Annotated in this window: 107 protein-coding genes and 1 pseudogene (1 of these 108 running past the window's edge); 53 read left to right on the forward strand and 55 right to left on the reverse strand. The window is 64.9% G+C overall.

Annotated features, from left to right (window positions below; translation table 11 throughout):
* Positions 1 to 94 precede the first annotated feature (94 nt).
* Entirely contained in the window at positions 95 to 826 is a 732-nt protein-coding gene (locus GQO94_RS08175) for an FAS1-like dehydratase domain-containing protein (protein ID WP_232332832.1), read from the forward strand.
* 38 nt (positions 827 to 864) lie between these two features.
* Here GQO94_RS08175 and GQO94_RS08180 read toward each other — a convergent pair whose 3' ends face one another.
* Entirely contained in the window at positions 865 to 1,527 is a 663-nt protein-coding gene (locus GQO94_RS08180) for a TetR/AcrR family transcriptional regulator (RefSeq protein WP_156840663.1), read from the reverse strand.
* Positions 1,528 to 1,540: 13 nt separating this feature from the next.
* Complete coding sequence (locus tag GQO94_RS21330) at positions 1,541 to 2,524, reverse strand: cysteine hydrolase (RefSeq protein WP_156840664.1); 984 nt, start codon at positions 2,522 to 2,524, stop codon at positions 1,541 to 1,543.
* On the opposite strand from GQO94_RS21330, the gene GQO94_RS08190 reads away from it, so the two are divergent.
* From GQO94_RS08190 to GQO94_RS08200, 3 genes are all read left to right on the forward strand, one after another.
* Complete coding sequence (locus tag GQO94_RS08190; RefSeq protein WP_156840665.1) at positions 2,427 to 3,767, forward strand: amidohydrolase family protein; 1,341 nt, start codon at positions 2,427 to 2,429, stop codon at positions 3,765 to 3,767. The two genes, GQO94_RS21330 and GQO94_RS08190, sit on opposite strands and share 98 nt — an antisense overlap.
* A 127-nt stretch (positions 3,768 to 3,894) precedes the next feature.
* Positions 3,895 to 5,127 carry a cytochrome P450 gene (locus tag GQO94_RS08195; RefSeq protein ID WP_156840666.1) on the forward strand — a complete coding sequence of 411 codons (1,233 nt, stop codon included), beginning with the start codon at positions 3,895 to 3,897 and terminating at the stop codon, positions 5,125 to 5,127.
* Between the two features lie 47 nt (positions 5,128 to 5,174).
* Entirely contained in the window at positions 5,175 to 6,446 is a 1,272-nt protein-coding gene (locus GQO94_RS08200) for a hypothetical protein (RefSeq protein WP_198045881.1), read from the forward strand.
* Between the two features lie 67 nt (positions 6,447 to 6,513).
* On the opposite strand, the gene GQO94_RS08205 is transcribed toward GQO94_RS08200, so the two are convergent.
* From GQO94_RS08205 to GQO94_RS08220, 4 genes are read right to left on the reverse strand one after another with little or no spacing between them, the layout of a single operon-like run.
* Positions 6,514 to 7,431 carry an SDR family oxidoreductase gene (locus GQO94_RS08205; protein WP_156840667.1) on the reverse strand — a complete coding sequence of 306 codons (918 nt, stop codon included), beginning with the start codon at positions 7,429 to 7,431 and terminating at the stop codon, positions 6,514 to 6,516.
* A 13-nt stretch (positions 7,432 to 7,444) separates the two neighbouring features.
* The gene (locus tag GQO94_RS08210) at positions 7,445 to 7,765 is read right to left on the reverse strand and encodes a 2Fe-2S iron-sulfur cluster-binding protein (RefSeq protein WP_156840668.1); all 321 of its coding nucleotides are present in this window, start codon (positions 7,763 to 7,765) and stop codon (positions 7,445 to 7,447) included.
* Positions 7,766 to 7,805: 40 nt separating this feature from the next.
* Entirely contained in the window at positions 7,806 to 9,041 is a 1,236-nt protein-coding gene (locus GQO94_RS08215; RefSeq protein WP_156840669.1) for an acetyl-CoA hydrolase/transferase family protein, read from the reverse strand.
* Positions 9,038 to 10,234 carry an acetyl-CoA C-acetyltransferase gene (locus tag GQO94_RS08220; protein WP_156840670.1) on the reverse strand — a complete coding sequence of 399 codons (1,197 nt, stop codon included), beginning with the start codon at positions 10,232 to 10,234 and terminating at the stop codon, positions 9,038 to 9,040. Before GQO94_RS08220 ends, GQO94_RS08215 begins: the two co-directional genes overlap by 4 nt.
* A gap of 129 nt (positions 10,235 to 10,363) precedes the next feature.
* Between GQO94_RS08220 and GQO94_RS08225 the strand changes: the two genes are divergently transcribed.
* Positions 10,364 to 10,966 carry a nuclear transport factor 2 family protein gene (locus GQO94_RS08225; protein WP_198045882.1) on the forward strand — a complete coding sequence of 201 codons (603 nt, stop codon included), beginning with the start codon at positions 10,364 to 10,366 and terminating at the stop codon, positions 10,964 to 10,966.
* Positions 10,967 to 11,017: 51 nt separating this feature from the next.
* Here the strand turns inward: GQO94_RS08225 and GQO94_RS08230 are convergent, their stop codons facing one another.
* The 3 genes from GQO94_RS08230 to GQO94_RS08240 form a co-directional block, all read right to left on the reverse strand.
* Complete coding sequence (locus tag GQO94_RS08230; RefSeq protein WP_198045883.1) at positions 11,018 to 11,869, reverse strand: MaoC/PaaZ C-terminal domain-containing protein; 852 nt, start codon at positions 11,867 to 11,869, stop codon at positions 11,018 to 11,020.
* Between the two features lie 38 nt (positions 11,870 to 11,907).
* Positions 11,908 to 12,600, reverse strand: coding sequence for a GntR family transcriptional regulator (locus GQO94_RS08235; protein ID WP_198045884.1), 693 nt, complete (start codon positions 12,598 to 12,600; stop codon positions 11,908 to 11,910).
* A gap of 406 nt (positions 12,601 to 13,006) precedes the next feature.
* The gene (locus tag GQO94_RS08240) at positions 13,007 to 13,204 is read right to left on the reverse strand and encodes a ferredoxin (protein ID WP_156840673.1); all 198 of its coding nucleotides are present in this window, start codon (positions 13,202 to 13,204) and stop codon (positions 13,007 to 13,009) included.
* A gap of 194 nt (positions 13,205 to 13,398) precedes the next feature.
* Between GQO94_RS08240 and GQO94_RS08245 the strand changes: the two genes are divergently transcribed.
* The 4 genes from GQO94_RS08245 to GQO94_RS08260 all read left to right on the forward strand — a co-directional run bounded on the left by GQO94_RS08245 (position 13,399) and on the right by GQO94_RS08260 (position 16,702).
* On the forward strand, positions 13,399 to 14,151 hold the full coding sequence (locus GQO94_RS08245; RefSeq protein ID WP_156840674.1) for an SDR family oxidoreductase: 753 nt from the start codon (positions 13,399 to 13,401) through the stop codon (positions 14,149 to 14,151).
* 27 nt (positions 14,152 to 14,178) lie between these two features.
* Positions 14,179 to 15,666, forward strand: a complete 1,488-nt coding sequence (locus GQO94_RS08250) for an aldehyde dehydrogenase family protein (protein WP_156840675.1) — start codon at positions 14,179 to 14,181, stop codon at positions 15,664 to 15,666.
* An 89-nt stretch (positions 15,667 to 15,755) separates the two neighbouring features.
* Positions 15,756 to 16,214 (forward strand): nuclear transport factor 2 family protein, encoded by a 459-nt coding sequence (locus GQO94_RS08255; RefSeq protein ID WP_156840676.1) that lies wholly within the window; start codon positions 15,756 to 15,758, stop codon positions 16,212 to 16,214.
* A gap of 113 nt (positions 16,215 to 16,327) precedes the next feature.
* Positions 16,328 to 16,702 (forward strand): DUF427 domain-containing protein, encoded by a 375-nt coding sequence (locus GQO94_RS08260; protein WP_156840677.1) that lies wholly within the window; start codon positions 16,328 to 16,330, stop codon positions 16,700 to 16,702.
* Between the two features lie 2 nt (positions 16,703 to 16,704).
* On the opposite strand, the gene GQO94_RS08265 is transcribed toward GQO94_RS08260, so the two are convergent.
* The gene (locus GQO94_RS08265) at positions 16,705 to 17,436 is read right to left on the reverse strand and encodes an endonuclease III domain-containing protein (RefSeq protein ID WP_156840678.1); all 732 of its coding nucleotides are present in this window, start codon (positions 17,434 to 17,436) and stop codon (positions 16,705 to 16,707) included.
* Complete coding sequence (locus tag GQO94_RS08270) at positions 17,433 to 17,885, reverse strand: GNAT family N-acetyltransferase (RefSeq protein WP_198045885.1); 453 nt, start codon at positions 17,883 to 17,885, stop codon at positions 17,433 to 17,435. Before GQO94_RS08270 ends, GQO94_RS08265 begins: the two co-directional genes overlap by 4 nt.
* Positions 17,886 to 18,264: 379 nt before the next feature.
* Here GQO94_RS08270 and GQO94_RS08275 point away from each other — a divergent pair, with 379 nt between their 5' ends.
* Positions 18,265 to 19,587: a serpin family protein gene (locus tag GQO94_RS08275; protein WP_198045886.1), complete on the forward strand. Its 1,323-nt coding sequence runs from the start codon at positions 18,265 to 18,267 to the stop codon at positions 19,585 to 19,587.
* A 96-nt stretch (positions 19,588 to 19,683) separates the two neighbouring features.
* Here the strand turns inward: GQO94_RS08275 and GQO94_RS08280 are convergent, their stop codons facing one another.
* The 3 genes from GQO94_RS08280 to GQO94_RS08290 form a co-directional block, all read right to left on the reverse strand.
* The gene (locus GQO94_RS08280) at positions 19,684 to 20,127 is read right to left on the reverse strand and encodes a hypothetical protein (RefSeq protein ID WP_156840681.1); all 444 of its coding nucleotides are present in this window, start codon (positions 20,125 to 20,127) and stop codon (positions 19,684 to 19,686) included.
* 332 nt (positions 20,128 to 20,459) lie between these two features.
* Positions 20,460 to 22,022, reverse strand: a complete 1,563-nt coding sequence (guaA, locus tag GQO94_RS08285; protein ID WP_156840682.1) for a glutamine-hydrolyzing GMP synthase — start codon at positions 22,020 to 22,022, stop codon at positions 20,460 to 20,462.
* A gap of 395 nt (positions 22,023 to 22,417) precedes the next feature.
* Complete coding sequence (locus tag GQO94_RS08290) at positions 22,418 to 22,570, reverse strand: hypothetical protein (protein ID WP_156840683.1); 153 nt, start codon at positions 22,568 to 22,570, stop codon at positions 22,418 to 22,420.
* Positions 22,571 to 22,641: 71 nt separating this feature from the next.
* On the opposite strand from GQO94_RS08290, the gene gyrB reads away from it, so the two are divergent.
* The 4 genes from gyrB to GQO94_RS08310 all read left to right on the forward strand — a co-directional run bounded on the left by gyrB (position 22,642) and on the right by GQO94_RS08310 (position 28,373).
* On the forward strand, positions 22,642 to 25,179 hold the full coding sequence (gene gyrB, locus GQO94_RS08295; protein WP_156840684.1) for a DNA topoisomerase (ATP-hydrolyzing) subunit B: 2,538 nt from the start codon (positions 22,642 to 22,644) through the stop codon (positions 25,177 to 25,179).
* A 20-nt stretch (positions 25,180 to 25,199) separates the two neighbouring features.
* A complete protein-coding gene (locus GQO94_RS08300; protein ID WP_232332833.1) occupies positions 25,200 to 25,583 on the forward strand; it encodes a metallopeptidase family protein in 384 nt (127 codons plus the stop codon).
* A gap of 271 nt (positions 25,584 to 25,854) precedes the next feature.
* A complete protein-coding gene (locus GQO94_RS08305; RefSeq protein WP_156840686.1) occupies positions 25,855 to 26,517 on the forward strand; it encodes a hypothetical protein in 663 nt (220 codons plus the stop codon).
* A gap of 98 nt (positions 26,518 to 26,615) precedes the next feature.
* A complete protein-coding gene (locus GQO94_RS08310; RefSeq protein WP_156840687.1) occupies positions 26,616 to 28,373 on the forward strand; it encodes a bifunctional metallophosphatase/5'-nucleotidase in 1,758 nt (585 codons plus the stop codon).
* Positions 28,374 to 28,393: 20 nt separating this feature from the next.
* On the opposite strand, the gene GQO94_RS08315 is transcribed toward GQO94_RS08310, so the two are convergent.
* From GQO94_RS08315 to lgt, 3 genes are read right to left on the reverse strand one after another with little or no spacing between them, the layout of a single operon-like run.
* Positions 28,394 to 28,882 (reverse strand): DUF2306 domain-containing protein, encoded by a 489-nt coding sequence (locus GQO94_RS08315; protein WP_156840688.1) that lies wholly within the window; start codon positions 28,880 to 28,882, stop codon positions 28,394 to 28,396.
* Positions 28,883 to 28,885: 3 nt separating this feature from the next.
* Positions 28,886 to 29,938 carry a class I SAM-dependent methyltransferase gene (locus GQO94_RS08320; protein ID WP_156840689.1) on the reverse strand — a complete coding sequence of 351 codons (1,053 nt, stop codon included), beginning with the start codon at positions 29,936 to 29,938 and terminating at the stop codon, positions 28,886 to 28,888.
* Positions 29,935 to 30,801 (reverse strand): prolipoprotein diacylglyceryl transferase, encoded by an 867-nt coding sequence (lgt, locus tag GQO94_RS08325; RefSeq protein ID WP_198045902.1) that lies wholly within the window; start codon positions 30,799 to 30,801, stop codon positions 29,935 to 29,937. The genes GQO94_RS08320 and lgt overlap by 4 nt, the downstream gene beginning before the upstream one ends.
* Positions 30,802 to 31,045: 244 nt before the next feature.
* Between lgt and GQO94_RS08330 the strand changes: the two genes are divergently transcribed.
* From GQO94_RS08330 to GQO94_RS08340, 3 genes are all read left to right on the forward strand, one after another.
* Complete coding sequence (locus tag GQO94_RS08330) at positions 31,046 to 33,793, forward strand: [protein-PII] uridylyltransferase (protein WP_156840690.1); 2,748 nt, start codon at positions 31,046 to 31,048, stop codon at positions 33,791 to 33,793.
* A gap of 129 nt (positions 33,794 to 33,922) precedes the next feature.
* The gene (locus tag GQO94_RS08335; protein WP_156840691.1) at positions 33,923 to 35,068 is read left to right on the forward strand and encodes a DUF3734 domain-containing protein; all 1,146 of its coding nucleotides are present in this window, start codon (positions 33,923 to 33,925) and stop codon (positions 35,066 to 35,068) included.
* An 11-nt stretch (positions 35,069 to 35,079) separates the two neighbouring features.
* A complete protein-coding gene (locus tag GQO94_RS08340) occupies positions 35,080 to 35,862 on the forward strand; it encodes a 3-hydroxybutyrate dehydrogenase (RefSeq protein ID WP_156840692.1) in 783 nt (260 codons plus the stop codon).
* Between the two features lie 249 nt (positions 35,863 to 36,111).
* Here GQO94_RS08340 and gltX read toward each other — a convergent pair whose 3' ends face one another.
* The 3 genes from gltX to GQO94_RS08355 form a co-directional block, all read right to left on the reverse strand.
* Positions 36,112 to 37,446 (reverse strand): glutamate--tRNA ligase, encoded by a 1,335-nt coding sequence (gene gltX, locus GQO94_RS08345; protein WP_156840693.1) that lies wholly within the window; start codon positions 37,444 to 37,446, stop codon positions 36,112 to 36,114.
* A gap of 45 nt (positions 37,447 to 37,491) precedes the next feature.
* Entirely contained in the window at positions 37,492 to 39,147 is a 1,656-nt protein-coding gene (locus tag GQO94_RS08350; RefSeq protein ID WP_156840694.1) for an NAD+ synthase, read from the reverse strand.
* Positions 39,148 to 39,383: 236 nt separating this feature from the next.
* Entirely contained in the window at positions 39,384 to 39,587 is a 204-nt protein-coding gene (locus GQO94_RS08355; RefSeq protein WP_156840695.1) for a hypothetical protein, read from the reverse strand.
* A gap of 190 nt (positions 39,588 to 39,777) precedes the next feature.
* Between GQO94_RS08355 and GQO94_RS08360 the strand changes: the two genes are divergently transcribed.
* The 5 genes from GQO94_RS08360 to GQO94_RS08380 all read left to right on the forward strand — a co-directional run bounded on the left by GQO94_RS08360 (position 39,778) and on the right by GQO94_RS08380 (position 46,087).
* Positions 39,778 to 40,776 carry an ArsR/SmtB family transcription factor gene (locus tag GQO94_RS08360; RefSeq protein WP_156840696.1) on the forward strand — a complete coding sequence of 333 codons (999 nt, stop codon included), beginning with the start codon at positions 39,778 to 39,780 and terminating at the stop codon, positions 40,774 to 40,776.
* Positions 40,773 to 41,726: a methylenetetrahydrofolate reductase [NAD(P)H] gene (metF, locus tag GQO94_RS08365; RefSeq protein ID WP_156840697.1), complete on the forward strand. Its 954-nt coding sequence runs from the start codon at positions 40,773 to 40,775 to the stop codon at positions 41,724 to 41,726. The genes GQO94_RS08360 and metF overlap by 4 nt, the downstream gene beginning before the upstream one ends.
* Positions 41,723 to 42,769 (forward strand): homocysteine S-methyltransferase family protein, encoded by a 1,047-nt coding sequence (locus tag GQO94_RS08370; RefSeq protein ID WP_156840698.1) that lies wholly within the window; start codon positions 41,723 to 41,725, stop codon positions 42,767 to 42,769. Before metF ends, GQO94_RS08370 begins: the two co-directional genes overlap by 4 nt.
* 116 nt (positions 42,770 to 42,885) lie before the next feature.
* Entirely contained in the window at positions 42,886 to 45,501 is a 2,616-nt protein-coding gene (gene metH, locus GQO94_RS08375) for a methionine synthase (RefSeq protein ID WP_156840699.1), read from the forward strand.
* A 7-nt stretch (positions 45,502 to 45,508) separates the two neighbouring features.
* The gene (locus tag GQO94_RS08380) at positions 45,509 to 46,087 is read left to right on the forward strand and encodes an NUDIX hydrolase (RefSeq protein ID WP_156840700.1); all 579 of its coding nucleotides are present in this window, start codon (positions 45,509 to 45,511) and stop codon (positions 46,085 to 46,087) included.
* A 165-nt stretch (positions 46,088 to 46,252) separates the two neighbouring features.
* On the opposite strand, the gene GQO94_RS08385 is transcribed toward GQO94_RS08380, so the two are convergent.
* The gene (locus GQO94_RS08385) at positions 46,253 to 46,402 is read right to left on the reverse strand and encodes a hypothetical protein (RefSeq protein WP_156840701.1); all 150 of its coding nucleotides are present in this window, start codon (positions 46,400 to 46,402) and stop codon (positions 46,253 to 46,255) included.
* A gap of 481 nt (positions 46,403 to 46,883) precedes the next feature.
* Between GQO94_RS08385 and recQ the strand changes: the two genes are divergently transcribed.
* Positions 46,884 to 48,755, forward strand: a complete 1,872-nt coding sequence (recQ, locus tag GQO94_RS08390; RefSeq protein ID WP_232332834.1) for a DNA helicase RecQ — start codon at positions 46,884 to 46,886, stop codon at positions 48,753 to 48,755.
* 229 nt (positions 48,756 to 48,984) lie between these two features.
* Here the strand turns inward: recQ and GQO94_RS08395 are convergent, their stop codons facing one another.
* Complete coding sequence (locus GQO94_RS08395; RefSeq protein WP_156840702.1) at positions 48,985 to 50,436, reverse strand: L,D-transpeptidase family protein; 1,452 nt, start codon at positions 50,434 to 50,436, stop codon at positions 48,985 to 48,987.
* A gap of 280 nt (positions 50,437 to 50,716) precedes the next feature.
* On the opposite strand from GQO94_RS08395, the gene GQO94_RS08400 reads away from it, so the two are divergent.
* From GQO94_RS08400 to GQO94_RS08410, 3 genes are all read left to right on the forward strand, one after another.
* Positions 50,717 to 50,995: a hypothetical protein gene (locus tag GQO94_RS08400; RefSeq protein WP_156840703.1), complete on the forward strand. Its 279-nt coding sequence runs from the start codon at positions 50,717 to 50,719 to the stop codon at positions 50,993 to 50,995.
* Between the two features lie 377 nt (positions 50,996 to 51,372).
* Positions 51,373 to 54,045, forward strand: a complete 2,673-nt coding sequence (gene acnA, locus GQO94_RS08405) for an aconitate hydratase AcnA (protein WP_156840704.1) — start codon at positions 51,373 to 51,375, stop codon at positions 54,043 to 54,045.
* Positions 54,046 to 54,131: 86 nt separating this feature from the next.
* On the forward strand, positions 54,132 to 54,824 hold the full coding sequence (locus tag GQO94_RS08410) for a prolyl hydroxylase family protein (protein WP_156840705.1): 693 nt from the start codon (positions 54,132 to 54,134) through the stop codon (positions 54,822 to 54,824).
* A 378-nt stretch (positions 54,825 to 55,202) separates the two neighbouring features.
* On the opposite strand, the gene GQO94_RS08415 is transcribed toward GQO94_RS08410, so the two are convergent.
* From GQO94_RS08415 to GQO94_RS08430, 4 genes are all read right to left on the reverse strand, one after another.
* Complete coding sequence (locus GQO94_RS08415; protein WP_156840706.1) at positions 55,203 to 56,276, reverse strand: PEP-CTERM sorting domain-containing protein; 1,074 nt, start codon at positions 56,274 to 56,276, stop codon at positions 55,203 to 55,205.
* A 291-nt stretch (positions 56,277 to 56,567) separates the two neighbouring features.
* On the reverse strand, positions 56,568 to 57,605 hold the full coding sequence (gene ruvB, locus GQO94_RS08420; RefSeq protein WP_156840707.1) for a Holliday junction branch migration DNA helicase RuvB: 1,038 nt from the start codon (positions 57,603 to 57,605) through the stop codon (positions 56,568 to 56,570).
* Positions 57,606 to 57,795: 190 nt separating this feature from the next.
* The gene (gene ruvA, locus GQO94_RS08425; RefSeq protein WP_156840708.1) at positions 57,796 to 58,398 is read right to left on the reverse strand and encodes a Holliday junction branch migration protein RuvA; all 603 of its coding nucleotides are present in this window, start codon (positions 58,396 to 58,398) and stop codon (positions 57,796 to 57,798) included.
* A gap of 65 nt (positions 58,399 to 58,463) precedes the next feature.
* Positions 58,464 to 58,805 (reverse strand): hypothetical protein, encoded by a 342-nt coding sequence (locus GQO94_RS08430; protein ID WP_156840709.1) that lies wholly within the window; start codon positions 58,803 to 58,805, stop codon positions 58,464 to 58,466.
* A 334-nt stretch (positions 58,806 to 59,139) separates the two neighbouring features.
* On the opposite strand from GQO94_RS08430, the gene GQO94_RS20790 reads away from it, so the two are divergent.
* Positions 59,140 to 60,420, forward strand: coding sequence for a c-type cytochrome (locus GQO94_RS20790; protein ID WP_198045887.1), 1,281 nt, complete (start codon positions 59,140 to 59,142; stop codon positions 60,418 to 60,420).
* Between the two features lie 21 nt (positions 60,421 to 60,441).
* Here GQO94_RS20790 and GQO94_RS08440 read toward each other — a convergent pair whose 3' ends face one another.
* From GQO94_RS08440 to GQO94_RS08450, 3 genes are all read right to left on the reverse strand, one after another.
* The gene (locus tag GQO94_RS08440) at positions 60,442 to 60,939 is read right to left on the reverse strand and encodes a nucleoside deaminase (protein WP_156840710.1); all 498 of its coding nucleotides are present in this window, start codon (positions 60,937 to 60,939) and stop codon (positions 60,442 to 60,444) included.
* Between the two features lie 47 nt (positions 60,940 to 60,986).
* Entirely contained in the window at positions 60,987 to 61,454 is a 468-nt protein-coding gene (gene ruvC / locus GQO94_RS08445; RefSeq protein ID WP_156840711.1) for a crossover junction endodeoxyribonuclease RuvC, read from the reverse strand.
* A 168-nt stretch (positions 61,455 to 61,622) separates the two neighbouring features.
* A complete protein-coding gene (locus GQO94_RS08450; protein WP_156840712.1) occupies positions 61,623 to 62,366 on the reverse strand; it encodes a YebC/PmpR family DNA-binding transcriptional regulator in 744 nt (247 codons plus the stop codon).
* A 197-nt stretch (positions 62,367 to 62,563) separates the two neighbouring features.
* On the opposite strand from GQO94_RS08450, the gene GQO94_RS08455 reads away from it, so the two are divergent.
* Together GQO94_RS08455 and GQO94_RS08460 are read left to right on the forward strand one after the other, a co-directional pair.
* The gene (locus tag GQO94_RS08455; RefSeq protein WP_156840713.1) at positions 62,564 to 63,277 is read left to right on the forward strand and encodes a CPBP family glutamic-type intramembrane protease; all 714 of its coding nucleotides are present in this window, start codon (positions 62,564 to 62,566) and stop codon (positions 63,275 to 63,277) included.
* A gap of 117 nt (positions 63,278 to 63,394) precedes the next feature.
* Positions 63,395 to 63,637 (forward strand): DUF2312 domain-containing protein, encoded by a 243-nt coding sequence (locus tag GQO94_RS08460; protein ID WP_156840714.1) that lies wholly within the window; start codon positions 63,395 to 63,397, stop codon positions 63,635 to 63,637.
* Between the two features lie 197 nt (positions 63,638 to 63,834).
* Here the strand turns inward: GQO94_RS08460 and GQO94_RS08465 are convergent, their stop codons facing one another.
* A complete protein-coding gene (locus tag GQO94_RS08465) occupies positions 63,835 to 64,146 on the reverse strand; it encodes a DUF1244 domain-containing protein (protein WP_156840715.1) in 312 nt (103 codons plus the stop codon).
* Positions 64,147 to 64,246: 100 nt separating this feature from the next.
* On the opposite strand from GQO94_RS08465, the gene pyk reads away from it, so the two are divergent.
* Positions 64,247 to 65,713: a pyruvate kinase gene (gene pyk / locus GQO94_RS08470; RefSeq protein WP_408636605.1), complete on the forward strand. Its 1,467-nt coding sequence runs from the start codon at positions 64,247 to 64,249 to the stop codon at positions 65,711 to 65,713.
* A 567-nt stretch (positions 65,714 to 66,280) separates the two neighbouring features.
* Here pyk and GQO94_RS08475 read toward each other — a convergent pair.
* Complete coding sequence (locus GQO94_RS08475; RefSeq protein WP_156840717.1) at positions 66,281 to 66,571, reverse strand: GIY-YIG nuclease family protein; 291 nt, start codon at positions 66,569 to 66,571, stop codon at positions 66,281 to 66,283.
* Between the two features lie 295 nt (positions 66,572 to 66,866).
* Between GQO94_RS08475 and GQO94_RS08480 the strand changes: the two genes are divergently transcribed.
* Positions 66,867 to 67,208, forward strand: coding sequence for a hypothetical protein (locus GQO94_RS08480; protein ID WP_156840718.1), 342 nt, complete (start codon positions 66,867 to 66,869; stop codon positions 67,206 to 67,208).
* A gap of 528 nt (positions 67,209 to 67,736) precedes the next feature.
* Here the strand turns inward: GQO94_RS08480 and GQO94_RS08485 are convergent.
* A complete protein-coding gene (locus GQO94_RS08485; protein WP_156840719.1) occupies positions 67,737 to 68,399 on the reverse strand; it encodes a YggS family pyridoxal phosphate-dependent enzyme in 663 nt (220 codons plus the stop codon).
* A 106-nt stretch (positions 68,400 to 68,505) separates the two neighbouring features.
* On the reverse strand, positions 68,506 to 69,573 hold the full coding sequence (locus GQO94_RS08490; protein WP_156840720.1) for a choice-of-anchor A family protein: 1,068 nt from the start codon (positions 69,571 to 69,573) through the stop codon (positions 68,506 to 68,508).
* 230 nt (positions 69,574 to 69,803) lie between these two features.
* Between GQO94_RS08490 and GQO94_RS08495 the strand changes: the two genes are divergently transcribed.
* The 4 genes from GQO94_RS08495 (at position 69,804) to GQO94_RS08510 (ending at position 77,791) form a co-directional block, all read left to right on the forward strand.
* Positions 69,804 to 70,358 (forward strand): thiamine phosphate synthase, encoded by a 555-nt coding sequence (locus GQO94_RS08495; protein ID WP_232332836.1) that lies wholly within the window; start codon positions 69,804 to 69,806, stop codon positions 70,356 to 70,358.
* A gap of 84 nt (positions 70,359 to 70,442) precedes the next feature.
* Positions 70,443 to 72,824 (forward strand): DNA translocase FtsK, encoded by a 2,382-nt coding sequence (locus GQO94_RS08500; RefSeq protein ID WP_156840722.1) that lies wholly within the window; start codon positions 70,443 to 70,445, stop codon positions 72,822 to 72,824.
* A gap of 229 nt (positions 72,825 to 73,053) precedes the next feature.
* Positions 73,054 to 75,723, forward strand: a complete 2,670-nt coding sequence (locus GQO94_RS08505; protein ID WP_198045888.1) for a DUF3857 domain-containing protein — start codon at positions 73,054 to 73,056, stop codon at positions 75,721 to 75,723.
* Between the two features lie 316 nt (positions 75,724 to 76,039).
* On the forward strand, positions 76,040 to 77,791 hold the full coding sequence (locus GQO94_RS08510; RefSeq protein ID WP_156840724.1) for a cation:proton antiporter domain-containing protein: 1,752 nt from the start codon (positions 76,040 to 76,042) through the stop codon (positions 77,789 to 77,791).
* 29 nt (positions 77,792 to 77,820) lie between these two features.
* Here the strand turns inward: GQO94_RS08510 and GQO94_RS08515 are convergent, their stop codons facing one another.
* Positions 77,821 to 78,279: an Lrp/AsnC family transcriptional regulator gene (locus GQO94_RS08515; RefSeq protein ID WP_156840725.1), complete on the reverse strand. Its 459-nt coding sequence runs from the start codon at positions 78,277 to 78,279 to the stop codon at positions 77,821 to 77,823.
* A 138-nt stretch (positions 78,280 to 78,417) separates the two neighbouring features.
* On the opposite strand from GQO94_RS08515, the gene ald reads away from it, so the two are divergent.
* Complete coding sequence (gene ald, locus GQO94_RS08520) at positions 78,418 to 79,533, forward strand: alanine dehydrogenase (protein WP_156840726.1); 1,116 nt, start codon at positions 78,418 to 78,420, stop codon at positions 79,531 to 79,533.
* Here the strand turns inward: ald and GQO94_RS08525 are convergent.
* Both GQO94_RS08525 and GQO94_RS08530 read right to left on the reverse strand, forming a co-directional pair.
* The gene (locus GQO94_RS08525) at positions 79,530 to 79,943 is read right to left on the reverse strand and encodes an acyl-CoA thioesterase (RefSeq protein ID WP_332310839.1); all 414 of its coding nucleotides are present in this window, start codon (positions 79,941 to 79,943) and stop codon (positions 79,530 to 79,532) included. The two genes, ald and GQO94_RS08525, sit on opposite strands and share 4 nt — an antisense overlap.
* Positions 79,940 to 82,051 (reverse strand): S9 family peptidase, encoded by a 2,112-nt coding sequence (locus GQO94_RS08530; RefSeq protein WP_156840728.1) that lies wholly within the window; start codon positions 82,049 to 82,051, stop codon positions 79,940 to 79,942. Before GQO94_RS08530 ends, GQO94_RS08525 begins: the two co-directional genes overlap by 4 nt.
* Before the next feature lie 69 nt (positions 82,052 to 82,120).
* On the opposite strand from GQO94_RS08530, the gene GQO94_RS08535 reads away from it, so the two are divergent.
* The 5 genes from GQO94_RS08535 (at position 82,121) to GQO94_RS08555 (ending at position 87,336) form a co-directional block, all read left to right on the forward strand.
* Entirely contained in the window at positions 82,121 to 83,941 is a 1,821-nt protein-coding gene (locus GQO94_RS08535) for an aminopeptidase P family protein (protein WP_156840729.1), read from the forward strand.
* 43 nt (positions 83,942 to 83,984) lie between these two features.
* Positions 83,985 to 84,386, forward strand: a complete 402-nt coding sequence (locus GQO94_RS08540; RefSeq protein WP_156840730.1) for a cupin domain-containing protein — start codon at positions 83,985 to 83,987, stop codon at positions 84,384 to 84,386.
* Between the two features lie 201 nt (positions 84,387 to 84,587).
* Positions 84,588 to 85,166 carry an EF-hand domain-containing protein gene (locus GQO94_RS08545; RefSeq protein ID WP_156840731.1) on the forward strand — a complete coding sequence of 193 codons (579 nt, stop codon included), beginning with the start codon at positions 84,588 to 84,590 and terminating at the stop codon, positions 85,164 to 85,166.
* 23 nt (positions 85,167 to 85,189) lie between these two features.
* Positions 85,190 to 85,921, forward strand: coding sequence for a response regulator (locus GQO94_RS08550; protein WP_156840732.1), 732 nt, complete (start codon positions 85,190 to 85,192; stop codon positions 85,919 to 85,921).
* Positions 85,921 to 87,336: an ATP-binding protein gene (locus tag GQO94_RS08555; RefSeq protein ID WP_156840888.1), complete on the forward strand. Its 1,416-nt coding sequence runs from the start codon at positions 85,921 to 85,923 to the stop codon at positions 87,334 to 87,336. The genes GQO94_RS08550 and GQO94_RS08555 overlap by 1 nt, the downstream gene beginning before the upstream one ends.
* Before the next feature lie 34 nt (positions 87,337 to 87,370).
* On the opposite strand, the gene GQO94_RS08560 is transcribed toward GQO94_RS08555, so the two are convergent.
* Positions 87,371 to 88,969, reverse strand: a complete 1,599-nt coding sequence (locus tag GQO94_RS08560) for a helicase HerA-like domain-containing protein (protein WP_156840733.1) — start codon at positions 88,967 to 88,969, stop codon at positions 87,371 to 87,373.
* Positions 88,970 to 89,089: 120 nt separating this feature from the next.
* Between GQO94_RS08560 and pabB the strand changes: the two genes are divergently transcribed.
* The 4 genes from pabB to arfB are packed head-to-tail and all read left to right on the forward strand — an operon-like array spanning position 89,090 to position 93,111.
* Positions 89,090 to 90,892: an aminodeoxychorismate synthase component I gene (gene pabB / locus GQO94_RS08565; protein ID WP_156840734.1), complete on the forward strand. Its 1,803-nt coding sequence runs from the start codon at positions 89,090 to 89,092 to the stop codon at positions 90,890 to 90,892.
* Positions 90,889 to 92,058: a pyridoxal phosphate-dependent aminotransferase gene (locus GQO94_RS08570; RefSeq protein ID WP_156840735.1), complete on the forward strand. Its 1,170-nt coding sequence runs from the start codon at positions 90,889 to 90,891 to the stop codon at positions 92,056 to 92,058. The genes pabB and GQO94_RS08570 overlap by 4 nt, the downstream gene beginning before the upstream one ends.
* Positions 92,055 to 92,711 (forward strand): RluA family pseudouridine synthase, encoded by a 657-nt coding sequence (locus GQO94_RS08575; protein WP_156840736.1) that lies wholly within the window; start codon positions 92,055 to 92,057, stop codon positions 92,709 to 92,711. Before GQO94_RS08570 ends, GQO94_RS08575 begins: the two co-directional genes overlap by 4 nt.
* A complete protein-coding gene (arfB, locus tag GQO94_RS08580) occupies positions 92,704 to 93,111 on the forward strand; it encodes an alternative ribosome rescue aminoacyl-tRNA hydrolase ArfB (RefSeq protein ID WP_156840737.1) in 408 nt (135 codons plus the stop codon). Before GQO94_RS08575 ends, arfB begins: the two co-directional genes overlap by 8 nt.
* Here arfB and GQO94_RS08585 read toward each other — a convergent pair.
* The 5 genes from GQO94_RS08585 to dksA form a co-directional block, all read right to left on the reverse strand.
* Positions 93,098 to 93,319 carry a hypothetical protein gene (locus tag GQO94_RS08585; protein WP_198045907.1) on the reverse strand — a complete coding sequence of 74 codons (222 nt, stop codon included), beginning with the start codon at positions 93,317 to 93,319 and terminating at the stop codon, positions 93,098 to 93,100. The two genes, arfB and GQO94_RS08585, sit on opposite strands and share 14 nt — an antisense overlap.
* Before the next feature lie 45 nt (positions 93,320 to 93,364).
* Complete coding sequence (locus tag GQO94_RS08590; RefSeq protein WP_156840889.1) at positions 93,365 to 93,754, reverse strand: DUF4112 domain-containing protein; 390 nt, start codon at positions 93,752 to 93,754, stop codon at positions 93,365 to 93,367.
* Between the two features lie 80 nt (positions 93,755 to 93,834).
* Complete coding sequence (locus tag GQO94_RS08595) at positions 93,835 to 95,388, reverse strand: ABC transporter substrate-binding protein (protein WP_156840739.1); 1,554 nt, start codon at positions 95,386 to 95,388, stop codon at positions 93,835 to 93,837.
* Between the two features lie 73 nt (positions 95,389 to 95,461).
* Complete coding sequence (locus GQO94_RS08600) at positions 95,462 to 95,827, reverse strand: PilZ domain-containing protein (protein ID WP_156840740.1); 366 nt, start codon at positions 95,825 to 95,827, stop codon at positions 95,462 to 95,464.
* Between the two features lie 149 nt (positions 95,828 to 95,976).
* Positions 95,977 to 96,435 (reverse strand): RNA polymerase-binding protein DksA, encoded by a 459-nt coding sequence (gene dksA / locus GQO94_RS08605; protein WP_156840741.1) that lies wholly within the window; start codon positions 96,433 to 96,435, stop codon positions 95,977 to 95,979.
* 288 nt (positions 96,436 to 96,723) lie between these two features.
* On the opposite strand from dksA, the gene GQO94_RS08610 reads away from it, so the two are divergent.
* Entirely contained in the window at positions 96,724 to 97,050 is a 327-nt protein-coding gene (locus GQO94_RS08610; protein ID WP_156840742.1) for an SEL1-like repeat protein, read from the forward strand.
* 3 nt (positions 97,051 to 97,053) lie between these two features.
* Here the strand turns inward: GQO94_RS08610 and GQO94_RS08615 are convergent, their stop codons facing one another.
* The 5 genes from GQO94_RS08615 to GQO94_RS08635 are packed head-to-tail and all read right to left on the reverse strand — an operon-like array spanning position 97,054 to position 100,297.
* Positions 97,054 to 98,202, reverse strand: a complete 1,149-nt coding sequence (locus tag GQO94_RS08615; protein WP_156840743.1) for a GNAT family N-acetyltransferase — start codon at positions 98,200 to 98,202, stop codon at positions 97,054 to 97,056.
* The gene (locus GQO94_RS08620) at positions 98,199 to 99,005 is read right to left on the reverse strand and encodes a glycerophosphodiester phosphodiesterase family protein (protein ID WP_156840744.1); all 807 of its coding nucleotides are present in this window, start codon (positions 99,003 to 99,005) and stop codon (positions 98,199 to 98,201) included. Before GQO94_RS08620 ends, GQO94_RS08615 begins: the two co-directional genes overlap by 4 nt.
* Entirely contained in the window at positions 98,977 to 99,441 is a 465-nt protein-coding gene (locus GQO94_RS08625) for a RidA family protein (RefSeq protein ID WP_156840745.1), read from the reverse strand. Before GQO94_RS08625 ends, GQO94_RS08620 begins: the two co-directional genes overlap by 29 nt.
* Positions 99,438 to 100,094 carry an HAD family hydrolase gene (locus GQO94_RS08630; protein ID WP_156840746.1) on the reverse strand — a complete coding sequence of 219 codons (657 nt, stop codon included), beginning with the start codon at positions 100,092 to 100,094 and terminating at the stop codon, positions 99,438 to 99,440. The genes GQO94_RS08625 and GQO94_RS08630 overlap by 4 nt, the downstream gene beginning before the upstream one ends.
* Positions 100,091 to 100,297, reverse strand: coding sequence for a DUF3572 family protein (locus tag GQO94_RS08635; RefSeq protein ID WP_408636606.1), 207 nt, complete (start codon positions 100,295 to 100,297; stop codon positions 100,091 to 100,093). The genes GQO94_RS08630 and GQO94_RS08635 overlap by 4 nt, the downstream gene beginning before the upstream one ends.
* 132 nt (positions 100,298 to 100,429) lie before the next feature.
* Between GQO94_RS08635 and GQO94_RS08640 the strand changes: the two genes are divergently transcribed.
* The 3 genes from GQO94_RS08640 to spt all read left to right on the forward strand — a co-directional run bounded on the left by GQO94_RS08640 (position 100,430) and on the right by spt (position 102,402).
* A complete protein-coding gene (locus GQO94_RS08640) occupies positions 100,430 to 100,801 on the forward strand; it encodes a response regulator (RefSeq protein ID WP_156840747.1) in 372 nt (123 codons plus the stop codon).
* Positions 100,802 to 100,892: 91 nt separating this feature from the next.
* Entirely contained in the window at positions 100,893 to 101,135 is a 243-nt protein-coding gene (locus GQO94_RS08645; protein ID WP_156840748.1) for an acyl carrier protein, read from the forward strand.
* A 16-nt stretch (positions 101,136 to 101,151) separates the two neighbouring features.
* Positions 101,152 to 102,402 carry a serine palmitoyltransferase gene (gene spt, locus GQO94_RS08650; protein WP_156840749.1) on the forward strand — a complete coding sequence of 417 codons (1,251 nt, stop codon included), beginning with the start codon at positions 101,152 to 101,154 and terminating at the stop codon, positions 102,400 to 102,402.
* Between the two features lie 267 nt (positions 102,403 to 102,669).
* Here spt and GQO94_RS08655 read toward each other — a convergent pair whose 3' ends face one another.
* Both GQO94_RS08655 and GQO94_RS08660 read right to left on the reverse strand, forming a co-directional pair.
* Positions 102,670 to 102,954: an usg protein gene (locus GQO94_RS08655; RefSeq protein ID WP_156840750.1), complete on the reverse strand. Its 285-nt coding sequence runs from the start codon at positions 102,952 to 102,954 to the stop codon at positions 102,670 to 102,672.
* A gap of 127 nt (positions 102,955 to 103,081) precedes the next feature.
* Entirely contained in the window at positions 103,082 to 103,720 is a 639-nt protein-coding gene (locus GQO94_RS08660; RefSeq protein WP_156840751.1) for a YqaA family protein, read from the reverse strand.
* Between the two features lie 197 nt (positions 103,721 to 103,917).
* Between GQO94_RS08660 and GQO94_RS08665 the strand changes: the two genes are divergently transcribed.
* From GQO94_RS08665 to GQO94_RS08680, 4 genes and pseudogenes are all read left to right on the forward strand, one after another.
* A complete protein-coding gene (locus tag GQO94_RS08665; RefSeq protein ID WP_156840752.1) occupies positions 103,918 to 104,385 on the forward strand; it encodes a hypothetical protein in 468 nt (155 codons plus the stop codon).
* Positions 104,372 to 104,827: pseudogene (locus GQO94_RS08670) on the forward strand (terminase large subunit domain-containing protein); the annotation flags it as partial. The gene GQO94_RS08665 and the pseudogene GQO94_RS08670, both read left to right, overlap by 14 nt.
* A 61-nt stretch (positions 104,828 to 104,888) precedes the next feature.
* Positions 104,889 to 105,227 (forward strand): DUF2793 domain-containing protein, encoded by a 339-nt coding sequence (locus GQO94_RS21375; RefSeq protein WP_198045889.1) that lies wholly within the window; start codon positions 104,889 to 104,891, stop codon positions 105,225 to 105,227.
* Positions 105,228 to 105,418: 191 nt separating this feature from the next.
* Entirely contained in the window at positions 105,419 to 106,531 is a 1,113-nt protein-coding gene (locus tag GQO94_RS08680) for an OmpA family protein (protein WP_156840754.1), read from the forward strand.
* A 107-nt stretch (positions 106,532 to 106,638) separates the two neighbouring features.
* Here GQO94_RS08680 and queC read toward each other — a convergent pair whose 3' ends face one another.
* From queC to GQO94_RS21245, 6 genes are all read right to left on the reverse strand, one after another.
* On the reverse strand, positions 106,639 to 107,328 hold the full coding sequence (gene queC / locus GQO94_RS08685; protein ID WP_156840755.1) for a 7-cyano-7-deazaguanine synthase QueC: 690 nt from the start codon (positions 107,326 to 107,328) through the stop codon (positions 106,639 to 106,641).
* A 48-nt stretch (positions 107,329 to 107,376) separates the two neighbouring features.
* Positions 107,377 to 107,640: a hypothetical protein gene (locus GQO94_RS08690; protein ID WP_232332837.1), complete on the reverse strand. Its 264-nt coding sequence runs from the start codon at positions 107,638 to 107,640 to the stop codon at positions 107,377 to 107,379.
* A gap of 233 nt (positions 107,641 to 107,873) precedes the next feature.
* A complete protein-coding gene (gene hslO, locus GQO94_RS08695; RefSeq protein WP_198045891.1) occupies positions 107,874 to 108,791 on the reverse strand; it encodes an Hsp33 family molecular chaperone HslO in 918 nt (305 codons plus the stop codon).
* Positions 108,788 to 109,717: an ornithine carbamoyltransferase gene (gene argF / locus GQO94_RS08700; protein WP_156840756.1), complete on the reverse strand. Its 930-nt coding sequence runs from the start codon at positions 109,715 to 109,717 to the stop codon at positions 108,788 to 108,790. Before argF ends, hslO begins: the two co-directional genes overlap by 4 nt.
* A complete protein-coding gene (locus GQO94_RS08705) occupies positions 109,714 to 110,910 on the reverse strand; it encodes an aspartate aminotransferase family protein (RefSeq protein ID WP_156840757.1) in 1,197 nt (398 codons plus the stop codon). Before GQO94_RS08705 ends, argF begins: the two co-directional genes overlap by 4 nt.
* 131 nt (positions 110,911 to 111,041) lie before the next feature.
* Positions 111,042 to 111,227, reverse strand: partial view of a cold-shock protein gene (locus GQO94_RS21245; protein ID WP_156840894.1) — the final stretch only. 567 nt of this gene lie beyond the right edge of the window; 186 of the gene's 753 nt are visible here — the last part of the coding sequence; its start codon lies off the right edge, out of view; it ends in the stop codon at positions 111,042 to 111,044.

The raw sequence follows: 111,227 nt of genomic DNA on the forward strand, positions 1-111,227 counted from the left end.
AATGACAATCCGGGTGTTGGCGACCCCCGCTCGGGCTACGCCCTCACGGCGCTCGCCAACACCCGGATCAAGTGGCCTGGTTTTACTCCGCCTAATGGACGACTTTTACTCCGCCGTTGACAGGCTGTGCTTTCTGCCGGACGACCTGCAATCCGCGATAGACGTCGATGGGCATCCCAAGCGTGGCGGATTTCTTCCCCCTATCCCCCTGCCCCGCAGGATGTGGGCGGGCGGCAGGTTGGAATTCCTTGCGCCCTTGCGCATCGGCGAAAAGCTGGAGCGCATCTCGACGATCGCAGCAATCAAGCAGAAGACCGGCGCGACGGGCCAGCTGATGTTCGTAACGGTCAGGCATGAGATTTCCGGTGGCGGCGGACTTGCCGTCATCGAGGAGCAGGATCTCGTCTATCGCGAGGCGGAGACGGAGACATCCGCGGCGAAGAAGCCTTCGCCGGCAGCGTCTTCGTCGCCCGAAATTCCCGATGTCCAGCGTTCGGTCGTTCCCGATCCAACGATGCTGCAGCGCTTCTCCGCACTGACTTTCAACGCCCATCGCATTCACTACGATCGCGCTTACGCCCGCGACGTGGAGCATTATGGCGGCCTCGTTGTTCATGGCCCGCTGATCGCGACGCTGCTGATGGACTTGTGGCTGCGCGAAGACGGCACCCGGCCCGCCTCGTTCAGCTTCCGGGCCCAGCGCCCACTGCTCGACACCGCTCCGTTCGACCTGTGTCTCCAGCGCAAAGCCGGTGGGGCGAAGCTCTGGAGCAGGGACGCCGAGGGCAACGTGACCATGTCGGCCGAGGTGCGCACCGACGCCTGACGGGCCGCGCGGCGGCAAAAACCTGCTAGTCCAATGGGTCAGCCGCTTGTTATCGAGCGCATCACCAACCGGATCAGCGAGCTGCGCAGAGCCTCCGAATCGGGGCCTGCCTGCGTATCCTCGTGGGTCGTCGCGACCAGGCGTTCGACGGCCGCGAGCAGCACGACCGCGTCCGCCTCTACATCGGCATCGCATCGTCCTTCCGGGCCCATCGCCCGCATCGCCTCGCCGAGGCGAGCCAGCACAGGACGCGCCAGATCATAGCGCAATTGATGAAAGTCCGCGTCCCCGCGATCCGCCTCGAGATTGCGATAGCGCAGGATCGCCGCATTCCGGTCCCACGCCGCATTGAGCGTCGCGATGATGAAGGCGATGTCCTCCTCGAGCCGCGAGCGCACGAGCAGTGAGTCCGGTCTTGGAAACAGTTGCGTGAAAGATGGCGCCGCTGCCTTGCTGAGATCGAGCAGCAATTCTCGCACGTCGTCGAAATAGACATAGAAGGTCGCCGCCGACGATCCTGCCTCGCGCGCGATGGCGGTGGCATTGAGGTCCATCGGCGACATCGTGCGCAGGAGGCTTTCCGCCGCCATCAAAAGTCGGCCGCGCGTTTTCATGCCCCGCGTGCCGAGTTGCTGTCCGATACGATTGCTCGACACTACGCTTTCGCCCGTCGGCTCCTTGGTGCCGCCCTTCCCTTTCATGCTGCTTTCCCGTTCATGACAAGGCATCCATCACGCGCGCGGACGTTGTCACGGTAGCAAGCATCGGCAGCGTCTGCTCGATCGCATGACGATGCGTCTCGGCAGTCGCACCCGCGGTGCAGTCTTCGGGAATCACGACCGAAAAACCGCGGTTCACTGCTTCGATCGCCATGCCAATAAGGGCGATGTTGGTGGAGACGCCTGCAAGGATGATGGTCTCTACATCCAGCGCCCGCAGCATAGGATCGAGGTCGGTCCCGTGAAAGCCCGTTATGCCATGCCGACGTTCGCACACGATGTCGGTAGCGACCGGCCCCAGTAGCGGATGGATCGCGGATTCTTCACGATCCGCACGGAGCAGCGGCGCGCGCAGCATCATGGCCTGCAGGGGAGATGCTTTTGCAAGTCCCCGCCCGTCCGGCAGCACACGCACGATGGCGTGGATCACCGGCCTGCTTCGCAACCGGCACGCGTCCGCCAGTCGGACGAGATTATCGAGCATCCCGCGCGCCTTCACCTGCTCTCCCAGCTGCGGAAAAAGCGAAATCTCGGGATCCACGATGCACCGCTGGCACTCGGATATGACGAGAGCCACTTTGCGGCCCGCCTCCAGCCCACGTGGAATTGTCATCGGCCTTCGTCCCCTCCCGCCCATTTCGATGCGAACCGCTCGGATCCGATACCATCCTGCGCTTCGGTTGGCGTGCCTCGCCCATACAAGGCATTCACCCACCTTGCATACCGTCGCTGCAAACTGAGCGCAAATGAGCGCATGTTTCGCGCAAATCCAGCCAATTTGCATACAAAGTCGTCTGCCAAGGTTGCCAAGCGTCATACAAAAGGGTATCTGAATTGAATACCCGTCAACTTTTAGGCGGTGAGTCGTGAGGAGAAGACCGATGAAGGTAGACGATCTCGTCATCGTCAGCGTGGACGACCATGCGGTCGAACCGCCGGACATGTTCGACCAGCACCTTGCCGTACAGCACAAGGCCATCAAACCGCGCGTCGAGAAGGACGAGAAAGGCGCCGATTTCTGGATCTTCGAAGGTCGCCGCGCGGGCAATATCGGCCTGAATGCCGTCGTCGGCCGCATGCGTGAGGAATACGGCTGCGAGCCAATCTCCTTCGACCAGATGCGCAAGGGCTCTTACGACATCGATGCCCGCATCGAGGACATGAACGTCAACGGCATCCTGTCGTCACTCAACTTCCCCAGCGTCGTGACGTTCGACGGCTCCTTGTTCCACAAGTTCGAGAACATGGGCAACGCCCTGATCCTCCTTCAGGCCTACAACGACTGGCACATCGACGAATGGTGCGGCAAATATCCGGGCCGTAACATTCCCAACGCTCTGGTTCCCTACTGGGACATCAAAGAGACCGTCAAAGAAATCGAGCGTGTCGCCAAGAAGGGCTGCCACGCGATCACGTTCAGCGACAATCCGTCACTGCGCAATCAGCCGAGCGTGCATGACGCTCACTGGGAACCGCTCTGGAAGGCCTGTGCGGACAACGAGATCGTCATCAACATCCACATCGGTTCGGGTGCGGCTGCGCCGCACGCCTCCATGGCATCGCCGATCGACGCCTGGATCACGACGATGCCGATCTCGATCGTCAACTCCGCGGCCGACTGGCTGCATCTGAAGGCGCTGAAGGATTACCCGCTCAAGATCTCGCTTTCCGAAGGCGGCATCGGCTGGATCCCCTATTTCCTCGAACGCGCGGACTTCACGCACGAACATCACGCAGCCTGGACGTACGCCGATTTCGACGGTCGCAAGCCGAGCGATATTTTCCGCGAGCACTTCATGACGTGCTTCATCGATGATCGTTTCGGACTCAAGAATCTCGAGGAAATCGGCGAGGACAATGTCTGCTACGAGTGCGACTACCCGCATTCCGACAGCATCTGGCCGCATTCGCCCGAATATCTGATGCGCACGGTCGAGGGTCTGACCGATCGCCAGATCGACAAGATTACGCACGAAAACGCGCTCAAGCTGTTCCAGTTCGACGCGTTCGGGCCGATGGGCGGCAAGGAGAACTGTTCGGTATCGGCGCTGCGCAAGCTCTCGCCCGATGTTCCGACGCAGCCGGTATCCTATGGTGGCCCTGCGCCGCTGCAACCGGGCGAAGAGCGCCGCCGCGTGACCTCCGGCGACATCACGAAGATGTTTTCCGATGTCATGCTGGCGGATGGCAAGCTTGCCGCGGAAATGGCCGAAACCGACTAAAGACAGTCACGCGCCCCGGCCCGGCACGCAAGGTCGGGGCGCATATTGTATGCAACTCGCGATGCCTCTATACGGGCATCGCAATGAGGCCGTTGCATGAGCACGGCCTGTCGAGAGGTAAACTGACATGGCAGACGCTGCACTCGCGAGCGACTTGGAGACGACGGTACCCTCGCATGTGCCGGCCGATCTCGTAGTGAATTCGGATTTCTATTCCGATCCGCGCTATCAGAACGATCCGTTCGGCGTGGTCGAGGGGCAGACCACCGGCAAGCGGATTTTCTACACGCCCAATCATTACATGCTTCCCGGCTGCTGGGTGATCACCCGCGCCGAGGACATCCGTCAGGTGCTGCAGAACGCCGAGGTCTTTTCCAGCCAGGGCGGCGTCAGCTTTTCCGCGCTGATCGGAGAGACCTGGAGCTTGCTCCCGCTCGAGCTCGATCCGCCGCAGCATGCCGGGTTCCGTTCGCTTCTCAACCCGCTCTTCTCCCCCAAGGAAGTGAACAAGCTGGAGCAGCCGGTCCGCGATGCCGCCGTCTCCCTGATCGAACAGTTTCAGGACAAGGACGAAATCGAGTTCGTCTCGACGTTCGCCCAGCCCTTCCCCGTGTCCGTTTTCCTGCGACTGCTCGGCTTCCCCGTCAGCGAAATGCAGACCTTCCTCGACTGGGAGTTCGGCCTGCTCAAGAGCTTCTCGCTCGAAGAACGCAAGGCCGCCGCCGCCAGCATCGTCGCCTATCTGCGCAAGGCGATTGCCGAGCGGCGTGAAAATCCGGACGAAGGTCTCGTAAGTTGGGCCACCCATGCTCAAGTCGATGGACGACCGCTGAAGGACGACGAAATCCTCGGTATCTGCTTTCTGCTTTTCGTCGCGGGGCTGGATACCGTCGCATCCTCGCTGGGTTTCCACTATCGCTATCTTGCCGAGCACCCAGAACTGCAGCAGCAGCTGCGCGATGATCGCAGCCTGATCCCCGCTGCTGTCGAAGAGTTCATGCGCCTCTACTCGATCGTCATCAATCACCGCCGCGTGGCGCAGGACACGGAAATCGCGGGTGTGCAGATGAAGGCGGGCGATTGGGTCGCCGTGCCCACGTTCAATGCCAGTCTGGATCCCGAAGAGTTCGACCGCCCGCTCGAATTCGTTCTTGATCGCCCGTCGAACCGCCACGTTGCCTTTTCCTACGGCCCGCACCGATGCCTTGGCTCACACCTCGCGCGTCGGGAGCTCGTGGTGGCGATGAACGAAATCTTCGACCGCGTGCCGCCTTTCCGCATGAAGGAAGGGGCCCCCTTCCGCACTGTCGGCGGCGCTGTGTTCGGGGTCGAGGAACTGCACCTCGTATTCGATCGCTGAGGCCGTCAGCCGTTCCGAGCAATCCGGATGCTGATCGAAAGGACTGGGTGCGAGGCGACCGGTTAGGCATCGATCTGCCCGCACATCCGCAGGCTCTACGCGATGGCGGGCCCGGGTTTCTCACCCGCGCCTTCCGGCGCACCGGCGTGCTCGCTGCCGACAACGAGGTTATCGCGATCACCCGCTCGGACGAGTGGTCGGTCGGCGGCACCGGCTCCAAGATGATGCTGTCGGTCGCCTATGCATGGGGTGCCTCTGACCTCGCGACCGACCTATTCGTCAAATTCTCGCGCAATTTCACCGACCGGGGCCGGGACCGCGTGCGGATGGGCATGGAGCCCGAAGTGCACCTGGCAAACCTGTCGCGTGATCCGGCCTTTCCGATCGCGGTGCCCCGCTGCCTCTATGCCGACTTCCAGCACGCCTCCGGCACCGGCATCATCATCACCGAGCGTATCGCTTATGGCGAAGCGCCGATCGAGCCGCACCATACCAAGTGCATGGACCAGGGTCTGCCTGAGCCGCTGGAGCATTACCGCGCCCTGATCGCCACGCTGGCGTTGCTTTCGGGAACGCACAAGGCGGGCGCGCTGGGCCCCGTATGCGAGCGTGACTTTCCGCTCGACCTCGCAGGGCTGCTGGCCCGGCGCAACCGCTACGACGCAGCCGGGCTCGCCAGTCGTGCGGACAGGATGGCGGCCTTCATCGCGCGCTATCCGCACTTGTTTCCGGAGCATCTGACCGAGCCGGCCTTTCTCGAGGGTTTTCGCGAGGCGGTTCCGCTCTACGTGGCGCAGCAGGCCGCGATCCGGCGCTTCCATTTCGCCCGGGCGGACATGCTGGCGCTGTGCCACTGGAACGCCAACATCGACAACGCCTGGTTCTGGCGCGAGGCCGACGAACTGCGCTGCGGGCTCATCGACTGGGGGACGGTCGGACAAATGCACATCGCCCGCGCGATATGGGGCTGCCTCAGCGCGGCCGAGCCCGACTTCGTCAACGCGCACCTCGACGCGCTGCTGGAATTGTTCGTTCAGAAATACGCCAAGGCTGGCGGGCCCGAGATCGCGTCATCCGATCTCGACATGCATCTCGGCTTGCAAGTAATGATGTCCGGCCTTGCCTGGCTGATGAGCGCGCCACCACTGATCCTCGCGGAGGTGCCCGACCCGGCCGCTGCGACCGACCGCCACGATGCGATCTTCACCGCGCGCGAGACGGCACGGGTTCAGCTCAAGGTGATGATCGGCTTTCTGAACATCTGGCACCGGCGAGACCTGTCGGGCCTGCTACGTTCAGGGCGTTTCCAACGCAGCTAGGGCGATCCGTCGCGGGAAGGCCGCGCCGGACCGCCCACGGTCACTGACGGATAGGAGAGGTGCTCCGTCAGATAGGATCCCACGCGAAGACATCAGCCGAAACCTGAAGCGGGAACAGGCTGGGCTTGAGCGCGGGCATCAGTTCCGAGCCGATGGTCTCGGGCGTCCATCCTTCCGAACGGTGCACCGATCGCACCGGGCGCGGCGGCGAGAACAGGAAGATCTCGTTGCGCCGCACACAGAAGATCTGGCCCGACACGTCGGACGCGGCATCACCGCAAAGCCAGGCCACCAGCGGCGCGACTTTATCGGGGGTCATCGTCTTGAGCCGTTCGACCCGCTGCTTGGCCGCTTCGGTCTCAGCGGGGATGCTTTCCGTCATCCGACTCCACGCGAAAGGCGCCACGCAATTCGACCGTACGCCGAACCGCTTCATGTCTAGCGCGATCGAATTGGACAGACCCACGATCGCCATTTTCGCGGCCGAATAGTTCGATTGGCCCACATTGCCGATCAATCCCGAGGTCGACGTCATGTGGACGAACGAGCCGCTGCCTTGCTCACGGAACAGGGGCGCAGCCGCGCGCGAAAGGTGAAAGGTTCCGCCAAGGTGCACGTCGAGCACCGCCTGCCAGTCGCTCGCCGACATCTTGTGAAACATGCCGTCGCGCGAAATGCCCGCGTTGTTGACGATGGCGTCGATGCGACCGAAAGCCTTGACCGCATCGTCGACGATCGAGGCCGCGCCATCCGGGTCGGAAACGCTGGCGACGTTCGCCAACGCGCGGCCGCCCGCGGCGGTGATCTCGACCACCACTTCGGCAGCCGGTCCCTGATCGCCGCCTTCACCGCTCAGCGATCCGCCGAGATCGTTGATGACGACCGCCGCGCCTTCGTCGGCACAGGCCAGCGCGATCGCGCGCCCGATGCCCCTGCCCGCGCCAGTGACGGCGATGACTTTGCCGGCGAGTTGCTGCGTTCCCATTCTCGAAGTCCTTCTAAAGTTGACTGGCGGGCAAGATCACCCGCAGGCCGTCCAATTCTTCGGACAGCTTGATCTGACACGAGAGCCTGCTGCGCTCGTCGGGGTCGACCGCCATGTCGAGCATCTCGAGCTCTTCGGCAGATGGCTTGCCCGTGCGATCGGCCCATTCCTCGGGAATGTGGACGTGGCAGGTGGCGCAGGACAGACATCCGCCGCAGTCTCCCAGAATGCCGCCGATGTCGCCGTTCAGCGCGGCCTGCATGACTGTCTCGCCCGCTTGCGCCTCGACTGTCCGGACGTCGCCGCGATGACTTTCGAATTCAATCTTGACCATTTGCCTCTCTCCAAACGGCCCGGAGGGGCCGCACCTGAGCCTACATAGTATCCCTGAGCGCCCGCCACTGTCCTTCGAGACTGTCGCGCCATGCGGGGGCAGCGATCGCGATCATCGCCTGCGCCCGGCCATCGAGCGACAAGCCGCGCAATTCGGCCACGCCATGTTCGGTAATCACGGTGTCCGCCAGATCGCGACTCAGCGAGACGCTCGGCGCGGTCAATCGCGGCACGATCCGCGAGACAGTGCCTCCGCGCGCGGTGGACGGAACCAGGACCATCGCGCGACCTTCGGGCGAGATCGCCGCCGCACGCACGAAGTCTGGCGCGCCGCCCACGCCGCTGGAAAGCTTGCCACCTTGCCATTCGACGTTGACTTGTCCTAACAAGTCCACCTCGATCGCGGAATTGGCGGCGATGAAGCGCGCTTCGCTCGCAAGAGACATGGCGCCATGTGTCGTGCGCGTATCGGCCAGCACGATATCGCCGCGCGCGCTCATGCGCTGATAGAATCCCGCATCTCCGCACAGGATGCCGCAGCGGTGAATAGCGTTCGCCTCCAGCGCGCCGGCTTCTGCAAGCACTTCGAAACCCTGGGCGATGAGACCGGAACGCAACCGCAAGTCCCGATGACCGGACAACGCCTGCCACAGGCCGGCCGGCGCCCCACCAAGCCCGATCTGGAGCGCCGCGCCATCGGGCACCAACTGTGCTGCACGCTCGGCGATAGCACTGACGTCGACGGACTGGGGCGCGGCGGCGACCTCGATTAGCGGATGGTCGATCTCGATCACGCGATCCGCCTCGCCGATCGCCAGCATCGGCCCAGGCATGCGCGGCATGCGCGGATTGACCACGGCGATCCGACGCGCGGCGGCTTCCCAGGCAATGGGTGAGAAATCAGCCGCGACCCCGAACGAACACTGGCCTTGCGCATCGGGCTCGGAGACATGCGCGAAGGCGGTCTCGATCCCCGCGTCCTGCGCGATATACGCCGCCGTTGCGCTGTAACTGAGGGGCATGAGGTCGACCCGACCTTCGGCCAGTGAACCCTTCATCGCGCTCGTCAGCAGGAACACGGTCGATCGAGCGCTCGGGTCGAGCGCGGCGTAGTCGAACGCGTTCATACCGGGAAGCAGGCAGCTGACCATGCGCACGCCCGCCATCCGTTCCGGATCATCGGCCAGCGCCTTGGCCAGCGCGACGATCTCCCCGGTCGCGCCGGGCAAGTAGATGGTCTTGCCGGGCCGGAATTCGTCGAGCAGTTCGGCGATCATGCGGCCTCGAACAGGGCGGCCATTCCCATGCCGCCGCCGATGCACATCGTCTCCAGCGCCCGACGTCCGCCGCGCCGGCGCAGTTCGTGCAGCATCGAGGTCATGATCCGCGCGCCCGTCGCGCCGACGGGATGCCCCAGCGAGATACCCGAACCGTTGACGTTCACGCGGCTCTGATCTTCGATGTCCAGGCCCTTCAGCACCGACAGAACTTGCGCCGCGAAAGCTTCGTTGATTTCGATAAGGTCGATATCGCCGATCGCAACGCCCAACTTGGCAAGCAGCTTGCGCGTGGCGGGTACCGGGCCGATCCCCATGTGCGAGGGCTCGCACCCCGCTGCCGCCCACCCCGAGAGGAACGCCAGCGGCTCAAGCCCCAGTTCGGCCAGCCTGTCCTCGGCCACGACGAGGCACGCGGCGGCGGCGTCGTTTTGCTGCGCCGCATTGCCCGCCGTCACGGTGCCGTCTTTCATAATGGGCCGCAACTGCGCGAGCGATTGCTCGGTCGTGTCCGGGCGGACGCCTTCGTCGCGCGTAAAAGGCACAGGATCGCCCTTCCTTTGAGGCACCAGCACCGGCACGATCTCATCGTCGAACTTGCCATCGTCCCAGGCGCTGGCCGCCCGCTGCTGGCTTTGCGCGGCATAGGCATCGGCGGCTTCGCGGCTGATATCGTAATCGCGCGCGAGATTTTCGGCGGTCTCGATCATGCCAGAGATCACGCCGAACCGCTCGACCGGCTGCGATCGCTCGCGTCCCCGGTCGAGCCGATCGTAGAGCTGGACCGATCCCGCCCGCGCGCCGCCACGCATCGACGTGGTGTAATATTCGATGTTGCTCATGCTCTCGACACCGCCCGCAAGAACGACGTCGGCGGCACCGGTCTGCACCATCATCGACGCCGTGACGATCGCCTGCAAGCCGCCGCCGCAGCGTCTGTCGAGTTGCATGCCAGGGACCTCGATCGGCAGCCCGGCAGCCAGCGCCGCCCAGCGGCCGATGCACGGCGCCTCGCTGTTGGCGTAGCTCTGCGCGAAGACGACATCCTCGATCAGCGCGGGATCGATTGCGCTGCGCTCGACCACCGCCTCGATGGCACGCTGGGCGAGCCGCTCGGCGGGCACGCTCTTGAGCGCGCCGAGAAAGCGCCCGACCGGGGTGCGCAAGGGTGAGACGATGGCGGCGCGGCGCATGGGAGTCCTTTTCGGTTCGTATCGGCGCACGTGTCTGGCCACGCCGATTTGACGACCATATAGACGCAGGGCAAGATTGCATGCAATAGTTCGCCGAAATCACACTTCAAGATGACCCGGAGAGAACCCATGCCATTGCGCAACCCGCCGCAGCTCGATGAGGCTGGCATCGCCAAAGCCGTTACAGAATCGATCGCCCGCCGTGCCAAGCCGCTCACCACAGCGCAGCAGCTGCTCGACAGGGCCATGATCTCCGATCAGGTCCACCGCTACATGAAGGGCCTCGATGCATGCGATTTCCCGCTCGTCATGTCGGTCCTAGAACGCCCGTTCCACATGCAGGCCAACCAGCTCGGGATCGACGGGCCGATCATGCCGGAAGACTATGCCATGCGGTTCGGTCCGGGCAAATTCCTTCCCGGCTTCGACGTGACGGTGCACATGAGCACCAATCATCTCATCACGCTCGACGGCGACGAAGCCCATGTCGAGACGAAGCTCTACGCCTGCCACTACGTGCAGGAAGAGCAGGCCGACGACCGGCGCAACATCGGCGGCAACCGCACGCCCTCGGTCCACATGCATTGCAACAAACAAATGCCGTGGGAGGGCTGGCTGCGCCGACAGGAAGACGGCGGCTGGCTTTTTTCGAGAATTCGCATGGGGACATTCGCCAGCGAGGGCGACACTCGCGCCTTCGACATTTCGCTGCAGCGCTCTGGGCACCTTTGAAATTCCGGGCGCCCTCGGCGGGCGTCCGCGCCATGCCGAGGGTTTGCGCGATCAGCGCAGTCGAGCGAGCCCGCTACGCACGACAACCGCATCGCGCGCCTTTACCCGCGCTTCGAACGAGATGTCTGAACCATCCTGCCACAGATCGACGGTTATGGTCTCGCTGGGGTAGACCGGAGCCAAAAAGCGCAGCGCATGGCTGGCGATACGATTTGGATCGTACTGCGCGAACGTTTCCAGCACGGCGCGGCACGTAATCCCGAACGTGCACAACCCATGCAGGATCGGCCGGGGAAAGCCCGCGCGCTGGGCCACGGCCGGGTCGATGTGCAGCGGGTTGCGATCGCCGCACAGACGATAGAGCGCCGCCTGATCGGGCCGGGTGGCATAGTCGACCGAGAGGTCGGGCGCGCGTTCAGGCATCTTGTGCGGTGCCTCGCCGCCATCGGTGGGCCCACCGAAATGGCCATCGGCGCGGGCCATCCAGGTCGTGCGCAGAGTAACGAAAGCGTCGCCCGTCTCGGCGTCGCACAGGTTGGTCTCGCCCAGCACGATCGCGCCCTTGTCCCCCTTGTCGATCGCGCTGACCATGCCGCCTTGCGGACGTATCGTCGCGCTGGCGGGCATCGGACGATGCAGGATGATCTCCTGCGCGGCATGGACGACCTTGGTGTAGTCCACGCCGGCGTCGTGGATCGGAGGATTGGCCCCCCATGCCGCCACGGTCGCGAACGAGGGCACCACGCTCAGGTCCGGCTCCTCGTAGATGAAGGCCCGCTGCCGGGCGTCCTGCGGATCCGACCCCATGCCGATCGCCAGTGCGTAAAGCATCGCGTCGCGATCGGTCCAGCGGAACAGGCGGTCCGGGCAGCGGATCGCCAGCACCTCATCATACGGTTTCACAAATCGTCCCTTTCACACCGACGGATGGCCGGGTCAGGCTATTTTGCCTGCCGGTCCTCCCCCTCCCGTTCCGCAGCCTCGATGCCCTGTCGCAGGAGTTCGCGGTTGGCGTAGACATGCTCGCGCATCAGCGCCTCGGCGCGCGCGCCTTCGCGGCGGATCATTGCATCCACGATATGGATATGATCGTGATGAGAACGCAGGCGCTGGTTGCGTGTATGCACTTCCTGAAAGAAATCCGAAGTCGGTTCAAGACGGCTGTCGAAGATGCGCGGAAAGAACCGGATCTGACGCATGATCGGACCGAGATGGCGGTTGTGCGCGGCCTCCAGCAGCAGCAAGTGAAATTCGGAGTTCAGTTCGCGCCAGGCGGCTTGCTCCGTCGCGCCCCAGGTGGGCGACAGGAAGATCTCGTCGCCCCGCGCCAGCAGCCCTTTGAAGCCTTCGACATGAGCGTCACTGAGGCCGTTTTCGGCGGCGGTACGGCAGGCGAGCCCCTCCAGCGCGCCGCGCACATCGTAGGAATCGAGCACATCCGACAGTTCGACCGCCCGCACGAAATAACCGCGGTTCGGGTGATAGATCAGCAGGTCCTCATTGCCCAGGATGCGCAGCGCATCGCGAATTGGCGTGCGCGACACGCCAAATTTGGCAGCTAAGGCCGCTTCGTGGAGATGGGCGCCGGGCGCGAATTCACCGTCGAGGATCCGCTCGCGAATGGCCGCGATCACTTCCTCTGTTACCGTCGCCATGCTCGCCCCCCCTTATTTGCTCACGAGTAACCACCGATCATACTTGCATGCAACCGCTTAAAGTAAGTGCCTCAAGAAGATAATTGCGCATTGCATCCATCTAGAATGCTTCGCCTGTGTCGCCAAGCAAGGAAAGCCCCCATCCGGGATGGAGGCCCCCGGTGGTCGCGAGAGACCGTCACGCGAAACGCTTGCACGCAAGCGCAATCGAAGCCATCGGCACCCTCGGTATTTTCCTTCCCCATGCAGGAGTCACGGCGATATTCGACCGCGTCGATACCGGCTGAAACGTCCCGCAGCGCAGAGATGCCGCTCCTTCAGATGGCCGGAACGTCCCGGTGCCCGAACAGACGGAGAGGGATTGTGCCGGAGAAGCGACTTACGCTCATTCTTCGACGATAGTGATGGCGCGTTCTGGGCATGCTCTGGCGCCGCGTTTGGCGAGTGTTTCGTGTTCTTCGGGGACTTTGATGCCGTCTGCGATGCAATATCCGTCATCGTCGAGGATGTAGATGTCGGGGGCGACGGCGGCGCAGCGGGCGTGGCCCGAGCACAAGGCGGTGTCGACTTTGATGGTGAGCATGGGTTCGTGGTCCGGCTGGTGGTGGAAACGAGGTGTTGAACTATCGTCAGTTGCATGCAATACCGGTTGAAAGAGCGTGCCGCAACGACGATTGCGCTTTTATCGCGCTCCATTGCATGCGACAAGCGCATCAGGGGCATGCGACAAGCGCGCCGAGTGGATGAGCCGCAATGGCCTGATCGGGAGAGTACGACGTGGATTTTACAGGCAAGGTAGCGATCGTCACGGGCGCGGGCGGCGGCATCGGCGAGGATTACGCCAAGCGGCTCGCCTCGCTGGGCGCGAGCGTCGTCGTCGCCGACATCAATGAAGACGGCGCCGCGCGCGTCGTCTCCGAGATCGCGGCGGCGGGCGGCAAGGCGGCAGCCGTGCGCGCCGATGTCTCGTCCGAGGACTCGACCAAGGCCATGGCCGCCTTTGCCGACAGCACTTTCGGCGGCATCGACATCCTGGTGAACAATGCCGCGATCTATGGCGGCATGCAGATGCACTCGATGTCCGACGTGCCCTATTCGTACTGGCAGAAGTTCATGTCGGTGAACGTCGATGGCTGCTTCCTCGCCACGCGCGCGGTCGCGCCCTACATGGAAAAGCGCGGCGGCGGCGCCATCGTCAACCAGTCCTCGAGCGCCGCCTGGCTGTCGCGCGGGGGCTACTACGGCATCGCCAAGCTGGCGCTGAACGGCATCACCCAGAACTTCGCGATGGAACTGGGGCCCAAGAACATCCGCGTCAACGCGATCGCTCCGGGGCCGACCGATACCGAGGCGACCCGCACCTCCACCGCCGAAGGGCTGGTCGAGGGTATCGTCTCGATGCTCGCGCTGCCGCGCATGGGCCAGGTCTCGGACATGTCCGACGCGCTGGTCTTCCTGCTCTCCGACCAGGCCAGCTGGATCACCGGCCAGATCCTGTGCGTCGATGGCGGCTTCATCATGCGCCCGTAAGGCGCGCACCGACACAAAGAGACAGCGATGACCGTTCACACCCCGCTCGAAATGGCCGGCGCCTTCGTCGGCAACGTCTGGACCGCGCCCGGCGGCGCCCATGACGAGATCCTCAATCCCGCCACCGAAGCGGTCTACGGGCGTGCGGCCGTGGGCACCATGCACGATCTCGACCAGGCGCTCGACGCGGCGCGCACCGCCTTCGACAAGGGCCCCTGGCGGCGCATGTCGCTGCGCGAACGCGCGCGCAAGATGGAAGAGCTGCACGCGCATCTGCTGGCCCGGCGCGACGAGATCGTGGCGATGATCGTGGCCGAGGCCGGCTGCGCGCAGGCCGAGGCGGCAGGGCTGCTTTATGCGATCCCGCTGCAGCAGCTGGCCGCCGACATCGAGGAAGCCTACCGGCGCGAGAGCGTCACTTCGCTGCCGTTCATGGTCAACCCCGGCTGGGCCGGCGACAAAGTGCTGGGCGGCGGCGTCAAGCAGCGCGTGCCGATCGGCGTGGTCGCCGCGATCACGCCGTTCAACGCAGGCTTCTTCCTCAACGTGGTCAAGGCCTCGGCGGCGCTGATCGCGGGCAACTCGGTGGTGCTCAAGCCTTCGCCCTATACCCCGTTCCAGGCCTGGGTGCTGGCCGACGCAATCCAGCAGCTCGACTTCCCGCCGGGCGTGTTCAACGTGGTGACCGGCGGCCTCGACGTGGCCCAGGGGCTCACCACCGACCGGCGGGTCGACATGGTCAGCTTTACGGGATCGGACGCGGTGGGCGCCGCGATCATGGCGCAAGGCGCGCCGAGCCTGAAGCGGATGCTGCTCGAACTGGGCGGCAAGTCCGCGCTAATCGTGCGCGAGGACGCCGACCTCGACCTTGCCGCGCAGACCGCGTTCTGGAACATCACGTGCGAGACCGGCCAGGGCTGCATGCTGTTCACCCGCCATCTGGTGCACAACAGCGTGAAGCAGGGCTTCCTCGACCGCATGAGCGCGCTGTTCGAGCACGCCAAGGTCGGCGATCCGGCCGATCCCGCCGTCACCATGGGCCCGCTGATCCGCGGGCGCGAGCGTGACCGCGTTGCGGGCATGGTCGACAAGGCGGTCAGCGGCGGGGCCGAGGTCGTGTTCGGCGGCAAGGCGCCGGCGCATCTCGACAAGGGCTTCTTCTACGAGCCCACGCTGCTCACCGGCGTCGACAATAAGGCCGAGATCGCGCGCAAGGAGATCTTCGGACCCGTGGGCGTGGTGATCGGCGTCGACAGTGACGAAGAAGCGCTCGCGATCGCCAACGACAGCGAGTTCGGCCTGGGCGGCGGCATCGTCTCGGCCGACAAGGGCCGCGCCTACGAAATGGCGCTCGAACTCGATGCCGGGTTCATCATCCTCAACGAAGGCCCCGGCGCCAAACACCCCGCCGCCCCCTTCGGCGGCTTCAAGCGCTCGGGCATCGGACGCGAATCCGGAACCGAAGGCATCGATGCCTACACCGAACAAAAATCCATCATGTTCAGAGCCGGGTGAGATCGAAAAACGGCGCGCTGCAGAAAGCCGCGCGGCCGCGTCCTTTCTCCAAAAAAGCGAACCAGAATAACGCGTAGGGAGGCAACCCAATGGCATACGATCTGCAGACGCTATCGGACATCGCCGAGATCCGGCAACTCAATGCGCGCTATAACCGCCATGCCGACGCCGGCGAAGGCGAGGCCTTCGCGTCCAATTTCACCGAAGATGGCGAGTTCGATATTGGCGGCAACGGCGTCTACCATGGGCGAGAGGAAATCGCCTCGGCCGCTGCCGCGACCCAAGTCACGGTGCATGTTACCGCGGAACCCGAAATCGAAGTGACCGGCGACACGGCAAATCAGCGCGTGCGCATGTTGTCGCTGGTCCGCCAGCTCGACAAGCAACGCAACGAATTCGTCGCCAGCGGTTGGTACATCGATAATCTCAAGCGCACCCCGCAAGGCTGGCGCTACGCCCGGCGCTGCGTGGAGCTCGATCTGGATATAGCGAAGGTCTTCGAAAAAATGGGCATTGCCGAGGCCTTCGCGAAGCTCACCGCCAGCTAGAGACCTCCAGATCCGGCGATCGGCGCCCGGACCTTGCGATCGCCCCTTATAGCCCCCCACCTTTGGTCCCGTAGCGCACCGCGATAGGCGCCGGTGACAAAAGGACGAAAACCATGAACGATCGCCCGGTCAGGCATCCCGACGAGAAGCATCCGATTGCGATCACCGAGTGCCCATCGACGGTACTCGTGAACGCCGGGCCGCTCGATATTGCCAAAACCCATGCTGCCTTGACTCTGACCGAAGCCAATTACGGGCCGGTGCAGTACGTGCCGGCGGCCGATGTCGACATGTCTCTCCTCGAACGCTCGGACCACACGACCTATTGCCCCTACAAAGGCGAGGCGAGTTACTACAGCATTCCGGCTCTCGGTGAGGGCGGGGTCAACGCCGTCTGGACATACGAGGCTCCGTTCGAGGCGGTCAGCGCGATCGCCGGGCACCTGGCTTTTTATCCCGATCGGGTGTCCGTCCAGCTCAAATCGTAGCGTCACCGCGCTGCGGCGGTGGCTTTCGGGTTCTCGCCCCTTCCCGTCGCGCATAGCGACTGCGCCACGCAGTTCGCGCAATCGGGGCGGGCCGGACGGCACCAGGTCTGGCCGACTTTCTTCATCAGCAGATGATGTTCGTCGTAATCGGCGGCGCGCCATTCGGGCGGCATGACCGGCATGATCGCGGCATAAGCGCGCGCGGTATCCGCCTTGGCCGGGACGAGCCCCATGCGCTGGAGGATGCGGCGGTGATGGCTGTCGAGCACCAGCACCGGCCGATCGAGCGTCGAGGCGTTCATCACTCCGGCTGCGATCTTGCGCCCGACACCCGGCAACTGTTCGAGCCAGTCCATCGCCGCTTCGGTGGCCATGGTTTCGAGATGCGACAGATCGACCGAACCGCGCCGCGCGACGAGATCGGTAAGCGAGGCCTTGAGCCGCTCCGCCGCGACATTGGGATACGTTTGCGTGGCCAGCGCGTCGTGCAGCTCGTCGATCGGGGCCTCGGCGACGCCTTCCCAGGTCTTGAAGCGCGTCAGCAGCCGATCGGTCGCGGCGTTGGAGATTTCGGACTTCGTCCGCGCCCCGATCACGCCTTGCACCAGCGTCCATTCCGGCGCCCGCCGCTCCGCCGCCGCGCGCCGGATATGCCCGAAACGCTGCACCAGCAGCGGTTGCAGACGGCGAAGCGTTTCCGTGCGCGAGTCCGGACCGAGGGGGAGCTGGCTCATCGGGTCAGCGCGAGCCTGACGCTGGTCTGTGCGAACCCCAATTTGTCGTAGAAGGCGTGCGCGCGGCGCAGTTCGAAGCGACTGGTGACTTCCACGATAGTGCAGCCTGCGGCAAAGAACGTTGCGATCGCAGCCTTAACGAGCGCGGTTCCGATACCCGCTCCGCGCGCTTCTTCCGCAACCACCAGAACCGTGATCCTCCCGACCGGCGCGTCGCGATGCGCGGGGTGCGTCTGCGAGAGCCCGATGCAGCCGGCGACCGTACCGTCACGCTCGGCGACGAGCGTCGTATCTCCTGCAGCGATGCTGCGAGCCAGACGCTGCGGAAAGGTATCAGCGCTAGTCGGAAAGCCGAGCGATCCGAACAGCGCCGCGACACACTCGGCATCGCGCCTTTCGACCGGTCGGATCTTCGGCTCGCTCACGTCCACTCGATTGTCAGGGGCCATATCAACCATCTACATGCATCGAAGACACTAAGTTCGCGCTCAAATGCTATCGCCTCCTCGAGCCGGCAAAGTCTGGACTGTATCAGAAAGGCAGAGCAGGTTCGCTGCTTCAATCCGCGTCCGACACGGTGCCAATTTTCAGCCCGGTTCGCGGCCATCCTGCCCGTCCGGCCCGGCAGGGCCGATGCTGCGGCGATCAGGGGAGGAGCCTTGCTACGGCCCGGTTCTGGCGTGGCTAGGCGTGGGCCGACCTAAGCAGCATGGACAAATCTCGCGACGCTGCAAAAAGGAATATGCCGTTAACCAGTGCACGCAACGCTGGCTACACGCACTTTGTATATCAAGATTATGGCACGCGGTGCGCCCGAGGGATCAGAAAATGCAATTCCGAATTCACGCGCTGTTGATGGCGAGTGCGCTGCTATGTTCCGGTGCAGCGCGCGCTCAAGATGCCGAAGTGCCGGAACCTGCCGTTTCGGCTCCAGCTGTCGAACCGGCGATTGCCACCTTGCTCGACACCGACGCTCACGAACTCATCGAGGGTACCAATGCCTTCTCGCTGGACCTGCTGCGAGCCGTCGGTCAGCGCGACAGCAACCTGATCGTTTCGCCCGCCAGTGTTTCCGCCGCAGGGGGATTAGCCTATCGCGGCGCCGTGGGCGAAACCGCCCGGCAGTTGCAGCAGGTCATGCGCTATCCCTTCGAACCGGTGCGCACCCTGAAGGCCAGCGGCGCGATGATGGACACGATGTCGTTCTCCGGCCCCGGCCGCGACTTGCGCACCGCGAACGCGCTGTGGCTGCAAGATTCGATGCCGCTCAACGAGCCATTCGAACGCGATATGGCGACATATGCCAAGGCGGGATTCGAGCGCGCGAATTTCAAGGCCGATCCCGAAGCGGCCCGGCGCAGGATCAACCAATGGGTGTCCGATGCGACACGCGAGAATATCGAGGAATTGCTGAAGAAAGACCAGATCTCGACGTGCACTCGCACGGTCCTTGTCAATGCGATCTGGTTCAAGGCTGACTGGCTAGCTCCGTTCACCAGTGGGATGACCAAAACGGAGCCATTCACGGCTATCGATGGCAGGAAGACGCCGCTGCGGCTGATGCACCAATCCAGCGATTTCCGAGCTCTCAAGCGTGGCAGCGTCAGTGCGATCCAGCTGCCCTACAAGGGTCGCGAAGTCGCGCTCGTGGCGTTCCTGCCCGACGACTATGACGACCTGCCCCGATTCGAGGAAAAGCTGACAGCGAAGGAGCTGGCGAATTGGTTCGACGCGCTCGACCGGACGGAGCCGCGGGAGACTTTGCTGTCATTTCCTCGCTTCAAATTGCGCTGGGGAACCGATCTTTCGACGACGCTCAAGGCTATGGGGGCGCCGCTGGCGTTTTCCAATGATGCCGACTTTTCGAACATGGCAAGACTGCCTTATCCCGGCGGTGATCCGTCTGAGCGCGGCTTGAAAATCAGCCATGTCATCCACGAAGCCACTGTCGAAGTCGATGAGACCGGCTCGGAGGCGAGCGCGGCAACGGCAATGCTCATGGATATGATCCCCACCGGTCGGCATCGGGGCCCGCCACCGCCCCCGCCGTTCGTGTTCCGCGCCGACAAGCCCTTCCTGTTCCTGCTTCGCGACCTCAGGACCGGACTGATTCTGTTTGTGGGCCGCTATGTCCAACCGGAACCGAATTGAAGCGCAACGGTCGCGCCCTGAAAGCTCGCTTGAGGTGCGCCGGAATGCCAGGAGTCGTGATTCGTGGACGTCGCCAATTTGCTGCACCTATGCGAACTAGCTGCGCGTTGATTTGAGTTCTGCCTGCGCTGATTTACCATCCAGCAACAAAGCAAACTCCGTCACAAAGCGCTGCACGTCGCCATGATTGACGCGGAAATTAGTGGTAAGTTTATGGCCCGGGAGGGTTTCATCATGGGAAGGAGGGGCAACCAAGTTCACAGTTGCCCTTACCGAACCTTTCGAGCCGTCTGGTGAAAACCGGATACCCAGGTGACACTCTTCTAATGTCTCACCACGTTCATCCCAGAAACCTCCAGCCAGCGTCGGTTCCTGACCTTCTACTATCGGGTAGTCACTTACCAGGTGCAAGAATTTCCGAAGCTCCTCCAGAGTGAACCATGCTGAGCCGGATCCTCGGAACTCACCGCTTTCCACTTCGGCAACCAGTTTCCCATGCCATTCACTTTCGGCAGAGTAGCGCAAGTGAAGCTGGATCATATTCACTTTCATATAAGCTTACTGAATCACCGCAACCTCGTCGTATTTGGAACGGCACTTTCTGACTGAGAATGGCGGATAACCGTCAGTCGATCGAATTTGTCCGCGCGACCTAGGCGCTTGCTGCCGGTCCGCCCGCTGAGATCGGTCCGGTAGCCAGGCCGATGGATCACGTTGCCTGGTGGCACCTTCAACGCCCCTGACCGATTGACGTCACGTTAGCGCTGATGATGCCGGCTAACGGCTCATTCCGCCGCGGCAGAAACCGGGTACCAGGCTTCCCACTCGGCAATCCGCTGTTCGTAGCCTTTATTCACCAGCGACGAGCTCCCTCATTCCCACTCGATCGTGCCGGGGGGCTTGGACGTGTAGTCGTAGACCACGCGGTTGATGCCCTTCACTTCGTTGATGATGCGCGTGGCGACGCGGCTGAGGAAGGCGCTGTCGAACGGGTAAATGTCGGCGGTCATGCCGTCTGTGCTGGTGACGGCGCGCAGCGCGCAGACGTTGTCGTAGGTGCGTCCGTCGCCCATCACTCCCACGGTCTTGACCGGGAGCAGCACCGCGAAAGCCTGCCAGATCGCATCGTAGAGCCCGGCGTTGCGGATTTCTTCGAGGTAGATCGCATCGGCCTTGCGCAGGATGTCGGCGCGCTCGCGCGTGACTTCGCCGGGGATGCGGATCGCAAGGCCGGGACCGGGGAACGGATGACGGCCGACAAAGACTTCGGGCAGGCCGAGCTCGCGACCCAGTTCGCGCACTTCGTCCTTGAACAGCTCGCGCAGCGGTTCGACCAGCTGCATGTTCATCCGCTCGGGCAAGCCGCCGACATTGTGGTGGCTCTTGATCGTCACCGATGGCCCGCCAGTGAAGCTGACGCTCTCGATCACATCGGGATAAAGCGTGCCTTGCGCCAGGAAATCGGCGCCGCCGATCTTCTTCGCCTCGTCCTCGAACACGTCGATGAAGGTCTTGCCGATGAACTTGCGCTTCGCCTCGGGGTCGGTGACGCCTTCCAGGCCCTTGAGGAACAGGGTCGAGGCATCGACGTGGACCAGCGGGATATTGTAGTGCCCGCGAAACAGGCCGACGACCTGCTCGGCCTCGCCCATGCGCAGGATGCCGCCGTCGACGAACACGCAGGTCAGCTGATCGCCGATCGCTTCGTGGATGAGCAACGCCGCGACCGCCGAATCGACTCCGCCCGAAAGACCGCAGATCACTTTACCGTCGCCGACCTGCGCGCGGATCTCGTCGATCTTGGTCTTGCGGAACTCGGCCATGGTCCAGTCGCCGGCGAGGCCGCAGACGTGCCGCACGAAGTTCTTGAGCAGCTTGCCGCCATCGGGCGTGTGCACCACTTCGGGGTGGAACTGCATGGCGTAGATGCGCCGCGCATCGTCGGCGATCACCGCGAAAGGGGCGCCGGGGCTGGACGCGACGGGGTGGAAGCCGGGCGCGAGCTCGGTAACCTTGTCGCCGTGGCTCATCCAGACCTGATGCTTCTCGCCGACTTTCCAGAGTCCGTCGAACAGCGCGCATTGGTCCTCGATCTCGATGAAGGCGCGGCCGAACTCGCCCGATTCGCCGCCCAGGACCATGCCGCCGAGCTGCTGGGTCAGCGCCTGCTGGCCGTAGCAGATTCCCAGCATCGGCCGCCCGCTTTCGAGGATCGTCGCCGGAATGCGCGGTCCCGCCTCGTCGGTGACCGAGGCGGGCGAGCCCGACAGGATCACGCCGACCGGATCGAGCCGCGCAAACGCCTCCTCCGCGGTCGTGAAGGGCGCGATCTCGGAATAGACGCCGGCCTCCCGCACGCGGCGCGCGATGAGCTGCGTCACCTGGCTGCCGAAATCGACGATGAGGATGGAATCGGGCTGATGGGTGCTGTCCATAGCCGGCGGCGTTAATCGCCCCACGCGGCAAAATCCAGAAGCAGAGCGAAATCGGCTTCATCCTCCTCCGACATCCCGCGTTCGCATGGGTGCAGGCGATGCCCCCGACTACCGAAGCCCCTTGCAGTTGCAAAGAACGCAACTTCTATTGTTGCTTTTGTTTGTTTTATTATTACTAAGCTGCCTTATTTAGAGCGCCGATCGCATCGAGCGATTCGCACTCACTCCAAAGGAACCAAGACAATGACCATGCTGCAGAAAGCGGCCGTCGCCGCGGCGGCTCTGGGCACGCAGGTACTCGCGTTCGCGCTGACCCTCGCCTGACAACGATCCGCCCGGCGGACCTGAAAAGGCGGCCATGATTGGCCGCCTTTTCTGTTTGCGCTGAAGCAAGTTCATCCGCCGCCGACATGCCCCAGCCAGAAGGCGCGCACGCCGTCCAGCGCGATACTGCCGACAATGGCCGCGATCGAGAGGATCGCCGCGGTCGCCGCCCAGAGCCGGAAGACTTCGGTCTTCGCATGGCCCGATTGCGCTACGCGCGGCAAAGCGGTGGAAAAGGACGCACTTACGCCCGGTTTTGCTTGGGTTTACCCCCTTGCGACCCTATATGCTGGACATGGCAGAGACTCCTGAAAACACCAAGAACGCCAACGTCTACGGCGCGGAATCCATCAAGGTCCTGAAAGGGCTCGACGCGGTCCGCAAGCGGCCCGGCATGTACATCGGCGATACCGATGACGGGTCGGGGCTGCACCACATGGTGTTCGAGGTCTCGGACAATGCCATCGACGAAGCTCTCGCGGGGCATTGCGACCTCGTTCTGATCGAGCTCAATCCCGATGGTTCGGTCTCGGTCGAAGACAACGGGCGCGGCATTCCGGTCGGCATTCACAAGGAAGAAGGCGTTTCGGCCGCCGAAGTCATCATGACTCAGCTGCACGCCGGCGGAAAGTTCGAGAACACCTCGGACGACAACGCCTACAAGGTTTCGGGCGGGCTCCACGGGGTCGGGGTTTCGGTGGTGAACGCGCTGTCGGAATGGCTCGAGCTCACCATCTGGCGGGACGGCCAGGAGCACTGGATGCGCTTCGAGCACGGCGATGCCGTCGGGCCGCTGGTGATCCGGGGCGAGGCCCCCAAGGTCGACAGCAATGCCGACGAAAACGGCTACAAGAAGGGCACGCGCGTCACGTTCAAGGCGAGCGAGGACACCTTCAAGAACGTCCTCGAGTTCGATTTCGACAAGCTCGAGCACCGCTACCGCGAACTCGCCTTCCTCAATTCGGGCGTGCGGATCCTGCTGCGCGACCGTCGCCACGAGGAGATCAAAGAGCACGACTTGTTCTACGAGGGCGGGATCGGCGCCTTCGTGCAGTTCCTCGATCGCAACAAGCAGGCGATGATGCCCGAGCCGATCGCGATCAGCGCGAACAAGGACGGGATCGGCATCGAGGTCTCGCTGGAATGGAACGATTCCTATTACGAGAACGTGCTGTGCTTCACCAACAACATCCCGCAGCGCGACGGCGGCACGCATCTGGCGGCCTTCCGTGCCGCGCTGACGCGCACGCTCAACGGCTATGCCGAACGTTCGGGCATGCTCAAGCGCGAGAAAGTCACGCTTTCGGGTGACGACATGCGCGAGGGGCTGACCGCGATCGTTTCGGTCAAACTGCCCGACCCCAAGTTTTCCAGCCAGACCAAGGACAAGCTGGTCTCCTCCGAAGTGCGCCAGCCGCTCGAATCGCTGATGAGCGACAAGATGACCGAATGGCTCGAAGAGAATCCGGCGATCGCCAAGTCGATCATCCAGAAGGTGATCGATGCCGCCGCCGCGCGCGAAGCGGCGCGCAAGGCGCGCGAACTCACACGGCGCAAGGGCGCGATGGACATCGCCAGCCTGCCCGGCAAGCTCGCCGACTGCCAGGAGCGCGATCCTGCGAAGTCCGAACTGTTCCTGGTCGAGGGCGATTCGGCCGGCGGCTCGGCCAAGTCGGGGCGCGATCGCAAGATTCAGGCGATCCTGCCGCTGAAGGGCAAGATCCTCAACGTCGAGCGCGCGCGGTTCGATCGGATCATCTCGTCGAAGGAAGTCGGCACGCTGATCCAGGCCATGGGCACCGGCATCCGCGACGATTTCAATCTCGACAAGCTGCGCTATCACAAGATCATCATCATGACCGACGCCGACGTCGACGGCGCGCACATCCGCACCTTGCTGCTGACGTTCTTCCACCGCCAGATGCCCGAGATCATCCGCGCCGGGCACTTGTTCATCGCCCAGCCGCCGCTGTTCAAGGTCGGCAAGGGCCGTTCGGAAGTCTACCTCAAGGACCAGGCCGCGCTCGATCGCTACCTGGTCGAGGCGGGTACGTCCGGTCGCGTGCTCGAAGCGCCGGGCGGCGCTCGCGGCGGCATCGAACTGACCTCGCTGGTCGAGCACGCCTTGCGCGTGCGGGCGCTGCTCGGCTTCGTGCCGCGGCGTTACGACATGGCGGTGATCGAGGCGATGGCGCTGGCCGGCGTGTTCGATCCCGACCTGAATACAGAGGCGCGTACCCAGGCGATGACGCGCGCGGCGGAATGGCTCCAGCGCGGTGACCCCGAAGCGCGCTGGACCGGCCATATGCTCGAAGACGGGTCGGTCCGGCTCGACCGCGTGTGGCGCGGCGTGACCGATGCCTTCCCGGTCGAGGCGGCCTTCCTCACCAGCGCCGAGGCGCGCAAGCTGGCCCGCCTCGCGGCCGAGCACGCCGAAGTCTATTCGGGCGCGGCACGCTTCGTTCGCGCCGGCACCGAAGCGCCCGAGACCGACGAGATCGAGGGTGAAGGCGAAGAAGCCGCCGAGGCCGCCGTCACCCGTCCGGCTTCGGGTGAAGGGCTGATCACGCGCCCGACGCAACTGCTCGACGCCGTGCTCGGGGCGGGTCGCAAGGGCTTGTCGATCGCGCGTTACAAGGGTCTGGGCGAAATGAACGCGGAGCAGCTGTGGGAAACCACGCTCGATCCCGACAATCGCATCCTGCTGCAAGTGAAAGTCGAGGATGCCGACATTACCGACGAGATTTTCACCCGCCTGATGGGCGACGTCGTCGAGCCGCGCCGCGAATTCATTCAGGACAACGCGCTCAACGTCGCCAACCTCGACGTCTGAGCCGCGCGATGCCGGTCGGCATGGCGCCCTCCGCAACGGACTTCGAAGCGCTTGCGCTCCGCGCATTCGCGCGCATTCCCGAGCCGTTCGCGCGGCACTTGGAAGGCATTCGCGTTACCATTGCCGAATTCGCGGATGAAGAGACGCTCGCGGCGCTGGGTCTCGAAACCGCTTGGGAACTGACCGGGCTCTACCACGGACGATCGCTTGCGGAAGGCGACAGCTTCGCGCCGGGCGAACTGCCGCCGGTGATCACGCTCTACCGCCAGCCGCTGCTGGCCGAGTGGTGCGAGACCGGTGTCACGCTTGAGAACCTCATCGCGCACGTGGTGATCCACGAAGTCGGCCACCATTTCGGCCTTTCGGACGCACAGATGCACGCGCTCGAAGACGAGGCGCGCTAGGCGGCTTCGGCTTGCGGGTCCCCGCACCGCCCCGAAACCGTCATGCTGAACTTGTTTCAGCATCCATCCCTCCCTCCCGCGCCGTCGGTCTGCGATGCGAGATGGACCCTGAAACAAGTTCAGGGCGACGGGTTTGTGTGTGGCGGGGGGACAATGGGCCACGCGTTGCGCGCCAATCCCGAAATGATGCACTGTCCGCCGCAGGTAACGCGCTTTGCGCAGCCCCCTATCCGCTCTTACCCTGCCGCCCGTCCGCCGCTGGAGTCTCGCGATGTCGCTTCGTTTCCTGATCGTTCCACTGCTGCTGGCGTTCGGCAGCGCCACCGCGCAAGCGCAAGACAACGCGATGTGCCGTAACGGTCTGTTCCCCAGCGAACCGCCCTTCGCGCTTGCCCGTATCGGCGGAACCGAGCGCGCCTTCTTTCAGGACGACATGGATGGCTGCCCCTGGGGCGGCGCCGACTGCCGAACCCGCTCCTATGTCGTGCCGGGCGACGTCGTGATCATCAACCGTACGTACGAAGGCTTCGTCTGTGCCTTTTACCCTTCGCCGTCCGGCGGCACCGCGGGCTGGATCCCGAGCCGTCAGGTCGAGCTGCTGCCCAATCCGACCAATCCGCCGCTCACCCAATGGCAAGGCGACTGGAGCAGCGACGGCAATCCCGAAGTCACCATCGAGCCGGACAATGGCGCACTGCGCGTCACTGGCACGGCGTTCTGGCCGGGGCCCGAGCCGACCGAGCGCTATCCTTCCGTCCACATCGGCGAGATCGACGGGACGATCGAGCCCGCCGGCCAGCGCGCGCACTATTCCGACGACGGCCTGTGCGAGATCGATTTCACCCTGCTTGGCGATTTCCTGATCGCGGGCGACAACCGCCAATGCGGCGGCGCCAACGTTAGCTTCTCCGGCGTCTATCGCCGCACGCGCTGACTTGGGTGCGACCTCGTCGCCTCGCCGCCCGCCCGGTGTGAGCTTTCGGCCCAGCAAAGTCTTGCTGCCGTCACAACTTCCGGCGATAGGTTGGCGACATGAAGCGCATTCTCCCGCTCGCCCTCGCGATATTCGTCGCGGCCTGCGCCACGCCGCAGACTGCCCTTCGGTCCCCTGATCAGGCGAATACCGAACCCGTCGAAGTCGGCCTGATCGCGATCAACGATTTTCACGGCGCGCTGGAGCCGCCCAAGGCCGCGGTCATGGCTCCTGACGGCATGGGCGGGCAGATCGTCGTTCCGGCAGGTGGCGCGGCCTGGCTCGCGTCGGCGGTCGACAGCATCAAGGCGAAGCACGCCAACACCGTGGTGGTCGCCGCGGGCGACCTTACCAGCGCCTCGCAGATCGCCTCCTCGCTCTATCTCGACGAGCCGGCGGTCGGGGTGATGAATCGCATCGGCCTGGAATTCAACGCGGTCGGCAATCACGAATTCGACCGTGGTCAGGCCGAGCTGAAGCGCCTGCAGAACGGCGGCTGCGACAAGCACACCACCCGCGCGCCGTGCGCGATCGAGCCCTTCCCCGGCGCCAACTTCAAATACCTTTCGGCCAGCACCTTTACCGCTGACGGCAAAACGCTGTTTCCGGCCACCGGGATCAAGTCGTTCGGCGAAGGCGCGCGCAAGGTGACGATCGGCTTCGTCGGTCTCTCGCTCAAGGGCGTGCCGCTGCTGGTGTCCGCCGATGCGGTGCGCGGGCTGACCTTCGGCGACGAGGCGGACGCGATCAATCGCGCGGTACCGCTGCTCAAGGCACAAGGCGCCGATGCGGTGGTCGTGCTGATCCATCAGGGCGGCCGAACCACCGGCCAGAACCCGAACGGCTGCGACGGCCTGAGCGACGAGATCGTGCCGATCCTCGACCGCCTCGACCCGCGAGTCGACGTGGTCGTATCGGGACACACCCACTGGTCCTATGTCTGTGAATACGCCGGCGCAGGCAGGACAAGTCCGCTGCTCCTGACCAGCGCCGGGGTCTACGGCGAACTCGTCACCGACATCACGCTCACGATTGATCCGGCAACCGATCGCGTGCTTTCGAAACAGGCGCAAAACGTCATCGTGCAGTCCGAAGGCTATAGCGGCGGACGCGGTGTGGTCGAGAACACCGATCGGGTCCCGCGCTTCGCGCCGCGCGCGGATGTCGCGGCCTATGTCGGCAAGTACGTCGCGGCCGCGCGCGCATTCGCCGATGCGCCGATCGGCAAGCTCTCAGGGCCTGCCGAGAAGCCGGGAAGCCTGCAAGCGAACACGGGCGGGGTTCTGGGCAACCTGATCGCGGATGCGCAGCTTGCCGCGACCCAGTCGGAAGGCGCGGTGATTGCCTGTACCAATCCCTTCGGCATCCGCGCGGCATTCGTTCCGACAGCGGACGGTTCGGTCTCGTTCGGGCAGGCCTATGCGGTACAGCCCTTCAACAACCAGCTGATGACGATGACCGTGACCGGCGAACAGATCCGTGCCGCGTTCGAAGAAGGGCTGGACGACGACGGCGCGCAGCAAGTCCTCGCCCCCTCGCGCGGCTTCGTGGTGACGTACGACATGGCGCGGCCCGCAGGCAGCCGCGTCCTTTCGCTCATGCTCGACGGCAAACCGCTCGATCCGCAGGCGCGCTATCGGGTGACGATGGCCAAGTTCCTCGCCGACGGCGGCGATGGCTATGCAACCTTCACCAAGGGCACCGACCGCGTGCTCGGCCCGGTCGACATCGATGCGCTGCAATCCTGGATCGCGGCGGTGCCGGTGCGCGAGGTTCCGCAGGAAAACCGGACGGTGCGGCTGGACAAGCCCGACTGACGGGCCTCGCGAGCCACACTTCAGCCCAGCAGCCAGCGCCCCAGCAGTCGGTTGAAGGGAAAGGTGAAGAACCCCGCGATCAGCAGCGAACCGATGACGAGGCCGCGCGCCGTCGTCCGATGCCCCGAGACCTGGTGGCGCCGCGCCTTGACGAGGAGCAGGACGAGCAGGAGCAGCGTCACCGTCGAAAGGATGTGGATCGGGCCGAGGCGGCCGTCGCCCGATCGGATCCAGAAGCTGTCGATCGCGGTGGCCGCCATGCTCGCGACCCAGACGTAGCCGAGCGTGCGGTGCCGGACCGTGCCGCGTGGCGACCACATCAGCACCGGCGTCAGAGCCAGCGGCAGGCAGATCGTCGCGAGATGGAACCACACGACGGCGGGTAGCTTCGACCAGTCCGCCGAGCCGCGCAGGACGGCCGTCACGATGCAGGCCAGCATGATCAGCGCCAGCAGGCCCAGGGCTTTTTCCATGCGGTCGGGCGCCCACGAGATAGCCTTGCCCGCCATCGCCTAGAACCCGGCGCCGCCGGGCCAGTTCGGCGCCGCGATGCCCATCACCTTGAACAATGCGCCCATTTGCCCTTCCCCGATCAGCCGCTCCATCGCTGCGTGGATCGCATCGCGATGCTCGGGCGCGAACTGGGTCAGGTTGTCGGCGCGCGATTCGATGCCCAGTTGGCGCAGGAACTGGCCTTGGGTGGTCGTGCCCAACCAGGTCGCGCCGCGGGCCTGGACGACCGCGGCTAGCGCGGCGAAATCGACGTGCGCGGTCAGATCGGCCTCGCCCGGCATGGCGAAAGGCTCGACCTTGCGGTGTTCGCGCAGGGCCTGCAGCGTCGAGCCGGTGCGGGGGTGATCGTGGCCGTAGTCGATCAGCAGCGCGGCGCCGCCCTGATCCACCAGCCGTCCCGCGATTTCATAGACCACTGCGGCTGCTGCCGGACTGACTTCGATCAGCGTGCCTTCGGGTGCCTCGCGCAGAGTTTCCGGCACGGCCGCTTCCATCGGCTTGTCCCCGGCGATGGCGACGAAGCGATCCTCCTCGCAAGCGACCATCCGCTCGCGCCAGCCTTGCGCGGTGCGCACCAGCTGGCGGATCGGCAAGGCATCGAGGAATTCGTTGCCGACGATGAGCACGGGGCCATAGGGCGGCACGGTGGACAAGTCGGCATGCCAGTGCGCCTGCGGCACCGTGGTCAGCTGCAGGTCCTTCAGCGCGGTCGAGCTTTCGACGAAGTGCACCGTCGGCTCCAGTCCGTAGCGCTTCGCCGCGCGCAGCGCGTCGCGCGCCAGCGTGCCGCGCCCCGGACCCAGCTCGACGTAGTGCACCGGCGTCGTCCGCCCGGCATTGACCCACATGTCGGTCAGCCACAGCCCGATCAGCTCGCCGAACATCTGGCTGATCTCGGGCGCGGTGATGAAGTCGCCAGAGGCGCCCAGCGGATCGCGCTGCGAGTAGTACCGGGCGTTCGATTCGCCCATGAAGTGCTGGATCGTGATCGGGCCGTAGTTGGCGATCAGCCGCCGGAAGATGGTCGCGAGGGGCTCGTGACCTTCCGTCATGCCGGCGACGGGCGTCCCGCAGCGAGCGGCGGGCGTATCAGCGCGCGCGCCACCATCGCCAGACCGAGCAGGATCAGCGGAATCGTCAGCCACTGCCCCATCGAAAGCCCGGTGCGCGCGGCGAATTCCTGCAGCTGCGCATCGGGTTCGCGGAAAAATTCGACGCAGAAGCGGGCAAAGGCGATGCCGGTTGTGAACACGCCGACCATCAAGCCCGGCCGGTAGCGCGCTCGCGTTTTCCAGAACAGCAGCAGCATGATCACGATCATCGCGAGCCCTTCGAGCCCCGCTTCGTAAAGCTGGCTGGGATGGCGCGGCAGTTGCAGCGGATCGTCTGGAAAGATCATCGCGAAAGGCATGCTAGGCGAGGTCACTCGGCCCCACAATTCGCCGTTCACGAAATTGGCGAGCCGCCCGAACATCATCCCGAACGGAACGCAGACCGAAATGTAGTCGGCGACGCGAATGAAGTTCAGGCCGCCGCGCCACGATACGTAGGCGATCGCGATCAGCACGCCCATCAGGCCGCCGTGAAAGCTCATTCCGCCGTTCCACAGGGCGACGAGCTGCCCGGGATGAGTCCAGAGCTCGGGCGCGTAGAAGGTGGCGTAGCCGAGCCGTCCGCCCAGGATGATGCCGAGCGTGCAGTAGAAGAACAGATCGTCGGCATGGCGCTGCGCCAGCGGCGCGCCGGGCGCCTTGATCATGCGCGTGAGGTGCCAGTACCCCAGCACGATGCCCGCGAGATACGCGAGCGAGTAGTAGCGCAGCGTGAAGAAGCCGAGATCGATCCCGTTCTTGAGGCCGAGATCGACCCAATGGATCGGCTGGGAACCGGCGACACTTGCCGCGGCGGAAAGCATCAACAAGGAAATCCTCGCAAACGATCGGTCTGACAATCCCCGCGGTGCGCGGCGACGACCGGCCTCATGGCACAGCATGCGATGCGATCATAGTGCGATGGTCGCGGCTCGCCCGGCAGGTCGCCACTTTTTCCGCCGGGTTTTCAGATCCGACTGCAATCCCTAAGTTCTCCCGGAACGAAGCTGCAAGCGCTGCGGTCGGTGCCGCGGCGGACGGGAGAGATCAAACCTTGTTATTTGCGCCATGAGCGTCATCCGTATCCGGGCCCCGCGCGAAGTCATCGATCGCCGCGATCTGACCGCGCGCATCACCGCTCTGGCCGAAGCGAACGGCAAGAAGGGGCGCCAGAAGGTCGTCGAGCTGCTGCGCGAGGCGCAAGCGGCGGGGCGCAAGGAGATCGCACGTCGGCTGGTCGAAAAGCCGACCGCCGGCCACGAGATGGCCGAAGCGCAGGCGTTCCTGACCGATCAATTGCTCCGCGTCATCCATGATTACGTCGTCACGCATGTCTATCCTTCGGGCAATCGCTCGACCGGCGAGCGGCTGACGCTGATGGCGGTCGGCGGCTACGGGCGCGGCGAGATGGCGCCGCATTCCGACGTCGATATCGCCTTCCTCACGCCGATGAAGAACACCCCCTGGTGCGAGCAGGTGATCGAGGCGATGCTCTACATCCTGTGGGATCTGGGGCTCAAGATCGGCCATTCGAGCCGCTCGCTCGACGACATGGTGCGCATGTCGCGTTCGGACCTGACGATCCGCACCGCGATGCTGGAAGGGCGCTACGTCTGGGGCGATCAGGACCTCTACGAGGAAGCACGCCAGCGCTTCTGGGCCGAAGTCGTCGCCGGGACCGAGCGCCAGTACGTGTCCGAAAAGCTCGCCGAGCGCGACGAACGGCACAAGCGGATGGGCGACAGCCGCTATGTGGTCGAACCCAACGTCAAGGAAGGCAAGGGCTCGCTGCGCGACCTGCACACGCTCTACTGGATCGGCAAATACATCCACCAGGTGCGCAATGCGTCCGAACTGGTCGGCGCGGGGCTGCTCACGCAGAAGGAATATCGCGCCTTCCGCCGCGCCGAAAACTTCTTCTGGGCGGTGCGCTGCCACTTGCACGCGATCACCAACCGGCCCGAAGACCGGCTGACCTTCGATCTGCAGCGCGAAGTCGCGACGCGGATGAATTACGCCGATCGCCCCGGCAAGAGCGCGGTCGAGCGGTTCATGCAGTACTTTTTCCTGCAGGCGAAGATCGTCGGCAATCTTACCGGGGTGTTCCTGGCGCAGCTCGACGAGCAGTTCGCGCGCCGGCCCGTACGCGGCTTGCTCGCCGGGTTCCGGCAGAAGACGCGCACGGTCAAAGGCTACAAGGTGTTCGGCGGCCGCATCGGCGCGCCGAACGACGACTGGTTCCGCAAGGATCCGATCCGGCTGATCGAGATCTTCGTGATCGCCGATGCCGAAGGGCTCGAGATCCATCCCGAAACGACGCGTCTGATCAACCGCGATGCTCCGCTGATCAAGGAGAAGCACCGCAAGGACAAGCGCGCCAACGAGCTGTTCCTCCAGCTCCTCACCAGCCGCAACGATCCCGAAAGCGCGCTGCGCTGGTTCAACGAGGCGGGGGTATTCGGGCGCTTCGTGACCGAGTTCGGCCGCGTCAACGCGCAGATGCAGTTCGACATGTATCACCACTTCACCGTCGACGAGCACACGATCCGCGCGATCGGCCTGCTCTCGCGGATCGAGCGGGGCGAACTGGCGCAGGACCATCCGCTGGCCCACGAGATCGTTCACAAGATCGCCTCGCGCCGCGCGCTCTACGTCTCGGTGCTGCTGCACGACATTGCCAAGGGACGCGGCGGAGACCATTCGGTGCTGGGCGCCGAGATCGCGCTCAAGCTGTGCCCGCGCTTCGGTCTCGACGCGGAAGAGACAGAGCTCGTGAGTTGGCTGGTGCGCCAGCACTTGCAGCTGAGCGCCACCGCCTTCAAACGCGACTTGTCCGACTTCAAGACGATCAGCGACTTCACCGCGCTGGTCCAGTCGCTCGACCGGCTGCGCAACCTCACGCTGCTGACCATCGTCGACATTCGCGCGGTCGGCCCCGGCACCTGGAACAGCTGGAAACGCCAGCTGATCGGCGAACTTTACGCCGTGACCGAAGAGCGATTGCGGCTGGGACATGCCCAGCACGGGCGCGACCGGCGAGTCGCGGTCAAGAAGGCGGCGGTGCGCGAATTGCTCGGCAGCGACCAGGAACTGGTCGATCGCTACGAAGAGGAAATGGGCGACGCCTACTGGATCGCCGAACCCGACGACGTGATCGCCCGCAATCTCGGCCAGTTCGAGCGGGCGGGCACCGAACCGCTGACGATCGCGACCGAATATTATCCCGCGCGCGGCGCCACGCTGGTGACCGTGATCGGGTCCGACCATCCCGGCCTGTTCTACCGCATCGCCGGAGGCATCCACCTCGCCGGGGGCAACGTGATCGACGCGCGCATCCATACCACGCGTTCGGGCCGTGCGATCGACAACTTCCTGGTGCAGGACCCGCTCGGCCGTCCTTTCCGCGAAGGGGCGCAGATGGACCGGATCCGCACCTCGATCGAGAATGCGCTCGCCAATCGGGTCAAGCTGCTCAATCAGCTGTTCGCGCGCCCCGATCCGCGCCCGCGCACCGATGCGTTCGAAGTCCGCCCGCGCGTCTTCTTCGACAACGATGCCTCCAACCGCTTCACCGTGATCGAGGTCAACTCGCGCGATCGTCCGGCGCTGCTCAATCGGCTGGCGTATGCGCTGTTCGATTCCAAGCTGATCATCAACTCCGCGCATGTCACGAGCTATGGCGAGCGGGCGGCGGACACCTTCTACGTCACCGATCTGCTGGGCGGGAAGATCACGTCGAGCAACCGGATCAAGGAGCTCGAACGGCGCCTGCTCGAAGCCGCCGCCGAATCGATGCAGGAAGCCACGGCCGCGTGAACCGACAGGCGCGCCGCGCGCAGCACCTCATCGCCGGTGCGCGCCGCGCATGCGCTGTGCGGGCTTGCATCGCGACGCGCCTGCCCCATTTATGCTGCATTGCACAATAGCGAAGGACAGGCCGGGCTTATGGCCGATGCAGGCGCAACGATTGACAACCGGCTGATGACGGTTCTGGTACTCCAAGGCGGCGGCGCGCTGGGGGCGTATCAGGCCGGCGTCTACGAAGGGCTGGTCGAGGAGCACTGCCGCCCGGACTGGGTGGCAGGCATTTCGATCGGCGCGATCAACGCCGCGATCATTGCCGGCAATCCGGTCGGCCAGCGCGTCAAGCGGCTGCGCGAGTTCTGGGACCAGGTCTCTTCCGAACTGCTCTTCAAGCTCGACGAGCCGCTCGGTTTCGCGCGGCGCGCCTTCAACGAGACCTCGGCGGCGCTGGCCGCCATGGTCGGCATTCCCGGCTTCTTCCACCCGCGCTTTCCGCAGCTTCCGCCGGAGTGGCCGGCGGACTTCTCGTCGCTCAGCTACTACGACACCACGCCGCTGCGCCGCACGTTGCTGGATCTGATCGATTTCGACTTGCTCAACGATGGCCCGATGCGGTTCAGCGTCGGCGCGGTGAACGTGATGACCGGCAACTTCGTCTATTTCGACAATCGCGAGCGCGAGATCGGCCCCGAACACGTGATGGCGAGCGGCGCACTGCCGCCGGGCTTTCCCCCGATCGAAATCGACGGCGAATGGTACTGGGATGGCGGGCTGGTCTCGAACACGCCCTTGCAATACGTGCTCGACCAGCGCTCGGCCGACGACATGGCAGTCTATCAGGTCGATTTGTTCAGCGCGCGCGGCACCGTACCGCGCACGATGGCCGACGTGTTCCAGCGCGAGAAGGACATCCGCTATTCCAGCCGGACCCGAATGAACACGGACTTGTCGAAGCGGATGCAGGAACTGCGCGCCGCGGCCCGGCGCCTCGCCGAGAAACTGCCGCCCGAATTGCGCGAGGACGCGGATCTCGGCGTGCTCCTGGCGAACCGCTCGCCCGGCGCGGTGTCGATCCTGCATCTGATCAACCGCAGCGATACCTACGAATCGAATTCGAAGGACTACGAATTCTCTCGCATGACGGTTCGCGATCACTGGAAGGCCGGTCTCGAGGACGCGCGGTTCTCGCTCGAACATCCGGACTGGCGCAACCGCACGTGCCGGTCCGACGAAATCGTGACGTTCGATCTGACCGGCGAACGTCACCACCCGAATGGGGGCTGCTAAGGAGCACGGACATGACACTGAAGGACAAGGCTTGCATCATCACCGGCGCCGCCAGCGGCATCGGCAATGCCATCGCCCATCGCTACGCCAAGGCGGGCGGCAAAGTCGCGATCGCCGACATCAAGATGGACGCCGCGCAGGCCGCCGCCGACGAGATTGCCAAGACCTACGGCACCGAAGCGATGGCGGTCGAGATGGACGTGACCAGCGAAGATGCGGTCAACGCCGGCGTGCAGAAGGTCGTCGACGCCTGGGGCGGGGTCGATGTGCTGGTCTCCAACGCGGGCATCCAGATCGTCAATCCCGTCGAGGACTATGCCTTTGCCGACTGGAAGAAGATGCTCGCCATCCACCTCGACGGCGCCTTCCTCACGTCCAAGGCCTGCCTGCCGCACATGTATGCCAAGGGCGCGGGATCGATCATCTTCATGGGCTCGGTCCATTCGAAGGAGGCGAGCCCGCTCAAGAGCGCCTATGTCACCGCCAAGCACGGCCTGATGGGCTTGTCGCGCGTGATCGCCAAGGAAGGCGGCAAGAAGGGGGTGCGCACCAACGTGATCTGCCCCGGCTTCGTCAAGACGCCGCTGGTCGACAAACAGATCCCCGAGCAGGCCAAGGAACTCGGCATTTCCGAAGACGAGGTGGTGAGCAAGGTCATGCTCGGCCAGACGGTGGACACCGAGTTCACCACGGTCGAGGACATCGCCGAAGTCGCGCTGTTCTTCGCCGCCTTCGAAACCAACGCGCTGACCGGGCAATCGCTGGTCGCAAGCCACGGCTGGTACATGAACTGAGTGGCCGGAGGGCACTGCGCCCTCCCCCATCCACCACACCCCTTCGTCATTCCCGCGAACGCGGGAATCCAGCGCGGCGGGCACCCGCATCGCTGATCGCTGCAGCATCTGTGGCCCCGTCGGCCGGGGACAATGCAACCGGCCACCTGCGCTTTTGACAGGCGTCGCAACTGGATTCCCGCATTCGCGGGAATGACGAATGGAACGCAGGGAGCGGTTGCCAGATCGGCCGCGACCGCTCGCAGCAACCTATCCCGCCGCGCGCAACCTGCTGACCGCCGCCTCGCGCCCGATCAGCGGCAGCAGTGCTTTCATGTCGGGCCCGTGATCCATCCCGGTCAGCGCCTGCCGCAACGGCAGGAACAGCGCCTTGCCCTTGCGCCCGGTCGCCTGCTTGAGCGCGCCGGTCAGCGCATGCCAAGGATCCTCGTCCCAGCCGATGGTTTCAGCCGTCTCGGCAGCGGCGGCGAGAAAGGCGCGCGTCTCGGTGTCGAACTCGGGCTGTTCGACGGGGCCCGTGACCACTTGCCACCAGTCCGCCGCCTCGCCGACATGCGCGAGATTGGGTCGCACCGCTTCCCACGCCGCTTCGTCCATACCCTCGGGCAGGCGATCCGCCACCGCGTCGAACGACAGCGCGTGGACCACGGCGGCATTGACTCGCTCCAACTCCGCTTCGTCGAACCGCGCCGGTGCGCGGCCAAAGCGCGACAGATCGAAGCTGGCGGCCAGCTCCTCGAGGCTAAGCGCGGGATCGACGGGATCGGACGTCCCGATCCGCGCCAGCAGCGCGACCAGCGCCTGCGGTTCGATCCCTGCTTCGCGGAAATGCGCGATCCCGAGTGAGCCCAGCCGCTTCGACAGCTTGCCCTCGGTCCCCACCAGCAGCGCCTCGTGCGCGAAGCGCGGCGCCTCGTGGCCCAGCGCCTCGAACATCTGCACTTGCGCCGCGGTGTTCGAGACGTGGTCCTCGCCGCGCAGCACGTCGGTCACGCCCATGGCGATATCGTCGATCACGCTGGGCAGCATGTAGAGCCACGAGCCGTCGGCGCGGCGGATCACCGGATCGGAGAGCTGCGCCGGGTCGAAGTGCTGGGGCCCGCGAATGCCGTCGTCCCACTCGATCACCTGGGTGTTGTCGAGCAGGAAGCGCCAGTGCGGACGCTCGCCCGCGGCGATCTTGGCGTCGCGCTCTTCCTCGGTGAGCGCCAAGGCCGCGCGGTCGTAAATCGGCGGCAGCCCGCGTCCAAGCAGGACCTTGCGCCGAAGCTCGAGTTCCTGCGGCGTTTCCCAGCACGGATAGATCCGCCCGGCCTGTCCCAGACGAGTGAATTCCGCCTCGTAGAGCGCAAACCGCTCCGATTGCCGCTCCTCGGCTTCGGGCGCGATTCCCAGCCACGCGAGATCGTCGCGGATCGCCTCGACATAGTCCTCGCGGCTTCGCGCGACATCGGTATCGTCGATGCGCAGGACGAAGCGCCCTCCTGCCTGCTTGGCGAGCAGCCAGTTGTGCAAAGCGGTGCGGATGTTGCCGACATGGAGATGCCCGGTAGGCGACGGCGCGAAGCGTGTGACGACGGTCATCCCGCCGCGTTAGGGCGCGCCTCGCCCGAGGTCAAAAGCGCGTTGCTAACTGCTCCGGAAAACGTGCGTGATCGGGTAGCGGCGATCGCGGCCGAAGTTGCGTGCGGTGAGCTTGACGCCGGGTGCGGACTGGCGGCGCTTGTATTCGGCGCCGTGAAGCAGGCGCTCGATGTGTTCGACCGTCTCGCGCTCGAAGCCGTCGGCAACCAGTTGCGCCACGCTCTTGTCGTGCTCGATGAGACCGAGCAGGATCGGATCGAGCACGTCGTAAGGCGGCAGACTGTCATCGTCGCGTTGGTCGGCGCGAAGTTCGGCGCTGGGCGGGCGCAGCAGGATCCGTTCGGGGATCACTGCGCCTTCGGGGCCGAGGCCGATGCGCGGGCGATGGCGGTTGCGCCATTTCGCGCAGGCGAACACCGTCTGCTTGTAGACGTCCTTGAGGGGATTGTAGCCGCCCGCCATGTCGCCGTAGATCGTGGCATAGCCGACGCTCAGCTCGCTCTTGTTGCCGGTCGAGAGCAGCATCGGCCCGAACTTGTTGGACAGCGCCATCAGCGTCACGCCGCGAATGCGGGACTGCAGGTTCTCCTCGGCCAGGTCGGGCGCGCGATCGGCGAAGCTGTCTTCCAGCATCGCATCGAAGGCACCCACAGCGGACGAGATCGGGATCACCGAGTGCCGGCAGCCCAGCGCGGCGGCGCAGGCCGCGGCGTCGTCTAGGCTTTCGCGCGCCGTGAAGCGCGACGGCAGCATCACCGTCCAGACACGATCGGCGCCCAGCGCATCGACTGCGATCGCGGCGCACAGCGCCGAATCGATCCCGCCCGAAAGCCCCAGGACGACGCCGGGAAAGCCGTTGCGCTCCACATAGTCGCGCAGCGCCAGGACCATGGCGCAATAGATGTCCTCCGGGTGAGTCGCGAGATCGTGAAGCGCGCCGCGATCGCAGCGCCAGCCCTGGGCGGTCTTGGTCCAGCTCGTCTCGTGGAGCTCCTCTTCCCAGTCCCGGAGCTGCACGGCGAGGCCGCCATCGCCGTTGATCACGAAGCTGGCGCCATCGAACACCAGTTCGTCCTGCCCGCCGACGCGGTTGAGGTAGATTAGCGGCAACCCGGTATCGACCGCGCGGCGCTTGGCGACGCCTTCGATGCGCAGTGCTTCCTTGTTGATCTCGTAAGGACTGCCGTTGATGCAGATGAACATCTCGGCACCGAAATCGGCGAGGTGGCGGCACACTTCGGGCCGCCAGATATCCTCGCAGATCGGCACGCCGATCATCGTTCCGCGCACCACCACCGGCTCGGGCAGCGGGCCGGGCTGGAACAGGCGGACTTCGTCGAACGTGCCGTAATTGGGCAGCTCGTGCTTGAGCCGGACGGCGGCGACCTTGCCGCCGTCGAGCAGTGCGACGCCGTTATGGAGCGCGCCGTCGAGCACGAAGGCGGAGCCGACCAGCATTGCCGGGCCACCGTCCGCCGTAGCTTGGGCCAGCGCCTGCAGCTCCGCTGCGGCCCGCTCGATCAGCGAGGGCTTAAGCACCAGGTCTTCGGGCGGATAGCCGATGAGGTGGAGTTCGGGGAACACCACCAGATCGGACGACTTCGACTTTTCGCGCGCGGCGAGCACGCCGGCCGCATTGCCCCCGACATCCCCGACCGACTGATTGAGCTGCGCCAGGGTGATCTTCAGGGTATCGGGCATGGCCGGGTGATGCCCATTGGCTTTTGCGGTTGCAATCGATTTTACTGCGCCTGCGAAACTTGCTTCGACCCGGTTCGATCCCTTGCCCCGAGCGGCAAACGGACAAAACAAAACCCCCCGGGATCAGCGGGAGGCGTGGGGCCTGTCGGTCTTTCCCGCCGAGGTGGCGAAGCGGGATCAGCAGGACTGTTGGGAGGGGGTTCTGCCCGGAGGCAGCACCCCGCTCCCGAACAAGATCACATCGCGGCTTCGGTAGCCATTTCCGATGCCATCGGGTCCATCATGCCCTCAGTCGCCATCGGATCGGCGGCCATGGTCTCTTCTGCCATCGTTTCGACGCTGTCGGTGGCAGCGACGTCCGTGGCGGTATCCGAGCTACCGCAGGCGGCGAGAGCCATAGCGGCGGCCGACGCGAAAGCGGCGTAAGCAATCTTCTTCATGCGAATCCCCTTGCATTGTTTGGCGCAGGCGCCAACGCTTGCAGGCAAGCCTGCAGGCCCGTCTTTAGACGAGAGCATGGTGCAACGCAAACAGGAATGAGAGGCCTGACCAGTGGTGCAAAACCGCCGGATTCTGCCACTTTTTCGATGCCCCTTGCGGTGATATAAAGATATCTTTATATGCCGCGCCATGCGGATTGAACCTCTCCTGCGGGCGCTTGCCGACCCGACGCGGCTGCGCATCATGCGCTTGCTCGCGCATATGGAGCTGGCGGTCGGCGAACTCGCGCAAGTCCTCAGCCAGAGCCAGCCGCGCGTCTCGCGCCACGTGAAGATCCTGTGCGACGCCGGTCTGGCGGAGCGCCGCAAGGAAGGCAGCTGGGTGTTTCTGCGCAGCGTGGCGGGCGAACGCAGCGGTCCGCCGCTGGGCCGCGCCACGGCATCTCTGTTGGCCACCGCCGAGGCGGCCGATCCCGTCTTCGCCGAGGGCTGCGAGGAGGATCGCCGCCATCTCGCGTCGATCCGCTCGGCGCGCGCGGCCAGCGCCGCCACCTATTTTGCGCGGCATGCCGAAGAATGGGACACGCTGCGCTCGCTGCATACGCCCGACGCCCCCGTGGAAGACGCGCTGGCGAAGCGCCTGGGCGACGCCTCTTTGGGCGATGTGCTCGATATCGGCACCGGGACCGGGCGGATCGCCGAACTGCTCGCGCCGCGCGCCGAGCGGGTCACCGCGCTCGACAAGAGCCCCGACATGCTGCGCATCGCCCGCGCGCGCCTTCAGGACCTGCCCGCAGGCAAGGTCGATCTGGTGCAAGGCGATTTCACCGCGCTGCCTTTCGAAAACGAACAGTTCGACACGGTGCTGTTCCACCAGGTGCTGCATTATGCGCAGGAGCCCGAAACGGTGCTGGCCGAAGCCGCGCGGGTCGCACGCAACGGCGCGCGCATCGCCGTGGTCGATTTCGCCGCGCACAATCGCGAAGAGCTGCGCGAACGCCACGCCCACGCGCGTCTCGGCTTTTCGGACGAGCAGATGCTGACGCTGCTGAACGACAGCGGCTTCGTTCCCGATACGCCGCTCGCGCTCAGCGGCAATCCGCTCACCATCAAGATCTGGACAGCGCGCAAGCCCGGCACCGCGCCATCCGCAACGTCCAAAGCCAGGCAGGAAGTCCACTCGTCATGACCGTCCTTCTCGATGCCGCGCGCGAGCGCCAGCTGGCACAGGCCTCCCCGCTGTTCGCGGAAGTGCCCGGCGACATCGGTGTCTCCTTCGAATTCTTCCCGCCCAAGTCGGACAAGATGCACGCCCAGCTGTGGGACGCGATCGAGACTCTGGCGCCGCTCGGCCCGCGCTTCGTCTCGGTGACATACGGCGCGGGCGGCTCGACGCGCGAGCGCACGCACGAGACCGTCGCCCGGATCGCGCGCGAGACGACGATGCCCGCCGCGGCGCACCTCACCTGTGTCGAAGCGACCAAAGGTGAGATCGACGACGTCGCCAACGCCTATTGGGACGCAGGCGTGCGCCACATCGTCGCGCTGCGCGGCGATCCGCCCGAAAAGGGCAAGCCTTACGCCACGCATCCCGGTGGCTACGAGAACGCCGCCGATCTCGTGGCTGGCCTGCGCAAGCTGCACCCGTTCGAGATTTCGGTCGCCGCTTATCCCGAATGCCACCCGGATTCGGTGGACCAGACGGCGGACATCGACAACCTGAAGCGCAAGATGGATGCAGGCGCCAACCGCGCAATCACCCAGTTCTTCTTCGAGCCCGACACTTTTTTCCGCTTCCGCGATGATGCCGCCGCCGCCGGGATCGATGCCGAAATCGTGCCCGGAATCATGCCGGTGATGAGCTTTGCCGCGGTCTCGCGCATGTCCGCGATGTGCGGCACCGACGTGCCGAGCTGGATGGCGACGCTGTTCGACGGGCTCGACGATCGCCCCGAAGCGCGCCAGCTCGTCTCCGCGACGATCGCGGCCGAACTGTGCCGCCGCCTCTACGCCGGCGGCGTGCGCGACTTTCACTTCTACACGCTAAACCGCGCCGAGCTGGCTTACGCCATTTGCCACTTGCTCGGCGTCCGTCCCCAGATTTCGGCCGAAGTTTCGGCCAAGGAGAATGCGGCATGAGCGCGCGCGAAACATTCAATACCGAGGCCGCCAAGCGCATCCTCATCACCGACGGCGCCTTCGGGACCGAGATCCAGAACTGGAAGCTGTCCGAAGAAGACTATGCGGGGTCGCTCGGCCTCACCAAGGACCAGAAGGGCAACAACGACATTCTCGCCTTGACCAGGCCCGAAGTGCCCGAATCGATCCACCGCGCCTATTTCGAAGCGGGCGCGGACATCGCCGAGACCAACACCTTTTCTGCCAATCGCATCAGCCAGGCGGACTATGCCGCCGAGGACCGGGTCAACGACCTGAACATCGCCTCGGCCGGGCTCGCGCGCCGGATAGCCGACGAATATGCCGACAAGGACGGGCGTCCGCGCTTCGTTGCCGGCGCCATCGGCCCGACCAACAAGACGCTCTCGCTGTCGCCTGACGTCAATGATCCGGGCTTTCGCGAGATCGACTGGGACGAACTAGTCGATGTCTATCACGAACAGGCCGCCGCGCTGGTCGAAGGCGGCGCGGACTTCATCCTGATAGAGACGGTCTTCGATACGCTCAACGCCAAGGCCGGGATCATGGCGGCCAAGAAGCTCGAAACCGAACTGGGCCGTGACGTGCCGGTGATGCTGTCGATGACGCTCACCGACTTGTCGGGCCGCAATCTTTCGGGTCACACCGTCGAGGCGTTCTGGCACGCGGTGCGGCACGCGAAGCCGGTGACGATCGGGCTGAACTGCTCGTTCGGCGCTACCCAGTTGCGGCCGCACGTGAAATCGCTGGCGGCGATCGCCGACACCCTGATCATGGTCTACCCGAACGCGGGCCTGCCCAACGAACTGGGCGCTTACGACGAACAGCCCGATACGACCGCGGGCTTCGTCAAGGAATGGGCCGAGGCGGGGCAAGTCAACGTGCTCGGCGGCTGCTGCGGTTCGACGCCCGCGCACATCGCGGCGATGGCCAAGGCGGTCCAGGGCGTGACCCCGCGCAAGGTGCCCACACTCGATCACGCCACGCGGCTTGCCGGGCTCGAGCCTTTCATCATGGCGGCCTGAACCAAGATTCTCCCCTCCCGCCTGCGGGAGGGGTTGGGGGTGGGCGTTAAGGCCGCACCCCATACGAACAAAACCCACCCCCGGCCCCTCCCGCAAGCGGGAGGGGGGAGTAGACCATGAACGCCTTATCATCCGCCCGCTTCGTCAACATCGGCGAACGCACCAACGTCACCGGCTCTGCAAAATTCAAGAAGCTGATCATGGCGGGCGATTACAACGCCGCCATCGAAGTCGCGCGCCAGCAGGTCGAGAACGGCGCGCAAGTGGTCGACGTCAACATGGACGAGGGCCTGCTCGACGCGGTCGAGGCGATGACCACGTTCCTCAAGCTCATCGCTGCCGAGCCCGACATCGCGCGCGTGCCGATCATGATCGACAGCTCCAAGTGGGAGGTAATCGAGGCCGGGCTCAAGTGCGTTTCGGGCAAGCCGATCGTCAATTCGATCAGCATGAAGGAAGGCGAGAAGCCGTTTCTCGATCAGGCGCGCAAGTGCATGGCCTATGGCGCCGCCGTCGTCGTCATGGCGTTCGACGAAAAAGGCCAGGCCGATACCAAGGAGCGCAAGGTCGAGATCTGCAAGCGCGCCTACAAGCTACTCACCGGGATCGGCTTTGCGCCCGAGGACATCATTTTCGACCCCAACGTCTTCGCGGTCGCCACCGGCATCGAGGAGCACAACAACTACGGCGTCGACTTCATCGAGGCGGTGAAGGAGATCCGCGAGGCGTGCCCCTACGTCCACTTCTCGGGCGGTCTGTCGAACCTCTCGTTCTCGTTCCGGGGCAACGAGACGGTGCGGCGGGCGATGCACTCGGTGTTCCTCTACTACGCGATCCCCGCCGGGCTCGACATGGCGATCGTCAACGCCGGCCAGCTCGACGTCTACGACCAGATCGACCCCGTGTTGCGCGAGGCCTGCGAGGACGTGATCCTCAACCGTACGCCCAAGGACGGCGAGCAGAGCGCGACCGAGCGCCTGATCGACCTTGCCGAAAGCTACAAGGGCAAGTCGGTCGCCGAGGAAAAGGCCGCCGAGGAATGGCGCAGCTACCCGGTGGCCAAGCGGATCGAGCATGCGCTGGTGAAAGGCATCGACGCCTATGTCGTCGACGACACCGAGGAAATGCGCGCCGCCACGGCCGAGGCCGGCGGCCGCCCGATCGAAGTGATCGAAGGCCCGCTGATGGACGGCATGAACGTGGTCGGCGACTTGTTCGGATCGGGCAAGATGTTCCTGCCGCAAGTGGTGAAGTCGGCGCGCGTGATGAAAAAGGCCGTCGCCCACCTCATCCCCTACATCGAGGCGGAAAAGCAGCCGGGCGCCAAGGCCAAGGGCCGGATCATCATGGCCACCGTCAAGGGCGACGTGCACGACATCGGCAAGAACATCGTCGGCGTCGTCCTCCAGTGCAATGGCTACGAAGTGATCGACATGGGCGTGATGGTGCCCTGGTCGGACATCATCGAGAAAGCCAAGGTCGAGGATGTCGACATCATCGGCCTGTCGGGCCTGATCACCCCCTCGCTCGACGAGATGGTGACCGTCGCCGAGGAAATGCAGCGCGCCGAAATGGCCATTCCCCTGCTGATCGGCGGGGCGACCACGAGCAAAGTGCACACCGCGCTGCGCATCGACGAGGCTTACGAAGGCCCGGTGATCCATGTGCTCGATGCCAGCCGCGCGGTCGGCGTCGCTTCGCAACTTCTCTCCGACACCCAGCGCGACGGCTACGTCGAATCGGTCGCGATCGATTACGAAAAGGTGCGCGAGGCGCGAGCGAACAAGGGCCAGTCGGACCTGCTGTCGATCGCGGAGGCGCGCGCTAATGCCTATGCCCCCGATTTCGCCGACAAGGCCCCCGCCCCGGTGCAGCCCGGCTTGCACGTCTTCGACGACTGGGACCTGGAGGACTTGCGCGAGACGTTCGACTGGACGCCGTTTTTCCGCGCCTGGGAACTGGCGGGCACTTACCCCGCGATCCTCGATGACGATGTCGTCGGCGAATCCGCGCGCAATCTGTTCGAGGATGCGCAGAAGATGCTCGACACGATCATTTCCGAAAAGTGGCTGACCGCCAAAGGCGTCTGCTCATTCTGGGAATGTCATCAGGACGGCGACGACATCCTGCTTACCGACGGCACCCGCCTCCCCATGCTGCGCCAGCAGTTCAAGAAGAGCCGCGGCCGCGCCAATTTCTGCCTGTCCGACTTCGTCGATCCCGCAGGCGACTGGCTCGGCGGTTTCGCAGTCGGCATCCACGGCATCGACGAGCACATCGCGCGCTTCAAGGCGGCGCACGATGATTATTCGGACATTCTCCTCAAAGCGCTGGCGGATCGCTTCGCCGAGGCTTTCGCCGAACGCCTGCACCAGCACGTGCGCACCGAGCTATGGGGCTATGCCGCAGGCGAGCAGCTCACCAACGAAGCGCTGATCCGCGAGAAGTATCGCGGCATCCGCCCCGCGCCGGGCTATCCCGCCTGCCCCGATCATTCGCTCAAGCCGATCCTGTTCGATCTGCTGCGCGCGCAGGACAATGCCGGGATCACGCTGACCGAAAGTCAGGCGATGCTGCCGACATCGGCGGTCTCGGGCTTCTATTTCGCGCATCCCGAAAGCCAGTATTTCGGCGTGGCGCGGATCGGGCGCGATCAGCTGGAAGACTACGCCGCGCGGCTTGGGGTCGACGTCGCCCAGGCCGAGCGCTGGCTGCGCCCGAACCTCGACTGATCGGCCGATGTCGGACGGCCGCACGCGCATTCTGAAGACCGAAGTGGTCTTCGACGGCTGGTACCGCTTCCTGCGGATGGATGTGGAACTGCCCGATGGCGCGCGCGTGGAACGCGAACTGCTGGCGAACGGCTCGGCCGTCGCGGTCTTGCCCTTCGACCGCGAGCGGCGCGTGGTCATGTTGATCCGCCAGCCGCGCCCCGGTGCGTTCTATAGCGGCGAGCCTTCGCCGCTCGAGGCGATCGCGGGCAGCCTCGACGGAATGGAACCGGCGCTGCGCATCGTCGAAGAAGCGATGGAGGAAGGCGGGCTGCGGCTCGGCGCGCTGGAGCCGGTCAGCAACATCTGGTCGATGATCCCGGCCGCGACAGAGCGGGTGCAGCTCTATCTGAGCGAATACACCGTGGCCGACCGCATCGGTCCGGGCGGAGGTGCCGAAGGCGAATTCGAGAACATCGAAGTGATCGAGATCGGTCTCGACGCCTTGCGTGACTTGGTTCGGTGCGGCGAACTCACCGATTCCAAGACGCTGATCCTGGCTCAGGCGCTACTCCTGCGGCACCCGGAGCTGTGGGTTGGGCGCTGAGGCCAAGTCTCAGAGCGAACTTCTGTGATCGTCATGCTGAACTTGTTTCAGCATCCATCTCGCCCCCCACTCAGGTCCCGACGAGGGGCACCTTGGATGCTGAAACAAGTTCAGCATGACGGGAGTGAGACCGGTATTGGCTACGTTCGGAAACTTCGATCCCCGTCAAAGCCCAAGCAAACGAGCGAACAGGCCCTTGGGCTGATCCATCGGTTGGATCGGGCCATAGGTCAGGTAGCGCTGGTGCGCGTCGCGGTGCGAGCGCGGCAGAATCGATTCATGCGGTCGACTGGTACGATAGACGAAGGGGGACATTTTCGTGTCTCCTTTTGAAGTGTGTCCAATGACAATGCCCAGATGGTGCAAAAGTGCCCGGCCCGAAGCGTTTTTCACCCTTTCCGACGCAATTTGTTACGCGACGGGTAACCATCCGAGCCGGTTTCAACCTCGTCCGGGGCGGCGGGCATAGAGCTTGAGCAACGTCGGCGAGTCTCGGCGGCGGAGCGGCGGCGGATTGGAGCCGGTAAGGTCGCGCCGCGCGCTCGGTGCTCCGGCCAAGGCGGGTTTGGCGACGACTCCGAAAAGCATTCCAGCAAGGGGTTCCATGGTCGTGACTCCGGTTTGGCTTCTGTTGCGTGGCAGCCGGGATTTCAGGCCCGTCCGATGCCCCTCTTCTGTCCTCATTGCGCGAATGGCGCTGTGAGGCAGGGCACCGACGCCATGTGATTTAAGACACAGACCGCCGCACGAGCGGCGTTCGAGGCCCGAAAGGCTTGGAAATCTTGGACCGCACCGCTTGGCAGCACGGTCCCCGATCTGTCATGGCTGGACGGTGAGCGCGCTTTCCGATCCTTCCGCATCGACGCAACCCGGCACGTCGCCGGGCAACGGCCAGAGCCCCGATCTCGCCGCCGCGCGCGAGGCGCTCCATGCCACTTTCGGCTTTCCCGGCTTTCGCGGCGTGCAGGAAGACGTGGTCGCGCGCGTCCTGGCGGGGCAATCGTGCCTGGCGATCATGCCGACCGGCGCAGGCAAGTCGCTCACGTATCAGCTTCCAGCCGTGATGCTCGAGGGCACGTGCGTGGTCGTCAGCCCGCTGATCGCGCTGATGCACGACCAATTGCGCTCGGCCCGCGCGAACGGCATCCGCGCCGCCACGCTGACCAGCGCCGACGCCGATCGCGAGGAAACCATCGCCCGCTTCCGCGCCGGCGATCTGGATCTGCTCTACGTCGCGCCAGAGCGCGCCAGCCAGCCGCATTTCCGCGCGCTGCTGGAAAGCTCACGCGTCGCGCTGTTCGCGATCGACGAAGCGCATTGCGTCTCCGAATGGGGCCACGACTTCCGCCCCGATTATCGCTTGCTGCGCCCGCTGCTCGACAGCTTCGGGCACATCCCCCGCCTCGCGCTGACCGCCACCGCCGACCACGTGACGCGCGCCGACATCCTCGCCCAGCTCGGCATCGGCGAGGAGGGGATGATCGTCGCGGGCTTCGATCGCCCGAACATCCGCTACAGCGTGCGCCCGCGCGACAACGCCGCGAGCCAGCTGCGCGCGCTGCTGGCCGACAATCCGGGGCCGGGAATCGTCTATGCTCCCACCCGCGCGCGGGTCGAGCAGCTCGCGCAAACGCTGGCGCAGACCGGCCGCCGCGTGCTGCCCTATCATGCCGGGCTCGATCCCGAGACCCGCGCGCGCAATCAGGCGGCTTTCGTGGCTTCCGAAGACATGGTGATCATCGCCACGGTCGCCTTCGGCATGGGCATCGACAAGCCCGACGTGCGCTTCGTCGCGCATGCCGGCATCCCCAAATCGATCGAATCATATTATCAGGAAACCGGCCGCGCAGGGCGCGACGGCGATCCCTCGATCGCGATGATGTTCTGGGGCGCCGACGACTTCGCCCGCGCCCGCCAGCGCGTGGAGGAGGTCGAGGAGCACCGCCGCCCCGCCGAACGCGCTCGGCTGGACGGCCTCGCCACGCTGGTCGAGACGGCCGGCTGCCGCCGCGCCGTGCTGCTGCGCCACTTCGGCGAGGACCCGCCCCAGACTTGCGGCAATTGCGACAACTGCCTGAGCCCGCCCGCCGTCGCGGACGTGACCGAGCTGGCCCGCAAGCTGCTGTCCGCCGTCTACCGCACCGGCCAGAGCTTCGGCCTGGCGTATCTCGAGAAGGTCCTGACCGGTCAGGCAGACGATCGCGTGGCCCAGCGTAAGCACGACACGCTTTCGGTCTTCGGGATCGTCGGTGCCGAGGAGGCCCCGATGCTGCGCCCGCTCTCGCGCGCACTCCAAGCGCGTGGCAGTTTGCTACCGACCGAACACGGCGGGTTGCAGCTCGGCGGCGACGCCCGCGCGATCCTCAAGGGCGACGCAGCGGTGGCGATCGTGCTGCCCCCGGCGCGGGAGAAGCGTCGGCGCAAGGGCGCGCCGCAAGTTGCCAACCCGACCGGCGATCCGCTGTTCGAAGCCCTGCGCGAATTGCGGCGCGAGCTCGCCCAGGAGGCGGGCGTGCCGCCCTATGTCGTGTTCCACGATGCCACCTTGCGCGAAATGGCGAGCACGCGACCCGCATCGCTGGCCGCGCTGGGCGAGATCACCGGCATCGGCGCCCGCAAGCTCGACGCCTATGGCGACGCGTTTTTAAGCGTGATCCGCCAACACTGATGGACCGATTGGCGCTGGGCCGCCTCTAGACCCTCGTCATTCCGGCGATAGCGGGAATCTAGCAGGACTGCGCGCCCTTCTCAGAATCCCCGAGCATTGCGCGCGGCATGAATGCAAGCGCGTCGTCGTGACGTCGGAACTGGATTCCCGCATGCGCGGGAATGACGAAGCAAAGGGGGGCGCGTCTGGAAACAGCTCCCCCTTCCGCGATGATCGCCGGTCGTGTCCCTTACAGCGGGTTGTCCAGCTCGATGATTTCCTCGTTGCTGGCGCGTTGCGAGGTCTTGGCTTCGCGCGGCGCCTGGAAGCTGGCGAGCACCGGCTTGTCGCGGCCGTAGATGTCACCGAAGGTTTCCAGCTCGCCGTCGATCGAGCGGGCGATGGTGAAATAGGTGAGGTAGACCGGAAAAGTCCGCGTCATCTCGACCTTGGTGTACTTGCGCGAATTGGAGATCTCGCGAACTTCGTCCGCCGACTTTTCCGCGCCGAGGATCGCCATGGTCATGCCCAGTTCCACTGCCCGCTCGGTGCGGATGCAGCCATGCGAATAGGCGCGGACCTCATGATTGAAGTACTGCTTGGACGGAGTGTCGTGCAGGTAGATCGCGTGCGGATTGGGCATGTCGATCTTGACGAGGCCGAGCGAATTGTTCTCGCCCGGCTGCTGCACCACCGTGACGAAACCGTTGTCGCTTTTCGTCGCGCGGTATCCGGCAGAACGCGCCCACTTGGGATTGTTGAGCACCTTGTTGCCCAGCCCCTCGCCCTTCACGATCGATTGCGGCACGGTCCAGGTCGGGTTGAAGACCACCGCCGTCACCATTTCGGCAAGCTGCGGGGTCGCGGTCCGGCCCGGCTTGCCGACCACCGTCTTGTACGTGCGGATGATCTTGTTGTTCACCGTCAGCCGCAGCTGGAACTCGGGCACGTTGGTCAGCAGATAGACCTTGCCCAGATCCTGCTTCAGCCAGCGCCAGCGATCCATGTTGGCGCGCACCAGATTGCGCGTCGCCTTGTCCGAAGCCGGGGTCAGCGCCAGCTTCTCCTTGAGCGCGGCATAGTCCGGCACCGTCGGCGCGAGCTTGTCGACCACGCCCGCGACGTCGTGCATCGCCAGGGCCTCGGCCATGATCGCCTCGGTCGGCATGTCGTCCTGATCGGGATCGACCGCGAACCACTGCACGCGCGCGGTCATCGGCGTGCGCCCGTCGCGCAAGTCCTCGATCAGCCAGGCGAACGCCTTGCTCGCGACCTGGTCGAGCGGATCGCCGGCCCCGCCCGCGATCGCCGCGCGCAGACCCGTGGGATTGTAGTCCGCCGGGATCAGCCCTTCCGAGCCGATGCCCTCGATCGTCGCCAGCAGCGCTTTGGCATCCGCGAGCTGCCACGCCATCACCGGCTCGCGCACCGGCACCGGCTGCACGACGGGTTGGGCGATGGTCGTCGTCGCTTCGGCGGCGCCCCCGCGCAGTTCGGGCGTCGTCGGCGCGTCGAGTGTATCGTTCTTCCACTTATCGACGGCGCTGGGCTCGATCCGCGACCGTGCCTGCGAGCGCGCTTCCGATTGCCCGATCACCGAATCGATCGACGACTGGGCATACGCCGCAGGGCCGAACGTGGACACCGCGGCGAGCGTGGAGATGGAGACGAACCGCAGACCTGCGGCAAAACCCTGTTTCATGATCGAGATCGATCGTCCTTCCTGCAGCGTTGGGGCTTGCAAGTGCTTGGGATAGCGTCCGACTGGCCCGGACACGCCCCTCTGATAGCCCCCAGCGACCCCCATCATCAACCCTCGCGCCTTAGCCTGCGATGAATCGGCCAGGACCTTGATCATCGAAGGGCGGGCGCGAAGCGCAGGCTATATCCCTGTTTGGCACGGACTTATTGCCAAGCGGGACGCAATCGGGGATACGTCATCCGTGGTTTTGATACCAAAGTAATTGTCTAAGGGGCATATCATGAAAAAGCTTTTCGCATCCGTCGCTCTTCCCGCCATCTTCGTTCTTGCCGCCTGCGATGGCCCTGCCGAGGAAGTCGCCGAAGAGCGTGATGACGTCACCGAGGCCCAAGGTGAGGTCATGGACGCGCAGGCCGGGGTAGCCGAAGCGCAAAGTGATCTGGTCGAAGAAAAGGCCGACCTCGCGACCGATAGCGTGGAAAGCGCCGCGTTGGAGCAGAAGGCGGATGCCCTGGATCAGAAGGCCGAGAAGCTCGAAGACACCGCCGACGGCATCTGAGCCTTTCGGTCCCTCGCTACGATCGTAACGAGGCACTCACCGATTCTTTGGAAAGGCCCGCCCGATCGGCGGGCCTTTCTTTTGGGTGTCTCGCCCGAGCCTTTACCCCTCCCCGCGAAACGGCCGTCGCTTCCACATCCCACGCGGCAGGCGTTCACCGGCCCGCATTGCGCGACGCCAGCCGCAACCAGCGTCCTGCGCTCTGGTCGACCGGCCCGGCCGTCATCCCGCAGCGCGTCATTGCCACACGCCTGCGCCCTTGACCTTAGAGCACTGAACGCGCATCGCCACCGAGACGATTCCGCCATGCCGCAGTGCAGCACGCCCCGGCGCGAGCCACTTGCGGACACGGCACAGCTCTAAGGGGAAAGGCCCATATGACCCAGGTCGGACAGGACACGCTCGGAACGCGCAGCACGATGACGGTAGGCGGCAAGGACTACGCCTATTACTCGTTCAAGAAAGCGGCGGAGAAGATCGGCGACGTGAGCCGCCTGCCTTTCTCGATGAAAGTCCTGCTCGAGAACCTGCTCCGCTTCGAAGACGGCGGCTTCACGGTTTCGACCGATCACATCAAGGCCGTCGCCAACTGGCAGAACAACCCCGTCACCGGCGAGGAAATCCAGTACCGCCCGGCGCGCGTGCTGCTGCAGGATTTCACCGGCGTGCCTTGCGTGGTCGACCTGGCCGCCATGCGCGACGCGATCAAGACGCTGGGCGGCGATACCAGCAAGATCAATCCGCAAGTGCCCGTCAATCTCGTGATCGACCACTCGGTCATGGTCGACGAGTTCGGTCATCCCAAGGCCTTCGAGCAGAACGTCGAGATCGAGTACCAGCGCAACTACGAGCGTTACGACTTCCTCAAGTGGGGCTCGAAGTCGCTTAACAATTTCTACGCCGTGCCCCCGGGCACCGGCATCTGCCACCAGGTGAACCTCGAGAACATCGCCAAGACCGTGTGGTCGAGTGAGGATCCCTCGGGCACAATGATCGCCTATCCCGACACGTGCGTCGGTACGGACAGCCACACCACCATGATCAACGGCCTCGGCGTGCTGGGCTGGGGCGTGGGCGGGATCGAGGCCGAAGCCGCGATGCTGGGCCAGCCGGTCTCGATGCTGATCCCCGAAGTGGTGGGCTTCAAGCTTACCGGCAAGCTGGCCGAGGGCGTCACCGCGACCGACCTCGTGCTGACGTGCACCAGCCTGCTGCGCAAGCACGGCGTCGTCGGCCGCTTCGTCGAATACTTCGGCCCCGGTCTCTCCACGCTCAGCCTCGCCGATCGCGCGACGCTGGCCAACATGGCGCCCGAATACGGCGCGACTTGCGGCTTCTTCGGCATCGACGACAAGACGATCGAATACTTGCGCCTTACCGGCCGCGAGGAAGAGCAGATCGCGCTGGTCGAAGCCTATGCCAAGGAACAGGGCTTCTGGCTCGATCCGACCGCGCCCGATCCGGTGTTCTCCTCGACGCTCGAGCTCGACATGTCGACCGTGGTGCCGACGCTCGCCGGTCCCAAGCGCCCGCAGGACAAGGTCGTGCTCACCGAAGTCGACGATGTGTTCAACGCGGACATGCAGGACGTCTACAAGCAGACGCCGCAGTCGATCCCGGTCGAAGGCGAGGATTTCTCGATCACCGACGGCGATGTGATGATCGCCGCGATCACCAGCTGCACCAACACTTCGAATCCCAGCGTGCTGGTCGCCGCGGGTCTCGTCGCCAAGAAGGCGGACGAATACGGCCTCAAGCCCAAGCCCTGGGTCAAGACCAGCCTCGCGCCGGGCAGCCAGGTCGTCACCGACTACCTCGAGAAGGCCGGGCTGCAGACGCACCTCGACAACATCGGCTTCAACCTCGTCGGCTACGGCTGCACAACTTGCATCGGCAACTCGGGCCCGCTCGCCGAGCCGATCAGCAAGGCGATCAACGAGAACCACCTGGTCGCCAGCGCAGTCATCTCGGGCAACCGCAACTTCGAGGGCCGCGTCAGCCCCGACGTGCGCGCCAACTTCCTCGCCTCGCCGCCACTGGTCGTCGCCTACGCGCTCAAGGGCACGGTGGTGGAGGACTTCACCACCACCCCGATCGGCACCGCGAAGGACGGCACGCCCGTCTACCTCAAGGACATCTGGCCGACCAACGAGGAAGTCACGACGACGATGAACGCCAACGTCGATCGCTCGATGTTCCAGGCGCGCTATGCCGACGTCTACAAGGGTGACGAGCACTGGCAGGCGATCGACGTCACCGGCTCGGAAACCTACGCGTGGAAGCCGGCGTCGACCTACGTCGCCAACCCGCCCTACTTCGAAGGCATGGACATCGTTCCGGCACCGGTCGGCGATATCATCGAAGCCAAGCCGCTCCTTATCCTGGGCGATTCGGTCACCACCGACCACATCAGCCCGGCCGGCTCGATCAAAGCCGACAGCCCGGCGGGCCAGTGGCTGATGGAGCATCAGGTCGCCAAGGCGGACTTCAACTCCTACGGCTCGCGCCGTGGCCACCACGAAGTGATGATGCGCGGTACCTTCGCCAACATCCGCATCCGCAACGAAATGGTCCCCGGCACCGAAGGCGGCATCTCGCGCTATGGCGAGGAAGTCATGCCGGTCTACGATGCGGCGATGAAGCACAAGGCCGACGGTACGCCGCTAGTCGTCGTCGCGGGCAAGGAATACGGCACCGGCTCCAGCCGCGACTGGGCCGCCAAGGGCACCATCCTGCTCGGCGTGCGCGCCGTCATCGTCGAGAGCTACGAGCGCATTCACCGCTCCAACCTCGTCGGCATGGGCGTGCTGCCGCTGCAGTTCAAGGCGGGCGAGACTCGCGAAACGCTCGGCCTCACCGGCGACGATGCCTTCACCATCAAGGGCATCGCGAACATCAAGCCGAGCCAGGACGTCGAGGTGCTCGTCACGCGCAAGGACGGTTCGACCTTCAGCTTCACCGCGCTGTGCCGGATCGATACCGCCAACGAGATCGAGTACTACATGAACGGCGGCATCCTGCAGTACGTGCTGCGCAAGCTCGCCGCCTGATCCGGAACAACCGGGGCCGGCCGCCTGGTTTCGGGCGGCCGGCTCCCGTTTACCGGGCCTTAGCCCCCGGTCGCTAGGATCGGCGCATGAGCGCGACCGAAGCCCGTGACGAGTCTCGATACGACCCGATGTGCGATCCCGACAAGCTGGCGCGCTGGGGTCTCGTCGTGCGGCAGCGACTCGATGCCCTGCCGGCGGCCGAGCGAGTCGATGTCGCTGACGCCGAAATGTACGTCGTGCCCGGCTTTCTGCGCAAAGCCGATTGCAAGCCGATCATCCAGACGATCAACAGCCGCGCCGAACCTTCGCCGATGTACCGCGGCGTGGCGCGCGACGACTTTCGCACCAGCTTCACGCACCATTTCGAATTCGACGATCCGCTGACTCATCAGGTCGACGAATACATCGCCGATCTGCTCGGCATCGACCTTGCCTATTCCGAGCGGATCCAGGGCCAGCGCTATCAGGTCGGCCAGCAGTTCCGCCACCACCACGACTTCTTCCACCTTGGCGAAGGCTACTGGCAGGAAGAAGCCAAGCGCGGCGGCCAGCGCACCTGGACCGCGATGATCTTCCTCAATGAACCCAAGGAAGGCGGCGAGACCGACTTTCCCAAGCTCGGCATCGCGCTCAGGCCGCAAGCCGGCACGCTCGTCGCCTGGAACAACATGGACCGCGCCGGCCGCCCGAACATGAAGACCATCCACGCCGGCACCCCGGTGCGGCGCGGCATCAAACACGTCATCACCAAGTGGTTCCGGCAGGAACTGTGGGCGTGACGGTTCCGCGCTGAACCAGTGAGATCACGCGGCGCGGCGCGCATGGTGCCCGCAACGTCGTTTCCCTGAAGAACCCCCTTCGACTTGCCCGTCATGCTGAACTTGTTTCAGCATCCATTTCGCCTCACCGACAGGATCTCGCGGGGGGCAACATGGATGCTGAAACGAATTCAGCATGACGGAAGGAGGCTGCGGGGCGGTATGGCAATTTCGCGCGCGTACCGAAGGCCGATCCGCGTCCACCCTCTGTCGCCCGCACCTTCGTAAGCCAGGCCCGCACCCGCGGTGCCGGGTCAAACCACAAGCGGCCCCGCCTAAAAAAGAAGGGCGGCGCAATCCGCGCCGCCCTGCACCCGGTTCCAGCGGGTATGGCTCTGGCTAGCGGTTGAGCTTGCGCTTCGTCCGCTTGGCGAGCTTCTGCCGGCCGACCACTGCGGCGGCGGCGGCGCCGAACAGCACCAGCATCGGCGGCGCCGGCACGTCGGTCGGCGGGGGCGTGCCCGTGGTCGTCGGCGGAGTGCCGGTCGTCGTCGGGGGCGTACCCGTCGTCGTCGGAGGCGTGCCGGTCGTCGTCGGAGGCGTACCCGTCGTCGTCGGAGGCGTGCCGGTCGTCGTCGGCGGCGGGGCGTGATCGCAGCAGCCGCCCGACGAGGACGTCGAAGTCGAAGACGATGTCGAGCTCGAGGTGGACGAACTGCTCGAAGAACTCGTCGACGACGACGTGCTGGTCGAGACGTTGCCCGAGCTCGAGCTCGAGGTGGACGAGCCACCGGTCGAAGTCGAGGTCGTCGAGGTGATGCCGCCGGTCGACGTGGAGGTCGACGAACCGCCCGTCGAAGTCGAGGAGCCACCCGTGGACGTCGACGTGGACGAACCGCCAGTCGAGGTCGAGGACCCGCCGCTCGATGTCGAAGTGGAGCTGCCGGTGCTCGAATTGTCGTTGTCGATATCGATGTCGACCACGACGCCGCTCGAGGTTCCCGTGGTGCCCGACGACCCGCTGGTGCTGGTCGAGGTCGAACCCGTGGTGGTCGAGGAGATGACGACACTGCCGCTACCGCCGCCGCCGCCACCGAAGAACCCGCCGAAAAAGCCGCCGCCGAACCCGCCGAGCGGGCCGCCGCCGATCACCACCGGAGCGCTGCCGCCGCCGCTGATCACTTGGGGCGGCGCGGGGGGAATGTACGGCGCGGGCAGCGGCACCATCGCCATCTGCGGCTGATCGCAGCACGTGCGCTTGATCACCTTGCGGACACGCCGCGTCTCACGCGGGGCCTCGGCGCGGCGCACCTGACGGCGCGGCTTCGCTTCCTTGACCATCTTGACCTGCTTGACCGAGCGGTACTGGCCTTCCTGAGCCGGAGCTTCGGCCACGTGGACCGCGCCGCCGCCAACGATGGCGCAGCCAGCCGCGCAAGCGGAGAGTTTAGCAAGGGCTGTCCGTACAGACATAAGCAGTTCTCTTTCGTTTCCCCGTTGGGTGGCGCACCGGACGAAATCCGTTCACGCCTTATGCCCTCAAGAAACGCAGAGACTGGTTAAGGGGACAACGCCGTTAACCCTGATTCGACTGTCCCGATCTGAGATTTACGGTTAATTTCGTATGCCCCGACCGGACTTGTCCCGAAATGGGACCATGACTCGGCGCAGGTGTGAAGAAAGCCCGGCGTCTTTCATGCGCCCTGCACGCGCGCATGGCACAGCTCGAATAACGGGGCGGCCGGCAAGAGAATCCCTTTTCCCTTAATCCTCGTCCTCTCCCGGCGCAAACAGACCGCCCTGGCTGCCGGTGGGCGCCGAGAGCCCGAGATGGCGCCAGCCGCCGTCGTTGAGACAACGCCCGCGCGCGGTTCGTGCCACCAGGCCGAGCTGGATCAAGTAGGGCTCGACCACTTCCTCGATCGTGTCGCGCGGCTCGGACAGCCCCGCCGCCAGCGTTTCGACTCCGACCGGGCCGCCGCGATAGATCTCGGCGATCATCCGCAGATAGCGCCGATCCTGCGAATCGAGGCCCAGCGAATCGACTTCGAGCCGCGTCAACGCATCGTCGGCAATCGCGCGCGTCACGGTGCGCGATCCCGCGACATGGGCGAAATCGCGCACCCGGCGCAGCAGCCGCCCGGCGACGCGCGGCGTACCGCGGGCGCGGCGGGCAATCTCGGTCGCCCCGCCCTCGTCCATGCCGATCCCGAGCAAGTGTGCGCCGCGCGTCACCACGTGCTGCAGCTCGGGCACGGTGTAGAACTGCAAGCGCACCGGAATGCCGAAGCGGTCGCGCAGCGGCGTCGTCAGCAGCCCCTGCCGCGTCGTCGCGCCGACCAGCGTGAACGGCGGCAAGTCGATCCGCACCGAACGCGCCGAAGGCCCCTCGCCGATGATGAGGTCGAGCGCACGGTCCTCCATCGCCGGGTAGAGCACTTCCTCGACCACCGGATTGAGCCGGTGGATCTCGTCGATGAAGAGCACGTCGCCTTCCTCGAGATTGGTCAGCAGCGCCGCGAGATCGCCCGACTTGGCGATCACCGGACCCGAAGTGGCGCGAAAGCCCACGCCCAGCTCGCGCGCGACGATCTGCGCCAGCGTGGTCTTTCCGAGGCCGGGCGGGCCGAAGAACAGCACATGATCCATCGCCTCGCCGCGCGACTTCGCGCTCTCGATGAACACGCGCAAGTTGTCCTTCGCCGCCGCCTGCCCGACGAATTCGGCCAGCGTCTTGGGCCGCAGGGCTGCGTCGGCATCCTCGGGCTGGCGATCGCCGGTGAGGAGGGGATTTTCGGTCATGCGCTGAGATTTGGTCCGATGACTGCGTGCCCGAGGAAAGATGGATCCTGAAACGAGTTCAGGATGACGGATGCGCTGACATCCAATTCATCGTCATCCTGAACTTGTTTCAGGATCCATCCCGCAGCACGCTTCGCCCCATAAGGCCAGCGCGCTACGACAAGCTCAGGATGACGGGAGCAGAGAACCATCACCCCGCCGCCTTCTTCAGCGCCACGCGCACCAGCACGTCGAGATCGGCGTCCTCACCCAGTTCGCCCATCGCGTGCGCGACGGCGCTGGCGGCCACCGCCGGCTTGAAGCCGAGGTTCTGCAGCGCCGAGACCGCGTCGGCGCTGGCCGATCCGGCGGGTGCGGCAGCGGGCGCGGCTCCTCCCGGAATCGTCGGCAGACCGCCGGCCTTGTCCTTCAATTCGTTGACGATGCGGCTCGCAAGCTTGGGTCCGACACCGTTGGCGCGCGCGACCATCGCCGCATCGCCGCCAGCGCAGGCGCGCTGCAGTTCCTCGGTGGTGAGCGCCGAAAGGATCGCCAGCGCCACTTTGGAGCCCACGCCCTGCACCGCGGTCAGCAGCCGGAACCAGTCCCGCTCGGCGCCGCTGGCGAAGCCGATCAGGCGCATGTCGTTCTCGGACACCTGGAGATCGGTGAACACGGTCGCCCGGCCGCCCCGCTCGCCCAGCGCCTCGAGCGTGCGCACCGAGCAGTGAACGAGATAGCCGACGCCCGCGACGTCGATCACGGCCCAGTCGGGTCCGCTGTCGTCGAGCAGGCCGGTCAGCTTTGCGATCATGCTTTGTTCCCTGCCGCACTGCGAGCAGGCGAGCAAGGGCCGATCGCGAGGCTATCCCCGAAAGGTCAGAGTCCCGGAATCGGGATGCCCGCACCGATCGAGCACGCGAGTGCGCTGGCACCGACCTGCAGCGCGGTTTCGGGATCGCGCACGGACCCGGCGACGCGAATGAGATCGCCGAACGTGAGCTGGCTGCCGGCATTGTAATAGCGCGCCGCATCGGTGAGCCGATCGACTTGCCGGACCGAAAGCTTGCCGCGCAGGAATTCCGAAGCGCAATCCGCCTTCTGCGGACTGAGGCCGTAGCGCTGCAACGCGTCGGAGATTTGGTAGCGACTGGCGGTGCATGCCGAGACGGCAAAGAGACCGGCCGTGACCGCAGCGGTCAGCGCGACGAACTTGCGCATGGTATTTCCCCTGTATCGGGCCCCCGGCGCTGAACCCATTGCGTTGACGTATTGGGGACAAACGCATTGGGAGCAAGAGGGTTTCCCCAATGCTCGCGCTTCTGCTGGACGCGGCGGTTCAGTCGTTGCCCTGGAGGTCTTCGGGCGGCGGCGCACAGAGCGCACGGTCCGACGGGTTAGTGGCAGCGCAGTCCCAAACCTCCCGGACACGCCGCCTGAGCGAACGCGACCCTCTTGCAGGCAACATTATACGATTCGATTGATCTGCCCAAATGAGACTGGACCGCTCGGGCCGCCTATGCATGATGCTTAAATGGTCAACCTGAATGCAATCTTGGATTCGCCCACCTTCAGGCCTGTACGTGCCCTTTTCCCTCCCAGAATTCTGCAATGGCTCGGCCCGCTCCTCGCCGTAAGCGCAGTGCTGGCGCTGATCGCGGCCATCATTGCCCTGACCGGGATCATCGCCTTTCCGGCGTCGGTGCCCGATCCCAAAGGTTTCGAGCGGATCGTGCACGGCTCGTTCAAGAACATGGTCGCCCAACATTCAGACGGCATAGAAGCCCCCGCCGACCTCGACGCCCAGTGGCGAATCATGTTCGGCGCGGGCCATTTCGCCCGCGTGTGTGCAAGCTGTCATGGCGCGCCGGGCCTGGGACAGAACCCGATCGTCATGGGCATGCGGCCGCGCCCCCAGTATCTGCCGGCCGTCGTCCGCAAATTCAGCCCGTCCGAACTGTTCTGGATCGTCAAGCACGGCGTCAAGTTTACCGCGATGCCCGCCTATCCGCATCAGGTTCGCGACGACGAGATCTGGTCGATCGTCGCCTTTTTGCGCCAGCTCGATACGATGACCCCGCAAACCTATCTCAACCTTGCCTACGGCGCGGCGGACCCTGCCCTGCCGAACGCCGGCCGCGGCGACGTGCTGGGCAGTCGCCAACCGTACAGCGTTATCAACGATGCCGGTTCGCATGACGAATTCAGCTATACCTGGCCGGCGATGACGTTTCAGGACACCGCGCTCACCGGCGACCCGATCACGACCTGCGCTGGCTGTCACGGCGCAAACGGCATTGGCCGCGATCGGGCGATGTTCCCGAACCTCACCATCCAGTCCCCCGCCTATCTCGGCGCGGCGCTGCGCGCTTTTGCCCGTGGCAGCCGGCCAAGCGGCGCGATGCAGGCGGTCGCCGTCCAGCTGACCGATCGCCAGATAGACAGACTGGCCGAACATTTCGGCAATCGGTTCGCGCCGCCCGCGAATCGGCCCCAGGCCAGCCAGGCGCAACTCGCACTCGGCCGGACGTTAGAACGGCAGGGTGTGCCCGAACGCAAGGTCGCAGCCTGTTCATCCTGCCATGGCGTGGAAGGCGCGTCGCCGCTCGGCTTTCCGCGGCTTGCCGGCCAGAATCCCGAATATCTGCGCCAGCAGCTCCATTTGTTCCAGACCGGACGCCGTGGTTCGACCGAAGGCTATAACCCGATGAACGCCGAGGCGCATAACCTCACCGATACCCAAATCGATGCCATCTCGGTCTTTTATGCAAGCCAGCCGGCCGGCCCCGGGCCCGCTCCCAAGGGCGCGGCTCCCGCTTCGGCCAGCGCCCGCTGAACCCGCAGCGCGCGCGGCGGTTCAGTCGTTGCCTTGCACTTCCTCGGGCGGATCGTCGTCCGGGCCGTAGTAGAGCGGCGCGCACGCCTCCACGAGCACGCCGCCTTCGAGCGTGAGGTCGTCCTTGAAGGCGTCGGCCACGAAGTCGAACGTGGAAAGGTGGCGGTCCTCGAAATACATTCCGTGGACGTCATCGCGGCCCGCGCCGTAGACGATGCGGCTCACGCCCGCCCAGATCGACGCCATGGTACACATCCCGCAGGGTTGCAGCGTGGTATAGAGCGTGGCGCCCTCGATCCGCATTTCGCCGGCCGCCTGCCCCGCCCCGCGCAGCGCGACGATCTCGGCATGCGCGGTGGCATCGCAATCCTGGGCGGTGCGGTTGACGCCGGTGGCGAGCACCTTGCCGTCGCGCACCACCACTGCGGCGATGGGCATGTTGGCCGGGTCGGTGCCCTTTTCGGCGACCGCTAGGTCCACCGCCTTGCGGATCATGTCCTGATCGAGATTATCTGTCATCGCGAAGTCGAACGATCATCGCGGGCGCGGGTTGCCGGCGGCTCGTCCTACCTGGCCGAATGGGCATGCGCGATCGCCACTGCCAGCGCGTCGGCAGCATCGGCGCCCGCCAGCTTCACGCCAGGCAACAGCACCTTGAGCATCGCCTGGACTTGCGCCTTGTCCGCTCCGCCGGTGCCGACGATCGCCTTCTTGACCAGCCGCGCGGCATATTCGCTGATCGGCAGACCGGCGCGCGCCAGGGCCAGCAGGCACACGCCGCGCGCTTGCCCGAGCTTGAGCGTCGACTGCGCATTGGTGTTGACGAACACTTCCTCGACCGCGGCGGCATCGGGCCGGTGCGCGAGGATCACGTCGGTGAGTTCGCGATCGATCTGCACCAGCCGCTCGGGCAGCGGCGCCTTCGCATCGGTGCGCACGTGCCCGTTCGCGATGTGGCTGAGCCGGCTGCCGGACTTCGCGACAATGCCCCAGCCGGTGCAGGACAGCGAAGGATCGATGCCGATGATCAGCATGGCAGCGGGTCCGATCCCCCCTCACCCGTCACCCCGGGCCTGACCCGGGGTCCCGCTTGGGGAGCGATGTTGCGATAAGAAGCTGGACCCCGGATCAAGTCCGGGGTGCCGAAGGAGGATGACATCACCATGCCGCCTCCCCCTCCCGCCTGCGGGAGGGGCGTTTCATTACCCCAGGCTTTCCATGATCTCGTCCGAGACGTCGTAATTGCCCCAGACGGTCTGGACGTCGTCATCGTCGTCGAGCGCGTCGATCAGCTTGAACAGCGTCTGCGCATCGCCCTCGGCGACATCGACCGTGAGGTTGGGCCGCCACGCGAGCTTGACGCTTTCGGCTTCCCCGAGGCTCTCCTCGAGCGACGTGGCAACGCCGTGCAGATCTTCGGCGGGGGTCCAGATCTCGTGACCGTCCTCGCTCGACTGGATATCGTCGGCGCCCGCTTCCATCGCCGCTTCGAGCACTTTTTCCTCGTTGCCGACCGATGCCGGGTAGACGATCAGGCCCAGCCGCTCGAACCCGTGGCTCACCGCGCCGCTCGCGCCGAGGTTGCCGCCGTTCTTGGAAAACGCGGTGCGCACATTGGTCGCGGTGCGATTGCGATTGTCGGTCAGCGCCTCGACGATCAGCGCGACGCCGCCGGGGCCGTAGCCTTCGTAGCGGACTTCCTCGTAGTTATCGCCCTCGTTCGCACTGGCCTTGTCGATCGCGCGCTGGATGTTGTCCTTGGGCATCGACTGCGCCTTGGCGGCATTGACCGCGAGGCGCAGGCGCGGGTTCATGTCCGGATCGGGCATGCCCATCTTCGCCGCGACGGTAATCTCGCGCGAAAGCTTCGAGAACATCGCCGAGCGCTTCTTATCCTGCGCGCCCTTGCGATGCATGATGTTCTTGAACTTGGAATGGCCTGCCATGGTTCGCCTGGTTCTGTGTCTTCGGGATAGTGACGTCTGTCTGGAAAGTGGCGCGCCCTTACAACAAGCAAGCCGGTCAGAGCAACCGCTGCCACCAGCCGCCGGGTCTCCGGCACGCCTTGCGAAAAACTGCGCGACAGGTGCCGCGACCCGGTCCAGCAACCTTTGCCTTACCGCGCCATGCTATCAGACCGGGAATGATCATGCTTTTAGACCGCCACACCGGGCTGGCGCCCTTGCGCGACTTTTTGGAATTTCTGCGCCGGCCGCGCCTGCTCGAGCCGACGGGGTTGCGTCCACCGGGTGCGCTCGCGACCTGGCTCACGTTGCTGGCGCTGCATCTGGGTGTGCTGCTGCTGGTTGTCATGCCGATGTACGGCGTGTGGTTGACGGTCTTCAAGCTTTCGCCCCCCGATGCCTTCGGCAAGATCGCGCCCGAGCTTCTGCCCGGCCTTACCGTGCTGCTCGCCCCGCTCGGCGAGGAATTGCTGTTTCGCGGCTGGCAGTCGGGCCGCCCGCGCGCCCTATGGCTGCTGGGATGCGCGCTTGTCGGCATTGTTGTGCTGGTGTTCGGACAAGGCGCGAACCAGCCGGTGGCGACCGGCCTCGCACTGCTTGCGCTGTTGATGGCCGCGCCGATCGGCTGGGTACGCCTGCGCGCCCGCGCGACCCCGCGCTGGTTCGCGGCGGCGTTCCCGGCGATCTTCTACGCCGTCGTGGCGCTGTTCGCCGTGGTCCACTTCGTCAATTACCCGAGCGCCTCGCTGCTTGGCCTGCCGCTGTTGCTGCCGCAGCTTTGGGGCGCGCTGGTGCTCGGCTATGTCCGCCAGCGGATCGGGTTGATCGGCGCGATCCTCGACCACGCCGTCGCCAACGCGGTAGTGCTGGGCCTGGCGATGCTGGGCGGGTGAGCCGATCGCAGCTCGCCTCTCCCCAGTATCCACAGGCTGGGGCTTTGTCCGAATCGCCCAGGCTCGCTAACAGCGCGGCCTTATCGATTCTCACGAGACATCCGGAGCACCCGTACCATGGCCGATGCCGAGCCGACCGATGACCGCCTGCGCCTGCTGATCGAGCGCGTCGAACGCCTCGAGGAAGAGAAGAAGGGCATCGCCGACGACATCAGAGACGTCTACGGCGAAGCCAAGGCGGTCGGCTACGACGTCAAGATCATGCGCCAGATCGTGCGCCTCAGGAAAATGAACCCCGACGACCGCCGCGAAATGGAAATGGTGCTGGACACCTACAAGGCAGCGCTCGGCCTGGGCTGAGGATTCGGTCGGCTAGAGTCTTTTTGGTTGGCAACCTGCATCCGCAGATTGCCAGCGGCACCGGCCCACGCCCCCACCCGACCTCCCATCGGTAGTATACTTGAGTGGGAGGTCGGGTGGGGGCGTGGGCCGGTGCCGCCAAGGTTTCGACGGATGTCGAAACCGCACTAAATCAACGCGGACCGCACCAATCAAACTCAGTGCGTTCCGCCGTTCTTCTTCAGGCTCTCTTCCATTCGCGCGATCTGCTCGGGCGTAGCCTCCGACTGGTGCTTGTCCTTCCATTCGGCGAACGGCATGCCGTGGATCAGCGCGCGCGCGTCCATCTTGTCGCCTTCGTAGCCGGCATCGCGGATCCAGTCGGCGAGGCAGTTACGGCAGAACCCCGCAAGCCCCATCAGCTCGATGTTTTCGGCATCCGGGCGATGCTGCAAGTGGCGGACCAGACGGCGAAATGCGTCGGCAGCGATCTTGTCGTCCAGCGTGTCGATAGTGGCGTTCCCGGTCATAATCGTCCCGTTCGTCCTTGGTTTGTCATGGGCTCCTTGGCATATGGGGCCGCGTCGCATCCCCACGCAACCCACCTCCCTGCCAGAAAGGGGCCCGTCCTTGGCACGATCCGCCGCGAAGAGCATCAAGCGCAAGCGCAAAATCAAGATCCTGGCGACGCTGGGCCCTGCCAGCAACACCGAAGAGATGATCGCCAAGCTGGTGCGTGCCGGCGCCGACGCGTTCCGCGTCAACATGAGCCACGGCGATCACGAGACTCACGCCTCGACCATCGCCGCGATCCGCAAGGTGGAAAAGTCGCTCGATCGCCCGCTCGCGATCCTGTGCGATTTGCAGGGCCCCAAACTGCGCGTCGGCGAGTTCGAGGGGGGCGAGGCCTTCATCCGCCACGGCGCGCACTTCACGCTCGATCGCAATCCCGAGCCGGGGGACGACACCCGCGTCCAGCTGCCGCATCCCGAACTGTTCGGCATCCTCGAAAAGGGCCAGCGCCTGCTGATCGACGACGGCAAGCTGCGCCTCAAGGTGATCCGCGCCGAACCCGATGCGCTGCTGTGCACCGCCGAAGTCGGCGGGCCGATCTCGAACCGCAAGGGTGTCAACGTGCCCGATACGCTGGTGCCGGTGCCCGCGCTGACCGAAAAGGACCGGCGTGACCTCGCCTTCGCGGTCCAGCAGGACGCGGACTGGATCGGCCTGTCGTTCGTGCAGCGGCCCGAAGACGTCGCCGAGGCGCGCAAGCTGATGGGCGGCTACGGCGCGCTGATGGCCAAGATCGAAAAGCCTTCGGCGGTCCACAGCCTCGACGAAATCATCGAGCTTTCGGACGGGATCATGGTCGCGCGCGGCGATCTTGGGGTCGAGCTGAACCCGGAAGAAGTGCCGCCGCTGCAGAAGCGCATCGTCGAATCGGTGCGCGCGGCAGGCAAGCCGGTGGTCGTGGCGACGCAGATGCTCGAATCGATGATCGAGCGTCCGACGCCGACTCGCGCCGAAGTGTCCGACGTCGCCAACGCAGTCTACGACGGCGCCGACGCGGTGATGCTCTCGGCCGAGACCGCCGCGGGCGACTGGCCGGTCGAGGCGGTGACGATCATGGACCGCATCGCGGTGCAGGTGGAAAACGACAAGACCTATGGCGAGCGCATCCGCATCGCCCAGACCCCGCCCGACGCGACCACTGCCGATGCGCTGTCGCAAGCCTGCGCCAGCATCGCCGACACTTTGCCGATCGAGGGGATCATCACCTTCACCGGATCGGGCATCACCGCGCGGCGCGTCGCGCGCGAGCGCCCGGCCGCGCCGATGCTGGTGCTCACCCCCTCGCAGCGCACCGCGCGCCGCCTCGCGCTGCTATGGGGCGCGCATGCGGTCTCCACGCGCGATATCGGCTCGTTCGAGGAGATGATCGCCAAGGGCAAGCGCATGGCGCTGCGCCACGGCTTCGGCGACGCCGGCTCGCGCCTGATCGCGCTGGCTGGCGTGCCGTTCGGCGTCCCGGGCTCGACCAACCTGCTGCACGTCGTCACCCTCTCGGGCAACGAACTCGCACAGCACGACGGTTGAGCCTCGCGATCAGCGGTGCCGCAGATTGTCCACCAGCGACTGGTACCCGACGACCAGCGCGAACAGGCCGAAGCCCGAGACGACCATGGTAACGAACTGATCGGCAACGATGGTAGTCATAGTAATGCTCCCGTTGTGAAGTGACGGGAGCGTGATGGAGCAACCGGAGCCGCGCATCTTTGATCGGGATCAACTCGGGGCCCGATCCTGGCCAAATCGGTCCATGCGATCACCCGAACGACGCCTTGGGGCGCATGTGCCGAGCCTCAGCCCGCGCGAGGCCCTCCCAACCTCCCGCGAGGCCCTCCCACCTCCCGCTCAGCCTGAGCTTGTCGAAGGCCATGCGCAACGGGTCGGCCCGAAGGAAGGCCTGATGAGCGCCCGCGAGACCTCTGCGTGGGCGAAACAGCTATCCGCACCAGACGACGCGTAGCCTTCGACAAGCTCAGGCTGAGCGGCCCAAGGCGACGTCCGCTTTCAAGCGCTCGGCGGCATGCGCGAGAGGGCAGGAAAGTCGTGACAAGGTGACGCACCCACAGGCGTCATCCCAGCGAAAGCTGGGATCGCTCACGGGTGCGCAAGATGGTCGAACAGGTCGTCCCAACCTGGGTTCGCCTTCTCGATGAGTTCGATCTTCCAATCGCGCTTCCAAGCCTTCAGCGTCTTCTCTCGTGCGATAGCCATCGCGATTTCGCTATGGGTTTCAGCAAGCACGAGTCGCTTCAGGCCATACCGGCGGCAGAACGAAGACCCGGTTCCAGACCGATGTTGCGTCATGCGCGCGGCAAGATCGGATGTAACGCCGACATAAAGCACGCCGCGCGGCTTGTTCGTCAGGATGTAAGTCCACCCACCCATGGCGCGATCGTTGCGCAACTTCGATAGCGATGCCAGCTTTCGCTGGCATGACGAACCAGAGAATGCTGGATGCCTATAGCGTCGTCGTGTCCGGAACGGCAGGTTTCAGGCTCGATATGCGATAAGCTACCATGTCCGCCTTCGCGAAGACCGAAGCGGACCGCAATTGCCAGGAAAGCCGTGGGACGCACCGACATCAAGTCAGTCCTCGTCATCCTGGCGATTTGATCTATGCCAGTTCGAACTGATTTGAGAAACATTGTCGGGGAGGGACTTGGTGCGAATTGGCTCGTTGATGAGCGCGGTCATTATGACAACATTGCTGACCGAACCATCGCTCGCTCGCGAAGCTTCTGAATTCGTCTTTTTCCGGCAATCCGTCGGCGATTGGCGGATCGAGGCCATCACAGAAGTGACCGGCGAAACGGAAAGACTTGTTAAAGATGTGAGGTGTCAGGCGAAAAATCCCGGTGTATCGATCACTTTGTTCCGCTCTGACCCGCCGATACTAAGTCTCAGCTACCATTACCAAAATGCGGAAGGCGAAGACTATGAAGTTCCTGAATCGGTATTGGATTGGGTAGAGATAGATGGCCGCCGTTTGACGGCAAGACATCAATTGATACCTTACCTTTAATATCGGTTCACCAATTTTACCTACTCAAAGCCACTAGAAGAGGGAGCAATCACGTTCAGCGGCGGACACCTTGAATTACGAGAGGTCGACGGGCCTTGGCTATATAGTAGTTCCTATATATTGCCTTTAATGAATTCCAAACGCATCAACATGAGTTATCATGGTCCAGACGCAAGGGAGGTCCGGCTTTCGACGATTGGTCTACGACGCGCCCTTCGGATCTGCTCTGAACAATTGAGCTCTAGCGCGGCGTTAACACTTCCGCCGGATTGGCGAAGATAAGGAGTCGGACGCAGCCGGCGCCCCTCGGTCTTCGTCATCCCGGCCTTGAGCCGGGATCCCGCTGATCTCTGATCGATGCCGCGAAAGCGGGACCCCGGATCCGGTCCGGGGTGACGGCTGTTTTGCGAGGAAGCGGATCACGCCGACTGCATGATCGCCAACTCATGCCCGTTGGGATCGAGGATTGGAAGCGCCGACCGCCGGGGAACGCGAAGACCGGCTTGCTGATCGTCCCACCCGCCGCGATCACTCCCGCGCGCCGAACAGCGCCGATCCCACGCGCACATGCGTCGCGCCGAGCATGACGGCGGTTTCGAAATCGCCGCTCATGCCCATCGAGAGCTGCGCGAGGCCATGGTCCGCGGCCATCTTTGCCAGCAGCGCGAAGTAGGGCGCGGGCTCCAGGTCCAGGGGCGGCACGCACATCAGGCCGGTCACCGGAACTTCGGCCTCGCGCGCTTCGGCGAGCAGTGCGGGGACGTCGGCAATCGCGCAGCCGCCCTTTTGCTCCTCCGCGCCGATGTTGACTTGCACGAAGCACGGCACTTGCCGTCCGGCCTTGTCCATCGCCTTGGCCAGCGCGCTCACCAGCGAGGACCGGTCGAGCGAATGGATGCAGTCGAACAGCGCCACCGCGTCGTCGGCCTTGTTCGATTGCAACTGGCCCACGAGGTGCAGCGTGATATCGGGATGCGCCTCGCGCAGCGCGGGCCACTTGGCTTGCGCTTCCTGCACGCGATTCTCGCCGAACAGGCGCTGACCTTGTGCGATCAGCGGCGCGATCGCCTCGGCTGGGTGGGTCTTGGAAATCGCGATCAGTTCGATCGCCTCGGGATCGCGCTTGGCGATCCGCGCGGTCTTCGCGATCCGGTCGCGGACGTCTTCGAGCGGGGTGCGGGGCTCATCCATGGCGCGGTGCTATAGCGATCCGCCACCGGATCGCCAGCCGTCAGGACATCGGGTCTCCCGACGCCTTCGCTCGCCAGCGAGAGGCGTCAGGTCCACCGCGGTACGCTCAGGCCGGCTTCAGTTTGCGTCGACGAAGGAACACGAGGCTCGCGAGCGCCAGCCCCATCAATCCGAACACGCCAGGCTCGGGGACCGGGGTGCCCCCGCCCGAACTGCTGCTGCCGCCGCTGCTGGAGGTGTTGGTGGGCGGCGGCGAGTACGAGCCCGAGTACGTCCCGACATGCATCTCGCCGCGTTGCTGGAGGCTGCCGAATACGCCGGACCCCTGGATGTAGTTGGCCGTCGTCGCATTGGCGCGCGGCGCCAGGACCGATCCGCCCCAGGCGGTGGTCAGGTTGAGGTTCTTGGCATCGGGGAAGTTCCAGATCACGCTTTCGCCGAGGTTCTGGGTGCCACCCAGAAAGTTGTCGTTGAGCGTAATCGCCTCGCCCGAAACGTTGACGATGGCCGTATCCGCGCCATTGAGGTTGAACTGGATCTCGCCGATCGCGTTCAGGTCTTGCGCGCTGATGTTGAAGACCGCGGTGCCGTTCGCATCGGGCTGCGCGTTGAACGTGCCGCGATTGCCGCTGATGACCAGCGCGCTGTTCGCCGGTTGTGTGGACAGATCGTACGACAGGTTCGTCATGCTCGATTCGATCAGGCTCGCATCCTGCTTGAGGTTCATCACGAACGCCGGATCGCTCGCGGCGAGACCGGAATTGACCGTGTTGCTGTTCACGTTGGTATTCGCGATCGACCCGCCGACCAGCACGGTCTGCGGACTGCCGTTCAGGTTGAACCCGCTCTGCACATCGCCGCCGATCACGGCGCCCGATCCATTGTTGAGATTCTTGTGACTGCCCGTCACGTTGCCGACAACCGTCAGACCCGGCTGATCGTTGGCAGACGGCTTCACCGGGTTGATGTTGTAGTTCGACGAATTGCCCGTCAGATCGCCGCCGACGAAGGTGCGCCCTTCCACTTCGGAGTTCGAATCGAGATCGCCCAGCACGATCAGGTTCCATTCGCGCAAGGCATCGGTACCGACGGGCGTTTTGGCGAGTGCTACGATCGGCTGAACCGAGAACAAGAGCGCGGCGGCCCCCAGAACGAAGCGGGACTTTCTGGTCATGATCGTAAACTCTCCTGGCGTGGAGCCGCGCCCATACGATCCTAGGTTAGGATGCCAAGCGCGAAGCCGGGATTGTGCCAAATTGGCATTGCCTAATCGACTTTAACGCTATTTTACGATTCTTCGCGATGACTGTGGCCGGCTGCAGAATTCCTCGCAGCAACAAATATTTACACAGTCGCCTCTCTCCGATCCGGCTGCCAGGGGCTCAAGGCGGAGCCAGTGGCCCGGTGGCGGCGCGGTGCTATATTCACTCGGTGCCCCCTCGCCTGCCCCCCGTTCCCGACCTGCTGCTGGTCAGCGACAAGCGCAATGATGCCGCGCTGGAAAGCGCGCTGGCGCGGCTGCCTTGCGGCTCCGGGCTGGTGTTCCGCCACTATCATCTCGCGCCGGCCGAACGGCGACGCCGCTTCCGCGCCTTGCGACGATCCGGCATCGTCGGGATCTGGAGCGGTACGGCGGCCGAGGCGCAACGTGCGGGGGCGCAAGGCGCCTATGGCGATCCGCTGCGGCTGGCGCGCGGGCCTCGGCTGATGCGTTTCGCGACCGCGCATGATTTGCGCGAAATCGGCCGCGCCAACCGCCACCGGGCCGACGCCATCCTGCTCTCGCCGGTCTTCGCGACGCGCTCGCATCCCGGCGGCGAAACGCTCGGACCCGTGCGGTTTCGGTTGCTGGCGGCGCGCTCCCGCGTGCCGGTGATCGCGCTGGGCGGCATGGACCACGCCCGCGCGCGCCGCTTGCGCTGGAGAAAATGGGCGGCAATTCAAGCGTTTGCGAAGTGACGCACAGCTAAATTTGGCGCGTAATTCTTGACGGCGACTCCGGGATTTGCGCATGATCCCAAGGCTCAAAGGGGGAACGACACCATGGCGACACGACCCATGACCGGCGGACGGCGCGTCGCCAAGCCCGATTGGCGCGCGGTCGTGCGTCGCGCCACGCGTCGCGCCGCCGAACTGAGCGGCGCGATCGCGATCTTCGCGGGCATGCTGTTCCTCGCTTTTTCGATCATCAGCTATCACCAGACCGACCCTTCGGCTTCCACCGCAGCGGGCGGCGAAGTGCAGAACTGGATGGGCCTGAGCGGCGCCTGGATCGCCGAGCGCGCGCTGTTCCTGTTCGGCCCGGTCTGCGTGCTGTTCGTGCCGCTGCTCTATGTCTTCGCCCGCAAGCTGTGGCGCTTGGTCGAGGAAGAGGACGGCGCGGTCGAGCCGACCGACCAGAAGTGGTGGCGGCCCGTCGGCCTGCTGCTGTTCGCGATGATCCTGCTCGCCACGGTCATGGCGATGGTGTTCGACGAACCCGGCGGCTCGCTGCCCGCCTCGATGGGCGGCGTCACCGGCCTGCTCGGCGCGCGCGGGATCGAGGCGCTGGTCGCGCTGCTGCCCTTCGCCGCGCGCGACTGGACGCTGCTGGGCGTGCAGATCGCTTGCGCGGTGTTCGGGCTGGCACTGGTCGGGCGGGTGTTCGCGTTCGACTGGGGCATTCTGCTCTCGCTGCCCGGCCGTCTGGGTGAGCGGGTGCCGGCGCTGCCCTCGCCGGCCAACCTGCCCTTCGCGGGCGGTCGCGACACTTCCGAGCCCTCCGAGCGCCGCGCCGAGCCTGCGCCTGCCGGCGCCGCCAACCCCGTCGCGCCGCGCTCCGATCCCCGCCGCAGCCCCGAGATCGTCGATCCCAGCCGCCCGGCCAAGCCCGCGCAGCTCGGCACCGCCAGCCGCCAGAAGGACTTGTTCGACCAGTACACCCTTCCCTCGCTCGATCTCCTCGCCGAGCCGGCTCCGAACAGCGGCAAGAAGATCGACAAGCTCAGCCTCGAACGCAACGCCCGCCTGCTCGAAACCGTGCTCGACGACTTCAACGTCAAGGGCGAGATCACCGCGGTGCGCACCGGCCCCGTCGTCACCATGTACGAGCTGGAACCCGCCCCCGGCATCAAGGCCAGCCGCGTGATCGGCCTCGCCGACGATATCGCCCGCAACATGAGCGCGATTTCCGCGCGCGTCTCCTCGATTCCGGGGCGCACCGTGATGGGCATCGAACTGCCCAACGCGGACCGCCAGATGGTGAACTTCCGCGAGATGGTGGGCTCGGAGAACTTCGCGCACCACAAGGGCATGATCCCGATCATCCTCGGCAAGGACATCGCCGGCGAGCCCGTCGTCGCCGATCTGGCCGCCATGCCGCACTTGCTGGTCGCGGGCACCACCGGCTCGGGCAAGTCGGTGGGCCTCAACTGCATCCTTCTGTCCCTGCTCTACCGCATGACGCCCGCCGAGTGCCGCCTGATCCTGATCGATCCCAAGGTGCTCGAACTCAAGAGCTACGACGAGATCCCGCATCTCCTCAGCCCCGTCGTCACCGAGCCGCCCAAGGCGGTGCGCTCGCTGAAGTGGGCGGTCGAAGAGATGGAACGCCGCTACCGGATGATGAGCGAGATCTCGGTGCGCAACCTCGCCAGCTTCAACGAAAAGGTCCGCAGCCACGCCGCCAAGGGCAAGCCGCTCGGCCGCCGCATCCAGATCGGCTTCGACCCCGAAACGGGCGAGGAGATGTTCGAGGAAAACCAGCTCGACTACGAAGTGCTCCCGCAGATCGTGCTGATCGTCGACGAACTCGCGGACCTCATGGTCACCGTCGGCAAGGAAATCGAAGTCCTCATCCAGCGCCTCTCGCAAAAGAGCCGCGCGGCGGGCATCCACCTGATCATGGCGACCCAGCGCCCCTCGGTCGACGTCATCACCGGCGTCATCAAGGCCAACCTGCCGACCCGCATCAGCTTCGCCGTCACCAGCCGTATCGACAGCCGCACGATCCTGGGCGAGCAAGGCGCCGAGCAGCTGCTGGGCAAGGGCGACATGCTGTACAAGCCCAACACCGACCCGATCAAACGCGTCCACGGCCCCTTCGTCTCGGACGAGGAAGTCGAAGCCGTCGCCGAGTTCTGGCGCGGACAAGGCAAGCCCGACTACGTCGATGCCGTCACCGAGGAACCCGAGGACGGCGGCTTCGGCTTCGAGGACATCGACGCGGCTTCCGACAACCCCGAGGAACGCAAGTACCGGCAAGTCTGCCAGCTGGTGTTCGAGAACCAGAAAGTCTCGGTCTCCTGGCTGCAACGCCAGATGGGCGTGGGCTACAACACCGCCGCCAAATGGGTCGAGCGCATGGAAGGCGACGGCTTCGTCGGCCCCGCCAACCACGTCGGCCGGCGGGATATCTACCGGGACGAAAACGGGAATCCGCTCTAAATTGGGCCCTGATCGTGGCGCTCGTCGGATAAAGCTTGATATTGCAGCGTAATTCGTGTCGCCTTCGCAAAGGCGCTGCCAATAGAGGCTCGGCGTTTTTAGTTCGGGGACATTCGGGTCGATGCGCATTTGGGCTTGCGTACCGCTTTTTTCATTTCTGGTTACTGCGGCACCGGCGTTTGCCGGGGAACAGGTACTCTATGGACCACCACCCGCCTGGGTGAAGCCCGTGGAGGCGAGCCGGATCGACCGCTCGGCCAAGACGCCGCTGGTGCTTTACGACATCCAGCAGCGCATCGCGGATGGCACGATCACCTCGTTCGTCGACACCGCGGTCAAGCTCGACAGCCCGATGGCGCTGACCGGCGCGGGGACGAGCAATGCGCAATGGCTGCCCGATAAGGGCGATCTCACCGTCTACAAAGTCGAGATCCTGCGCGGCGACCAGACGATCGACGTTCTCGCCGGCGGGGACCGCTATACCGTCCTGCGGCGCGAAGCGGATCTCGAAAGCCGGGTGCTGAACGGCACTCTGACGGCAACGCTGGCGGTCCCCGGGCTGCAGCTGGGCGACATCCTGCGCATTGCCTACACCGTATCGCTCAAGGACCCGACGCTGAACGGTGAGACGGAAGGCAGCATACCCTTGATCGCCAAGCCGCTGGAAGCGGGCCTGGCGCATCAAAAGGTCTCCTGGCCGCAAGATACCACGGTGCATTGGAAGGCCGGACCCGGCGCGATCAAGGTGACGGAGGGGCAGGCGAACGGCGATCGCTTCATCGCGGTCGACTTGCCGTTGCCCAAGCCCAAGGACCCCCCGGAGATGGCGCCTTCGCGCTTTACGCGCCCTCCGATGCTGCAAGTGGGCACGTTCGAGGACTGGCAGCAAGTCTCTCGCACCTTCGCCCCGCTGTACGACACCGCCGGTGGCGGAGCCGCGCTCGATGCGCAAGTGGCCGCGATCGTGAAGAAAACCGCCGATCCGGTCGAGCGCGCGGCGCTGGCAACGCGCTTCGTACAGGATCACGTCAGCTATCTTGCGAATGGCATGTCGTCCGGCAACTATACCCCTCAGGCGCCGGCCGACACGCTCAAGGCGCGCTACGGGGACTGCAAGGCGAAGACGCTGCTGCTGCTGGCGATGCTCGAGAAGATGGGGATCGAGGCAGAACCCGCGCTCGTCAATTCGCAGTTCGGCGATGCGGTGCCCGACATGCTGCCCATTCCCGGCGCCTTCGATCACGTGATCGTCAAGGCGCGGATCGCCGAGCGCGATTACTGGCTGGACGGCACGTCCGCCGGCACGCGCCTGTCGAACATCGCCGATACGCCGACATTCGGTTATGTCCTGCCGCTGCGCTCCAAAGGGGCCGGCCTCGAACGGATCGAACAGCGCATTCCCGAGCAGCCGGGCGCGGAGATCACGATCGTCCTCGACGAGACGGCGGGCATCGACCTTCCACCGCTCCTCACTCTGACCGGGCGTATTTCCGGCCCCCAAGGAACCCTTCTGCATTCCATCGCCGAGCAGGCGAGCGAAGAGCAGAAGCGGGAGCTGATTCAAACGTTCGCCACGACCCTGTACGAGAATCTGCTCTTCACCAGAACGGCAATCGCCTACGATGACGAGACTGCCACCGCAACGCTCACCGCATCCGGCATTATATCGCCTGCGTGGCAAAACAATTCCGGGACCATACAACAGAAGCTGGACTTCTTCCCGAGCGCGAGAACTTACTTCGAATTCGACCGATCGCGACCCGAATGGCGCGACATTCCGGTTGTCTTGGGCGAAACGAAGTACAACGTCATCTTGGCGGAAGTCCTCCTGCCCGAGGGCGAGGACGGGTATCTGCTGCGTGGGCGCCCGAATCTCGACGAGACTGTCGCCCTGAACCACGTTCAGCGCTCGCTCTCCTTGTCCGGCAATCACGTGCGAGGTCGCGAAGTTGCTACCAGTCTCGCTAACGAGCTTCCCCCGGCCGAGATACCCGCCGCCCGCGCCGCGGCAGGACGGATTGCCAACTCGGTCGCCATCCTGCAGGCCCCGACGAACGCCGCCCGCGCCTGGCAGTACGGACGGCCCGAACTCGCTAAGCGCCTTGTCGCGCACGAGAAGGCCTATGCCGAGGCGATCGCGCGCTATACGAGCGAGACCAATGCCTGGAGTAGCCGCGCCCACTTCCGCGAAGGCACGACCAACTTCAAAGGCGCGCTGGCCGATTGGGACAAAGTCGTCGAACTCGAACCGAACGCCGAGAACTTCACGCATCGCGCTCAAGCCAAAGCCGCGCTGGGAGACTTCGAGGGCGCGGCAAAGGACTTGCGCGAGGCCCACGAAATGGCCGCCTCGGCGGAGACGGCGATCGCTCTGGCCCAAATCCTCGGCAAGATCGGCGGCACGGCAGAAGCGGTGAGCCTGCTCGATACTTTCGACGATCTGGGCGAAAACCACCAGTCTTTCGTCGCCGCCAAGGCAGACACCCTGGCGCTTGCCGGACGCAAGGACGAAGGCCTGGCCCTGATCGACACGCTGGTTGCCGAAAACCCGGCGGACGGGAACGTTCTCAATATCTCGTGCTGGTATCGCGCGCGTTTCGACGTCGGCGCCGCGACCATGCTCGAGACGTGCGACCGGGCGGTGGAGACGACCGACAACCCCTTCGCTGCGATCGACAGCCGCGCCTTGGCCAAGCTGAAGGCAGGCCGGCTGGAAGAAGCGCGCAAGGACGCGCAGACCGGCCTCTCGCTCAATTCCAGATCTTACCATACCGCACTGGTGCTGGCGTTCGTCGAGCGCGAGCTGGGCGAAGAATCCGGACGCAAGCAACTCCAATACTTCGCCCGAACCTTCCCGGGGTTGGTGCGCGATTATGAAACGTATGGCCTGAAGATCTGACGCTGCGATCACGGCGCCGGGGCTGTCCTACACGGCGGTCGCGTGCCAGAATGCGTGCTGCATCGTTTGCCTGCTCTTTGATTCTGTCGATCTGCGTGGCGAAGGCGCGTTTTGCGCGGGTGAAGTGTCACCTTCGCAAAACGGGTGGATAGTGCGACATATCAACGGCTTGCGCGCGTTACTTGTGGTACAGCCTGTGTCACCTTTGTCACCTTCGCGTCGGCATGGAAACGCGCTTGGCCGCTGGGCGCGCAGCGCCTAGATTGCCGGGCGTGACCGCGCCCTTGCCCCGCCCCCCGCTCCCCGCCCGCCGCTGATGGAAGAGCACGCCCAGGCCTTCCTGCTACGCGACGGCTTCTTCCTGTTCGGCGCGGCGCTCGGCTTCGTGCTGATCTTCCGCCGCTTCGGGCTCGGCGCGACTTTGGGCTATCTCGCCGCCGGCGCGCTGATGGGGCCGCATGCGTTGGGGCTGGTCGGCGATGCCGAGGGCAAGGCGGGCTTTGCCGAGCTGGGCATCACGCTGCTGCTGTTCATCGTCGGCCTCGAACTGGCGCCGCGCCGGTTGTGGCGGATGCGGCACGAGATCTTCGGGCTGGGCCTGCTGCAAGTGACCACTTGCGGGCTCGCGGTCAGCGCGGTGATCTGGGCGACGACCGGCTTCACGCTCACCGCCTCGCTGGCGCTGGGGCTGCCGCTCGGCCTTTCGTCCACCGCGCAGGTGCTGCCGATGCTGCAGAGCGCGGGGCGGCTACACACGCCGTTCGGCGAGCGCGCCTTCTCGATCCTGCTGTTCCAGGACCTCTCGATCATCCCGCTGGTCACCATCATCGCCGCGATGAGCCGCAACCCCGCCGCCGCCGAAGGCCCGCCGGGCTGGATGCTGGTGATCTACACCGTCGCCGCGATCGCCGGGCTGATCGCGGCGGGGCGCTTCGTCATTCGCCCGCTGTTCCGCCTGATCGGCAATCTTGGCGAGCGCGAGATGTTCATCTTCGCCGCGCTGTTCACGGTGATCGCGTCCGCCGCGCTGATGCAGGCGCTGGGCCTGTCGAGCGCGCTGGGGGCCTTCATCGCCGGGGTCATGCTGGCGGACACGCCTTACCGGCATGAGCTGGAAGCCGATGTCGAGCCGTTCCGCTCGATCCTGCTGGGCCTGTTCTTCATCTCGGTCGGCATGATGCTCGATCTGTCCGCGATCGCCGAGCGGCCGCTGTTTGTGCTCGCCATGGCCGCGGCGCTGATCGTCACCAAGTCCGTGGTGATCTTCATCCTCGCCCGGCTGTTCCGCGCCAACTGGCGCGAAGCGCTCGCGCTGGGCCTGCTGCTCAGCCAGGGCGGCGAGTTCGGCTTCGTGCTGTTCGCACAAGCCACCAACGCCTTTCTGATCGATCCCGAAGTCGCCAGCCTGTTCGGCGCGATCGTCACGCTTTCGATGGTGACCACGCCGTTCCTGATGATGGCGACGCGGCGTATCCGCCAGGCCCCCGCAGGCCAGGAAACGCGCGCCGAACCGCAGGACGACGGCGCGGGCGCGCTGATCGTGGGCTATGGCCGCTTCGGGCAGACGGTGGCGCAGATGCTGATCGCCTCAGGCATCGAAGTGACGCTGATCGACACCGACGTGGAGATGATCGACGTGGCCGAAAACTTCGGCGCCAAAGTCTATTTCGGCGACGGCACAAGGCTCGACATGTTGCGGCAGGCGGGTGCGGGCGAGGCCGAGGTGATCGCCTTCTGCCTTGATGGCGACCAGGTTTCGGAAGAATTCCTCGCGGCCGTGCACAAGGCCTTCCCTAGAGCGCAGATCTATGTGCGCGCTTTCGATCGCCGCTCGGTGCTTCGCCTGAAAGGCGCGCCGGTGAACGGGGTGGTGCGCGAAGTGCTGGAATCGGCCGTCGTGCTGGCGCGCACCGCCCTTGATGGGCTGGGGCTTGCGATCGAGGATATCGACAAGGCCGAAAGCGATTACCGCTCGCGCGATCGCGAACGGTTGAAATTACAACACGAAGCGGGCGACCTCCACGAGGGGCGCGATCGCATCTTCACGCAGCCCGAAGGCAGTGCCTGACAGGAGAGATCAGCGCCTGATAGCCGCGATCAGCGCCGGATCGGATAGCCCGCGAAACGCTTGATCCGCCGCAGCGAAAAGCTCGACCGCATCGAGGACACGCCCGGCAGGCGCGCCAGGCAATCGCGATGGACCGCATCGTAGTGGTCGAGATCGCGCGCCGCGACGCGCAGGATGTAATCCGCCGCCCCCGACATCAGGTGGCATTCGAGGATGTCCTCGTAATCGCCCACGGCGCGTTCGAACCGGTCCATCGCCTCGCGGCTCTGGCTGGTGAGCGTGATCTCGACGAAGACTTCGACCGCCAGACCCAGCGCGCGCGGCTCCAGCCTTGCGGCATAGCCCGAGATCAGACCTTGCTCTTCGAGGGCGCGGACCCGGCGATGACAGGCCGAAGCGGACATGCCCGCGAGTTCGGCGAGCTGGGCGATCGAACGCGACGAATCGTTCTGCAAGGCTTCCAATAGGACGATATCGGCACGCTGCATGGGAATTTCTTCCGGTTTGATTGGGTAAACTCGAAAAATTCTGCCGCAAAGCTTTGCCAAGCGCCACCACTTTGGCGAAACATTGCGCCGCAACGGGCGTATTGTATCGGGCATTGGCCCTCGAACCCGGAGATCATCATGCGTGTCGGTACCGTTCGCGAGATCAAGAACCACGAATACCGGGTGGGTCTGACCCCCGAGAGCGCTTGCGAACTGGTCGCGCATGGCCACGAAGTCTGGGTCGAGACCGGCGCCGGGCTCGGCATCGGCGCCAGCGATGCCGAATACGAAGCGCAAGGCGCGAAGATCGTTCCCGACGCTTCGACCATCTTCGCCGAGTGCGAGATGGTGGTGAAGGTCAAGGAACCGCAGGCGGTCGAACGCGCGATGCTGCGTGAAGGCCAAGTGCTCTACACCTACCTCCACCTCGCGCCCGATCCCGAGCAGACCGCCGACCTGGTGAAGTCCGGCGTCACCGCGATCGCCTACGAAACGGTGACCGGCCCCGGCGGATCGCTGCCGCTGCTGAAGCCGATGAGCCAGGTCGCGGGCCGCATGTCGATCCAGGCAGGCGCGACCGCGCTGGAGAAGGCGCACGGCGGGCGCGGCGTGCTGCTCGGCGGCGTCCCCGGCGTGATGCCGGCCAAGGTCGCGGTGATCGGCGGCGGCGTGGTCGGCTTCAACGCAGCGCAGATGGCAGTGGGCCTCGGTGCCGATGTGACCATCCTCGACCGCAATCCCGAAGTGCTCGAAAAGCTCGGCATCCACTTCGAAAGCCGCGCCAAGACGCGCTTTTCGAGCAAGGCCAACCTCGCCGAGAGCGTCGCCGAGGCCGACCTCGTGATCGGCGCAGTCCTGATCCCAGGCGCCGCCGCGCCCAAGCTGGTGACGCGCGCGATGCTCAAGACGATGAAGGCCGGCGCAGTGCTGGTCGATGTCGCGATCGACCAAGGCGGCTGCTTCGAGACCAGCCACGCCACGACTCACGCCGAACCGACGTTCGTGGTCGACGACGTCGTGCATTATTGCGTCGCCAACATGCCCGGCGCGGTTTCGCGCACCAGCACTTATGCGCTCAACAACGTGACGCTGCCCCACGCACTGGCCATCGCCGACAAGGGCTGGAAGGCCGCGCTGCGCGACGACGCACACCTCGCCGAGGGCCTGAACGTGCATGCGGGCAAGGTCTCGTACGAAGCCGTGGCACGCGAACTGGGGTACGAACACACGCCGCTCGCGACGCTGCTGGCCTAACTTTCGCCCTCCGCCGGCGAAGTCAGGAACGGCGCGGCGACGTCTGGAGCAATTCGCGAGAGCCGCCCCGTCGCCTGCTCGATCATCGCCCAGGTCGAGCGGGCACTGACCAGCACTTTGCCCTCGTCATCGCGAAAATCGATGCGGCGATGGAAGCGCACGCCGCGCGGACCTTCGGGCACCCAGGTCTCGCCGGTCACGCGCTCGCCTTCGCGGATGTTGCCGCGATAATCGATCTCGTGTCGCGTCAGCAGCCAGACGTAGCGCGCCTGATGCTCGGGAGATGCCACCGCTTCCCAGTGCGCGACGGCGAGCACCTCCATCCACTGCACCCAGACGGCGTTGTTGACGTGGCCCATCCGGTCGATGTGCTCGGGACCAGCAACGAAGCTCAGTGCGAAGCGGCTCAGAGCGGCACTCCCAGCTGCCAGAGGATGAAGGCGAACTCCTCGGCGGTTTCTTTCAGGCTTTCGAACCGGCCCGACTTGCCGCCATGGCCCGCGCCCATGTTGATCTTGAGGATCAGTTCGTTGTCGTCGGTCTTTACCTCGCGCAGTTTGGCGACCCACTTGGCGGGCTCCCAGTAGGTGACGCGCGGATCGTTGAGACCGGCGGTCACCATCAGCGGCGGGTAGGCCTGCGGCTTGACGTTGTCGTAGGGGCTGTAGCTGCGGATCAGCGCGAAGGCGGCGGCATCCTCGATCGGGTTGCCCCATTCGGGCCATTCGCCGGGCGTCAGCGGTAGTGTCGCGTCGAGCATCGTTGCCAGCACATCGACGAAAGGCACTTGGGCCACGACCGCGCCGAACAGTTCGGGATCGGAATTGATGACGGCGCCCATCAGCTCGCCGCCCGCCGAGCCGCCCGAAATGCTGATCTTGCCCGCCTCGGTCGTGCCGCGCGCGATCAGAGCGCGGGCGACGTCGACGAAATCGTTGAAGGTGTTGGTCCGCTTGTCGAGCTTGCCCGCCTTGTACCAGGCCCGCCCGAGATCGTCGCCGCCACGAATATGAGCGATGGCATAAGCGAAACCGCGATCGACCAGGCTGAACCGCGTGGTCGAAAAGCCCGGATCGATCGAGATACCGTAGGCGCCGTAGCCGTAGAGATGCAGCGGACCACCCGCTGGCCGGTCCTTCCGCATCACCACGCTGACGGGAATCGCGGTGCCGTCGCGCGCGGAAATCTCCAACCGCTCGGTGGTGTACAGCGAGGCATCGTAGCCCGAGGGGATTTCCTGCACCTTGAGCGTCTCGAGCGAGCGCGCCGCGACATCGTAATCGTAGACCGTCGAGGGGCTGACCATCGACTGGTACGATACGCGCAGCACATCCATCGCCCATTCCGGATTGTCGCCAAGGCCGGCGGTGTAGCTGGCTTCCGGAAATTCGATGGGTTCGATCCGATCGGGATCGTCGTAATAGCGCACTTCGATGCGATCGAGGCCCCGCAGTCGCCCTTCGACCACGTAGAAGTCACGGAACAGATCGAAGCCCGTCAGATAGAACTCGTCCGAGCCCTCGATCAACGTCGTCCATTCGCCCGGTCGCTCAAGCGGGGCGGTGGCAATGCGGAAATTCTCATGGGTGTCGTTGGTGTGGATGTAGACCAAGGGATCGCGGCCTTCGCCATCCCACACGTCGACATCGTACTCGACGCCCTTCTCGCGCGCGCGGACCAGCACGGGCTGCGCCAAGGGATCGGCGGCGGGGACCAGACGGACTTCGCTCGTCTCGTGATCGCTGGTCCCGATCACCAGCCAGGTCTCGTTCGAGGTCAGGCCCGAACCGACGCGGAAGCCTTCGTCATCCTCGTGGTAGAGCTCGACGTCGTCCGAAAGCGGCTTGCCCAGCCAGTGCAGCCGGGCGTTGTCGGTGCGCCACTGCTCGTTGGCGAGCGAGTAGACGAGGCCGGTGTCGTCGGCGACCCAGACCAGCGCCGACAGCGTCCCGGGAATTTCGTCGGGCAATAGCTCGCCCGTCTCCAGATCCTTGATCCTAGCGGTGTAGCGCTCCGAGCCGTTGTCATCGAAAGCATAGGCGAGCAGCTTGCCCGACTTGCTGACCGAGATCGCGCCGAGGCTGAAGTACTCCTTGCCGTCCGCCAGCGCGACTTCGTCGAGCATCAGTTCGTCGGCGCTGCCGTCGTCGGGCGCGCCGACCGGGCGTCGCCACCATTTCTTGTACTCGGCGCCTTCTTCGTATTCGATCCAGTAGAGCCAATCGCCGTCCTTTTGCGGCACCGACTTGTCGGCCTCCTTGATGCGTGCGCGCATTTCCTTGAACAGCGCCTCGATCGTGTCCTGCTGCGGCGCCATGCGCGCTTCGAACCAGGTGTTCTCCGCCTCGAGGTGCTTGAGCACTTCGGCGTCGGTGACTTCGGGATAGCCGGGATCGCGCAGCCAGGCGTAATCGTCGGCGAGAGTCTGGCCGTGGTGGGTCGCGGTGAAGGGCTTGCGCGCCGCACGGGGCGGAGCAGCGAGGGCGGGTGTCTGGGTGGAACTTGCCATGCGCAGCATCTATGTTGGCGCAACGAAGCCCGCAAGCCGTCCGACAGGACGAGCTGCCGCTCCCAAAGGACCGATGCCATGCTGATGAACACTCACGAAGCCCGCCTCGATGCGCTGCGCAAGGAATTGACGCGCCGGAACCTCGACGGGTTCGTCATTCCGATCTCCGACGAGCACATGAGCGAATACGTCGGTGCTTATGCGCAGCGCCTCGCCTGGCTGACCGGCTTCGGCGGATCGGCGGGAAGCGCGGTGGTGCTCACCGATGCGACGCTCGAACCCTCAGCGGCGATGTTCGTCGACGGGCGCTACACACTCCAGGTGCGCGAGCAGGTCGATGGGCGGCTCTATGCCTACGAGAGCGTGCCCCACACCACGATCCCCGCCTGGCTCGGCGGCCATGCCCCGAAAGGCGCGCGGATCGGCTACGACGCCTGGCTGCATGGCAAGGGCTGGGTCGAAGCGGCGGCCAAGGCGATGAAGGAACGTGGTGGCGAACTGGTCGCGGTGGAGAGCAACCCGATCGATGCGATCTGGGAAGACCGTCCCGCCGCGTCCGCAGCGCCCGCGATCGTCCATGCCGACGAATTCGCCGGCCAGTCGAGCCAGGCCAAGCGCGAGGCCGTGTCCGAATGGCTGGGCGAGCGCGGGCTCGATGCCGCCGCGATCACCGCGCTCGATTCGATCGCCTGGCTGCTCAACATTCGCGGTGCCGACGTCGATCACACGCCGGTGGCGCTGTCCTACGTGCTCGCCCATGCCGACGGCACGGCGGACCTGTTCATCGCCGAGGAAAAGGTCACGCCAGACCTGCGTCAGCATCTCGGCAACGCGGTCCGCATCCAGCCACGTGGGGCCTTCCAGCCTGCGTTGGAAGCGATGCGGGGCAAGCGCGTCGCGGTCGATCCCGAACGCGCGGTGAGCGCGATCTTCGCAGCGCTCAATGGCGCCGGCGTGACCATCGTCGAGGCGCGCGATCCGACGGTGCTCGCCAAGGCGATAAAGAACCCGGTCGAACAGCAGGGGCACCGCGATGCGCAGGCCCGCGACGGCGCGGCGGTCGCGCGGTTCCTGCGTTGGGTGACGACCGAAGCGCCCAAGGGCGGAATTGACGAGCTCGGCGCCGCCGATCGCTTGCAACAGATGCGCCAGGAGGGCGGAGACTTGCGCGATCTGTCGTTCGACACGATTTCCGCGACGGGCCCTAATGGCGCCAGCCCGCACTACAAGGTCACCGAGGAAACCAATCGCGCGATCGAGCCGAACAGCGTCTACCTGGTCGATTCGGGCGGCCAATACCCGGCGGGCACCACCGACATCACCCGCACCGTCTGGATCGGCCCCGGCGAACCGCCCGCCGAGGTGCGCGACCGCTTCACCCGCGTGCTCAAGGGCCACATCGCCATTGCCACAGCCGTGTTCCCGCGCGGCACCAACGGCAGCCAACTCGACACGCTGGCGCGGCAATTTCTATGGGCGGCGGGGCTCGATTACGCGCACGGAACCGGGCACGGCGTCGGCAGCTTCCTCTCAGTGCATGAGGGGCCGCAGCGCATCGCGAAGTCGCAGGGCGGGCAGCCCGGGACCGATCAGGAGCTGCTCCCCGGCATGATCCTCTCGGACGAGCCGGGCTATTACAAGACCGGCGAATACGGCATTCGCATCGAGAACCTCGTGCTGGTCGAGGAACGCGATATCGCCGGCGCTGAGGGCGACTATTTCGGCTTCGAGACGCTGACTTTCGTGCCGATCGACCGCAGCCTCGTCGACGTTTCGCTGCTCTCGCCCGGCGAAATCGCCTGGTGGAACGAATACCACGCGCGCACGCTAGACGTGATCGGCCCGAACCTGTCGGGCGAAGAGCTCGCCTGGGTCGAGGAACAGTGCCGCCCGATCTGATCGCTCGGACGCGCGCGGCTCGTCACAAGGAGGACATACCAGCATGACTCGCAGCGCGCGCGACATCCGGCAGTTCCCCGTCCATCTCGGGCTTGGCGCCACAACCGTGGCCCAGCCCGAGTTCACCGGCGGCGCATGGTACGAGGCGTATGCCGAGCGTCATGGCGCCGATGGGGCCGAAGGGCGGCTGGTGGCGATGCACACGTTCACGTCGGATTGGACGACCTGGGAAATCCACCCCGAAGGCGAAGAGCTGGTGCTGTGCATCGCGGGCCAAATCACCATCCTTCAGGAGCTGGCGGAAGGGCAGGTCCACTCCGAGACGATCGGCGCGGGCGAATATCTCGTGAATCCGGCCGGCGTCTGGCATACCGCCGACGTCGCCGAGCGCGCGACCGTGCTGTTCGTCACACCGGGGCTCGGCACCGAGAACCGCGAGCGCTGAGCGCGGGCCCGCAGGTGTCGCGCCCATGAACGGCATCTTCAAGCTGGGACAATTCGCGACAATTTCGCCGCGAACCGGCATAAGTGCGCGACAATCGACACCTAAAACGGGTTCCAGAAACTCGCGGGTCACTTTCCCCTCCCCCACCCCGCGACTTTCCCCTCACATTTCCCGTCAGGGGCCAGATTGGAGAGAAACGACATGAAGAAATGGACAATCGGTATTGCCGCCGTCGCCCTTGCCGCGACCGGCACCGCTTTCGCCGCGCAGGAAACCATGCGCAAAGGACCCGACGCCAACGGCGACGGCGTGATCACCAGTGCTGAATCGCAAGCCAAGGCCGACGCCATGTTCGCGCGGATGGACGCCAACAACGATGGCAAGATCGATCAAGCGGACCGCGAAGCCCGTCAGGCGGATCGCAAGGCAAAGATGTTCGCCGCGATGGACGCGGACGGCAACGGCGCGATCTCGCGCGACGAATTCATGTCGCACGAACGCCCGCATCGCCGCATGGGCAAGAATGACGGTGACAATCGCGATGCTCGCTGGGGCGGCAAGCGCGGCCACCGCGGCGGCATGATGGCGATGGCGAAGATGGCCGACACCAACAACGACGGCGCCATTTCCAAGGCGGAGTTCGAGGCGGCGCATGCCAAGCACTTCGCGATGATGGACGGCAACGGCGACGGTCGCGTCACCAAGGAAGAGCGCCAGGCAGCCCGTGAGCAGATGAAGGCGCAGTGGAAGCAGAACCGCGCCGATCGCTCGGGCAGCTGAGTGACGCTAACGGCGATCCTGCCATGAACGATACGGCATTGCCCGCGATCCTGCTGGTCGATGACGAAGCCTCGCTTCGCGAACCCCTGGCCGAGTACCTCTCGCGTCAGGGGTTCGACGTGACTCAGGCCGCCAGCGCCGCGGACGCACGCAGCCGGTTGCGCGACGCCCGCCCCGATCTCGTCCTGCTCGACATCATGATGCCGGGCGAAGACGGGATGTCGCTCTGCCGCCATCTGGTCGAAAGCCGCGAGATCCCGGTCATCTTCCTGACCGCGCGAGGCGAAGCGACCGACCGGATCATCGGCCTCGAAATCGGCGCGGACGACTACGTGGTCAAACCCTTCGAGCCCCGCGAACTCGTCGCGCGCGTGCGCAGCGTCCTGCGCCGCGCCGGACGGGCCGGCCCGGCCGCGACGGAAAACGAGATCTTCGCCTTCGAAGGCTGGCAACTCGATCCGCTCAAGCGCCGGCTAACCGACCCGGAGGGCGCCGTGGTCGCGATTTCCTCGGCCGAATTTCGCTTGCTCATGGCGTTCGTCGAACACCCTCGCCAAGTGCTCGACCGCGATCGCCTGCTCGACATGGTGCAAGGCCGCGAGGCGCACTTGTTCGATCGCGCGGTCGATAACCAGGTCAGCCGCCTGCGCCGCAAGATCGAGGCGGACAGCCGCAACCCGCAGCTGATCCAGACCGTATGGGGCGGAGGCTACATGCTGGCCGCCGACGTGCGCCGGGTGCTCGCTGACGCGTGATGCGCCTGCTGCGGCCCCACAGCCTCATGGGACAGATGCTGCTCGCGGTTGCGGGGGCCTTGCTGCTGGTGCAGTCCGTGGGCGCGCTGCTGGTCTATCGAGCCCAGAGCGGGCGCTTCGAAGGCGAACTGGTGAGCATCGCCGCCTTCAAGATCATGGCCGATACGCGCAACCCGGCACGCTTCGATCGACGTGCCGGTTCGCGCCGAGCGCTCCAGCGTGGCCGCAGGGGCCTGCCGGTCATCCACACGCCGCGCTCCCCGATCGCAGGCACCGAGGAGCGCGACCCCGATCTGGAAGGGAAGATCGCGCTGCTGCTGCGCGAGCAGGGGCTCGCGGTGGCGGAGATCCAGGTCGCGCACCGAACCGTGCAAGAGGATGCTCCCGCGCTCGAGCATGTCAGACGCCGTGCGGCCCGCTACGTCCGGCTCGGGCGAAAGCCGATGTCCCACGAGAACGACCATGTTCTGTTGGCAGCCGTGCGGCTCGATCCCGGCGGCGAATGGCTCACCGCACGGGTTCGCACGCCGCCCCGGATCGAGATGCTGGTTTGGCCGCTGCTGTTGCAGACGGCGATCATCTACGTGGTCCTCATCGGCGCGATCGCGCTGATCCTGCGCCGCATCACCAGGCCGCTCGCAGCCCTCACCCAGCGAGTCGAAGCCTTTTCGGCGACGCAGGATCCCAAGGGCCAGATCGTCCCGGCCGGCCCCGAAGACATGCGCCGCCTGATCGAGGCGCACAACGCGATGGAAGGGCGCATTTCGGCCCTGCTTAACGAGAAAAACGTCATGCTCGGCGCGATCGGGCACGATCTCAAGACGCCGCTCGCCGCATTGCGGGTCCGCATCGAATCCGTCGAGGACGACAACGAACGCGACCGCATGGCAGGCACGATCGAGGACATCGTCCGCACGCTCGACGATATTCTCTCGCTCGCCCGCGTCGGGCGCCCGAGCGATCCGCTCGAACGTTCGGAGCTGTCGGCCCTCGTCGCCTCGATCGTCGAGGATTACGAAGACATGGGACAGCCCGTAGTGCTTGGCGATACCCAGCGAATCGTCCTGGAACTGCGGCCGACCTGGTTGCGGCGCGCGTTGCGCAATCTCATCGGCAATGCGGTGCGTTATGGCGGCGAAGCCCGCGTCAGTCTGGAGCGCGTCGGAAACCGGGCCGTGATCCGTGTCGCCGACAATGGTCCCGGCATCCCCGAAGACCGCATCGCGACCATGCTCGAGCCGTTTGCCCGGGGCGATCCCTCGCGCAATTCCGCCACCGGCGGCGCCGGTCTCGGCCTTGCCCTGGCGCGTGCGATCGCGGAACAGCACGGCGGCGCGCTCGTGCTGGAAAACACGCGCGACGAGGCTTCGAACGTGACCGGTCTCGTCGCCCGGCTCGAATTGCCGCTCAGTTAAGCGCCCTGCAAGCTGCGGCGAGGCCCGCCGCAGGCTAACGCATCAGTCCGCCGATGACATTGCGGGCGAAGCGCCCAATCCCGGGAATGCCGATCGCCTTTTCGAGCGTATTGCCCAAAGTGCCCGCCGCCGCGCCCGCCGCGGTCGCTTTCGGATTGGCGCGGCTCGTCTTGCCTTGCAGTTTGCCCGCCAGGATCGAACCGGCGCTGGCGGCGGCAGCGCCGGCGGCGGCCTTCGCCATCTTGCCGCCGAGCCCGTCCCACAAGCTGGTATGCTTGCGCTCACGCTTGGCGACTTCCTCGCGGCCCTTTTCCTCGACTTCGGCGGCGGTCGCGGCTGCATCGGCGGCTTTGGCAGCGAGCACTTCCTCGGCGCTCTCACGGTCGACGCGAGTGTCGTACTTGCCTTCGAACGGGCTGATCGACTGGATGATCGCGCGCTCCTTCGCGGTCACCGGCCCGAGCCGCGAGCGTGGCGGCGCCACCAGCGTGCGCTGCACCACCGACGGCGCGCCGTCGCCATCGAGCGTCGAGACCAGCGCCTCGCCGACTTTCAGCTCGGTGATCGCGGTCTCGACATCGAGCTCCGGATTGATCCGGAAGGTCTCGGCCGCCGCCTTGATCGCCTTCTTGTCGCGCGGGGTGAAGGCGCGCAGCGCATGCTGCACCCGGTTGCCGAGTTGCCCGGCGACATCCTCGGGCACATCGATCGGATTCTGCGTCACGAAGAACACCCCCACGCCTTTGGAGCGTATCAGGCGGACGACTTGCTCGATCTTGTCCTGCAACGCCTTGGGCGCATCGTCGAACAGCAAGTGCGCCTCGTCGAAGAAGAACACGAGCTTCGGCTTTTCGGGATCGCCGACTTCGGGCAGGCTCTCGAACAGCTCGGCGAGCAGCCAGAGCAGGAAGGTCGCGTAGAGCTTGGGGCTGCGCATCAGCTTGTCGGCGGCGAGCACATTGATGATGCCGCGCCCCTGATCGTCGCAGGTGATGAAATCGTCGATTTCCAGCGCCGGCTCGCCGAAGAACATCGCGCCGCCCTGGCTGTCGAGCGAAAGCAGCTGGCGCTGGATCGCGCCGACGCTCGCCTTCGACACGTTGCCGTATTTCGTCGTGAGTTCGCTTGCGTTTTCGGCCGTGTAGACAAGCATTGCCTGCAGGTCTTCGAGGTCGAGCAGCAGCAGGCCCTGCTCGTCGGCGAAGCGGAAGACGATGTTGAGCACGCCTTCCTGCGTGTCGTTGAGATCGAGCAGGCGGGCGAGCAGCAGCGGGCCCATTTCGGAAACGGTGGTGCGGATCGGGTGGCCCTGTTCGCCGAACAGATCCCAGAACACGGCGGGATTATCGGAATACGCGTAATCCGAAAGGCCGATCTCCTTCGCGCGTGCTTCCAGCTTGTCGGCATTCTTGAATTGCGGACTGCCCGCCATGGAAATGCCGGACAGATCGCCCTTCACGTCGGCAAGAAACACGGGCACGCCCCCAGCGGAAAACTGCTCGGCGATCGTCTGCAGCGTCACCGTCTTGCCGGTTCCGGTCGCGCCCGCGATCAGCCCGTGGCGATTGGCACGATCCAGCCGCAGTACCTGGCGCTCGCCGTTGCGCCCGAGGCCCAGGTAGATTTCGCCCATTTGCCGCTCCCAGTCGTAACCATAATCGCTGTAAAGCGCGCTTCCGATGGACGCGAGAGGCTTTTTGCCAGTCGCGCCGCCTCACGCTAGGGCGATGCGCCACCGAAAACCCGCAGGATCATGCCCACACCTTTCGTACTCCTCGACGATGCCCGCACTGACGGCGCCGCCCCGGCGCGGCTCTATCGTGAGCCGGTGGACGTCGTGGTGGCGCGTACGGGCGACGAGGTGCTGCCGGCGCTGGAGCGGTTGCGTGCCCTCTCGCGCGACGGATACGAGATTGCAGGATACTTGTCCTACGAAGCGGGTCTGGCGCTGGAACCGCGCTTGCAGAGCCTCGTGTCCGCGCATCGCGATCCCGCTTCGCCCCTGCTGTGGTTCGGCGCTTTCGCCGGCTGCGAGAGCATTGCCCCGGGCGAGGTCGACGGATGGCTCGCCGGCCAAGCCGGGAACGCCGAACCCGCGATCGGGCCGCTCGACCCGACGATCGCCCCCGGAGACTACATCGCCCGGTTCGGCGCGCTGCAGGACGCGATCCAGGCCGGCGACATCTATCAGGCCAATCTCACGTTCCCGCTCGCCGGATCGTGGCGTGGCGACCCCATCGCGCTTTATGCCGCACTGCGCGCGTCCGGAGCGGCGGGCTATGGCGCGCTGATTCATGATGGGGCGCAATGGTTGCTCAGTTTTTCGCCCGAATTGTTCTTCGCGCTGCGCGGCCGCGACGCCCGCGTCAAACCAATGAAGGGCACGCGCCCGCGTGCAACCGATCCGGCGACCGACACGGCCCTGCGCGAGGAACTCGCGACATCCATCAAGGACCGTGCCGAAAACCTGATGATCGTCGACCTGATGCGCAACGATCTCGCGCGGGTCGCGGTCCCGGGCAGCGTCAAGGTCGAGCGTCCCTTCACGGTCGAGAGCTACCCGACCGTGCACCAGATGGTCTCGACCGTGCACGCGACGCTGCGCGACGAGCTCGACGCGATCGACATGCTGCGCGCGCTGTTTCCCTGCGGATCGATCACCGGCGCGCCCAAGATCCGGGCGATGGAACTGATCGCGGCGACCGAACCCGATCCGCGCGGCCCCTACTGCGGTGCGATCGGCGGGATCGATGCCTCTGGCGATGCCGCGTTCAATGTGGCAATCCGCACGCTGCGTCTTTCCGGAGCCGAACGCGGCGACGGCAAGGCGGTTCTAGGGGTCGGATCCGCGATCGTCGCGGATTCGGAAGGTCTCGCCGAATGGCGCGAGTGCCTGGTCAAAGGGGGTTTCGTGCGACCAACGGGGCAAGGTTCGCCCGCGCAGTTCGATCTGATCGAAACCATGCGTTTTACGCCGGAAGAGGGCATCGTGCTGCTCGACCGGCATCTCGAGCGGATCGGCGCCAGCGCGGCGACGCTGGGATTCACGTTCGACCGCCACGCGGTGCGCAATGCGGTGCAGGCGCTGTGCTTCGATGCCGACGTGCCCTCGCGGCTGCGTCTGGTGCTGGGCCGCAGCGGCGCCTTCAGTCTTGAACTGGGCGAAATGCCTTTGGCGCTGCCCGAGGTGCTCAAGGTTGCGGTGTTCCGCCTGCCGGTCGATGAAAGCGATTGGCGGCTGCGGCACAAGTCCAGCGATCGCGGCTTCTACGAGGCCGGGCTTGAGGCCGCCAAGGACGCGGGCGCGGACGAAGCGATCTTCGTGCGCGACGACGGGCTCGTTACCGAAGGCACCTTCACCAACGTGTTTCTTGCGCGCGACGACAAGCTGCTGACGCCGCCCTGCTCGCTGGGTCTGCTGCCCGGCGTGCTGCGCGGCTCGCTGCTGGCTTCCGGCGAGGCGGCCGAAGCCTCGCTTGCGCTCGACGAACTGGCGGGCGGGTTCCAGCTCGGCAATGCCTTGCGCGGGCTGATGCGCGCGGAGTTGCTCGCATGAAAGTCACGTCCCCCGCGCTCTCCCGCATTGCGCCGTCGCAGACCACCGCGATGACCGACCGCGCGACCGCGCTGCGCGAAGCCGGAGTCGACGTGATTTCGCTCTCGGTGGGTGAGCCCGATTTCGCCACGCCGGCGCATGTGCTCGAGGCGGCCAAGGCCGCGCTCGACGCGGGCCAGACGAAGTACACGCCGGTCGGTGGCACCGCGCGGATGAAGCAGGCCGCCGCGCAGCATTTCGCACGCGATCTTGGTATCGAAGCGCCGGTCAGCCAAGTCACGGTGAGCGCCGGCGGCAAGCAGGCGATCTTTCACGCGATCGCCGCGACCGTGGGCGAAGGCGATGAAGTGATCGTCCCCTCGCCCTGGTGGGTCAGCTATCCCGAGATCGTCCACTACGCGGGCGGAAGCGTGGTTCCGCTGCAGACCGTGGCGAAGCATGGCTTTCGCTTCACCGCCGGCGATCTGGAAGCGCAGATCGGTCCGCGCACGCGCTGGCTGATGCTCAACAGCCCGGGAAACCCGACGGGCGCGGTCTACGACGAAGCCATGCTGCGCAGCATTGCCGATGTGCTGCGACGCCATCCGGGCGTGCTGGTGATGAGCGACGATATCTATTCGCCGCTGATCTACACGGACGCGCCGCACGTGACGCTGGCAGCGCTGTGCCCGGACTTGGCCGATCGCATTCTCACTATCTCCGGCGTGTCCAAGAGCCATGCGATGACGGGCTTCCGCATCGGCGTCGCCACGGGGCCCGAATGGCTGATCCGTGCGATGGAAACTCTGCAGTCGCATTCCTCGGGCAACCCCTGCTCGATCAGCCAGGCCGCCGCGATTGCTGCACTGGAAGGACCGCAGCAATTTCTTGCCGAATGGCGCGATCGCTTCCGCGCGCGCCGCGACATGGTGGTGGACGCGATCAATGCCATTCCCGGCCTCGCAACCCCGGTGCCCGATGGCGCGTTCTATTGCATGGTCGATGCAACGCCGCTGATGGACCGCTTCGGCGACGATGCGGCGCTGGCTTTGCACTTGCTCGACCAGGGCGTCGCGATCGTACCGGCCTCCGCTTTCGGAGGGCGCGACGGATTCCGCATCAGTTTCGCCGCCGACGAAGCCCGGCTGCGTGAGGCCTGTTCCCGTATCGCGAAGGCCCTGACATGACGATGATCCCGATCCTCTTCGAAGACGGCGAAGCGCTCGTCATCGACAAGCCCGCCGGACTGCCGCTCGATCGGCCGCGCGCCGGCGGCGAAAGCCTCGAGAACCATCTCGACGATTTGCGGCTCGGCTTCCAGCGCCGACCCGCCCCCGTCCACCGGCTCGATCGCGACACTTCGGGCTGCCTGCTGCTGGCGCGCAATCCCAAGGCGCTGAAGCGGTTCGCCAAGGCTTTTGAAGAGCGGCTGGTGCAAAAACGCTATCTCGGCCTGATTGCAGGCGAACTGGCCGAGACCGAAGGCACGATCGAACTGGCGCTGTCCAAGATCAGCTCCGCCAGCGAGGGCTGGCGCATGATCCCGGCGCGCAAGGGCAAGCCCGCGGTGACCCATTGGCGGACCCTCGCGTCGCATCAGGGGATGACGCTCGTCGAGTTCCGGCCCGAAACCGGGCGCACGCATCAGATCCGCGTGCACGCCGCTTCCGGGCTGGGAACCGCCTTGCTGGGCGATCCGGTGTATGGCGATGGATCGAGCGCGCGACGCACCATGCTGCACGCCGCCGGTCTCGAAGTTAGCCGCGAAGGCAAGGATTCGATTGCGGCGACCAGCCCGCTTCCCGCCGATTTCGTCGCGCTCGGGTTCGAAGATGGATGACGCCGTCGAACGCGCGCTCTCGCTGGCGAGCGAGAGCTTCATCGCGGGCTCGGGGCCCGGCGGACAGAACGTCAACAAGGTCGCGACCGCGGTCCAGTTGCGCGTCGATATTTTCGCGCTGCGGCTGCCGCCGCCGGTCTATCAGCGCCTGAAGCTGCTGGCCGGCACCCGAATGACCAGTCGCGGGGAACTGGTGATCGCGGCGCGCCGATTTCGCACGCAGGAGGCCAATCGCGCCGATGCGCGCGAAAAGCTGGCGGAGCTGATCACCGAAGCCCATCGCTTTCCGGAAAAACGGGCCAAGTCGCGCCTTAACCGGGTGGGCAAGACCAAGCGGCTCAAGGGCAAGAAACTGCGCGGCGCCGTCAAGGCCGGTCGCGGCAGGATCAGCCCGGACTAGCCGTCGCTTGCGGCGTTTGCGACGCGTCGGGCGTGGACGGACCGTTCGCGGGCGGTTGCAGAATGTCCTCGGGCGGTCGCCGCTTGTCGAGCATCGCGGCAGCTTCATCGAGAGCGCGCGCTTCGCCCACCGTCACGCCGCCGGGCCCGGGCGCATTGTCCGCCTTGCCGCATCCCGCCAGCAGCAGGACCATGATCGCGCAGGTCATCCTCATCATCGCTGCATTAGCGCAATGCTTGAGGATGCAAAAGCGTCAGGCCTCGATGATCTGCGTTTCGGGATGGTGCTTGTCGAGATGCTTGCGCACGATCTTCAGGTTGCGCGAATTCGAGCGGAACACGAAGTCGAAAAGGTCTCCCGCGAGCGGGACCGCGCCGAGCAGCGTATCGACGCCAACATTCGTCGCCATCCGCGCGAGCTGGAACTTCGACATACCGAGGTTCCGCGCTTCCCAGACGAGGTAGAGGCCGAGCGCCGCCGCGACGACGTCCCCCGCGACCGGAACGAGACCGACGATCGCATCGAGGCCGACCGCCTTGCTGGTGCCCGGAATGGTGAGCGACCGTTCCAGCAGGACCTCGAGCGACTCGATCCGGCGCCGCACGGACCCCGGATCCGATCCCATCGGAAAATCCACCGGCATCCGCCGCGTCGTACCTTGTTGTGCTGCCACCTCTAGCGTGTCCTTCATCAGGGCCGCCCGGCGTCATCCGGGTTGAACCCTTATCTGGGCAGCCAGGCCAGCGGCATCAAGGGATGCCACCCCCAAGGATTGGTGGCAAAGCCGCTGACGTCGCCGCGCACCAGCGACCAGCGGATCGGCGGTCCGAACGGAACGAACACGTTCGCCGCTGTCAGTTCCGCCTCCGCTTCGGCCAGCAATGCCGAGCGTTCGGCGGGGTCTTCGCTTGCCCCGGCCGTGGCGACGAGGCCATCCGCTTCCTTGCTGCACAGTCCGGTCTGCTCCGCGCAGGAGAGGTGATTGAGGAACCACGTCGCCAGCGGATAGCGCGCGACGGTATCGACAAGGCGCAAGTCGCCGGTTTCCTCGTCGGCGGCACGCGTGGCCGTGATGCCGATCGCGGCCAGATCGCCGGTGATTCCGCGAAAAAGGATGTCCGAACCGGGACCCTGCGGCAGCCACACCGAAAGCGAGACGCCCGTGGTCGGGCTTGCCGCGTCGTTCCCCGTCCCTTCGGACGGCGTTGCTTGGCTCTCCTTGCCGCCAGATCCGCCTGCGCCGGCGACCCAGGCCGCGACTCGCGCGGAGGCCACGCTGCGGCGATCCTCGAGCGACTGTTCGGGCCACCGCTCGCCGATGGTGCCGATATCGCCGTCCAGCCCCGGCGCCACTACCCGAGTCGAGGCGTTCCACCCGCCGAGTCCGAACGGGGCGATCAGGGCGTTGCGGTCGAGCGCCAGGGCGATGGCTTCGCGGTTCACCGGTTCGGCAAGGAACCCCTCGTCGTTCATGACTTGCAGGCCGAACAGGCCGGTGACCGGATCGAGCTGGATCGTGCCGCGCAAAATGCCCACCGAGCTGGTTCGCGGGAAATCCTCGATCCGTCCGCCCAGCACGATGTCTGCCTCGCCGTCGTTGAAGGCCTTGATGGCGGCCTCGCCGGGCAAAGCTCGCAGGGCGACGGTGCGGGTCCGCTCGGACCAGTTCTCGAGTCCGGGAAGGCCCAAGCTGGCCGGATCGATCGGATTGAACAGCGCGGTCTGACCGTCGGGAACCATGCTCATCGGGCCGCCGGTCTGGTCTTCGTAGACCAGCCCCATCTCGGGTTGCGCGAGCAATTGCAGCAGGTTCGGCATCGCATGCTTGAGCCGGATCTCGATCACGCGGCCCGCCATGGCGCGGACGTCGTCGATCACTTTCAGGTCGAGCGCGAGCGAAGTCCCGCGCACTTTGCGAACCTGCGCATCGAAGGCGACTTTGGCCGAGCGGGCGGTCAGGTCCCCGGCATCGCCTTGCCAAGTGCCGTCGCGCAGGCGGAAAATGTAGCTGCGGCCATCATCGGTCACGATCCAGCGATCGGCCAAGGCGGGCACGACCCGCCCCTCCTCGTCGAACGCGACGAGCCCTTCCGCGGTCGAGGCGCGAACGAGCTTGGCCGCAGGGCTTAACGGGCGCCCCCCTTCCTGAAACGGATCCTGTGGCTCCCCGATGACGACCACGTCGATCCGCGTCGAATCGGCACGATTGCAGGACGACAGCAAGAGGACGCCAGCAAGACACACGAAGAACTGCTGAAGCGACCGCGAGACCATCATGATCCCGGCCTAGTCGATTTCGGATGCTGGCGAAACGGGTTTGGCCGCCGCCTCGAGGGCGAGGCCAGGCCGATCAGATCTTGCGGATCGTGCCGGTTTCGGGAGTGACGAATGCAGAGCGCAAAAAGCGCGGAGGTCCGCTTTCGACATCTTGGCCTACGGGTGCGCGCGCGATCTTGGGATCGATCTCGTCACGGAAGGCGACGCCGAATCGATTGCTCTGCACCCAGGCGATGGATCCTTCGACCCAGCCGATATTGCGGATGTTCACTTCGACGACCGCGCCCCGCATCACGCGAACCGCTCCTTCGCCCATCATTCCGCCGGCGGAAAGATTGCGCACCTTGATGCGGTGCTCGCCCTCGAGGCCGTCCACGCGCAAGTCCGCCATGAGGAACAGGCTGTCGCGAGCGATATGCCTATTGTCATTTGCGTCCATCGAGCTGTTTTCCAGTCCCTTGCTTGCTTCGAAAATGCGCCACGTGCGGCGAATAGTCAAAACACGAGCGCCAGTCGAACCGGCTCTGCCACAAACTGGCTAACGGACCGTTACCGCGCGCTGGAAAAGCAACGGCTTCGCTCGGCAGATCAATCGTCGCGGGAAACCTTCTCGCGACGTTCGTGCGCTTCCTGCGCTTCGACCGTCATCGTCGCGATCGGACGTGCGACCAGACGCCCCAGACCGATCGGTTCGCCGGTGACCTCGCAATATCCGTATTCGCCCTCCTCGATCCGGCGAAGCGCCGAATCGATCTTGGCGATCAGCTTGCGCTGACGGTCTCGCGTCCGCAGTTCGATGCCCCAGTCGGTTTCGCTGGAAGCCCGATCATTGAGGTCCGGCTCGCGGATCGGTCCATCCTGCAACTGCGCGAGGGTTCCCGCCGATGCATCGAGGATCGAGCGCTTCCAGGCCTGGAGGAGCTTGCGGAAATAGTCTTGCTGTGCCTCCCCCATGTAGACTTCGTCGTCAGAGGGAAAATAATCGCTTGCAAGCGAGCGCCTCGCCTTGGCGAGAACATCAATTTCATTGTTTAGGGCCGTCGCCATTCACTGAACTCCGCACCTTAGAGTCCTCGGATCGCAAATCGCCCTGCGGCCCCGGGCGTTCCCGGTGGCACCCCTGCGAACCTAGGTTCGCCGCGCCTATAAATCCATGGACTTAACGAGACAAGGCGGTTGCGACTTCTTAACGAAAAAAGCTGCGTACGATTGCTGCCAAAGCCCGGTCTCACGGGATATCGCAGGTGTGGTTAACGGTTTGTAGAGGAACAGTGGGCAGCATTCAAACAGCAAAGGGCGGACCAAAGCCCTTTATCATCGGGGGGTGTTATCACCATGAAGACTGTCTGGGTAAACACGGCCGACGCCACGCCGTGCAGCGAATCCGAAGATCTGCTGGTCGCGAACTGCCTCGTCGCAGCGGCCGAAGGGGACTTCACGGCCTATTTCGATTTGGGCGTTGCCTATTCGACCGGAAGCCACGGCATCGGCTGCGATCTCATCGAAGCGCACAAGTGGTTCAACCTTGCCGCTGTCGCGGGACACGAGGAAGCGGCGATCTGCCGCGCCGAGATCTCGGACGACATGACGGCGCGCGAGATTGCCGAAGCCCAGCGCCGTGCCCGCGAATGGCTCGCAGCGACCAGCCGCAAGGCCGCCTGAACTTCACACGTCTCCATCTTCCTTGCGGAACGGCGTGCGCGTACGCAACATGAACTGATCGTTCGCGATACCTTCGCGTTCGCGCTGGAGGAAATCCGCGACCGCCTCGCGGAACCCTTCGTGGGCGATGTAATGCGCGGAAACCGTGCGCACCGGCTCGTATCCCCGAGCGAGCTTGTGCCCGCCTTGCGCGCCCGCCTCGACTCGGGCGAGGCCCAGATCGATCGCCGCGTCGATCGCTTGATAATAGCACAGCTCGAAGTGCAGGAACGGCTTGTCGACGATCGCGCCCCAGTAGCGGCCGTATAACGCCTCGCCGCCGATGAAATTGAGCGCGCCGGCGACCGGGGTATCGCCCTCGAATGCCATAACCAGCAGAATCCGGTCGGCCATGCGCTCACCCAGCAGCGCGAACGCGTCCCGCGTCAGATAGGGATGCCCCCACTTGCGCATGCCGGTATCCTGGTAGAACTGCCAGAAGGCGTCCCAGTGATGCGGCGCGATGGCATCGCCGCTGAGGTGGCGGATCTCAAGGCCTTCTTGCGCCTTCGCGCGTTCCTTGCGGATATCCTTGCGTTTGCGCGACGAGAGCGCGGCGAGGAAATCGTCGAAACTCTCGTACCCGCGGTTTTCCCAGTGAAACTGGATGTCTTCGCGCAGCAGCCAGCCGGCTTGCTCGAACAGCGGTACCTGCGCCGGCTCGATAAAGGTCGCATGCGCCGAAGACAGGCCGTTCTGATCGCACAGGGTTTCCGCCGCCCGGAGCAAGGGCAGCGCAAGCCCGGCATCCTTGGTCAAGACCCTCGGGCCGGTTGCGGGCGTGAACGGCACGGATATTTGCAGCTTGGGGTAATACTGGCCGCCGGCGCGATGCCAGGCATCGGCCCAGGCGTGATCGAAGACGTATTCGCCCTGGCTATGCTCTTTCACGTAGGCCGGAACCGCGCCGCGCAAGGGGCCACCGTCACCGCCGATCAGCAGCGGCAGCGGAATCCAGCCGCTGCGCCCTCCGACGCTGCGCGAATCCTCCAACGAGGCGAGAAACGCATGACTGACGAAGGGGTTGGCGCGATCGCTCAACGCGTCCCATTCGCCGGGATCGAGGGCGGCAATCGAATCGCCGACGTGGACGAAAAGCTCGCCGTCGCTCATGCGGGACCGTCGGACGGAAGACCCTCGCCTTCCGCGATCGCCGCATCGGCATGCGCGCGCGCCCGTTCGAGGTGCTGCGCGCTGCGCACGGTCCAGGTCGCGATGGGCAGCCCCCGATGGCGATGCGCCGACGCAAACCGGCTCGGCAGATCGCGGATATCGTAAGCGAGGAAATCGGGGCGCGCATGCCACAGCGCCATTTGCCGGCGAATGCTGCCCAGAATCGCCTTGTCGTCCTCCTCGGAAACGATCAGCCCGCGCACGGTATGCGGCGAGTGCGTGAAGAACCACCGGCTGACGCGCGGATCGAAGCTCATCACCGCATGCGGGCCGACGTAGCCTTCGAGAACACGCCTTACCGACAAACACAACGCCGGCACGCGGGTTTCCCGATCGGACTTCAGTTCGATCAGCACCGGCACGCGCCCCGCGATCCGCACGAGCAGGTCGCGCAGCGCGAGGATCCTGTCTTCGGAACCGGCGAGATTGAGGCCCGTCAGGATCTTCGATGAACGCGCCGCGATCGGCCCCGCCTGATCGGTCAGGCGGTCGAGATCGCGATCGTGAAACACCATCGCGCGGCCATCCGAGGACCGGCGCACATCGCACTCGATTCCTAGACCGCGATCCATCGCGGCGGCGAACGCGCTCAGGGAATTTTCGACTCGTTCCGCCCCGTGGTCGCCGGCCGATCCATGGACACCGCGATGCGCGAAATCGGTTTGCGTGATCCACTCGACCTTGCGCCAGTCGGGGACCGGCGCGAGCCAGCGATCAAACAGGTTTAACGGAAACAACCGCATCCACCTCCACGGCCGCACCCAGAGGCAGAACCGGCACGCCCACCGCACTTCGCGCGTGGCGCCCGGCATCGCCGAACACCGCCATCATGAGTTCCGATGCGCCGTTGATCACTTTGGGCTGATCGGTGAAGCTGCCGACCGAATTGACGAAGCCGCCCAGCTTGACGATCTGCTCCACCCGGTCGAGCGAACCCAGCGCCGCCTTGAGCTGCGCCAGGATCATCACGCCGCAGGCCTGCGCTGCGACGATCCCGCGTTCGAGCTCGACGTCCTCGCCAAGCCGGCCGGTCACCAGTTGCCCGTCAATGAAAGGCAGCTGGCCGGAAACGTGCGCGACATTGCCCGCCAACATGACCGGCACATAGGCGGCAACCGGCGCCGCCGGTTCGGGCAGGACGAGGCCGAGCTCGGCCAGGCGTGTGTCGATATCGCTCATGTCTCTTCCCGTTCGTCTTCGCGTTGATTCACTGGAGTGGTCAGCCGATCGATCAGCCAGGGCACCGCTTCGTCCCAGGTATCGATCCGGGCGTGGGCATGCCCGGCTTCGAGCGCGCAAGCGATGTGCGGCGCCAGCAGCGGCTCGGCACACAAGTGCAGCCGGTCGACATGCGGGGCAACGGCCGAAACGGAATCGTGATGCTGCGCCAGATCGTCGATGAAGACCGCGCGGCTCGGCTGATATTCGTCAAGAATGGCTTGCAGCGCCGGTCCCTTGGGGCCCTGGTTGGTATAGACCTTGAGGTCGATCCCGTGGCCGAGCAATTGCTGGGTGCGCGATTCCTGACGATGGTCCATCAGATTGGTCAGGACGACGACGTCGGCATATTCGCTCAGCGCGGCGATGCCTTCTACCGCGCCCTTCACCGGCGTCTGGCGATGCATCTGGCCATCGAAGAAGAGGTTGAGCAGTCGCCAGATCTCCTTCTGCTCTACCGCTTCGCCGCTCTCGGCATAGCGCATCGCGCTGACGAAATCGCGGCCGCCCATTTCGAAGGTGATGCCCTCTTCCTCGGCCAGCCAGTCGCGGAAATGCGAGACCATGTGGAGGAGGACCTCGTCGCAGTCGGTAATGACGAGCGGACGGTTCATCGTTCAAGCCTTTCACGCGCAGCGGCGAATTCGGAGGGCGCGATCTGCAGGGCATCAGCCGCTGCCACGAGATCCGGCTCGTGAGCGCAAAGAAAATCGAGCACGGCGGCCAGCGTGGCCGGTTCGCCAAGCGAAACACGCAACGCATCCGGGGTCAGCCCGGTCAGCGCCAGGAAACGCTCGGAACGGGGCGTGTCGCTCAATACCCAGACAAGCGCGTCGAGCGCCAGAGCCTGTGGGTCGTTCGCGGGGGACGGCGTCGCTTTGAGAATTGTCAGCCTCGTGCAGGTGCCATAGGACGGTTTGCAGTCACCAAGATGGTGTTCGGGAAGCGAATGGCAAAGCGAATCCTCGTTGTCGAGGACAACGACCTCAATCGGCGTCTGTTCTGCGATGTCCTGGTCAGTCAGGGCTATGCCGTCGAGCCGGTTTCGGACGGTCTCGAGGCGCTCGACCGCGCGCGCGGTTTCGTTCCGAACCTGATCATCATGGACATCCAGCTGCCGAACGTCTCGGGGCTCGAGCTGATCGAGGCGGCAAAGCACGACAGCGCCCTGCGGCTGATCCCCGTGCTTGCCGTCACCGCTTACGCCGGCAAGGGCGACGAAGAGCGCATCCGCGACGCCGGCGCCGACAACTATCTCGCCAAGCCGGTCTCGATCGGCCCGTTCATGGCGGCGGTGCGATCGCTGATCGAGCCCGCCTGACCCGCCCCCTCGTGCGGCAGAGCCGCAAGCACCTTGTTTGCGCCGCATTTCCCGGCCACAGCGAGGTCCAACTCAATCCGGAGCTTTCTTCATGGACCGCGAAGCCACCTCGGCCCGCATCGCCAAACTGATCGAACCCTTCAACAAGAAGGGCATCGCCATCACCGATGACACCAAGTTCACCGACGATCTCGAATTCGACAGCCTGACCGTGATGGATTTCGTGGCCGCGATCGAAGACGAGTTCGACATCATCATCAGCATGAACCAGCAGGCCGAGATCGAAACCTATGGCCAGCTCGTGGATGCCGTGATGAAGCTCACCGACGCCTGACGGGAACCCCGACGACATGACCGATGCCGTGAACCAGCCCGACAAGCCGCAGATGCGCGGCGGCGGCTCCCCCGACCTGTTCTCCAAGTTCGACGACGTCATCGAAATGCGCGCGGGGCTGCTCGCCTCGGGGGTGGAAGACCCGTTCGGACTGGTGATGGAGCGCGTGCTATCGCCGACCGTGGCTGTGTGCAACGGCCGCGAGACGATCCTGCTCGGTACCTACAATTACATGGGCATGACGTTCGATCCGCAAGTGATCGAAGCCGGCAAGCAGGCACTTAACGATTTCGGTTCGGGGACGACCGGCAGCCGCGTGCTCAACGGCACCTATCTCGGACACAAGCAGGTCGAGCAAGCGCTATGCGACTTCTACGACATGCCTTACGCGATGGTCTTCTCGACGGGATACCAGGCCAATCTCGGGATCATCTCGACGATCGCGGGCAAGGGCGACTACATCGTCCTCGACATCGACAGCCACGCCTCGATCTGGGACGGCTGCAAGCTGGGCGATGCCGAAGTCGTGCCGTTCAAGCACAACGACATCGAAGCGATGGAAAAGCGCCTCAAGCGCATTCCCGAAGGCGCCGGCAAGCTGGTGATCCTCGAAGGCGTCTATTCGATGCTGGGTGACATCGCTCCGCTCAAGGAAATGATCGCGATCGCCAAGGCCCACGGCGCGATGGTGCTGGTGGACGAAGCACACTCGATGGGTTTCATCGGCCCGAACGGCCGCGGGGTCGCGGAAGACCAGGGCTGCCTCGACGAGGTCGACTTCGTGATCGGCACGTTCTCGAAGTCGGTCGGCACGGTCGGCGGGTTCTGCGTTTCGAACCATCCCAAGTTCGAGATCATGCGGCTGGTGTGCCGGCCTTACGTGTTCACTGCCAGCCTGCCGCCCAGTGTGGTCGCCACGGCCTGCACCTCGATCCGCCTGCTGATGGACGCGAGCGAGAAGCGCGCACATCTTTGGGAGAATTCCGAGAAACTCCACGGCGCGCTCAAGGACGCGGGCTTCCAGCTCGGCACCGAGACGCCGCAAAGCGCGATCATCTCGGTGATCATGCCCGATCTCGAGAAGGGCGCGGCGATGTGGGAAGCGCTGCTGCACGAAGGACTCTACGTGAACCTCGCCAGGCCGCCCGCAACGCCCGCGAACATGACGCTGCTGCGCTGCTCGCTGTGCGCCGAGCATTCGACGGAGCAGGTCGACCAGATCGTCGAGATGTTCACCACCGCGGGCAAGGCGACGGGGATTATCTGAGGCTGCGGTTCTGGCTCGCGGACGCCAAGCCGCCTCCACTTTCGTCATTCCCGCAAACGCGGGAATCCAGTCTGCGACGGGTCGGCTCTACAGTTCGGCCAGTTCCCAGTGCGGCGGGGGGAGCGGTACTTCTCGTGCACGTGTTGCTCCTAGATTCCCGTGTTCGCGGGAATGACGAATGGGTGAGGTGACGCGGGTCGCGATCATTCTCGCCACCCGCCTCTGCCGTTGATGGCGAAGCGAAAACCGTCGGCCGGCCCACACCGCCTAGTGGATCGAGATCACTCCATCGATCGCACGCCATTCCTGCGGGCCGATGAGGCGCTTGTGCGCGACGCGGACCGAGTGGAGCGGGCCTTCGATCTCGCGGTTCCAGTATTCGAGGAATTTCTTCAGGATCGGGAAGGTCGGCGCTTCGTCGTATTGCTGAAAGGCGAACATCTGCAGCAGCGTGGGATAGTCCGGCAGGTGGTAGTGGATTTCGACTGTCGTCAAGCCGTAGCCCTCGATCTGCCGGACGAAATCGTCGCTAGCGCGCGCAAGACTTCCCATAGCCCTCCTTCGCACCGCTCTGTTTGTTGCAGTGCAGCGCGAAGAAGAATGCCACACGAACCGTTACTGTCAAGTAACCGTAATCTTGCGGCAAACCGCGAATGCCGCCTGGCCATCGCGAGCCGGCTCAGCCTGCAGTAGCGCTGGCGGCCATGTCGCACTTCTCGCTGGCGTTCTCGCCGCCGCCGCCGAGCAGAGTGATCGCCAGGAACCCGGCAATGACCAGCGCCACGAACGCGATGGTGACTTTGCCCAGATGCTTGTCGATCACGGCCTTGATCGGCGCGCCGAACATGCGGAACAGCACGCCCACGATCATGAAACTGATCGAGCGCGAGATCAGGCTGGCTCCCAGGAAGACCAGCAGGTTCATGCCGATGAAGCCTGCAGTGATGGTGATCAGCTTGAACGGAATGGGCGTCGCGCCCTTCACGATGATGATCTCGGCCCCGTATTCGCGCAAGTAGCAGGCCGCCTTAGGGAAGCTTTCGGCCAGACCGAGCGCGCGCAGCAGCGCATCGCCAAAGGCTTCGTAAGCGAAATAACCGATGGCGTAGCCCAGCAATCCACCGGCGACCGACCCGAGTGTTGCAACGGCGGCGAAGCGCACGGCCTTGCGCGGTTCGGCCAGGCACATCAGGCCGAGGAGCGGATGCGGCGGCACCGGAAAGAAGCTGGCCTCGAGAAAAGCGAAGACCGCAAGCCACCACAAGGCATGCGGATGCGCAGCCTTGGCGAGAGTCCAGTCGTAAAGGCGGCGAAGCATGATTGAACCCCCGGGTCGTCGCAGATGGGTGCTTAGGCAGGACGGCGGCCAAGGGCAAGGTCCGCTGATCCGTAACCTATTTGGTTATAGTTCTTGACAGCGTGACGCTATTTGGGTACACAAAGAGAACATCGCGATGGTCCGAGTCGCTGACCGGCCCCGATCCCCCATCCTCTGCAACTGGAGCGAGCCCATCGATGGCTGAATGTCCCTCGTCGCGCCAGCTGGTGCCGGCGCGCAACGCGCCCGACTGGCGCAAGGCCTTTCTCACCGCGCTGGCGGAAAGCTCGAACGTCAAGGCGTCGGCCGCTCGGGCGGGCATCTCGCCGTCCACGGCCTACGATGCGCGCCGCAACGATCCCGCGTTTCAGCGCGAGTGGCAGGACGCGCTGTTCGAAGGATACGAGCACTTGGAAATGACCTTGCTCCAGCGCTTGCGCGAAGGCGAGATCAAGCCCGCTGCGGGCGCCAAGCGCGGCAAGCGCACGTTCGACAACGCCACCGCGTTTCGCCTGCTGATGCTTCACCGCGAAAGCGCGGCGCGCGCCATGGCGCAGCGCGAAAACCGCGATGCCGATGCCGTACTCGCCTCGATCGACGCCAAGATCGACCGGATGCGCGCAGTGAAACGCGCCGGTGGCAGGATCGGCGATGCCCCGGAGTGACCGGCTCACCTCGATCGCAAAGCTGAAGATCAGCGAGTACGATCGCTTCATCGGCTGGTTCAACGCGAAGGAACAGGACGAGATCGGCACCCACTGGCAATTGTGGGCGCGCAAGGAACAGCTTCCGCCCGAAGGCGACTGGCGGACCTGGCTGATCATGGCCGGGCGAGGTTACGGCAAGACTCGCGCCGGGGCGGAGTGGGTCCGGGCAGTGGCGCATCGTGATCCCGAGGCGCGCATCGCGCTCGTCTCGGCCTCGCTGAACGAAGCACGCGCGGTGATGGTGGAAGGGCAAAGCGGCATCCTCGCCATCAGCCCGCCCACCCGCCGGCCCCATTTCGAGCCCTCACTGCGGCGCTTGACCTGGCCCAACGGCGCGCAGGCGCTGCTCTATTCGGCGGGCGAACCGGAAATGCTGCGCGGGCCACAGCACAGCCACGCGTGCCGGACAGGCGCAAAAAGAAGTCTTCGTCAATGAGGCGCACGTAATCCTCGATGCGCTTGTGCACGGGGCAATCGAAGCGGAGATCGACGGTCCGCCGGCAGACCCGCAAGACGGCGAATGCTGGCTCATCGCCCCGTCCGCCATCGATCAATGGGCCGGGCGGGACGCCCAGCTCGCTTGTCGCCAGGCCGGGCAATGGATCTATATTGCGCCACGGGAAGGCATGCGAATTTTCGACCGGTCACGCGGTCAGGAGCTTTTTTATTCGCAAGGCTGGGTCAGTGTGGAACCAGTTCAGGAACCATTTGGAGGTTCGACTGTTGACCCTCAAGCCCGAGCCGCGATCGCTGATTTGATCTCGGCCCTCACGGACTTGGGACTTTTGCCTGCGGCGTAATGCAGTTGGCGTGTTCAGGGATAGAATTTGTGCCGACAAAGAAGCGATTTGGCTTTATTAATACGTCACAAGCCCCCGAAAACGCGACATTGTTGCAACACTCCCAGTCAAAGGTCGCTTGCACGGTCATTGTAGAGGGGTTAGATACCCCGACACTCGGTGGCTCCATATCTCTCAATAGGGGAAACGTAATGCGGAAACTCGTCATAGGGATGGCGTTGGCTTCGACCGCTGTCGCCACGCCCGCTTTGGCGCGCGATGATAGCTGGTATCTCGAACTCGATTTCGGTCCGATGATTGTCGAGGACTCGGAAATCGATTTTGGTGGTGTGAAAAATGCCGCCACGCTTGATTCGGAATATGGCGTCGATGGTGGTGCTGCTCTCGGTTATGACTTCGGTGCTTTCCGTCTGGAAGCCGAAGCCAGCTACCGGATGGCAGACAATGACGACCTGACGGTGGTTGCGCCCGGGATTCCCGGTCTCGCCACGACCCAGCTCCTCACTGGCAATTATTCGAACATTCGCGGCGACGCGAGCGTCCTGTCGTTCATGGTGAACGGCATGCTCGACTTCGGCGACGATGATGGCATCCAGGGCTTCGTCGGCGGTGGTGCCGGCATCAGCCGTGTCGACTACGATGCTTCGCTTTCCAGTGCCGGTCCGGGCTTCCTGGACGATACGGACAGCGGCTTCGCATGGCAGGTCATCGCGGGCGTTCGCGCTCCGCTCACCGATAGCATCGACGTCGGCATCAAGTATCGCTTCCACAACGTCGACAACATCAAGCTTGTCGACAGCGCCGGTCGTGACGCTGAAACGCGCTGGCGTTCGCACTCGGCGATGGGCAGCCTGATCTTCAACTTCGGTGGTGACGTTGCGCCTCCGCCGCCCCCGCCGCCGCCCCCGCCGCCCCCGCCGCCTCCGCCGCCCCCGCCGCCGGCCGAGATGGTCTGCAACAAGGGCCCGTACATCGTCTTCTTCGAATGGGATAAGTCGGACATCACGCCCGAAGCTTCGACCATTCTCGACAGTGCGGTCAGCGCTTACGGCAGCTGCGACAACGTTCCGATCATGCTGGCCGGTTACACCGACCGTTCGGGCACGACGCAGTACAACATGGGTCTGTCCGAGCGTCGTAACGCTTCGGTTCGCAGCTACCTGTCGGCTCGCGGCATCCCCGATGGCGCGATCTCGAGCCAGGCGTTCGGTGAATCGAACCCGCGGGTTCCGACGGCTGACGGAGTTCGCGAACTCCAGAACCGTCGCGTCGAGATCACTTACGGTCCGGGTTCGGGCATGTAAGTCGAACTTCGACGTTCGAAATAAGATTGGGGCCGGAGAAATCCGGCCCCTTTCTTTTTGTCAGTGATCGAAAGATCGAGGCGGGCGCAAAGTGCGCGCCGAATGTCCTAAGCGGCGTATTCGGTCGGATCGATAAGACCCGCCTTCGCGAAGCCTTCCTTGCGCAACCGGCAACTGTCGCAAAGACCGCAGGCCCGCCCGTCGGCGCCGGGATCGTAGCAGGACCAGCTCATCCCCGGGTCCAGACCCAGCCGGTCGGCTTCTTTGGCGATGTCCGCCTTGCCGAGAAACTGCAGCGGCGCATGAATCTGGACCGCACCGCCTTCGGCACCAACTTTGGTCGCCAGCCGCGCCAGCTTCTCGAACCCCGCGATGAATTCCGGCCGGCAATCGGGATAGCCCGAATAGTCGAGCGCATTCACTCCGATGAAGATGTGTCCGGCGCCAATGGCTTCGGCCCAGGACAGCGTCAGGGACAGGAAAACGAGATTCCGGGCCGGCACGTAAGTCACCGGAATTTCCTCACCCACACCGTCCTTGGGCACGGCGATGTCGGCCGTCAGCGCGGAACCGCCGAACAAGGACAGATCGAGCGGCAGAACGATATGCCGCTGCGCCCCGAGCGTCCGGGCAATCGCTTTCGCGGCGTCGATCTCGCGGCGATGGCGCTGGTTGTAGTCGATCGTGAGCGCGTTGATGCGATACCCGGCCTCGACCGCCATGCCGGCCGCGACCATCGAATCGAGACCGCCCGATAGCAGCACGACTGCGCTTTCGCCTTCGCCCGGCTTAGACACGGCAGGCTACTCCCAAACTATCGGACCCGAGATGCACCACCACGCCAGTCACCGCGAACAGCGGCCCATGCGCCGGGCCTCCGCAGTGAACGCGAACGGCAACCCGTTCTCGATCCCCTGGCTGTCGATCTGGACCAGCGCTTCGTTCTCGAAACGGATATGCGTCCGACCATAGCCCCGCCCATGACACATGTACTGCACCGTAATCTCGTCGGCGCTCTGGGAGACGGTCACGCGATCGCAAGGCACATCGGCATGACGCAACTGGATCAGGCTTTTGGGATCACCCAGGCACGTCCGTCGCGGGCGCATACTGGAGTCCCTGGACCGGATCTCCCACTCTCCCTTCTTCAAGCGGTCCAGTACGTTCGCTGCTGCCGGTTGCTGTGCCGAACTCGGTAAGGCCAGCATGCCGATGCCAAGGGCAAACGCGGCCATGACCACAGCACCTCTGCGCGACCAGACGGTTGAATTGCCAATTTTCTGCATGGGCGCGAAATACCACCGACGCCTCAGACTTCCAAGCGCCGGGATCGTCGGCTGGCTCAGGCGTCTATCCGGAAGACTTTCGAACAGAATTCGCATTCCACGGGGATGCGTCCATCAGGATCGCGCATGTCGGCCCGCTCCGTTTCCGGAAACTGGGTGAGGACCGACTGATAATGTTCGACAGTGCAGCGGCATCCCCGCCGGATCGTGTGGGTGGCTCCGACGCGGATTTCCCGCTCTTCGTGCAAGAGCCGCCAGATCAGCGACTCAATCGAGAGGGCAGGATCGACGAGTTCCGCGTAACGGACCGATCCGGCCAGCGCGACGATATGCTCCCAATCCGGCGCGATCGCGCCTTCGGATTTGACGTGCAGTCGCTCCTTGCCCTCTTCTCCATCCGGGAAGTGCTGGACCAGCATGCCACCAGCGACGCAATTCCCGCCTTCGGACCGAACGGCGACGCGGATCAAGGTCGGGATTTGCTCGGAGCGCTCGAAGTAGCGCTCGCAGACGCCGCTCAGCGTGTCTCCTTCGAGCGGCACGATGCCTTGATAGCGCTCGCCGGACGTGGCGAGATCGAACGTGATCGCGAGGTAGCCGGTCCCGAATGTCGATGCGACGCTGGCGTTGCTACCCTGCTCGTGCATCTTTTCCGAATCGTAGCGCAAGTACCCGCGCACATCGCCATCGCGAAAATCGCACACCAGAAAGTCGACCGTGCCGCCTTCGGCCTGAATCTGGAAGGTGAGCTGGCTCGCTTCGTCCTTCAGCAAGGACCCCATCAGAGTGGTCAGAACCAGCGCTTCGGCCATGACGTGCCGGATAGGCTGCGGGTAGTCATGCGCCGACAGGACATGATCGAGTACCGGCCCGAGCCGAACGGCTCGGCCACGCACGTCACGATCGGGTACCGAGAATGACAGAACGCGATCGAAGCCGGTTTCGTCCTGCTCGATCAGGTACTCGTCGCTCACAATCTGCCCAGCGTCCACAACAGGACCGACTTCTGCGCGTGGATCCTGTTTTCGGCCTCGTCCCAGATCGCGGACTGTGGACCGTCAATGACGTCTGCCGTGACTTCTTCGCCACGGTGCGCGGGCAGACAATGCAGGAACACGGCAGAAGGATCGGCAAGACCCATGAGCTCGGCATTAACCTGATAGGGCTGCAGGGCCGCCACGTGCGCTTCGCCGCCCGGCTGCCCCATCGAGACCCAAGTGTCGGTCACGACGACCTGGGCGCCGCGCACGGCTTCCTTCGCATCGCGAACGACCTCGATCGTGGCCCCGGCCTGCCTGGCCCTGTCCACAAATTGCGGATCGGGCTCGTACCCCTCGGGTCCGCCCAAGCGAAGCGTGAACTTCATCAGCCCCGCCGCTTCGATCCACGAATTCGCGACATTATTGCCATCGCCCAGCCAGGCGACCTGAAGCCCAGGCAGGGCAAACCCCCGCTCCACGACGGTCAGCAGATCCGCGACGATCTGGCACGGGTGGGAGAGGTCGGTCAGCCCGTTGATCACCGGAACTTCGGCATAACGCGCCAATTCCTCGATCTTGGCATGGTCGTCGGTGCGGATCATGATCGCATCGACCATGCGGCTGAGAACCTGCGCGGTATCGCCAACCGTTTCGCCGCGGCCGAGCTGCATGCTCCCGGCCTCCATGATGATGCCCGTGCCACCAAGCTGGCGGATCGCCATGTCGAACGAAACCCGCGTGCGAGTCGAGTTCTTCTCGAAGATCATCGCCAGCGTATGACCCGAGAGCGGTGCGTCGCTGTCGGTGGTGCCCTTGGGCTTGCCCGCGCGAGCGGCCTTGCGATCGATCGCGTCGTTGATCATCGCGGCAAGCGCATCGCCGCCTGCATCCTGCAGGCCGAGAAAATGCCGCACGTTCATGCTGCAGCCTCGACCGCGTAGTCTGCCGCCGCTGCCGAGAGCTTGTTCATGAACTCGTCGATGTGGCTATCGTCGATCACCAGCGGTGGCAGGATACGCACCACGTTGTCCCCAGCCGCCACGGTCAGCAGACCGTGCTCGTCGCGCATGTGCGCCACGAACGGACGCGGCTCGGTCTTCAACTTGATGCCGATGAACAGGCCGCGGCCGCGCACGCCCTCGAACAAGTCGGGGTAGTTGCCGATGAATTGTTCGATCCGGCCGCGCAGCCTTTCGCCTTTCGCGCGAACATCCTTCAGGAAGGCCTCGTCGGCGATCACGTCGAGCACGGCTTCGGCGGCCGCCATCGCCAAGGGATTGCCGCCGTAGGTCGATCCGTGCGTGCCGATGCCCATGCCGCGCGCGGCCTTTTCCGTCGCCAGGCAAGCGCCGAGCGGGAAGCCGCCCCCGATGCCTTTCGCCGTCGCCAGGACGTCCGGCACGAAGCCGTATTGCTCATAAGCATAGAAGGTGCCGGACCGACCGACGCCGCTCTGCACCTCATCGACGACCAGGATCAGATCGTGTGCATCGCACAAATCGCGCAGTCCCTTCAGGAAGGCTTCGTCTGCGATGCGGATGCCGCCCTCGCCCTGGATCGGCTCGACCAGGAAGCCGGCGGTCTTGGGCCCGATCGCCGCCTTCGCCGCGTCCAGATCGTTGAAGTCGACATAGCGGAACCCAGGCATCAAGGGCGCGAAGCCCTTGTGCATCTTTTCCTGGCTGGAAGCGCTGATCGTTCCCAGCGTGCGGCCGTGAAAGGCATTGTTGAAGGTGATCAGTTCGTGCCGGTCGTGATCGCCATCAGCGCTGTTCTGGTGATAGGCCCGCGCGGTCTTGATTGCGCATTCCACCGCTTCCGCGCCTGAGTTGGTGAAGAAGACCGTGTCCGCGAAGGTCAGGTCGACCAAGCGCTGCGCCAGATGCTCACCTTGCGGGCTGCCGTAGAGGTTCGACACGTGCATCAGCTTCGCGGCTTGCGCCTGGATCGCGCCGATCAGCCCCTCGTGCGAATGGCCGAGCGCGTTGACCGCGATGCCGCTGGCGAAATCGAGGAAGCGCCGCCCGTCCTCGCTGATGAGATGGCAGTGCTCGCCGCGAACGGGACGCACATCGCAACGCGGATAGACGGGCATGAGGGGAGTGATGGACATGTACTTGGCCTCTTGATCGCAACCAATCGTTTCGCAAACGACAAATGGCGGCCCTTGGGACCGCCATTTGCGCTTAACTAGGCCCTGCTTCTTCCGGGGTCAAACCCGGTGATTCGCAGGGATCGGGAAGATCAACCGAGCGCTGAGAGGTTGACCGCCGAGTACTTGCCTCGTCGATCCACTTCGATGTCGAATTCCACCCGGTCACCTTCGTTCAGCCCGGAAAGGCCCGAGCGTTCCACCGCGCTGATGTGAACGAAGGCATCGGCCTGGCCATCATCGCGCGTGATGAAGCCGAAGCCTTTCATTGAGTTGAA

The sequence above is a fragment of the Novosphingobium aquimarinum genome, from assembly GCF_009746585.1.
In the GTDB taxonomy this organism is placed as follows: domain Bacteria; phylum Pseudomonadota; class Alphaproteobacteria; order Sphingomonadales; family Sphingomonadaceae; genus Novosphingobium; species Novosphingobium aquimarinum.

What these genes read in the sequence shown, in the direction of transcription:
- GQO94_RS08175 (WP_232332832.1), top strand. Translation starts at nt 95, where the DNA reads ATGGACGACTTTTACTCCGCCGTTGACAGGCTGTGCTTTCTGCCGGAC.
- GQO94_RS08180 (WP_156840663.1), bottom strand. Translation starts at nt 1,527, where the DNA reads ATGAAAGGGAAGGGCGGCACCAAGGAGCCGACGGGCGAAAGCGTAGTG.
- GQO94_RS08190 (WP_156840665.1), top strand. Translation starts at nt 2,427, where the DNA reads ATGAAGGTAGACGATCTCGTCATCGTCAGCGTGGACGACCATGCGGTC.
- GQO94_RS21330 (WP_156840664.1), bottom strand. Translation starts at nt 2,524, where the DNA reads ATGGCCTTGTGCTGTACGGCAAGGTGCTGGTCGAACATGTCCGGCGGT.
- GQO94_RS08195 (WP_156840666.1), top strand. Translation starts at nt 3,895, where the DNA reads ATGGCAGACGCTGCACTCGCGAGCGACTTGGAGACGACGGTACCCTCG.
- GQO94_RS08205 (WP_156840667.1), bottom strand. Translation starts at nt 7,431, where the DNA reads ATGGGAACGCAGCAACTCGCCGGCAAAGTCATCGCCGTCACTGGCGCG.
- GQO94_RS08210 (WP_156840668.1), bottom strand. Translation starts at nt 7,765, where the DNA reads ATGGTCAAGATTGAATTCGAAAGTCATCGCGGCGACGTCCGGACAGTC.
- GQO94_RS08215 (WP_156840669.1), bottom strand. Translation starts at nt 9,041, where the DNA reads ATGATCGCCGAACTGCTCGACGAATTCCGGCCCGGCAAGACCATCTAC.
- GQO94_RS08220 (WP_156840670.1), bottom strand. Translation starts at nt 10,234, where the DNA reads ATGCGCCGCGCCGCCATCGTCTCACCCTTGCGCACCCCGGTCGGGCGC.
- GQO94_RS08225 (WP_198045882.1), top strand. Translation starts at nt 10,364, where the DNA reads ATGCCATTGCGCAACCCGCCGCAGCTCGATGAGGCTGGCATCGCCAAA.
- GQO94_RS08240 (WP_156840673.1), bottom strand. Translation starts at nt 13,204, where the DNA reads ATGCTCACCATCAAAGTCGACACCGCCTTGTGCTCGGGCCACGCCCGC.
- GQO94_RS08250 (WP_156840675.1), top strand. Translation starts at nt 14,179, where the DNA reads ATGACCGTTCACACCCCGCTCGAAATGGCCGGCGCCTTCGTCGGCAAC.
- GQO94_RS08255 (WP_156840676.1), top strand. Translation starts at nt 15,756, where the DNA reads ATGGCATACGATCTGCAGACGCTATCGGACATCGCCGAGATCCGGCAA.
- GQO94_RS08260 (WP_156840677.1), top strand. Translation starts at nt 16,328, where the DNA reads ATGAACGATCGCCCGGTCAGGCATCCCGACGAGAAGCATCCGATTGCG.
- GQO94_RS08265 (WP_156840678.1), bottom strand. Translation starts at nt 17,436, where the DNA reads ATGAGCCAGCTCCCCCTCGGTCCGGACTCGCGCACGGAAACGCTTCGC.
- GQO94_RS08270 (WP_198045885.1), bottom strand. Translation starts at nt 17,885, where the DNA reads ATGGCCCCTGACAATCGAGTGGACGTGAGCGAGCCGAAGATCCGACCG.
- GQO94_RS08275 (WP_198045886.1), top strand. Translation starts at nt 18,265, where the DNA reads ATGCAATTCCGAATTCACGCGCTGTTGATGGCGAGTGCGCTGCTATGT.
- GQO94_RS08280 (WP_156840681.1), bottom strand. Translation starts at nt 20,127, where the DNA reads ATGATCCAGCTTCACTTGCGCTACTCTGCCGAAAGTGAATGGCATGGG.
- guaA (WP_156840682.1), bottom strand. Translation starts at nt 22,022, where the DNA reads ATGGACAGCACCCATCAGCCCGATTCCATCCTCATCGTCGATTTCGGC.
- gyrB (WP_156840684.1), top strand. Translation starts at nt 22,642, where the DNA reads ATGGCAGAGACTCCTGAAAACACCAAGAACGCCAACGTCTACGGCGCG.
- GQO94_RS08300 (WP_232332833.1), top strand. Translation starts at nt 25,200, where the DNA reads ATGGCGCCCTCCGCAACGGACTTCGAAGCGCTTGCGCTCCGCGCATTC.
- GQO94_RS08305 (WP_156840686.1), top strand. Translation starts at nt 25,855, where the DNA reads ATGTCGCTTCGTTTCCTGATCGTTCCACTGCTGCTGGCGTTCGGCAGC.
- GQO94_RS08310 (WP_156840687.1), top strand. Translation starts at nt 26,616, where the DNA reads ATGAAGCGCATTCTCCCGCTCGCCCTCGCGATATTCGTCGCGGCCTGC.
- GQO94_RS08315 (WP_156840688.1), bottom strand. Translation starts at nt 28,882, where the DNA reads ATGGCGGGCAAGGCTATCTCGTGGGCGCCCGACCGCATGGAAAAAGCC.
- GQO94_RS08320 (WP_156840689.1), bottom strand. Translation starts at nt 29,938, where the DNA reads ATGACGGAAGGTCACGAGCCCCTCGCGACCATCTTCCGGCGGCTGATC.
- lgt (WP_198045902.1), bottom strand. Translation starts at nt 30,801, where the DNA reads ATGCTTTCCGCCGCGGCAAGTGTCGCCGGTTCCCAGCCGATCCATTGG.
- GQO94_RS08330 (WP_156840690.1), top strand. Translation starts at nt 31,046, where the DNA reads ATGAGCGTCATCCGTATCCGGGCCCCGCGCGAAGTCATCGATCGCCGC.
- GQO94_RS08335 (WP_156840691.1), top strand. Translation starts at nt 33,923, where the DNA reads ATGGCCGATGCAGGCGCAACGATTGACAACCGGCTGATGACGGTTCTG.
- GQO94_RS08340 (WP_156840692.1), top strand. Translation starts at nt 35,080, where the DNA reads ATGACACTGAAGGACAAGGCTTGCATCATCACCGGCGCCGCCAGCGGC.
- gltX (WP_156840693.1), bottom strand. Translation starts at nt 37,446, where the DNA reads ATGACCGTCGTCACACGCTTCGCGCCGTCGCCTACCGGGCATCTCCAT.
- GQO94_RS08350 (WP_156840694.1), bottom strand. Translation starts at nt 39,147, where the DNA reads ATGCCCGATACCCTGAAGATCACCCTGGCGCAGCTCAATCAGTCGGTC.
- GQO94_RS08355 (WP_156840695.1), bottom strand. Translation starts at nt 39,587, where the DNA reads ATGAAGAAGATTGCTTACGCCGCTTTCGCGTCGGCCGCCGCTATGGCT.
- GQO94_RS08360 (WP_156840696.1), top strand. Translation starts at nt 39,778, where the DNA reads ATGCGGATTGAACCTCTCCTGCGGGCGCTTGCCGACCCGACGCGGCTG.
- metF (WP_156840697.1), top strand. Translation starts at nt 40,773, where the DNA reads ATGACCGTCCTTCTCGATGCCGCGCGCGAGCGCCAGCTGGCACAGGCC.
- GQO94_RS08370 (WP_156840698.1), top strand. Translation starts at nt 41,723, where the DNA reads ATGAGCGCGCGCGAAACATTCAATACCGAGGCCGCCAAGCGCATCCTC.
- metH (WP_156840699.1), top strand. Translation starts at nt 42,886, where the DNA reads ATGAACGCCTTATCATCCGCCCGCTTCGTCAACATCGGCGAACGCACC.
- GQO94_RS08380 (WP_156840700.1), top strand. Translation starts at nt 45,509, where the DNA reads ATGTCGGACGGCCGCACGCGCATTCTGAAGACCGAAGTGGTCTTCGAC.
- GQO94_RS08385 (WP_156840701.1), bottom strand. Translation starts at nt 46,402, where the DNA reads ATGTCCCCCTTCGTCTATCGTACCAGTCGACCGCATGAATCGATTCTG.
- GQO94_RS08395 (WP_156840702.1), bottom strand. Translation starts at nt 50,436, where the DNA reads ATGAAACAGGGTTTTGCCGCAGGTCTGCGGTTCGTCTCCATCTCCACG.
- GQO94_RS08400 (WP_156840703.1), top strand. Translation starts at nt 50,717, where the DNA reads ATGAAAAAGCTTTTCGCATCCGTCGCTCTTCCCGCCATCTTCGTTCTT.
- acnA (WP_156840704.1), top strand. Translation starts at nt 51,373, where the DNA reads ATGACCCAGGTCGGACAGGACACGCTCGGAACGCGCAGCACGATGACG.
- GQO94_RS08410 (WP_156840705.1), top strand. Translation starts at nt 54,132, where the DNA reads ATGAGCGCGACCGAAGCCCGTGACGAGTCTCGATACGACCCGATGTGC.
- GQO94_RS08415 (WP_156840706.1), bottom strand. Translation starts at nt 56,276, where the DNA reads ATGTCTGTACGGACAGCCCTTGCTAAACTCTCCGCTTGCGCGGCTGGC.
- ruvB (WP_156840707.1), bottom strand. Translation starts at nt 57,605, where the DNA reads ATGACCGAAAATCCCCTCCTCACCGGCGATCGCCAGCCCGAGGATGCC.
- ruvA (WP_156840708.1), bottom strand. Translation starts at nt 58,398, where the DNA reads ATGATCGCAAAGCTGACCGGCCTGCTCGACGACAGCGGACCCGACTGG.
- GQO94_RS08430 (WP_156840709.1), bottom strand. Translation starts at nt 58,805, where the DNA reads ATGCGCAAGTTCGTCGCGCTGACCGCTGCGGTCACGGCCGGTCTCTTT.
- GQO94_RS08440 (WP_156840710.1), bottom strand. Translation starts at nt 60,939, where the DNA reads ATGACAGATAATCTCGATCAGGACATGATCCGCAAGGCGGTGGACCTA.
- ruvC (WP_156840711.1), bottom strand. Translation starts at nt 61,454, where the DNA reads ATGCTGATCATCGGCATCGATCCTTCGCTGTCCTGCACCGGCTGGGGC.
- GQO94_RS08450 (WP_156840712.1), bottom strand. Translation starts at nt 62,366, where the DNA reads ATGGCAGGCCATTCCAAGTTCAAGAACATCATGCATCGCAAGGGCGCG.
- GQO94_RS08455 (WP_156840713.1), top strand. Translation starts at nt 62,564, where the DNA reads ATGATCATGCTTTTAGACCGCCACACCGGGCTGGCGCCCTTGCGCGAC.
- GQO94_RS08460 (WP_156840714.1), top strand. Translation starts at nt 63,395, where the DNA reads ATGGCCGATGCCGAGCCGACCGATGACCGCCTGCGCCTGCTGATCGAG.
- GQO94_RS08465 (WP_156840715.1), bottom strand. Translation starts at nt 64,146, where the DNA reads ATGACCGGGAACGCCACTATCGACACGCTGGACGACAAGATCGCTGCC.
- GQO94_RS08475 (WP_156840717.1), bottom strand. Translation starts at nt 66,571, where the DNA reads ATGGGTGGGTGGACTTACATCCTGACGAACAAGCCGCGCGGCGTGCTT.
- GQO94_RS08480 (WP_156840718.1), top strand. Translation starts at nt 66,867, where the DNA reads ATGAGCGCGGTCATTATGACAACATTGCTGACCGAACCATCGCTCGCT.
- GQO94_RS08485 (WP_156840719.1), bottom strand. Translation starts at nt 68,399, where the DNA reads ATGGATGAGCCCCGCACCCCGCTCGAAGACGTCCGCGACCGGATCGCG.
- GQO94_RS08490 (WP_156840720.1), bottom strand. Translation starts at nt 69,573, where the DNA reads ATGACCAGAAAGTCCCGCTTCGTTCTGGGGGCCGCCGCGCTCTTGTTC.
- GQO94_RS08500 (WP_156840722.1), top strand. Translation starts at nt 70,443, where the DNA reads ATGGCGACACGACCCATGACCGGCGGACGGCGCGTCGCCAAGCCCGAT.
- GQO94_RS08510 (WP_156840724.1), top strand. Translation starts at nt 76,040, where the DNA reads ATGGAAGAGCACGCCCAGGCCTTCCTGCTACGCGACGGCTTCTTCCTG.
- GQO94_RS08515 (WP_156840725.1), bottom strand. Translation starts at nt 78,279, where the DNA reads ATGCAGCGTGCCGATATCGTCCTATTGGAAGCCTTGCAGAACGATTCG.
- ald (WP_156840726.1), top strand. Translation starts at nt 78,418, where the DNA reads ATGCGTGTCGGTACCGTTCGCGAGATCAAGAACCACGAATACCGGGTG.
- GQO94_RS08530 (WP_156840728.1), bottom strand. Translation starts at nt 82,051, where the DNA reads ATGCTGCGCATGGCAAGTTCCACCCAGACACCCGCCCTCGCTGCTCCG.
- GQO94_RS08535 (WP_156840729.1), top strand. Translation starts at nt 82,121, where the DNA reads ATGCTGATGAACACTCACGAAGCCCGCCTCGATGCGCTGCGCAAGGAA.
- GQO94_RS08540 (WP_156840730.1), top strand. Translation starts at nt 83,985, where the DNA reads ATGACTCGCAGCGCGCGCGACATCCGGCAGTTCCCCGTCCATCTCGGG.
- GQO94_RS08545 (WP_156840731.1), top strand. Translation starts at nt 84,588, where the DNA reads ATGAAGAAATGGACAATCGGTATTGCCGCCGTCGCCCTTGCCGCGACC.
- GQO94_RS08550 (WP_156840732.1), top strand. Translation starts at nt 85,190, where the DNA reads ATGAACGATACGGCATTGCCCGCGATCCTGCTGGTCGATGACGAAGCC.
- GQO94_RS08555 (WP_156840888.1), top strand. Translation starts at nt 85,921, where the DNA reads ATGCGCCTGCTGCGGCCCCACAGCCTCATGGGACAGATGCTGCTCGCG.
- GQO94_RS08560 (WP_156840733.1), bottom strand. Translation starts at nt 88,969, where the DNA reads ATGGGCGAAATCTACCTGGGCCTCGGGCGCAACGGCGAGCGCCAGGTA.
- pabB (WP_156840734.1), top strand. Translation starts at nt 89,090, where the DNA reads ATGCCCACACCTTTCGTACTCCTCGACGATGCCCGCACTGACGGCGCC.
- GQO94_RS08570 (WP_156840735.1), top strand. Translation starts at nt 90,889, where the DNA reads ATGAAAGTCACGTCCCCCGCGCTCTCCCGCATTGCGCCGTCGCAGACC.
- GQO94_RS08575 (WP_156840736.1), top strand. Translation starts at nt 92,055, where the DNA reads ATGACGATGATCCCGATCCTCTTCGAAGACGGCGAAGCGCTCGTCATC.
- arfB (WP_156840737.1), top strand. Translation starts at nt 92,704, where the DNA reads ATGGATGACGCCGTCGAACGCGCGCTCTCGCTGGCGAGCGAGAGCTTC.
- GQO94_RS08585 (WP_198045907.1), bottom strand. Translation starts at nt 93,319, where the DNA reads ATGACCTGCGCGATCATGGTCCTGCTGCTGGCGGGATGCGGCAAGGCG.
- GQO94_RS08590 (WP_156840889.1), bottom strand. Translation starts at nt 93,754, where the DNA reads ATGCCGGTGGATTTTCCGATGGGATCGGATCCGGGGTCCGTGCGGCGC.
- GQO94_RS08595 (WP_156840739.1), bottom strand. Translation starts at nt 95,388, where the DNA reads ATGATGGTCTCGCGGTCGCTTCAGCAGTTCTTCGTGTGTCTTGCTGGC.
- GQO94_RS08600 (WP_156840740.1), bottom strand. Translation starts at nt 95,827, where the DNA reads ATGGACGCAAATGACAATAGGCATATCGCTCGCGACAGCCTGTTCCTC.
- dksA (WP_156840741.1), bottom strand. Translation starts at nt 96,435, where the DNA reads ATGGCGACGGCCCTAAACAATGAAATTGATGTTCTCGCCAAGGCGAGG.
- GQO94_RS08610 (WP_156840742.1), top strand. Translation starts at nt 96,724, where the DNA reads ATGAAGACTGTCTGGGTAAACACGGCCGACGCCACGCCGTGCAGCGAA.
- GQO94_RS08615 (WP_156840743.1), bottom strand. Translation starts at nt 98,202, where the DNA reads ATGAGCGACGGCGAGCTTTTCGTCCACGTCGGCGATTCGATTGCCGCC.
- GQO94_RS08620 (WP_156840744.1), bottom strand. Translation starts at nt 99,005, where the DNA reads ATGCGGTTGTTTCCGTTAAACCTGTTTGATCGCTGGCTCGCGCCGGTC.
- GQO94_RS08625 (WP_156840745.1), bottom strand. Translation starts at nt 99,441, where the DNA reads ATGAGCGATATCGACACACGCCTGGCCGAGCTCGGCCTCGTCCTGCCC.
- GQO94_RS08630 (WP_156840746.1), bottom strand. Translation starts at nt 100,094, where the DNA reads ATGAACCGTCCGCTCGTCATTACCGACTGCGACGAGGTCCTCCTCCAC.
- GQO94_RS08640 (WP_156840747.1), top strand. Translation starts at nt 100,430, where the DNA reads ATGGCAAAGCGAATCCTCGTTGTCGAGGACAACGACCTCAATCGGCGT.
- GQO94_RS08645 (WP_156840748.1), top strand. Translation starts at nt 100,893, where the DNA reads ATGGACCGCGAAGCCACCTCGGCCCGCATCGCCAAACTGATCGAACCC.
- spt (WP_156840749.1), top strand. Translation starts at nt 101,152, where the DNA reads ATGACCGATGCCGTGAACCAGCCCGACAAGCCGCAGATGCGCGGCGGC.
- GQO94_RS08655 (WP_156840750.1), bottom strand. Translation starts at nt 102,954, where the DNA reads ATGGGAAGTCTTGCGCGCGCTAGCGACGATTTCGTCCGGCAGATCGAG.
- GQO94_RS08660 (WP_156840751.1), bottom strand. Translation starts at nt 103,720, where the DNA reads ATGCTTCGCCGCCTTTACGACTGGACTCTCGCCAAGGCTGCGCATCCG.
- GQO94_RS08665 (WP_156840752.1), top strand. Translation starts at nt 103,918, where the DNA reads ATGGCTGAATGTCCCTCGTCGCGCCAGCTGGTGCCGGCGCGCAACGCG.
- GQO94_RS08680 (WP_156840754.1), top strand. Translation starts at nt 105,419, where the DNA reads ATGCGGAAACTCGTCATAGGGATGGCGTTGGCTTCGACCGCTGTCGCC.
- GQO94_RS08690 (WP_232332837.1), bottom strand. Translation starts at nt 107,640, where the DNA reads ATGCGCCCGCGACGGACGTGCCTGGGTGATCCCAAAAGCCTGATCCAG.
- argF (WP_156840756.1), bottom strand. Translation starts at nt 109,717, where the DNA reads ATGAACGTGCGGCATTTTCTCGGCCTGCAGGATGCAGGCGGCGATGCG.
- GQO94_RS08705 (WP_156840757.1), bottom strand. Translation starts at nt 110,910, where the DNA reads ATGTCCATCACTCCCCTCATGCCCGTCTATCCGCGTTGCGATGTGCGT.